92 protein-coding genes and 6 tRNA genes (1 of these 98 running past the window's edge) are annotated in these 115343 nt (G+C 69.7%); 33 read left to right on the top strand and 65 right to left on the bottom strand.

The window, feature by feature from the left end; genetic code table 11:
- The 6 genes from ACT3T5_RS09440 to dut all read right to left on the bottom strand — a co-directional run.
- On the bottom strand, positions 1 to 424 hold the beginning of the coding sequence (locus tag ACT3T5_RS09440) for a 1-deoxy-D-xylulose-5-phosphate synthase (RefSeq protein WP_444576559.1). Its footprint begins 1472 nt before the window's first position; 424 of the gene's 1896 nt are visible here — the first part of the coding sequence; its start codon is at positions 422 to 424; its stop codon lies off the left edge, out of view.
- 349 nt (positions 425 to 773) lie between these two features.
- The gene (gene acnA / locus ACT3T5_RS09435; protein ID WP_444576558.1) at positions 774 to 3551 is read right to left on the bottom strand and encodes an aconitate hydratase AcnA; all 2778 of its coding nucleotides are present in this window, start codon (positions 3549 to 3551) and stop codon (positions 774 to 776) included.
- Between the two features lie 275 nt (positions 3552 to 3826).
- Positions 3827 to 5143, bottom strand: coding sequence for a class I SAM-dependent RNA methyltransferase (locus ACT3T5_RS09430; RefSeq protein WP_444576557.1), 1317 nt, complete (start codon positions 5141 to 5143; stop codon positions 3827 to 3829).
- Positions 5144 to 5304: 161 nt separating this feature from the next.
- Positions 5305 to 6252 (bottom strand): DUF3159 domain-containing protein, encoded by a 948-nt coding sequence (locus tag ACT3T5_RS09425; protein WP_444594251.1) that lies wholly within the window; start codon positions 6250 to 6252, stop codon positions 5305 to 5307.
- Positions 6249 to 7154 carry a DUF3710 domain-containing protein gene (locus ACT3T5_RS09420; protein WP_444594250.1) on the bottom strand — a complete coding sequence of 302 codons (906 nt, stop codon included), beginning with the start codon at positions 7152 to 7154 and terminating at the stop codon, positions 6249 to 6251. Before ACT3T5_RS09420 ends, ACT3T5_RS09425 begins: the two co-directional genes overlap by 4 nt.
- A 3-nt stretch (positions 7155 to 7157) precedes the next feature.
- Positions 7158 to 7691, bottom strand: coding sequence for a dUTP diphosphatase (dut, locus tag ACT3T5_RS09415; protein ID WP_444594249.1), 534 nt, complete (start codon positions 7689 to 7691; stop codon positions 7158 to 7160).
- Between the two features lie 60 nt (positions 7692 to 7751).
- On the opposite strand from dut, the gene ACT3T5_RS09410 reads away from it, so the two are divergent.
- Positions 7752 to 8306, top strand: a complete 555-nt coding sequence (locus ACT3T5_RS09410; protein WP_444578996.1) for a DUF3093 domain-containing protein — start codon at positions 7752 to 7754, stop codon at positions 8304 to 8306.
- Between the two features lie 185 nt (positions 8307 to 8491).
- On the opposite strand, the gene ACT3T5_RS09405 is transcribed toward ACT3T5_RS09410, so the two are convergent.
- The gene (locus ACT3T5_RS09405; protein ID WP_444578998.1) at positions 8492 to 8794 is read right to left on the bottom strand and encodes a DUF4193 domain-containing protein; all 303 of its coding nucleotides are present in this window, start codon (positions 8792 to 8794) and stop codon (positions 8492 to 8494) included.
- Between the two features lie 285 nt (positions 8795 to 9079).
- Here ACT3T5_RS09405 and sepH point away from each other — a divergent pair, with 285 nt between their 5' ends.
- Positions 9080 to 10495, top strand: a complete 1416-nt coding sequence (gene sepH / locus ACT3T5_RS09400) for a septation protein SepH (protein ID WP_444579000.1) — start codon at positions 9080 to 9082, stop codon at positions 10493 to 10495.
- Between the two features lie 106 nt (positions 10496 to 10601).
- Here sepH and ACT3T5_RS09395 read toward each other — a convergent pair whose 3' ends face one another.
- Genes ACT3T5_RS09395 through ACT3T5_RS09385 form a run of 3 tightly spaced genes read right to left on the bottom strand, consistent with a single transcriptional unit; the run spans position 10602 to position 15131 of the window.
- Complete coding sequence (locus ACT3T5_RS09395) at positions 10602 to 11801, bottom strand: alkaline phosphatase family protein (RefSeq protein WP_444579001.1); 1200 nt, start codon at positions 11799 to 11801, stop codon at positions 10602 to 10604.
- The gene (locus ACT3T5_RS09390) at positions 11794 to 12369 is read right to left on the bottom strand and encodes a DUF5998 family protein (protein ID WP_443335441.1); all 576 of its coding nucleotides are present in this window, start codon (positions 12367 to 12369) and stop codon (positions 11794 to 11796) included. Before ACT3T5_RS09390 ends, ACT3T5_RS09395 begins: the two co-directional genes overlap by 8 nt.
- A 26-nt stretch (positions 12370 to 12395) precedes the next feature.
- Entirely contained in the window at positions 12396 to 15131 is a 2736-nt protein-coding gene (locus tag ACT3T5_RS09385; protein WP_444579003.1) for a bifunctional acetate--CoA ligase family protein/GNAT family N-acetyltransferase, read from the bottom strand.
- A gap of 102 nt (positions 15132 to 15233) precedes the next feature.
- On the opposite strand from ACT3T5_RS09385, the gene ACT3T5_RS09380 reads away from it, so the two are divergent.
- From ACT3T5_RS09380 to ACT3T5_RS09365, 4 genes are all read left to right on the top strand, one after another.
- Entirely contained in the window at positions 15234 to 17690 is a 2457-nt protein-coding gene (locus ACT3T5_RS09380; protein WP_444579004.1) for a DNA gyrase/topoisomerase IV subunit A, read from the top strand.
- A gap of 53 nt (positions 17691 to 17743) precedes the next feature.
- Entirely contained in the window at positions 17744 to 18814 is a 1071-nt protein-coding gene (locus ACT3T5_RS09375) for a DUF998 domain-containing protein (RefSeq protein WP_444579005.1), read from the top strand.
- A 44-nt stretch (positions 18815 to 18858) separates the two neighbouring features.
- Positions 18859 to 19728, top strand: coding sequence for a D-hexose-6-phosphate mutarotase (locus ACT3T5_RS09370; protein WP_444579007.1), 870 nt, complete (start codon positions 18859 to 18861; stop codon positions 19726 to 19728).
- A 566-nt stretch (positions 19729 to 20294) separates the two neighbouring features.
- Positions 20295 to 20594, top strand: a complete 300-nt coding sequence (locus tag ACT3T5_RS09365; protein ID WP_444579008.1) for a hypothetical protein — start codon at positions 20295 to 20297, stop codon at positions 20592 to 20594.
- 137 nt (positions 20595 to 20731) lie between these two features.
- Here ACT3T5_RS09365 and hisF read toward each other — a convergent pair whose 3' ends face one another.
- Positions 20732 to 21517: an imidazole glycerol phosphate synthase subunit HisF gene (gene hisF / locus ACT3T5_RS09360; protein ID WP_444579009.1), complete on the bottom strand. Its 786-nt coding sequence runs from the start codon at positions 21515 to 21517 to the stop codon at positions 20732 to 20734.
- Positions 21514 to 23631 carry a DNA gyrase/topoisomerase IV subunit B gene (locus ACT3T5_RS09355; RefSeq protein ID WP_444579010.1) on the bottom strand — a complete coding sequence of 706 codons (2118 nt, stop codon included), beginning with the start codon at positions 23629 to 23631 and terminating at the stop codon, positions 21514 to 21516. The genes hisF and ACT3T5_RS09355 overlap by 4 nt, the downstream gene beginning before the upstream one ends.
- Before the next feature lie 129 nt (positions 23632 to 23760).
- Between ACT3T5_RS09355 and ACT3T5_RS09350 the strand changes: the two genes are divergently transcribed.
- On the top strand, positions 23761 to 23979 hold the full coding sequence (locus tag ACT3T5_RS09350) for a DUF7455 domain-containing protein (RefSeq protein ID WP_444579012.1): 219 nt from the start codon (positions 23761 to 23763) through the stop codon (positions 23977 to 23979).
- A 230-nt stretch (positions 23980 to 24209) separates the two neighbouring features.
- Here the strand turns inward: ACT3T5_RS09350 and ACT3T5_RS09345 are convergent, their stop codons facing one another.
- The 4 genes from ACT3T5_RS09345 to ACT3T5_RS09330 all read right to left on the bottom strand — a co-directional run bounded on the left by ACT3T5_RS09345 (position 24210) and on the right by ACT3T5_RS09330 (position 28784).
- A complete protein-coding gene (locus ACT3T5_RS09345; RefSeq protein ID WP_444579014.1) occupies positions 24210 to 25622 on the bottom strand; it encodes an RNA polymerase sigma factor in 1413 nt (470 codons plus the stop codon).
- Positions 25623 to 25837: 215 nt separating this feature from the next.
- Positions 25838 to 26263: a universal stress protein gene (locus ACT3T5_RS09340; RefSeq protein ID WP_444594248.1), complete on the bottom strand. Its 426-nt coding sequence runs from the start codon at positions 26261 to 26263 to the stop codon at positions 25838 to 25840.
- A gap of 69 nt (positions 26264 to 26332) precedes the next feature.
- The gene (gene metX, locus ACT3T5_RS09335) at positions 26333 to 27571 is read right to left on the bottom strand and encodes a homoserine O-acetyltransferase MetX (RefSeq protein ID WP_444594247.1); all 1239 of its coding nucleotides are present in this window, start codon (positions 27569 to 27571) and stop codon (positions 26333 to 26335) included.
- 52 nt (positions 27572 to 27623) lie between these two features.
- Positions 27624 to 28784: a hypothetical protein gene (locus ACT3T5_RS09330; protein WP_444594246.1), complete on the bottom strand. Its 1161-nt coding sequence runs from the start codon at positions 28782 to 28784 to the stop codon at positions 27624 to 27626.
- Between the two features lie 151 nt (positions 28785 to 28935).
- Between ACT3T5_RS09330 and ACT3T5_RS09325 the strand changes: the two genes are divergently transcribed.
- A complete protein-coding gene (locus tag ACT3T5_RS09325; RefSeq protein WP_444594245.1) occupies positions 28936 to 30069 on the top strand; it encodes a polyprenyl synthetase family protein in 1134 nt (377 codons plus the stop codon).
- 118 nt (positions 30070 to 30187) lie between these two features.
- Here the strand turns inward: ACT3T5_RS09325 and ACT3T5_RS09320 are convergent, their stop codons facing one another.
- Positions 30188 to 30541, bottom strand: a complete 354-nt coding sequence (locus ACT3T5_RS09320) for an Rv2175c family DNA-binding protein (protein WP_444594244.1) — start codon at positions 30539 to 30541, stop codon at positions 30188 to 30190.
- A 147-nt stretch (positions 30542 to 30688) separates the two neighbouring features.
- On the opposite strand from ACT3T5_RS09320, the gene ACT3T5_RS09315 reads away from it, so the two are divergent.
- Positions 30689 to 32893 (top strand): PASTA domain-containing protein, encoded by a 2205-nt coding sequence (locus tag ACT3T5_RS09315; RefSeq protein ID WP_444594243.1) that lies wholly within the window; start codon positions 30689 to 30691, stop codon positions 32891 to 32893.
- 471 nt (positions 32894 to 33364) lie between these two features.
- Here the strand turns inward: ACT3T5_RS09315 and ACT3T5_RS09310 are convergent, their stop codons facing one another.
- Both ACT3T5_RS09310 and ACT3T5_RS09305 read right to left on the bottom strand, forming a co-directional pair.
- A complete protein-coding gene (locus tag ACT3T5_RS09310) occupies positions 33365 to 34759 on the bottom strand; it encodes a class II 3-deoxy-7-phosphoheptulonate synthase (protein WP_444579023.1) in 1395 nt (464 codons plus the stop codon).
- A 90-nt stretch (positions 34760 to 34849) separates the two neighbouring features.
- Complete coding sequence (locus ACT3T5_RS09305; protein WP_444594242.1) at positions 34850 to 35572, bottom strand: lysophospholipid acyltransferase family protein; 723 nt, start codon at positions 35570 to 35572, stop codon at positions 34850 to 34852.
- 98 nt (positions 35573 to 35670) lie between these two features.
- Between ACT3T5_RS09305 and ACT3T5_RS09300 the strand changes: the two genes are divergently transcribed.
- Positions 35671 to 36447, top strand: a complete 777-nt coding sequence (locus ACT3T5_RS09300) for an alpha/beta hydrolase (protein WP_444579026.1) — start codon at positions 35671 to 35673, stop codon at positions 36445 to 36447.
- Positions 36444 to 36992: a hypothetical protein gene (locus tag ACT3T5_RS09295; RefSeq protein WP_444579027.1), complete on the top strand. Its 549-nt coding sequence runs from the start codon at positions 36444 to 36446 to the stop codon at positions 36990 to 36992. Before ACT3T5_RS09300 ends, ACT3T5_RS09295 begins: the two co-directional genes overlap by 4 nt.
- 157 nt (positions 36993 to 37149) lie before the next feature.
- On the opposite strand, the gene ACT3T5_RS09290 is transcribed toward ACT3T5_RS09295, so the two are convergent.
- Positions 37150 to 38085: an ROK family glucokinase gene (locus ACT3T5_RS09290; protein ID WP_444579028.1), complete on the bottom strand. Its 936-nt coding sequence runs from the start codon at positions 38083 to 38085 to the stop codon at positions 37150 to 37152.
- A gap of 170 nt (positions 38086 to 38255) precedes the next feature.
- Here ACT3T5_RS09290 and ACT3T5_RS09285 point away from each other — a divergent pair, with 170 nt between their 5' ends.
- The 3 genes from ACT3T5_RS09285 (at position 38256) to ACT3T5_RS09275 (ending at position 42330) form a co-directional block, all read left to right on the top strand.
- Entirely contained in the window at positions 38256 to 40064 is a 1809-nt protein-coding gene (locus tag ACT3T5_RS09285; RefSeq protein ID WP_444579029.1) for an AMP-dependent synthetase/ligase, read from the top strand.
- 272 nt (positions 40065 to 40336) lie between these two features.
- Complete coding sequence (locus tag ACT3T5_RS09280; protein WP_444594241.1) at positions 40337 to 41998, top strand: DEDD exonuclease domain-containing protein; 1662 nt, start codon at positions 40337 to 40339, stop codon at positions 41996 to 41998.
- A 50-nt stretch (positions 41999 to 42048) separates the two neighbouring features.
- The gene (locus tag ACT3T5_RS09275; RefSeq protein ID WP_444579033.1) at positions 42049 to 42330 is read left to right on the top strand and encodes an Lrp/AsnC family transcriptional regulator; all 282 of its coding nucleotides are present in this window, start codon (positions 42049 to 42051) and stop codon (positions 42328 to 42330) included.
- An 81-nt stretch (positions 42331 to 42411) separates the two neighbouring features.
- Here ACT3T5_RS09275 and trpD read toward each other — a convergent pair whose 3' ends face one another.
- A complete protein-coding gene (gene trpD, locus ACT3T5_RS09270) occupies positions 42412 to 43494 on the bottom strand; it encodes an anthranilate phosphoribosyltransferase (RefSeq protein WP_444579034.1) in 1083 nt (360 codons plus the stop codon).
- Between the two features lie 235 nt (positions 43495 to 43729).
- On the opposite strand from trpD, the gene ctaE reads away from it, so the two are divergent.
- The 4 genes from ctaE to qcrB all read left to right on the top strand — a co-directional run bounded on the left by ctaE (position 43730) and on the right by qcrB (position 48116).
- On the top strand, positions 43730 to 44461 hold the full coding sequence (gene ctaE, locus ACT3T5_RS09265; RefSeq protein WP_444579035.1) for an aa3-type cytochrome oxidase subunit III: 732 nt from the start codon (positions 43730 to 43732) through the stop codon (positions 44459 to 44461).
- Between the two features lie 91 nt (positions 44462 to 44552).
- Positions 44553 to 45353 carry a cytochrome bc1 complex diheme cytochrome c subunit gene (gene qcrC, locus ACT3T5_RS09260; RefSeq protein ID WP_444579037.1) on the top strand — a complete coding sequence of 267 codons (801 nt, stop codon included), beginning with the start codon at positions 44553 to 44555 and terminating at the stop codon, positions 45351 to 45353.
- An 8-nt stretch (positions 45354 to 45361) separates the two neighbouring features.
- Positions 45362 to 46426 carry a cytochrome bc1 complex Rieske iron-sulfur subunit gene (qcrA, locus tag ACT3T5_RS09255; protein ID WP_444579039.1) on the top strand — a complete coding sequence of 355 codons (1065 nt, stop codon included), beginning with the start codon at positions 45362 to 45364 and terminating at the stop codon, positions 46424 to 46426.
- A gap of 4 nt (positions 46427 to 46430) precedes the next feature.
- The gene (gene qcrB / locus ACT3T5_RS09250) at positions 46431 to 48116 is read left to right on the top strand and encodes a cytochrome bc1 complex cytochrome b subunit (protein ID WP_444579041.1); all 1686 of its coding nucleotides are present in this window, start codon (positions 46431 to 46433) and stop codon (positions 48114 to 48116) included.
- 473 nt (positions 48117 to 48589) lie between these two features.
- Here the strand turns inward: qcrB and ACT3T5_RS09245 are convergent, their stop codons facing one another.
- The 7 genes from ACT3T5_RS09245 to ACT3T5_RS09215 all read right to left on the bottom strand — a co-directional run bounded on the left by ACT3T5_RS09245 (position 48590) and on the right by ACT3T5_RS09215 (position 55350).
- Positions 48590 to 48943 (bottom strand): hypothetical protein, encoded by a 354-nt coding sequence (locus ACT3T5_RS09245; RefSeq protein WP_444579042.1) that lies wholly within the window; start codon positions 48941 to 48943, stop codon positions 48590 to 48592.
- An 805-nt stretch (positions 48944 to 49748) separates the two neighbouring features.
- A complete protein-coding gene (locus ACT3T5_RS09240; protein ID WP_444579043.1) occupies positions 49749 to 50165 on the bottom strand; it encodes a cytochrome c oxidase subunit 4 in 417 nt (138 codons plus the stop codon).
- 1 nt (position 50166) lies between these two features.
- Complete coding sequence (gene ctaD / locus ACT3T5_RS09235) at positions 50167 to 51882, bottom strand: aa3-type cytochrome oxidase subunit I (RefSeq protein WP_444579045.1); 1716 nt, start codon at positions 51880 to 51882, stop codon at positions 50167 to 50169.
- Positions 51879 to 52802, bottom strand: a complete 924-nt coding sequence (ctaC, locus tag ACT3T5_RS09230) for an aa3-type cytochrome oxidase subunit II (RefSeq protein WP_444579047.1) — start codon at positions 52800 to 52802, stop codon at positions 51879 to 51881. Before ctaC ends, ctaD begins: the two co-directional genes overlap by 4 nt.
- Positions 52803 to 53166: 364 nt before the next feature.
- Positions 53167 to 53526, bottom strand: a complete 360-nt coding sequence (locus tag ACT3T5_RS09225; RefSeq protein WP_444579048.1) for a HesB/IscA family protein — start codon at positions 53524 to 53526, stop codon at positions 53167 to 53169.
- Between the two features lie 124 nt (positions 53527 to 53650).
- The gene (locus ACT3T5_RS09220) at positions 53651 to 53920 is read right to left on the bottom strand and encodes a hypothetical protein (protein ID WP_444579049.1); all 270 of its coding nucleotides are present in this window, start codon (positions 53918 to 53920) and stop codon (positions 53651 to 53653) included.
- Positions 53917 to 55350 (bottom strand): dipeptidase, encoded by a 1434-nt coding sequence (locus ACT3T5_RS09215; RefSeq protein WP_444579051.1) that lies wholly within the window; start codon positions 55348 to 55350, stop codon positions 53917 to 53919. The genes ACT3T5_RS09220 and ACT3T5_RS09215 overlap by 4 nt, the downstream gene beginning before the upstream one ends.
- A gap of 103 nt (positions 55351 to 55453) precedes the next feature.
- Between ACT3T5_RS09215 and ACT3T5_RS09210 the strand changes: the two genes are divergently transcribed.
- Positions 55454 to 56044, top strand: a complete 591-nt coding sequence (locus ACT3T5_RS09210; protein WP_444579053.1) for a DUF3043 domain-containing protein — start codon at positions 55454 to 55456, stop codon at positions 56042 to 56044.
- Positions 56045 to 56241: 197 nt separating this feature from the next.
- Here the strand turns inward: ACT3T5_RS09210 and aspS are convergent, their stop codons facing one another.
- Complete coding sequence (gene aspS / locus ACT3T5_RS09205) at positions 56242 to 58065, bottom strand: aspartate--tRNA ligase (RefSeq protein ID WP_444579055.1); 1824 nt, start codon at positions 58063 to 58065, stop codon at positions 56242 to 56244.
- A gap of 316 nt (positions 58066 to 58381) precedes the next feature.
- Here aspS and ACT3T5_RS09200 point away from each other — a divergent pair, with 316 nt between their 5' ends.
- Positions 58382 to 60334 carry a DEAD/DEAH box helicase gene (locus tag ACT3T5_RS09200; protein ID WP_444579056.1) on the top strand — a complete coding sequence of 651 codons (1953 nt, stop codon included), beginning with the start codon at positions 58382 to 58384 and terminating at the stop codon, positions 60332 to 60334.
- Between the two features lie 160 nt (positions 60335 to 60494).
- On the opposite strand, the gene trxA is transcribed toward ACT3T5_RS09200, so the two are convergent.
- Together trxA and hisS are read right to left on the bottom strand one after the other, a co-directional pair.
- A complete protein-coding gene (gene trxA, locus ACT3T5_RS09195) occupies positions 60495 to 60866 on the bottom strand; it encodes a thioredoxin (protein ID WP_444579057.1) in 372 nt (123 codons plus the stop codon).
- Between the two features lie 103 nt (positions 60867 to 60969).
- Positions 60970 to 62340 carry a histidine--tRNA ligase gene (gene hisS, locus ACT3T5_RS09190; RefSeq protein WP_444579059.1) on the bottom strand — a complete coding sequence of 457 codons (1371 nt, stop codon included), beginning with the start codon at positions 62338 to 62340 and terminating at the stop codon, positions 60970 to 60972.
- A gap of 229 nt (positions 62341 to 62569) precedes the next feature.
- Between hisS and ACT3T5_RS09185 the strand changes: the two genes are divergently transcribed.
- Together ACT3T5_RS09185 and ACT3T5_RS09180 are read left to right on the top strand one after the other, a co-directional pair.
- Complete coding sequence (locus tag ACT3T5_RS09185; protein ID WP_444579061.1) at positions 62570 to 64429, top strand: DUF349 domain-containing protein; 1860 nt, start codon at positions 62570 to 62572, stop codon at positions 64427 to 64429.
- 414 nt (positions 64430 to 64843) lie between these two features.
- A complete protein-coding gene (locus tag ACT3T5_RS09180; protein WP_444579062.1) occupies positions 64844 to 65341 on the top strand; it encodes a hypothetical protein in 498 nt (165 codons plus the stop codon).
- A 22-nt stretch (positions 65342 to 65363) separates the two neighbouring features.
- On the opposite strand, the gene ACT3T5_RS09175 is transcribed toward ACT3T5_RS09180, so the two are convergent.
- From ACT3T5_RS09175 to ACT3T5_RS09100, 16 genes are all read right to left on the bottom strand, one after another.
- The gene (locus tag ACT3T5_RS09175) at positions 65364 to 67676 is read right to left on the bottom strand and encodes a RelA/SpoT family protein (protein WP_444579063.1); all 2313 of its coding nucleotides are present in this window, start codon (positions 67674 to 67676) and stop codon (positions 65364 to 65366) included.
- 199 nt (positions 67677 to 67875) lie between these two features.
- Positions 67876 to 68427: an adenine phosphoribosyltransferase gene (locus ACT3T5_RS09170; protein ID WP_444579065.1), complete on the bottom strand. Its 552-nt coding sequence runs from the start codon at positions 68425 to 68427 to the stop codon at positions 67876 to 67878.
- Entirely contained in the window at positions 68424 to 69662 is a 1239-nt protein-coding gene (gene secF / locus ACT3T5_RS09165) for a protein translocase subunit SecF (RefSeq protein ID WP_444579066.1), read from the bottom strand. Before secF ends, ACT3T5_RS09170 begins: the two co-directional genes overlap by 4 nt.
- A complete protein-coding gene (secD, locus tag ACT3T5_RS09160) occupies positions 69659 to 71527 on the bottom strand; it encodes a protein translocase subunit SecD (RefSeq protein ID WP_444594240.1) in 1869 nt (622 codons plus the stop codon). The genes secF and secD overlap by 4 nt, the downstream gene beginning before the upstream one ends.
- A 153-nt stretch (positions 71528 to 71680) precedes the next feature.
- Positions 71681 to 72067 carry a preprotein translocase subunit YajC gene (gene yajC, locus ACT3T5_RS09155; RefSeq protein WP_444579068.1) on the bottom strand — a complete coding sequence of 129 codons (387 nt, stop codon included), beginning with the start codon at positions 72065 to 72067 and terminating at the stop codon, positions 71681 to 71683.
- Between the two features lie 147 nt (positions 72068 to 72214).
- Positions 72215 to 73234: a Holliday junction branch migration DNA helicase RuvB gene (gene ruvB, locus ACT3T5_RS09150; protein ID WP_444579070.1), complete on the bottom strand. Its 1020-nt coding sequence runs from the start codon at positions 73232 to 73234 to the stop codon at positions 72215 to 72217.
- Positions 73235 to 73299: 65 nt separating this feature from the next.
- A complete protein-coding gene (ruvA, locus tag ACT3T5_RS09145) occupies positions 73300 to 73920 on the bottom strand; it encodes a Holliday junction branch migration protein RuvA (protein WP_444579072.1) in 621 nt (206 codons plus the stop codon).
- 26 nt (positions 73921 to 73946) lie between these two features.
- On the bottom strand, positions 73947 to 74537 hold the full coding sequence (gene ruvC / locus ACT3T5_RS09140) for a crossover junction endodeoxyribonuclease RuvC (RefSeq protein ID WP_444579074.1): 591 nt from the start codon (positions 74535 to 74537) through the stop codon (positions 73947 to 73949).
- A gap of 158 nt (positions 74538 to 74695) precedes the next feature.
- Positions 74696 to 75460 (bottom strand): YebC/PmpR family DNA-binding transcriptional regulator, encoded by a 765-nt coding sequence (locus ACT3T5_RS09135; protein ID WP_444579075.1) that lies wholly within the window; start codon positions 75458 to 75460, stop codon positions 74696 to 74698.
- A 102-nt stretch (positions 75461 to 75562) separates the two neighbouring features.
- Complete coding sequence (locus ACT3T5_RS09130) at positions 75563 to 76849, bottom strand: PrsW family intramembrane metalloprotease (RefSeq protein ID WP_444579077.1); 1287 nt, start codon at positions 76847 to 76849, stop codon at positions 75563 to 75565.
- A 104-nt stretch (positions 76850 to 76953) separates the two neighbouring features.
- Positions 76954 to 77529: an HIT family protein gene (locus ACT3T5_RS09125; protein ID WP_444579093.1), complete on the bottom strand. Its 576-nt coding sequence runs from the start codon at positions 77527 to 77529 to the stop codon at positions 76954 to 76956.
- Positions 77530 to 77558: 29 nt separating this feature from the next.
- Complete coding sequence (gene thrS, locus ACT3T5_RS09120; RefSeq protein ID WP_444579078.1) at positions 77559 to 79559, bottom strand: threonine--tRNA ligase; 2001 nt, start codon at positions 79557 to 79559, stop codon at positions 77559 to 77561.
- Between the two features lie 186 nt (positions 79560 to 79745).
- Positions 79746 to 79820, bottom strand: a tRNA-Val gene (locus ACT3T5_RS09115).
- A gap of 26 nt (positions 79821 to 79846) precedes the next feature.
- Positions 79847 to 79917 (bottom strand) — tRNA-Cys (locus ACT3T5_RS09110).
- Positions 79918 to 79982: 65 nt separating this feature from the next.
- Positions 79983 to 80055, bottom strand: a tRNA-Gly gene (locus ACT3T5_RS09105).
- Between the two features lie 25 nt (positions 80056 to 80080).
- Positions 80081 to 80152: transfer RNA gene (locus ACT3T5_RS09100), tRNA-Val, on the bottom strand.
- 477 nt (positions 80153 to 80629) lie between these two features.
- Between ACT3T5_RS09100 and ACT3T5_RS09095 the strand changes: the two genes are divergently transcribed.
- The 6 genes from ACT3T5_RS09095 (at position 80630) to ACT3T5_RS09070 (ending at position 88685) form a co-directional block, all read left to right on the top strand.
- Positions 80630 to 80705: transfer RNA gene (locus tag ACT3T5_RS09095), tRNA-Gly, on the top strand.
- Between the two features lie 27 nt (positions 80706 to 80732).
- Positions 80733 to 80807: transfer RNA gene (locus ACT3T5_RS09090), tRNA-Val, on the top strand.
- 159 nt (positions 80808 to 80966) lie between these two features.
- A complete protein-coding gene (gene glgX, locus ACT3T5_RS09085; RefSeq protein ID WP_444579079.1) occupies positions 80967 to 83129 on the top strand; it encodes a glycogen debranching protein GlgX in 2163 nt (720 codons plus the stop codon).
- Between the two features lie 48 nt (positions 83130 to 83177).
- On the top strand, positions 83178 to 85787 hold the full coding sequence (gene treY, locus ACT3T5_RS09080; RefSeq protein WP_444594239.1) for a malto-oligosyltrehalose synthase: 2610 nt from the start codon (positions 83178 to 83180) through the stop codon (positions 85785 to 85787).
- Positions 85784 to 87637, top strand: coding sequence for a malto-oligosyltrehalose trehalohydrolase (gene treZ / locus ACT3T5_RS09075; RefSeq protein WP_444579082.1), 1854 nt, complete (start codon positions 85784 to 85786; stop codon positions 87635 to 87637). The genes treY and treZ overlap by 4 nt, the downstream gene beginning before the upstream one ends.
- A 73-nt stretch (positions 87638 to 87710) precedes the next feature.
- Positions 87711 to 88685 (top strand): C-terminal binding protein, encoded by a 975-nt coding sequence (locus ACT3T5_RS09070; protein WP_444579084.1) that lies wholly within the window; start codon positions 87711 to 87713, stop codon positions 88683 to 88685.
- Positions 88686 to 88820: 135 nt separating this feature from the next.
- On the opposite strand, the gene ACT3T5_RS09065 is transcribed toward ACT3T5_RS09070, so the two are convergent.
- From ACT3T5_RS09065 to ACT3T5_RS09055, 3 genes are all read right to left on the bottom strand, one after another.
- Positions 88821 to 89453 (bottom strand): 2-dehydro-3-deoxy-6-phosphogalactonate aldolase, encoded by a 633-nt coding sequence (locus tag ACT3T5_RS09065; protein WP_444594238.1) that lies wholly within the window; start codon positions 89451 to 89453, stop codon positions 88821 to 88823.
- Positions 89454 to 89520: 67 nt separating this feature from the next.
- Positions 89521 to 90261 (bottom strand): SDR family oxidoreductase, encoded by a 741-nt coding sequence (locus ACT3T5_RS09060; RefSeq protein ID WP_444594237.1) that lies wholly within the window; start codon positions 90259 to 90261, stop codon positions 89521 to 89523.
- A 51-nt stretch (positions 90262 to 90312) separates the two neighbouring features.
- The gene (locus tag ACT3T5_RS09055) at positions 90313 to 91101 is read right to left on the bottom strand and encodes an SDR family NAD(P)-dependent oxidoreductase (RefSeq protein ID WP_444579090.1); all 789 of its coding nucleotides are present in this window, start codon (positions 91099 to 91101) and stop codon (positions 90313 to 90315) included.
- Between the two features lie 109 nt (positions 91102 to 91210).
- Between ACT3T5_RS09055 and ACT3T5_RS09050 the strand changes: the two genes are divergently transcribed.
- Positions 91211 to 92080: an NAD(P)-dependent oxidoreductase gene (locus ACT3T5_RS09050; protein ID WP_444579092.1), complete on the top strand. Its 870-nt coding sequence runs from the start codon at positions 91211 to 91213 to the stop codon at positions 92078 to 92080.
- Positions 92081 to 92198: 118 nt separating this feature from the next.
- Here ACT3T5_RS09050 and ACT3T5_RS09045 read toward each other — a convergent pair whose 3' ends face one another.
- Both ACT3T5_RS09045 and zapE read right to left on the bottom strand, forming a co-directional pair.
- The gene (locus ACT3T5_RS09045; RefSeq protein ID WP_444594236.1) at positions 92199 to 92873 is read right to left on the bottom strand and encodes a GntR family transcriptional regulator; all 675 of its coding nucleotides are present in this window, start codon (positions 92871 to 92873) and stop codon (positions 92199 to 92201) included.
- A complete protein-coding gene (gene zapE / locus ACT3T5_RS09040) occupies positions 92870 to 93979 on the bottom strand; it encodes a cell division protein ZapE (RefSeq protein WP_444594235.1) in 1110 nt (369 codons plus the stop codon). Before zapE ends, ACT3T5_RS09045 begins: the two co-directional genes overlap by 4 nt.
- 98 nt (positions 93980 to 94077) lie before the next feature.
- On the opposite strand from zapE, the gene ACT3T5_RS09035 reads away from it, so the two are divergent.
- Positions 94078 to 94836 (top strand): dihydrofolate reductase family protein, encoded by a 759-nt coding sequence (locus tag ACT3T5_RS09035; RefSeq protein ID WP_444579866.1) that lies wholly within the window; start codon positions 94078 to 94080, stop codon positions 94834 to 94836.
- A gap of 49 nt (positions 94837 to 94885) precedes the next feature.
- Here the strand turns inward: ACT3T5_RS09035 and ACT3T5_RS09030 are convergent, their stop codons facing one another.
- Positions 94886 to 96283, bottom strand: coding sequence for an alpha/beta hydrolase family protein (locus ACT3T5_RS09030; protein WP_444579868.1), 1398 nt, complete (start codon positions 96281 to 96283; stop codon positions 94886 to 94888).
- A gap of 128 nt (positions 96284 to 96411) precedes the next feature.
- On the opposite strand from ACT3T5_RS09030, the gene msrB reads away from it, so the two are divergent.
- The 3 genes from msrB (at position 96412) to ACT3T5_RS09015 (ending at position 98814) form a co-directional block, all read left to right on the top strand.
- Positions 96412 to 96840, top strand: coding sequence for a peptide-methionine (R)-S-oxide reductase MsrB (gene msrB, locus ACT3T5_RS09025; protein ID WP_444579870.1), 429 nt, complete (start codon positions 96412 to 96414; stop codon positions 96838 to 96840).
- A gap of 130 nt (positions 96841 to 96970) precedes the next feature.
- Positions 96971 to 97621, top strand: coding sequence for a DUF3000 domain-containing protein (locus ACT3T5_RS09020; RefSeq protein WP_444579872.1), 651 nt, complete (start codon positions 96971 to 96973; stop codon positions 97619 to 97621).
- A complete protein-coding gene (locus ACT3T5_RS09015) occupies positions 97618 to 98814 on the top strand; it encodes an HRDC domain-containing protein (protein WP_444579873.1) in 1197 nt (398 codons plus the stop codon). Before ACT3T5_RS09020 ends, ACT3T5_RS09015 begins: the two co-directional genes overlap by 4 nt.
- A gap of 68 nt (positions 98815 to 98882) precedes the next feature.
- Here the strand turns inward: ACT3T5_RS09015 and ACT3T5_RS09010 are convergent, their stop codons facing one another.
- The 12 genes from ACT3T5_RS09010 to ACT3T5_RS08955 form a co-directional block, all read right to left on the bottom strand.
- Positions 98883 to 99530, bottom strand: coding sequence for an NUDIX domain-containing protein (locus tag ACT3T5_RS09010; protein ID WP_444579874.1), 648 nt, complete (start codon positions 99528 to 99530; stop codon positions 98883 to 98885).
- A gap of 4 nt (positions 99531 to 99534) precedes the next feature.
- Entirely contained in the window at positions 99535 to 101295 is a 1761-nt protein-coding gene (locus ACT3T5_RS09005) for a CTP synthase (protein ID WP_444579893.1), read from the bottom strand.
- Between the two features lie 68 nt (positions 101296 to 101363).
- Positions 101364 to 102470 (bottom strand): glycosyltransferase, encoded by a 1107-nt coding sequence (locus ACT3T5_RS09000; protein ID WP_444579875.1) that lies wholly within the window; start codon positions 102468 to 102470, stop codon positions 101364 to 101366.
- Positions 102467 to 104509, bottom strand: coding sequence for a murein biosynthesis integral membrane protein MurJ (murJ, locus tag ACT3T5_RS08995; protein ID WP_444594234.1), 2043 nt, complete (start codon positions 104507 to 104509; stop codon positions 102467 to 102469). The genes ACT3T5_RS09000 and murJ overlap by 4 nt, the downstream gene beginning before the upstream one ends.
- A complete protein-coding gene (locus ACT3T5_RS08990; RefSeq protein WP_444579879.1) occupies positions 104506 to 105309 on the bottom strand; it encodes a hypothetical protein in 804 nt (267 codons plus the stop codon). Before ACT3T5_RS08990 ends, murJ begins: the two co-directional genes overlap by 4 nt.
- Positions 105310 to 105371: 62 nt before the next feature.
- Positions 105372 to 106433 (bottom strand): copper transporter, encoded by a 1062-nt coding sequence (locus tag ACT3T5_RS08985; RefSeq protein ID WP_444594233.1) that lies wholly within the window; start codon positions 106431 to 106433, stop codon positions 105372 to 105374.
- Between the two features lie 15 nt (positions 106434 to 106448).
- Complete coding sequence (gene steA / locus ACT3T5_RS08980) at positions 106449 to 107627, bottom strand: putative cytokinetic ring protein SteA (RefSeq protein WP_444579883.1); 1179 nt, start codon at positions 107625 to 107627, stop codon at positions 106449 to 106451.
- Complete coding sequence (gene recN / locus ACT3T5_RS08975) at positions 107624 to 109444, bottom strand: DNA repair protein RecN (RefSeq protein WP_444594232.1); 1821 nt, start codon at positions 109442 to 109444, stop codon at positions 107624 to 107626. The genes steA and recN overlap by 4 nt, the downstream gene beginning before the upstream one ends.
- 18 nt (positions 109445 to 109462) lie before the next feature.
- Positions 109463 to 110407: an NAD kinase gene (locus ACT3T5_RS08970; protein ID WP_444579886.1), complete on the bottom strand. Its 945-nt coding sequence runs from the start codon at positions 110405 to 110407 to the stop codon at positions 109463 to 109465.
- Between the two features lie 4 nt (positions 110408 to 110411).
- On the bottom strand, positions 110412 to 111257 hold the full coding sequence (locus ACT3T5_RS08965; RefSeq protein ID WP_444579887.1) for a TlyA family RNA methyltransferase: 846 nt from the start codon (positions 111255 to 111257) through the stop codon (positions 110412 to 110414).
- Positions 111254 to 112270, bottom strand: coding sequence for an HAD-IIA family hydrolase (locus tag ACT3T5_RS08960; RefSeq protein ID WP_444594231.1), 1017 nt, complete (start codon positions 112268 to 112270; stop codon positions 111254 to 111256). The genes ACT3T5_RS08965 and ACT3T5_RS08960 overlap by 4 nt, the downstream gene beginning before the upstream one ends.
- On the bottom strand, positions 112267 to 114597 hold the full coding sequence (locus ACT3T5_RS08955; protein WP_444594230.1) for a hypothetical protein: 2331 nt from the start codon (positions 114595 to 114597) through the stop codon (positions 112267 to 112269). The genes ACT3T5_RS08960 and ACT3T5_RS08955 overlap by 4 nt, the downstream gene beginning before the upstream one ends.
- Positions 114598 to 115343 lie beyond the last annotated feature (746 nt).

Genomic DNA, 115343 nt, shown 5'->3' with positions numbered 1-115343 from the left:
CGATGGAGCCCGAGGCGTGGGAGTTCTCGACCACGTCGTGCGCGGATTCTCCGCGGTCGGGATAGCCGGACACTCCCCCGGCGGTGCGCAGCCCGGGCAGGTCTGCGCGCCCGGTGAGCATCTTGTGGACGTAGGCCTGGTGGCCGGTGTCGAAGACGATCGCCTCGTGCGGGGAGCGGATCTCGCGGTGCAGGGCGATGGTCAGCTCGACGACGCCGAGGTTCGGCCCCAGATGGCCTCCGGTGCGCGAGGTGATCTCGACCAGTCGTCGCCTCAGGGTGCGGGCGAGGCCGGGCAGGTCCGTGGCGGGCAGTGCCCGCAGCTCCTCGAGCGTCGCCGGGATCGTCACGGCGCGAGGGCCGGCCATCTCCGCAGTGGGGAGGGCAACGGCTTCCTGCATGGGATGCTCTCGGGTCGTCGACACGGGCGATCCTCCATCGGCCTGGGGACGGGACTCGACCAGCGTACGTCGTCCTGACCTGTACTGACGGGCAGCATGGTCACATCTGTGCACATCTTCACCGGGGTTTCACGGGCAGGAGCGGCGGTGTGCATCACGGTGCAGAGCGGGCGCGCAATGGTGCATGCGAGAAGCTCTCGGTCGCGTCTCGTCGCCTGCTGGACCGGGAACCATCCGGACTCGACCCCTCAGGACGACAGCGCGCCCCGACCCACGAGGGGTCGGGGCGCGGAGGCCGAGCAGTCACTGCCCGAGCGGCCGAAGACCGTGTCGAGGTCGGAAGCGGCTCCGTGCCGCTCCCGACCTGGACGGGTCAGGCGGCGACGAGCTGACGCAGCACGTACTGCAAGATGCCGCCGTTGCGGAAGTACTCCGCCTCACCGGGGGTGTCGATGCGCAGGACCGCGTCGAACTCCACCGTGGTGCCGTCCTCCTTCGAGGCGACGACCGAGACCGTCTTCGGGGTGGTGCCCTCGTTCAGGGCGGTCACGCCCGTCACCGAGAAGGTCTCGGTGCCGTCCAGTCCCAGCGACGCGGCGGACTCGCCGGCGGGGTACTGCAGGGGCAGCACGCCCATGCCGATGAGGTTCGAGCGGTGGATGCGCTCGTAGCTCTCGGCGATGACGACCTGGACGCCGAGGAGCTTGGTGCCCTTGGCCGCCCAGTCGCGCGAGGAGCCGGTGCCGTACTCCTTACCGGCCAGGACGACCAGCGGGATGTCCTTCTCGGCGTAGGCCTGGGCCGCGTCGTAGATGAACTCCTGCTCACCGGTCAGCAGGTTCTTCGTGTATCCGCCCTCGACGCCGTCGAGCAGCTCGTTCTTGATGCGGATGTTCGCGAAGGTGCCACGGATCATGATCTCGTGGTTGCCGCGCCGCGAGCCGTAGGAGTTGAAGTCCTTGCGGGCCACTCCGTGCTCCTGCAGGTAGCGACCGGCCGGGGAGTCCAGCTTGATCGCGCCGGCGGGCGAGATGTGGTCGGTCGTGGTCGAGTCGCCGACCTTGACCAGCACGCGCGCACCCTCGATGTCGCTGACGGGCTCCGGGGTCAGGCCCATGCCCTCGAAGTACGGGGGCTTGCGCACGTAGGTGGACTCGCCGTCCCAGGCGAAGGTGGCGCCCTCGGGGGTGTCGAGCCCCCTCCAGCGCTCGTCGCCGGTGAAGACGTCCCGGTAGTCCTCGGTGAACATCTCCTGGGAGATGGACTCGGCGATGACCTTCTCGACCTCGGTGGGGCTGGGCCACAGGTCGCGGAGGTAGACCTCGTTGCCGTCCTTGTCGGTGCCCAGGGAATCGTTCTCGAAGTCGAAGTCCATGGTGCCGGCGAGGGCGTAGGCGATGACCAGCGGCGGGGAGGCCAGGTAGTTCATCTTCACGTCGGGGTTGATGCGACCCTCGAAGTTGCGGTTGCCCGAGAGCACCGCGGTGACGGCCAGGTCCTTCTCGGCGATCGCGTCGGAGATCTCCTGGTCCAGGGGGCCGGAGTTGCCGATGCAGGTGGTGCAGCCGTAGCCGACCAGGTGGAAGCCGAGCTCCTCCAGGGCGGGCCACAGACCGGCCTTGGTGTAGTAGTTCGTGACGACCTGGGACCCGGGGGCCATCGAGGTCTTGACCCACGGCTTCGAGGTGAGTCCCCGATCGGCGGCGTTGCGGGCCAGCAGGCCGGCCGCCATCATCACCGACGGGTTCGAGGTGTTGGTGCAGGACGTGATCGAGGCGATCGAGACGATGCCGTGGTCGATCGAGTAGTCCGTGCCGGCGACCTGGACCGGGTCCGAGGCCCGACCGGCGACATGCTGGTGCGTCGGCGCCTGACCGCCGGACTCGTTGTCCGAGTCGGGGGTGGCAGGGTCCGATGCGGGGAACGAGCCGTCGCCGTTGCCGGGCGTCGGGTGACCGGTGGCGTAGGACGGCAGGACCTCCCGGAAGGACTCCTTGGCCTCGGTGAGCACGATGCGGTCCTGGGGACGCTTCGGGCCGGCGATCGAGGGAACCACGGTGGACAGGTCCAGCTCGAGGTACTCCGAGTACACGGCCTCCTTGGAGGGGTCGTGCCACAGGCCCTGGCGCTTGGCGTAGTCCTCGACCAGCGCGAGCTGCTCCTCGGAGCGGCCGGTCAGCCGCATGTAGTCGACGGTGACGTCGTCGATCGGGAAGATCGCGCAGGTGGAGCCGAATTCGGGGCTCATGTTGCCGATCGTGGCGCGGTTGGCCAGCGGGACCTGGGTGACGCCCTCGCCGTAGAACTCCACGAACTTGCCGACGGCTCCGTGCTTGCGGAGCATCTCGGTGATCGTGAGCACCACATCGGTGGCGGTCGCGGCCGGCGGGATCTCGCCGGTCAGCTTGAAGCCGACCACGCGCGGGATGAGCATGGAGACGGGCTGGCCCAGCATCGCGGCCTCGGCCTCGATGCCGCCGACGCCCCAGCCGAGCACACCCAGGCCGTTGACCATCGTGGTGTGCGAGTCGGTGCCGACGCAGGAGTCGGGGTAGGCGCGCAGAACGCCGTCCACCTCGCGCGTCATGACGGTGCGGGCCAGGTACTCGATGTTGACCTGGTGGACGATGCCGGTGCCCGGGGGGACGACCTTGAAGTCGTCGAAGGCGGTCTGGCCCCAGCGCAGGAACTGGTAGCGCTCACGGTTGCGCTCGTACTCGAGCTCCATGTTCTTCTCGAGCGCGTCCAGTCGCCCGGCGACGTCGATCATGACGGAGTGGTCGATGACCATCTCGGCCGGGGCGAGAGGGTTGATCTTCTCGGGATCGCCGCCCAGGTCCCGCATGGCCTCGCGCATGGTGGCGAGGTCGACCACGCAGGGGACACCGGTGAAGTCCTGCATGATCACGCGGCCCGGGGTGAACTGGATCTCGATCGACGGATCCGCGGCGGGGTCCCAGCTCGCCAGTGCCCGCACGTGGTCGGCGGTGATGTTGGCACCGTCCTCGGTGCGCAGCAGGTTCTCGAGGAGGATCTTGAGGCTGTACGGAAGCTTGTCGGCGCCTTCGACGGCGTCGAGCGCGAAGATCTCGTAGTCGGTCCCACCGACGGTGAGATCCTGCTTCGCAGAGAATGAGTTGGCGGTGCTCATGGGGTGAACTCCTTGGGTTGGGGCGACCCCACCATCGTAGGCTCGTCCGCCGCTGCGGACAGCCCGGCGCGGCGACCGTCGCGAGGACGGGCGGGGTGCGGGGTGATCAGGGGTCTCCGGGGGACGTCTCCCCGGGGTCGCCCGGGAAATATCTTGAAGTCAAGATAAGTCTACCACGGCGCGACGGCACTCCCGGACGGCCTTCCCGGACGGCCTTCCCGGACGATTCGACGACGGTTCCCGTCCGGCGCCCCGTCGCTCCGGAGCTCCGGCACTCAGGCGCGCTCGAGCACCGTCACGGACTCGACGTGGTGCGTATGCGGGAAAAGATCAAAGGCTCGCAGGTCCACGATCTTCCAGCCGGCCTTCTCCGCGAGGGCCAGGTCGCGGGCGAGCGTCGAGGGCTCGCAGGACACATAGACGATGCGCTGGCGCACGCTCTTGGTGAGCAGGCCGATGAGCTCCGCCCCGGCGCCGCTGCGCGGCGGATCCAGCACGACGACGTCGACGCCGCCGCGCCGGGCACGCACCCAGTCGACGACGTCGGCCGTGGCGGTGGAGACCTGCGGCAGATCCTCGAGATTCTCGGCGGCGAGCTGCGAGGCCCGTCGGTTGCCCTCGACCGTGATCACGGTGCCCTCGGGCCCGACCTGCTGGGCCGCGGTGGCCGCGAAGAGGCCGACCCCGCCGTAGAGGTCCCAGGCGCTGCCGCCGTGCGGTGCCTTCAACGTGCGCTCGACGACCTCGCTGAGCAGCTCGGCGGCGCGACGGTGCCCCTGCCAGAATCCGGTGGCGCTGACGGCGAACAGACGCTCGCCGACGCGCTCGTGCACCAGGCCGTCACCGCGCAGCGGGACCAGCCCGCGGCCGGTGCGCACGGCGACGTCCGCGTCGCCCCAGGCCTCGGGGATGACGACGGAGGCCGGGTCCAGGTCGCGGCCGATCAGCACCACGGAGGCGGGGCCGGCGGACGGTGCGACGGCGTCGATGGCCTCGGTCCCCTCGGGGGCGGTCCACTCCCCCAGCCGCAGGGCCCGGATCTCAGGGGATGCCAAGGGGTTCTCCCCGGCGTCGCGCACGTCGTGCGAGCGCCATCCGCGCATCCCGACCCGACCCTCGTCGTCCACGGCGAAGCGCACCCGTGTGCGCGAGCCGAGGCCGTCGAGGTCGTGGGGCGCGGGCTCGACCTGCACCTGCTCGATCGGATAGCTGGTCACTCCGGCGCGGCGCAGCAGCTCCTGCATCACCTCGCTGGCGATGCGCCGCTGGGCGGGCAGCGCGATGTGCGCCCACTCGGCACCGCCGACGCCGTCCACCGAGGATTCCTCCCAGATGGTCGGGACGCGGTCCACGCCGGCCTCGAGCACGTCGACGGCCTCGGCGCGCCAGAACCGGGCGTCGGCCTGCTTCTCGGGGTCGTCCAGGAGGCGGGCCGTGACGGTCTCCCCCGGGGCGGTCCCGCGCACGAACACCACTCGACCCTCGTGGCGGGCCACGAAGGTGCCGCCCGCGGCGGGAGGCCCGATGGTCAGGGTGAGGAGCCGTCCGCCTGCAGTGGGGGTGCTCGACATCGGCTCGGCCTCCATGCTCATCGTCCGCTCCCTCTCCGTCCACGGGCGCGCGCGCCCTCGCGGACCACCGCTGCCCGGTCTCGTGATGTTCTCCGACCGCGGCCTGTGCCGGGCGGAGTCTCGTCGGGTCCAGTGTCTCACCAGGCGGACCGATCCGAGAACACCACGCTCCGGGAACGCTGTCAGAGCTGCTCGCGGCGACCCAGCAGAGCGCGATGCATGAGCCATACCAGGTAGGCGATGACCGCGAAGGCCGGGAGCCCCATCGCGAGCTTCGCCACACCGAGCGCGGCGACGTGCCCGGTCAGCAGCAGCGGGACCTGCACGGCCAGCTTCGCCGCATACAGCCCGACGAACAGCAGCGTGGCCCGGGTGTAGACGCGGCGGGCATCGGGATCCGCCGCCCAGTCCTCGACCCGGGGATCGAGGACACCGACCAGCAGACCGATGAGCGGCCTGCGAGCGAGCACGGAGACGAGGAGCACGAGCAGGGAGACCGCGTTGATCGCGATGCCGGGAGCATAGAAGTCGGTGCCGTCGCCGGAGCGGATCGCCATCACCGCGCCGAGGGCGACCCCGATGAGCCCGCCGAGCACGGTCGCCGGGCTCTGACGCTGCGCGAGGCGGACGATCAGGAGAGCCGCGACCACGACCACCGCGGTCACGGACGCCGCGATCACCGACCGGCTCGCGACGAACACGACGATGAACAGCAGCGTGGGCAGCACCGACTCGGCGACGCCGCGAGGGCCGCCGACCGCACCGGCGACCGAGAAGTCCTCTTGCTGCAGGACCCCGCCGAGCCCGCTGCGCGGGGAGGCCGGGTCTGATGGCGCGGAAGCGGACGGGTCTGCCGACGCGGGCGAGGACGCGTCTGCCGACGCGTCATCGGACGGGGCGGTCGGGGTGGGTCCGGCCGCTGCTGTGGGCCCGACTGCTGCGGTGGGCGCGATCGGTCGCTCCGTCTCCGCGCTGCCGCTGTCCCGGTGTCGAGCCGTCTCCCCGGCGCGAGCCTGGTGGGAACCGGCAGCCTCGGGGACGTCGGCATCTTCTGGAACGTCGACGGCTTCCGGAGCGTCGGGGGCCTCTGGACCGTCAGGGACGTCGGGGACCTCGGGAACCCCGATCATCCGATCTGGGTGATCTCGGGTCCGCGGGCCAGCGGGTCCAGCGAGCTGGCCCCGATCTGGTTGAGACCGGGACGCTGACCGGGAAGGTTGAGCGGGATCAGCTCCTGCGGGGCCATCGCCTCACCGCCGCGCACCACCACCAGGCGGGAGATGACGGTCTCGATGGCCCGGGCCTGCTCCGCGTCGCTCAGGGCCTTGCCGGTGAGGATGGCCCGCAGGAACCAGCGTCGGCCGTCGATCCCGATGAACCGGGCGGGTCGGTACCCCGTGCGCCCGTCGGCACGCTTCACGGGCAGGCGCGTGATCAGCTCCGTCCCGAACGCTCCGGGACGGGTCTCGGCCGTCCCGCCCTGCTTCACGACGGAGTCCCGCAGCGAGGTCCGGACGTCGTCCCACAGGCCGCGGGACTTCGGAGCGGCGAAAGCCTGCACCTGGACCGAGGATCCGCCGATCACCAGGTTCGCGCCGGTGACGGCGCTCGTGCGCTGATCGACCTCCATCCGCAGCTCCATGCCGTCGATCGTCGGCACCTGCAGGCCGCCGAGGTCGATGCGATCCTCCTCGGGCGCGTCGCTCTCGTCGAACGGTCCCTCGGCGAGGTGATCACCGCGCCCGGTGGTCTCCTCGGCGCCTGCGTCGCCGGTCTCACCGGAGGCCTCATCTGCGGTCCCGTCCGACGGGGCCCCGACCTCCTGCTCGTCCGCCTCCTGCTCGGGGGAGGCCTGCACGACGTCGGCCGCGGAGCCCTCGTCACCCACAGCGGTGGATGCGCCGTCGTCCGCGGTCCCGTCGGCTGCAGTCCCGTCAGCTGCGGCGCCGTCTGCTGCTGCGTTCTTCTCGATGTCCTCGTGGGCGTCGACGGCGTCGACGTCCTGACGCTTCTTGCGGGAGAACAGTCCCATTGTTCAACCCTCCTGGTTCTCGTCGGTGGCGGTCGCTGCCGTTGCGTGCCCGAAACCGCCGCTGGAGCCGAAGCCCGAGGTGGACCGGTCGGTGGCATCGAGGTCGTCGACCTGCTGCAGCACGGGGGTCATCACGGGGACCACGACCAGCTGGGCGATCCGGTCACCGGCTCGGAGCGTGAAGCTCTCCACAGGATCGGTGTTGTGCAGGGAGACCTTGATCGGGCCGCGGTATCCGGCGTCCACGACACCGGGGCCGTTCAGCACGGTGATCCCATGCTTAGCGGCCAGACCGGAACGGGGGCAGACCAGGCCCACCGTTCCTCCCGGCAGGGCGACGGACGTCCCCGTGTCGACGAGGGCGCGCCCGCCGGGGGGGATCTCGAGATCGACGGCGCTGGTCAGGTCCAGGCCAGCATCATCGGCGTGGGCTCGACGCGGCATCTCGGTCCCCGCAGCGAGCGCGATCCGCAGCGGAGGCGCGTCAGGGGCGGCGGCGCGGGCGGCCGCGTTCGTGGTGTCAGACTCTTCAGGCATGGGCACAGGGTATGCCGTCCAGCCCGAGAGCTCCCAGCACGCGCGTGAGACCATCGGAGCATGACCGCAGCACCCGATCCCGTCCCCGGGACGACGGCGGACGACGCCGCCTCGTCGCCCCCGCGCCCTGCGTCCCCCACGGCCCCCACGGCCCCCACGGCCCCCACGGCACCGCCGTACCGCGAGCGGCTGCTGCCCAGCCCCGGCGCCTGGATCGTGGTGATCGCGCTCGGTTCGATCGTCGGCCTGGTCATCGTGCCGCTGAACAGCATGCTCGCGCTCATCGTGGCGATCGTGAGCATCGCGATCGCGATCGTGCTCGCCGTGCTCTACTCCCCCGTGGTGACGGTCTCCGACGGGAAGCTCTCCCTGGGCAGCGCCCAGATCGACGTCGACCAGCTCGGAGACCCCGTGGTGCTCGAGGGCGAGGAGTGGCGCCTGCTGGTCGGTCAGGACTTCGAACCTCTCGCGTACCACTGCGTGCGCGGCTGGATCCATGGCGGGATCCGTGTCGAGGTCCACGACGAGGAGGATCCGACGAGCGCCTGGGTCGCCTCCTCGCGCCACCCGCAGGATCTCGCCCTCGCGCTGCGCACCGCCCAGCAGCACGCCTGACCACCCACCCACGCCGATCCGGACGCCTCCGGGGCGGAGCACGGGAGCCCACGAGAGCCCACGAGAGCCCACGAGAGCCCACGAGAGACACCGCACCACGCGTCACCGCAGTGCACGCACCCGGCATGACGAACGGCGCCGCACCCCGAGGGTGCGGCGCCGTGATGCACGGAGGCTCCGGTCGCTCAGGCGGCCGCGCACTCCTTGCAGATGATGAGGGTTCCCTCGACGTGGTCGATCTGGCTGCGGTGCTTCACCAGGAAGCAGCTGGCGCAGGTGAACTCATCGGCCTGACGGGGCAGGACCCGCACCGAGAGCTCCTCGCCGGAGAGGTCTGCGCCGGGGAGCTCGTACGAGTCCGCCGCCTCTGCCTCGTCCTCGTCGACCGTGGGGGCCGCCGACTCGTTGCGGCGACCCTTCAGCTCCTCGATCGAATCATCGTTCGACTCATCGTCGTTCTTGCGCGGGGCATCGTAATCTGTGGCCATCTACGGTCCGTTCTCGTGGTTCGCGGCGGTCGTCCGACCTGGGGAGGCTTGCTGTCATCCAGCACATCGCGATCGCCCTCGCCCCCTCTGGGCCGGTCCGGATCGAAACGCTGAATGCGGCGGCATTATTGCAGAGAGGTCTGTGCTCGGCAACCGACGTCACATTCGGGGGCGCAACACGCCCTGCTTCCCGGCGCGGACGCCGCCGGGGAGCACTGCTACGGGATATGGTCGCTGCCTAGACTTCTGCACGCCACCGACCAGGCTGCGACGGAGAGGACGACGATGCGAGAGATCGAACTCGACGGGATCCATGACGATGGAGAGCATGTGATCCTGGTCGACTCCGATGGCGAGCGGTACACGCTGCGGATCGACAAGGCGCTGCGCGCCGCGGTGCGCACGGACCGACCGGCGCTCGGCATGATCCAGGCTGCCGATGCTGCGCCGCTGCGCCCTCGCGAGATCCAGGCGATGCTCCGTTCCGGACGCAGCGCCGAGGACATCTCCGAGGCCGCCGACATCCCGGTGGACCATGTCCGCCGCTACGAGGGCCCCGTCCTCGCCGAGCGGGAATGGACCGCTCAGCGAGCACGCACCTTCCCCGTCGGCCGTGGTGGCCCGAGCCTCGATGATGTCGTCGCCGAGCGTCTTGCCGCCCGGGAGGCGACCGAGGAGACCGCCTGGGACGCATGGCGCCGAGCCGACGGCACGTGGACCCTGGAGCTGACCTTCTCCGCGGCGGGCCGCACCCGCCAGGCGCATTGGGTCGCCGAGATCGACAACCGCTCGGTCGCACCGGTCGATGACGAAGCGCGCTGGATCAGCGACGAGGACGCCCCGCCCGAGCCGACGCGCGGCCGTGCGCGCCTGCAGGCCGTGAAGAGCTCGGTCTACGACCTCGAGGCCGACGGCTCCTTCGACGAGAGGACGGCCGCTCCTCGGCGCGGCCGCGCCCCCTGGCCGACCCAGCACCCGACGACCGACGGCCCGGCCGCGCCCCTCGACGACAGCGAGCTCGATGCGCTCAATGCCCGTCGTGGCCTGCGTTCGGTCCCCCCGCCGGTGGACGACTCCGGCTCGGTATGGACCAGCCTCGATGAGGATCTCCTGGACGACGCCCGGACCGACGATGCCTCGGCGGCATCCGGTGAGCCGGCGGGCTCCGCCGAGGAGGCGGCACGCACCGACGGGACCGACGGCGCTGACGAGTTCGCCCGGACGGACGCGCCGGGCGCGTCGGGCGCTGCAGGAGGGACTGCGGAGTCGGCGGGCGTCGCGTTCGAGGAGGTCGCGGACTCCGACCGGGATGCCTTCCTCGAGCACACCACGAGCGACGCGGATCTCCTCGACGAGGCGACCGATGACGACGCGACGGACGACGCCACGGATGCCGCGGCCGACGGTCCCGAGGACCAGGACGACGTTGATGCCGCCGACGTCACGGGCGAGCATGCCTCGAGCGCGTCGACCAGCTCGTCTCCCGGTGGGAAGGTCCTCGACGAGCGGCACTTCCAGGACACCGTCGATCTGACGCCGCTGCCGGGCTTCAGCGCGACGTCCGCGCCATCACCGTCGGATCCTGTCGATCCGGCCGAGCAGCCCAAGCCGGCCAAGTCCCCGAAGGGCTCCAAGGCCAAGAGCAAGCGGGCCTCGATGCCCAGCTGGGACGAGATCGTCTTCGGCTCGAAGCACGACTGATCCTGATTCACCACTGATCCTGATGCACCACTGATCCGGACTCACGACCGAACCGGATCACCGCTTCTCTGATCGGTGCCGCTGCCCGCACCGATCAGAGAGGCGCTCAGACCATGACGCGCAGGAGCGGGACGACGCTCTCGGCCTTCGTGAGCGATCCGTGCACGCCGATCATCGCGCGGGCGGACGCCGGACGCCGTGAGAAGTCGTCCACGCTCCACCGGTCCCGAGCGAGCACCAGCACGTCGGGCAGGCGCCCGGCGACCCGCCCGGACACCTCGGTGCCCACCGAGGCGAGCAGCCCCGAGGAGAGCACCTGGGCCCGGTCCAGGACCAGGGCACGCCCTCCCAGCAGATCGCGGAGTCCGCTCGTGAGCTCCTCGGCGGCACCGTCCCCCTCGACAGCTCGCAGTGCGAGCGCACGGGACTCCCCCGCGACCGACGCGGCCAGTCGTTGCAGCCGCGGATGGTCGGCGAGATCGATCGTGGTGCTCGGCGAGGTGTCGACCATGCCGTGATCCGCTGTGACGTGGAGCCGCGTGCCACGTGGCAGTCGGCGCAGCAGCGATCCGAGGAGCGCATCGACCTCGGCGAGAGCCGTGCGCCACTGGTCGCTGTCCACCCCGTGATGGTGCCCGGCGTGATCGACGTCGTCGACGTGGAGATGGACCAGGCCGTCGGGGCCGGCGCGGTGGAGCGCGGTGCGCACCGCTTCGACCCTGTCCCCCCGGCCGTGGCCCAGGAACTCCCAGCCGCGGTACGCCACACCGCTGAGGTGAGACCCGGCGTGCTTGGACGGGGCCACCTGGACCGCCCGGCGGGTGCCCTGCTCGACCAGAGTCGGTGCGGGCATCCACCGTCGCGGATCCACCGATCGGTCACCGGAGATCTGGTTCAGGGGCTGGCCGGAATCCGGGTCGTAGGTGAGATATCCCAGCACCCCGTGCACGAGCGGGGGCAGGCCGGTGTGCAGCGAGACCATCGCCGTGGCGGTGGTGGCCGGGGACACGGTGCGGATACGCGTGATCTGCCCGTCCAGCCGGCGCAGGGTCGGGGTGAGGGCGCGGTGCGTGGAGAGCAGCCTGGAGCCCACTCCGTCGAGCAGGATCACCACGTCGCGTCCCGGTTCCGGCGCAGAGACCAGCGGTGCCAGGACGTCCAGGAGGGCTGGTCGTGCGCCGTCTGCGAACGGGGCGGGCAGCAGGTCGTCGGGCCAGTCGATGGGCTGCGCCGGGACAGCCGGGCCGTCGGCCCGGGCGCTGGGGGCGCCGTGCTCCGGATCGGCCATGGTGGTCCTCTCAGGCATCCAGGGCGTCGACCGCGTCGACCAGCTCGTCGTGGAAGCGCAGAGCGGCCTCGACGGCATCGTCGCCATCGGCAAGGGCGCTGACACGCAGGGCGAGGTCCGCCGGGGCCATCGTGCCGGTGTATCCGTGGTCGGCCTGGCAGCTGGGGTCCTCGCAGACGGCGCGCTCGAGATCCACGCGGTGGCTGCCGCTCCACGTGATGCCGAGCGTGATCTCGGCCTCCCGGCCCGGGGTCTGCTGCCCATCGGTGTCGAAGACCTGGGAGAGACCGGTGGAGGCGATCCTCTGCAGCCGGACCCGCTCCGTGGTCGAGACGACCTGGCTCGGGTTCAGGGCGTCGGCCGGGTCGTCATCGAGGTGCGTGACCAGCAGGTGGGTGGCCGTCAGGACGAGGACCGTGAGGTGCCGGCGCACTTCAGGGCCGTCGAAGGTGGTCTCCGGCCGTACGAGGTGGGCCAGCGGCCGCGCACCATGCAGGGAACGCTTCAGGCTCTGAGCGGCCGTCTGCGGGAAGTATCCGGCGGTCTCGAGCTCTGTGAGGAGATCAGCGGGAAGAGCTGTGGTCATCGGACCAGTGTCCCACGCTCCCGGGCTCAGGAGCCCGCCGGTCCCGACAGGGCGCGACGGGAGCCGTCGGTCCGGTTGGGGGCCGGGCTCAGCCGGACGGCGGCACCGACCACGCTGACGCCCTCCTGCCCCACCAGCACCGGGTACAGCTCGAGCATCGCGAGCTCCGGGAGGTCCTCGGCGAGCAGACCGATGCGCACCAGGAGGTCGGCGAGCGCCTCACGATCCGCGGGCGGGAGCCCCCGGCTCCCCTGGAGCTTCACCGCGCTCGCCGGGGTGTCGATGAGGGCGCGCGCGGCGTCCTCGCTGAACGGCGGGATGGCGTAGGCGATGTCATCGAGCAGGTCGGTGGCGTCCCCCGCGACGGAGAGGGACACGACAGGGCCGAGCGAGGGGTCCTCGACGCTGCGCACCACCATCGGCACGCCCGGCGGGGCCATCGCCTGCACCTCGAGCGGGGCGCTCGAGTAGGACAGGTCGCGCCGCATCGCCGCGACCGCATGGCGCAGCTGGATCTCATCGGGGATCGCCAGGCGCACTCCCCCGAGATCCGCCCGGTGACGCAGCACCTCATCGGTGCTCTTCAGGGCGACGGGATAGCCGAGGCCGCGTGCCCGCTCCACGGCATCGTCGGCGTCGAGGACCGCGTGGGATTCCAGCACCTCGATCCCATAGGCCGACAGGAGATCTCTGACCTCGCCGGCGGTGAGGTCGCGTGCAGGGGTCGACGTGCCGCTGGCGGCGAGGGCCCGGTCCACGAGATCGCGGGCGCCGGCGCGGTCGACGTCCTCGCGGTGCGCGGGTTCGTCGTCGTCGACCGCCGGACGCAGTGCGGCCGCGAGCATCCCGGCCCCGGCGCGGACCACCCCGTAGGGCGTGGCATGGAGGGGAGGAAGGTCCTGGTCCCGTCGGATCGACGCCTGCACCTGGGCGAACCGGTCGGCGTCGGTGATCAGGCAGACCAGCAGCACCACCTCGGAGTGGCGGGCCACGGTCGCCATCGCCCGGATCACCTCGAGGGCGTTCCCGCTGAGGGGGTCGAGGAAGCCGGCGATGACCAGGTCCACCTGTCCGAGGGCGGCCATCGAGGTGAACGCGCGCTCGATCAGACGAGGGTCCGACGCCAGGGGGACGCTGTGGTTCTCGGCCACCACCTCGAGACCCGCCTGGTCGGTCGCTCCGCGCAGGGAGGCGCCGAGCGCGGCGGTGTTCGAGAGCAGCCCGACGCGCTGCCCCGGGGGCAGTCCCTGGCGTCCGATGGCGTCGGCGATGTCCAGGAGATGGTCGACCCCGGAGGCCTGCACGGCACCGGAGGAGCCGAGCACCTGGTCCAGGGCGCGGCGCGGCAGCACCGAGCGGCGCACATCGTGACCGGGGGGCGTCGTGGAATCGATCCCCGGCGGCCGCAGCACGATCAGCGGAACCTTCCGGGTGAGGCGACGGGCGAGCCGTGTGAACTTCCGCGGGTTGCCCATCGATTCCAGGGCGAGCGCGATCACCCGGACGCTGTCGTCGTCCTCCCAGTGCTGCAGGGTGTCGTTGAGGGAGACGTCCGCCCGGTTGCCGACGCCGACGAACTCGTGGATGCCGATCCCGCGGGTGTCGGTCCCTGCCAGCAGCAGCGCGGACAGCGCGCTGGACTGCCCGGCGAGCGCCACGGGACCCGGGTGCGGCATCTTCGGGGCGAGGGAGAGGCTGATCGCCTCCTCGCCCGTGCGCAGGAAACCGAGCGACCCCGGGCCCAGCAGGCGCATGCCGTGCAGGCGGGCACGGGCCACGAGCCGCCTCTGCAGCCGGCGGCCCTGCTCGCTGTCCGTGAACCCCTCGGTGGGGATCACGACGCTGCGCACCCCGATCTCCGCGCACTGCTCGATGGCGTCGAGGCAGGCTTCGGGGCGCAGGGCGATCACCGCGAGATCGACGGTGCCCGGGATGTCCTCGATCCGAGCACGGGTACGGTGACCGCGCACCTCGAACGCGTCCCGGGAGATGACGTGGACGGCGCCGGAGTATCCGGAGTTCTCGAGCGCCGTGAGGAACCGGCCCCCGGCGGAGTCGGCGCGGGAGGACACCCCGATCAGCACGACGGACTCCGGGGTCAGGAGGCGCTCCATGGCGCGGGCCTCCGCACGGTGCTCGCGCTCCGCCATCACCGCGAGGGAGCGTTTCGTGGGGTCGATGCGGAAGGAGACCAGGACCACGCCGTCGTCCATGGTGCGCTCCACGTCGAAACCGGCCTCGGTGAACACGTTGATCATCTTCGCGTTCTGCGGCAGCACCTCGGCGGTGAAGAAGCTGATGCCCCGTTCGCGGGCCGCGGCCGCCAGGTGCTCGAGCAGCACCGAGGCGAGACCGGAGCCCTGGCGCGCGTCGGAGACGTTGAACGCGACCTCTGCCGCTCGTGGATCGATCCGGTCGTACCGGGCCACAGCGATGATCTCGTCCCCCACCAGCACGATGAAGGCCACCCGGTCGTGGTGGTCGACGTGCGTGAACCGTGCGAGGTCCCGGGGGGAGAGCTGCGGCATCGCCGCGAAGAACCGGAGATAGCGCGAATGCTCGGACTGCCGTGTGTGGAAGTCCTGGAGGGCGTCCGCGTCCGCGGGGCGGATGGGCCGCAGATGTGCCGCGGAACCGTCACGCAGGGCGATGTCGGCCTCCCAGTGCGCCGGGTACTCCTCAGCGGGGTCACCGGCGGCGTCGGCGGCACGACGCCGCAGGGAGCGCAGCGGTTCGAGCCGGGGCACACGACTGTCGGGCATGATCGGATCCTATCGTCGACGATCGTGGAATAGACGGGATTCACGTCCCGTCCGGGCCCTGGCTCCCGGAATCATGGCCGGTCATGCGCCATGATGTCCCTCATGGCCCGATCACGAAGCACCCAGCCGCCCGCCGGGGATGACGAGGTCGACGAGACGATCGTCGACATCGACGTCACCAGCGAGATGGAGACGTCGTTCCTCGAATACGCGTACTCCGTGATCTATTCCCGGGCGCTTCCGGACGCCCGAGACGGGCTCAAGCCGGTCCAGCGCCGCATCCTCTACATGATGGCCGAGATGGGGCTGCGCCCCGAGCGCGGGCACGTCAAGAGCCAGCGCGTCGTCGGCGAGGTGATGGGAAAGCTCCACCCCCACGGCGACACCGCGATCTACGACGCCCTGGTGCGCATGGCCCAGAGCTTCAACATGCGCATGCCCCTCGTGGACGGGCACGGCAACTTCGGCTCCCTCGACAACGGCCCGGCGGCGGCCCGGTACACCGAGGCCCGCCTCGCCAAGGCGGCTCTGCTGATGACGGACTCGCTGGACGAGGACGTCGCGGACATGATCCCGAACTACGACAACCAGCTCACCCAGCCCGAGGTGCTGCCTGCGCAGTACCCGAACCTCCTCGTCAACGGGGCGTCCGGCATCGCGGTCGGGATGGCCACGAACATGGCGCCGCACAACCTGGTCGAGACGATCGCTGCGGCCCGCCACCTGATCGACCACCCCGACGCCGATCTCGAAGCCCTCATGCGCTTCGTCCCCGGGCCCGATCTGCCCACCGGAGGGCGGATCGTCGGGCTCGACGGTGTTCGTGATGCGTACCGCACGGGTCGCGGCTCGTTCAAGATGCGGGCCACGACGCGCATCGAGAACATCACCTCGCGGCGCAAGGGCATCGTCGTCACCGAGCTCCCCTACCAGGTGGGGCCGGAGAAGGTCGCCGAGAAGCTGCGTGACGCGGTCCAGGCCAAGCGCGTGCAGGGCATCACCGACTATCAGGACCTGACCGACCGCCACCACGGCCTGCGCCTCGTGCTGACCGTGAAGTCGGGTTACGACCCCGAAGCGGTGCTCTCGCAGCTGTACAGGTACACGCCGCTGGAGGAGTCCTTCGGCATCAACAACGTGGCCCTGGTCGACGGTCAGCCGCGCACCTTGGGCCTGAAGCAGATGCTCGAGGTCTTCGTCGACCATCGGCTGCAGGTGGTGCGCCGACGCACCGAGCACCGGCTCGGCAGGCGCAAGGCGCGCCTGCACCTGGTCGAGGGCATGCTGCTGGCGATCGTCGACATCGACGAGGTCATCCAGATCATCCGCAGCAGCGACGACGCGGAGTCCGCACGCACCCGCCTGATGGGCGTCTTCGATCTCTCGCAGCTGCAGGCCGAGTACATCCTCGAGCTGCGGCTGCGCCGGCTGACGAAGTTCTCGCAGATCGACCTCGAGGCCGAGCGTGATGACCTGCGTCGGGAGATCGAGGAGCTCGAGGAGATCCTCGGCTCCGACACGGTCCTGCGCACGCTGGTCTCCACGGAGCTCGCCGCCGTCGCCGCCGAGCACGGGGACTCCCGGCGCACGGTCCTGCTGGAAGCGGCCGATCAGCCCGCCGTCACCGCCTCCGGATCCCTCGAGGTGGCCGACGAGCCCTGCCGGGTGCTGCTCACCGGTACGTCGCTGGTGGCGCGAGTCGCCGGGGAGGACGACGTGCTGCGCGAGGGCCGGCGCAGCTCCCACGACGTCATCGTCTCGGATGTGCTGACCTCGACGCGGTCCACGATCGGGGTCGTCACGGATCGCGGCCGGGTGCTGCATCTGTCGGTCGTGGAGCTGCCTTCGCTCGCCCCCACCGCAGGCGCCCCGTCGCTGGCCGGCGGAACCCGGCTGAGCGATCTCCTGGACCTCGACCGCGAGGAACGACCGCTGGGCCTGATCCGACTCTCCGAAGCGGACGTGGCCCGCGGCGGAGCGATCGCGCTCGGCACCCGCCAGGGTGTGGTCAAGCGCGTGCAGCTCGACTTCCCCCGGACCGACGGCTTCGAGATCATCGCGCTCAAGGACGGGGACACCGTGGTGGGTGTGGTCGACCTGGAGGAGGACAGCGACCTGGACCTGGTCTTCGTCAGCTCGGACGCCCAGCTGCTGCACTTCCCCGCCTCCGGGGTCCGGCCGCAGGGCCGTGGTGCCGGTGGGGTCGCCGGGATCAAGCTCGCCGCCGATGCCCACGTGATCGCCTTCGGGACGGTCGACGTCACTGCTGCAGCGGACGTCGTCACGGTCTCCGGCAGCTCCGGCACCCTGCCCCTGCTGCAGACCGGCTCGCTGAAGGTCTCCTCCCTCACCGAGTTCCCGGCCAAGGGGCGTGCCACCGCCGGGATGCGCTGCCACCGCTTCCTCCGCGGCGAGGACACCCTCATCGGCGCCTGGGTGGTGCCGCACCCCGCCCGGGCCTGCTCCGAGGCGGGCCAGCCGATCGATCTGCCCGAGCCCACGGGCCGACGAGACGGCTCCGGCACCCCGGTCGCCGTGCCGATCGCTGCGGTCGGCTGACCCCTCCTCGGCGAGATATCCCGATGACGCGTCCCGGCACCAGCACCTCCGTGATGTCACGCACCCGCGCCCGGCTGCGATCGACGGAACCGATCCGGGCGGAGGGCATCAGCCTCACGCTCGGCCTCGCCGGGGCGGTCACGGGCCTGGTGGTCGGCCTCCTCGTCCTGCGCGGCACAGCTCCCCTGTCCGGCCCGGGGTCCATCGGGGAGCTCGCCGCCGTGTGCGCGCTCGCCGTCTCCGGTCTGGTCGCCACGGGTGCCCTCCTCGTGCTCGCCCCGCGGGTCCACCCGTGGATGCAGGACATGCCGTGGTGGCGACGAGTTCTGGCCGTCGCCGGGCCGTCCCTGGTGTACGCGGTGCTCGCGTTCCTGCTGACCGGTGCGATGTTCGCGGTGCTGCAGCTGGCGTTCCAGGGCGTGGCGCTGGATCGCTTCGCGAGCACGTTCTGGGTGAGTGCCAGCACCGGGGCCTGGGCCTACATCGTCGGGGCGGGCTCAGCGGCCCTCGATGGCCGCTCGCTCGCCACGCTGCTCATGGCCTTCCTCACCGTCGGGGTGCTGTCCGCCGCGATGCTGGCCCCGGATCCTTACTGGTGGGAGCAGTTCTTCTCCCAGCTCGGCGCAGGATCGGATCGGGCCGGGCTCGCCTTCAACCTCACCCTGCTGCTGACAGGCTTGGCCTTCGTCGCGGTCGGGGACTTCCTCGGGCACGACCTCGGGCTGTGGGCTCGTGCGGCCGGCGAACCACGGTGGAAGGTCCAGGTGGTGCATGGGACCCTGGCGGTGCTGGGAGCGCTGCTCGCCCTGGTCGCCCTGATCTCCCTGAACGTCAGCGAGTACTGGCACAACGTCGTCGCCGAGTCCCTCGTGGTGGTCTTCGGACTCGCACTCGTCGTCTTCCCGGTGCTGCTGCGCCGGCTGCCCGGCGGTCTGCTCCTGTTCACCGGCATAGCGTTCGCGATCCTGGTGATGCTGATCGTCCTGTTCGAGGTGGTGGGCTATCTGAACATGACGGCCTTCGAGATCGGCACGGCGGTGACGGTGTACGTCTGGCTCCTGCTGTTGATCCGGGCGGTCTCCGCAGCCGGGGACGGCGTCCGCGAGACGACGGCAACTCCCTGACACCCGCCGTTCGAGAGCCCATCCCCCGTGGGACGATGAGTGCCATGAACACTTCGAGCACTGCCGCATCCGTCTCCCTGCCTGACGGGGTCCTCCTCGAGCAGCTCCACGGCGCCGACGCGATCGTCGTCGACGTCCCGGCTGCCCGCGCAGTCGTCCATCTCGACGGCGCGCATCTGACCAGCTGGGTTCCCGCCGGGGAGTCCGATCTGCTGTGGCTCAGCCCCGACTCGGCCTTCGGACCCGGCGAGGCCATCCGCGGCGGCATCCCGCTGGTCGGCCCCTGGTTCGGCCCCGGGCGCGACGGGACCATGGCGGTCAAGCACGGCTGGCTGCGCACGGTCCGCTGGGATCTCGTCTCCGCGGCCCTCGACGGCGATGATGTCGTCCTGGAGCTGGAGACCCCGCAGGACGCCGCAGAGCTCACGGGGAGGGTCGTCTTCCGCATCGGTGCCGAGCTCTCCGTGGATCTCACGCTCACGGCCGGGCAGGAGGCCCTCGAGATCGAGGCCGCGCTGCACACCTATCTCGCCGTCGCGGACGTGCGGCAGATCGCGATCGACGGGCTCCGAGAGGCCGCGTACCTCGACAACACGCGAGGACTGGCCGCCGACGTGCAGGGTGATCAGGCGCTGCGCCTGACCGGCTCCACCGACAAGATCTTCGACGCGCACGGGGAGGTCACGATCCTCGACGAGGCGGGGTCCCGCCGCATCGTGTCCAGCCCGCGCGGCACGACGAAGACCGTGGTGTGGAACCCCTGGCCCGAGCTCGCCGCCGGGATGGGCGACCTGCCCGACGATGCCTGGCCCGAGTTCGTGTGCGTCGAACCGGCCGTGGCCAAGGATCGCTTCGTGACCCTCGACCCGGGCGCCGCACATACGCTCGGCGTCACCTACCGCATCGAGCACTGATCCGTCCGGGGCTCTGAGCGCACCGCTGCCCGCTCACCGCTCACCGCCCACCGTTCGCCGTTCGACGTTCGCCGTTCGCCGTTCGACGTTCACCGTTCACCTTGAGGACCCGGTCCTGCCCTTCGCCGGGCGGGACCGGGTCCTCTGCCGTCCTGCTCGGCCCTTCTCGGCGTGGTTCTCCGTCGAGGTGAGCACTATTTATTCGCTTGTGGTCCGCACTCTGCGATGGTCGACTGTCCTCATGGAGATGCACACCACCCCGTTCCCGGCTCGTACGGCCGCGGTCCTGGTCGGCTGCGCTGCGTCCCCCCTCGGGCGTCACGGATCGACCGTGCGCAGGGCAGCGACCGGTGGGGTACCCCGCACCACCGGCAAGGCCGCATAGGCCCTCCCGACGCCGGAGATCGCTCCGCGTCGCACACCCATCGGCCCGTCGCGCCGATCCTCGTCACGACACCTCTCTCGACGCTCGTCGAGCGCTTCGTGACGCCCTCCTCTCTCTGCGGACACATCGTGTCCGCTGGCGCGAGAAGACTCGAACGCACCCCATCGGCCAGGAGGCCGCCATGTCCGTCCAGACACCCCTCGACCGTCCACCCACCACCACCACCGCCCTCACACCGCTGTCGACGCTGCGAGCTCCGCTCCCGGAGCACCGCCGGGCGCTGCAGGCTTCGCCGGAGCGCGCTCCGTCCGAACCGGGCATCGCTGCGAGCGTCGTTCCGAGTGTTGACGTGCGCGCCGCACGAGTCCGCCGTCGTGCCATCGAGCGCGCACGCCGGCGCGAAGCCGCCGAGCAGGCCCTCCAGGAGCGGGATCAGCTGTTCCTGAACGCTCTGGCGACCACCGCCATGCCTCGGCGATGACTCCGACGGCTCCGGGCTCCGGGCTCCGGGCTCCGGGCTCCGGGCTCCGGGCTCCGGGCTCCGGGCTCCGGGCTCCGGGCTCATAAGACAGGACCCCGTCCGTTCCCGGACGGGGTCCTGTCGCCAGCGCGGCGCGATCAGCGCACGGTGATGCCGTCGGCGGCCATCGCCTTCTTCGCGTCGGCGATGGTCATCTGCTGGAAGTGGAACACGCTCGCCGCGAGCACGGCGTCAGCGCCGACGTGCACGGCCGGCGCGAAGTCCTCGGGCTTCCCGGCACCGCCTGACGCGATCAGCGGAAGGTTGGTGGCCCCTCGCGCGAGCCGGATCAGCTCGAGGTCGAAGCCCTGCTCGGTGCCATCGGCGTCCATGGAGTTCAGCAGGATCTCCCCGGCGCCTCGCTGCGTCACCTCGCGGATCCATGCGATCGCATCGATGCCGGTGCCGCGACGGCCGCCGTGGGTGGTGACCTCGAAGCCGGACCCGGTGCGGGCCGTGCCCTCCGGGGTGTCCTTGGTGACGCGCCGGGCGTCGATCGAGAGCACCAGAACCTGGTTGCCGAAACGGTGGGAGATCTCGCTGATCAGCTCGGGACGTCCGATCGCAGCGGTGTTGACCCCGCATTTGTCGGCGCCCGCCCGGAGGAGCTGATCCACGTCGTCCACCGAGCGCACCCCGCCGCCGACGGTCAACGGGATGAAGATCTGCTCCGCGGTGCGGCGCACCACATCGATCATGGTCGCCCGGCCCCCGGAGGAGGCGGTGACATCGAGGAAGGTGAGCTCATCGGCCCCCTCCGCCCCGTACCGGGCGGCGAGCTCGACCGGGTCCCCGGCATCGCGCATGCCCTGGAAGTTGACGCCCTTGACGACACGGCCGGCGTCGACATCCAGGCACGGGATCACACGGACGGCGACACTCATGCGTCGATCCTCTCCAGGTCGAGCTCTTCGGCTCCTTCGATGATGAACTGCTTGCGGGGCGCGACCTCGGAGCCCATCAGGAGCTCGAAGACCGCACTGGCGGCCTCCGCATCCTCGATACGCACCCGACGCAGGGTGCGGTGACCGGGATCCATGGTGGTGTCCGCCAGCTGATCAGCGTCCATCTCACCCAGACCCTTGTAGCGCTGGATCGGCTCCTTGTACTTCTTCCCCCGCCGCTCGAGGTTCTTCAGGAGCTTGTTCAGCTCTGCCTCGGAGTAGGTGTAGACGAGCTCGTTCTTCTTCTTGCCGCCGTGGATGATCTCCACGCGGTGCAGCGGCGGGACCGCGGCGTAGACACGCCCGGCCTCGACCAGCGGCCGCATGTAGCGATGGAACAGGGTCAGCAGCAGGGTGCGGATGTGGGCACCGTCGACGTCGGCATCCGTCATCATGATGATCTTGCCGTAGCGAGCGGCGTCGAGGTCGAAGGTGCGCCCGGAACCGGCCCCGATGACCTGGATGATCGCCGCGCACTCGGTGTTCTTGAGCATGTCCGTGATGGACGCCTTCTGCACGTTGAGGATCTTGCCGCGGATGGGCAGGAGCGCCTGGTACTCCGAGGAGCGCGCGTTCTTGGCGGTGCCCAGGGCGCTGTCACCCTCGACGATGAACAGCTCGGAGCGCTCGACGTCATGGGTGCGGCAGTCGGCGAGCTTGGTCGGCATCGTGGACGACTCCAGGGCGTTCTTCCGCCGCGAGACCTCCTTGTGCATCCGTGCCGCGATGCGTGCACGCATCTCGGAGACCACCTTGTCGACGACCAGCGCGGCCTGTTCCTTCTCGCCCTTCGTGGTCGAGGTGAGGAAGGTGGTCAGCCGCTGCTCGACGATCTTCCCGACGATCGCGCGGATCGCCGGGGTGCCGAGGATCTCCTTGGTCTGGCCCTCGAACTGCGGCTCGTCGATGCGCACACTCACGACAGCGGTCAGGCCTGCCAGCGCATCGTCCTTCTCGATCTTCTCGTTCTTGGCGTTGAACTTCACCCGTCGAGCCTGGTTCTCGACCTGCTTGCGCATCGTCTTGACCAGGGCCTGCTCGAAGCCGGACATATGGGTGCCGCCCTTGGGCGTGGCGACGATGTTGACGAACGAGCGCAGCGTGGAGTCGTAGTCGGCACCCCAGCGCAGCGCGATATCGACCTCACAGGAACGCTCCACGTCGGTGGAGACCATGTGCCCGTTCTTGTCGAGCACGGGCACGGTCTCGGTGTAGTCGCCCGATCCCTGCAGGCGGATCACGTCGGTGATCTTCTCGTCCTGCGCCAGGTACTCGACGAACTCGCTGATCCCGCCGTCGTACTTGTAGCTGCGTGTGGCCGGTTGGTCCGGGGAGGCCTCGGGACGCTGATCGGTAACGGAGATCTGCAGGCCGGGCACGAGGAACGCCGTCTGTCGGGCCCGCCGGTGCAGCTCGTCGAGCGCGAAGTGGGATCCCTTGATGAAAATCTGCGGATCCGCCCAGTACCGCACCCGGGTCCCGCTGACTCCGCGCTTCGCCGTGCCGATCACGCGCAGCTCCCCCGGTCCCTGAGCAGGGGTGAAGGGCGCGTCGGGGTCCGGCTGGTCGCCGTCCTCGAAGGTCCCCGGCTGACCTCGCCGGAAGCTCATCGCGTAGGTCTTGCCGGCACGGTCCACCTCGACGTCGAGCCGGCCGGAGAGCGCGTTGACGACGCTCGCGCCGACACCGTGCAGGCCGCCGGAGGCCGCATAGGAGCCGCCGCCGAACTTCCCCCCGGCATGGAGCTTCGTATAGACGACCTCGACACCGGTCAGGCCCGTGCGCGGCTCGACATCGACCGGGACACCACGACCGGTGTCGCGGACCTCGACGGAGGCGTCGGGATGCAGGATCACCGAGATGGAATCGCCGTGACCGCCCAGGGCCTCGTCGACCGAGTTGTCGAGGATCTCCCACAGGCAGTGCATGAGCCCGCGGGAGTCCGTCGAGCCGATGTACATGCCGGGACGCTTCCGCACCGCCTCCAGCCCTTCGAGGACCTGGAGGTTGCGTGCGTCGTATGCGGATTTCTTCGTGCTGCTGGAGGTGGCCACGCCTGGGATCCTACGTGCCCGGCGCCGTGGAACCGCGCATTGCGGCACCGCTCACAGATTCGTTGCGCCCCGAGCGAACCACGGGCCCGAGCACTCCCCAGGGGGCGCATCCGATGCTAGAAAAGGACTATGAACCTGACTCTTGAAGCCCCCCGGCTGACCGCACACGACCGCTGCGACCGCTGCGGCGCCCAGGCGTACGTCAAGGTGCTCCTGGAGGCCGGCGGCGAGCTGATGTTCTGTGCACATCACGCCCGCGCCCACCAGGACGCCCTCAAGGACGTCGCCTCCGAGGTCATCGACGAGACGGAGAGGCTCCACGCCAAGCCGGAACCGGTCGAGGACTGATCACCGTCTGAACCACGGCCCGGGTGACGTCACCCCGGACCTCAGACGAGAGGGCACCCACCGCTGGTGGGTGCCCTCTCGTGGTCTCGGACGCCGACGGCCCGTACGTCCAGACGGCGACTCTGCGCAGACGCTGGCTGCCTTCAGACACCGACTGCCTTCGGACGACGGCGGCGCCGGGACCTGTTCACAGGTCCCGGCGCGGCCGTCGAGGTCGTGCGGGGTCGCCCTCAGTCGAGGTAGTCGCGCAGCACCTGCGAGCGCGAGGGGTGACGCAGCTTCGACATCGTCTTGGACTCGATCTGACGGATCCGCTCGCGCGTGACGCCGTAGACCTTTCCGATCTCATCAAGGGTCTTGGGCTGCCCGTCCTCGAGACCGAAGCGCATGGAGACCACTCCGGCCTCGCGCTCGGAGAGGGTGTCCAGCACCGAGTGCAGCTGCTCCTGCAGCAGGGTGAAGCTCACGGCATCCGCCGGGACCACAGCCTCGGAGTCCTCGATGAGGTCACCGAACTCGCTGTCGCCGTCCTCACCCAGAGGGGTGTGCAGGGAGATCGGCTCGCGGCCGTACTTCTGGACCTCGACGACCTTCTCCGGGGTCATGTCGAGTTCCTTGGCGAGCTCCTCGGGGGTGGGCTCCCGGCCGAGGTCCTGCAGCATCTGCCGCTGGACACGAGCGAGCTTGTTGATGACCTCGACCATGTGCACCGGGATGCGGATCGTGCGGGCCTGGTCCGCCATGGCGCGGGTGATCGCCTGACGGATCCACCAGGTCGCGTAGGTCGAGAACTTGTAGCCCTTGGAGTAGTCGAACTTCTCCACGGCGCGGATCAGACCGAGGTTGCCCTCCTGGATCAGGTCCAGGAACAGCATGCCGCGGCCGGTGTAGCGCTTGGCGAGGGAGACCACCAGTCGGAGGTTGGCCTCGAGCAGGTGGTCCTTGGCGGCCCGCCCGTCCTCGGCGATCATCCCGAGCTCACGGCCGGCCTTCGTCTTGGCGATCGACTCGTCGCGCTTGAGCTTCTGCTCCGCGAAGAGACCGGCCTCGATACGCTCGGCGAGCTCGACCTCCTGCGCGGCGTTCAGCAACGCCACCTTGCCGATCTGCTTGAGGTAGTCCTTGACCGGATCGGCGGTCGCACCAGCGGTGACGACCTGCTGGGCAGGTGCGTCATCCTCCGAGGCATTGAAGATGAAGCCACCTGAGGCCTCGACCTTGGCGTCAGCCGCCGACGCCTCCTTCTTGGGCTCCGACTCCTCCACCTCTTCGTCGGCCTCGTCCTCCGCGTCCTTCGACGCGGCGGCCTTGGACGCCTTCGTGGCGGCGGGCTTCTTCTTCGCAGCGGGCTTGCGCGCGGCAGGCTTCTTGGCCGCAGGCTTCTCGGCGGCGGGAGCCTCGGCATCATCCGCCGGCTCCGCGGCGGTCTTCGTACTGGACGTGCGCTTGCTCGGGGTTCCGGCGGTCTTCGCGGTCGTGCTCTTCGCGGTCGACGCGGAACGCTTCGAGGTCGCGTCCGCCTCGGGGACGGCCGCCTCAGCGGTCGTCTCGGTGGCGGTCTCAGCGGTCTTGGAGGAGGTCACAGAGTTCCTTCTTCCGGCGGTGACCCTGGGGTGCACCGCCACACTCGGGCGATCAGTCATCTCGGCGCGGCTCGGGTCCTGGGGCAACCGTCGAACCGGTGTCTACCGGGTTCACGGCGCACGAAGGCACGGTGCCGTCAAGCCTCACAAGTATAACGTCCTGCGCGAGCACTTATTCCCGGCCGCGCCCAGAAGCCTCGGCAGCGTCTCTCCGCACCCCGGCAGCGCCTCCTGCTGCGCCTGCTGCCGCACCCCCGAAGGGCGCGGCACGAACTTCAGGCGACCGAGTGCTTGCTGGTGCCCGCGTGCCGGTCATCGTCCTTCACGGCGAGCACGGGACACGGCGCTCCGAGCACGACACGTCGTGCGGCGGCGCCGAGATTGAGCTTCCCGATGGGCGACTTCCGCCTCAGCCCGATCACCAGCAGAGTCGCCGAGAACTCATCGACCACGGTCAGCAGGAACTCACCGATGTCCGGCAGCGATCGACGACGCAGCACGACGTCGACCCCCTCCGCATCCGCCTCGGCCAGAGCGTCCTGCACGTCCGCCTCCGACGGGGCGGCGAGCCCGTCCGGAGCTTCGCAGAACTGGTAATAGGCGACGACCAGGTCCGTTCTGTCCCGCTTGGCGCTCCGGACTGCAGAGCGCAGGGCAGCCATGCCCTGGCTCGATGGTGTGTAGCCCACGACAACGGTCATTCGCCAGCTCCCAACTCGGGACGGTTCTCGAGACGCCTCGCTCGAGGGCCGTCGACTGATCCCACCAGCTTAGCCATCGAGCAGGTCCGCGATCCACCCGTCGAGCTCCGGATGGGCGAGCAGGAACGCATCGTGCCCGACCTCCGAGTGCGCGACATGCCAGCTGGAGCGTGGGATGTGCTCGGCCATCTCCTCCACCAGCGACGGAGGGAAGAGACGATCGGAATCGATCGCCACGACGAGCGCACGAGCGCTGACCCGGGACAGCGCCGCGTCGACCCCGCCGCGGCCCCGGCCGACGTCGTGCGTGCTCATCGAATGGGCGAGCACGAGATAGGAGTTCGCGTCGAAGCGACGCGCGAGCTTGCCGGCATGGTGGTCCAGATAGCTGGTGATCTGGTGACGCCCGACCCCGTCGAAGGGGTCCTCGGACTCCTGGGGGCGATTCCCGAATCGGGTCTCGAGCTCCGTCGCGGTGCGATACGTGGTGTGGGCGATGCGGCGCGCGATGCCGAGTCCCAGCTGCGGACCCTGGCCACCGCCGACGTCGTAGTAGTCGCCGCCCCGGAACTCGGGATCGACGCGGATCGCAGCGCTCTGGGCGCTGTTCCAGGCGATCTGATCAGCGGTCGCCCGCGCCGAGCTGGCGATGACAGCGAGCCGCTCCACCTCGTCCGGATGGCTCACCGCCCATTCGACCGCTCGCATCCCGCCCATCGATCCACCGATCACGAGACCCCAGCGCTCGATCTCGAGCTGGTCGCGCAGGCGACGTTCAGCGGCGACCTGGTCCCGCACGGTCAGCACCGGGAACCGGGAACCCCAGGCACGTCCATCGGGAGCCAGGGAACTGGGCCCGGTGCTCCCCTGACAACCACCGAGGATGTTCGGCGCGATCACGAACCAGCGGTCGGTGTCGATCGGGAGACCGGGACCGACCACGTCCTCCCACCATCCAGGACTCGGATGCGCGGCGCTCACGCCTCCACGCACGTGCGAGTCCCCGGTGAGCGCGTGCAGCACGAGAATGGCGTTGCCGCCATCCGCGTCGAGGGCACCCCAGGTCTCGTATGCCATGGTGACGTCCTGGAGCACCGTGCCGCTCTCGAGCTCGAGAGAGCCGATGGACATGAACTTCCGGTCCCCTGCCCCGTGCGCGGTGGTCCAGGCGCCCGTTGAAGCGGCCGGCGGGACATCCGGGGCGGGCTCTCCGGTCACCTGCCGGTCCGGGAACGAGGTCGCGGCCCGTCCGCTCGGGGTCGACGAGGTGGTCGCCGTCGTCCGGTGCAGAGCTCCGAGTGCGGTCATCGGCGGCTCCTCCTCCCTGCGCTCCGGCCGGCTCGCACCAGTCGTCCCGGAGTCAGGGACTGGGCCACCAGGCCGGAAAGATCGGCGTGTCGGTCATACGTGCCAACAAGGGTGCCAGAGTCGATGCCGGTTCCCGATCCCAGAGCTCATCCACGAGACCGCCCGCCGTCGCGAACCGGTGGTTCCACCAGGCCAGCAGGACGAGTATCGCGGTCAGCCCTCGCCACGCCTCCCGGGCGATCCCGTGGTTCGGGAGTGCCGGATCCGCACATCCTGCCGCCACGACATCGCGCAGCTGCTGAATCGCCATATACCATTCGCCACCTGCACAGACGTCGACATCCGGGGTCCAGGACCCGTCCCGGACGAGAATCTGCAGCAGCTGCTCCCGATCGATCGGGGCGGCGTTCCCCCGATCGACGCAGCGCGCGAGCAGCTCCCAGTGCAGGCGCTCGACGGCGACGGCGGACACCAGTTCCGAGATGTGTTCACAGTCCGTCACGAAGCGCGGATCCGCAGGACCCTCGACCCCGGCGCGCAGCCTGCGCAGCGCGTCCCGTGCTCTGGCGAAGAGCTCCCCCGGATCGACGGCAGCGTCGAGGGCCGTCCGGGTGAGATGCAGGTGGCGGCCCACCAGCTCGAGCCGCGGCTCGTCCCGGGGCGGCTGCGGGATGGAGCGTCCGACGAGGACCTCGTCGGCAGCGGCGCGAGTCTCCTGGAAGGGACGCAGCGGCTGCGGCGGCGAGACCAGGAGGCGTTCCTCGTCGCCGTCGGGCTCGCCCCGGATCACCTGCCGGCACTGCGCGTTCGCGACGAGCCAGAGGGACTCCAGCGGAAAGGGGTCCGGAAGCAGGTGAGCGGCCGTCGCGAGGAACCTCGCCGACAACCGCACCGTGAGCTCCTCCACGACGGGTTCGGGCAGCTCACCGTCACCGTCGCCGACGACGATCATGGCAGAGGCCCGGCGACAGCCCCGGCTCAGCAGGAGCTCCAGATGCTGCTCGAGCCGGTCCGCCCAGCCCGGGGCGAGGAGGTCGGACAGCTCGGACGTGGTCACCACCGGAGGCTGCCCGCTCTCCCCGCACCCCATCACGATGAGGCAGTCGGTCGGGATCTGACGCAGGCAGATCCTGGTCTCGGCGAGGAACTCGGAGGGGTCGTAGGGGTGCAGGACACGCCGAGCGGAGCCGGCTGGTGGGGTGTTGGTCGTCATGGACCGACCTTCGTGCACCGTTCCCGTCCGCGCAGTCCTCCCGCCCGAGTTGGGGACGGACACCCCGTGTGGAGGAAAGGACCCTGTGCCCGTGCGGCACGCGGTCAGGACGCCGTGGGAAGATCATCGGGACCGTCGAAAGGGAGTACCGATGTCCTCTGCTGGAGCGCCGCTGACCGGTGCCGACCTCCGTGAGCTCGATCGACGTCTGGTCGAGCGGGTCGAGTCGATCACCGCCGACGAGCTCGCACGGCGACGCGGTCATCTCGCGGAGATCTCTCCGGAGTCCGCACAGCTGGTCGACACCCTCGCCCGCTATCTCGACGGAGGGAAGCTGCTGCGCCCACGCTTCTGCTTCTGGGGAGGGGCCTCCGCTCTGCACCGAGAGCCCACCGAGGACGAACTGGACGCGCTCGCCCGCTACGGCGCCGCGATCGAGCTGGTCCAGGCCGCGGCCCTCATGCACGATGACGTCATCGACCACTCCCCCGTGCGCCGGGGACGCCCGGCCCTCCATGTCGAGGCCGCGACGGACCACGAGCTCGCGAGCCTCGTCGGCTCGTCCGAGGATTACGGGATCGCGCTCGCGATCGTGCTCGGCGATCTCGCTCTCAGCTGGGCCGAGCAGCTCGCTGCCGCTGTCGATGTCGAGCCGACGAGGGCCGCCCGGGCCCGCCGGGAGTTCGATGACCTGCGCACTGAGGTCATGTCCGGTCAGTTCCTGGACATCCTCCACCAAGCAGGGGGCTTCTCCTCCGCCCCCGACGCGGAGAGCGCGGCCCTGTCCGTGATCCGCTGGAAGACCGTTCCGTACACGGTGCTGCGTCCGGTCCGGATCGGCGCGGCGCTGATGGGCGGGGACGACACCGCCCTCGACCAGCTGTCCGCCTGGGCGATCGAGGTCGGCACGGCGTTCCAGCTGCGAGATGACCTGCTCAGCGTGATCGGTGACCAGGACGAGACCGGCAAACCGATCGGCGGCGACATCGTCGAGGGCAAGCGCACCGTGCTGCTGGCGCGGACCGAGTCCGCCACCGATGCGGCCGGGCGAGAGCTGTTGGAGAGCGTCATCGGCCGCTCCGACGCGACGCCGGCGCAGATCCAGCAGGTGCATCACCTCATGGTCGCCTCAGGCGCCGTCCGCTCGGTCGCCGACGAAGTCCGTGCTCGGGCAGCACATGCGCGCGAGCTGCTGGCCGGCGCCACCGGCATCGGAGATCCCGGGCGGGCCGGACTCGCAGCCCTCGCCGAGCAGGCGACGGACGTCGACTCGCTGCCGGGCTGAGCGACCCCGGGGATCACGCGTACGTGGACGGGACGTGAGGCGCGAGGCGCTCCCGTGGACCTGGAAGATTACGCGAGGCGCTCAGGAGAAGTCCGTACGGGTCGAGCCGGACGGCTGGTCAGAGGGCGAGCGCCTGGGCCCGACGTCGCACCTCGCCGCGCTGACCGATGCGCAGCTGATCGATCGGACGACCGGGAAGCGACTCATCCTCGGTGAAGAGCCAGGTCAGCAGCTCCACATCGTCGAATCCACCGTCGCGAAGGATCGTGATCGTGCCGCGGAGGTGCGGGGCGATGCCCTCGTCCGTGAGCAGCAGCGCCGGGACCATCCGGACGACGGGGTCACCACGACGCACGGCGATGAGCTCCCCCTCGTCGACGAGTCGACGGACGCGGGAGACTTCCACGTCCAGGTGCAGGGCCACATCGGGGAGGGCGAGCCAGTCAGGGATGAGTTCATCGAGGGCATTCACGGGACCAGGGTGCCACGCCCGAGGACCGGCGCGCACCCCGAGCGCGCCATCGGCCATGGACATCACGCCGACCGACGTCACACTCCCGAGCCCGATCGCCGTGTGTCGGTGCGAACTCCTCGCAGCAGTGCGTCGTAGATTGACCACGTGAGCGCGGCGACGTCGACTTCCCCCGGCATCAGCCTGCTCCTCGACGACCGTTATCGGGTCGAGGAGCCGATCGCGCGCGGCGGAATGGCGACGGTGCACCGCGGCCACGACGAGCGGCTGGACCGCGTCGTCGCCCTGAAGATCATGCATCCCCACCTCGCGATGGACGAGGACTTCCGTCGACGTTTCGGTCGGGAGGCCCGCGCCGCCGCGAGGCTCGCGCATCGCAACGTCGTCGGGGTCTTCGACCAGGGGGCCGACGAGGACCGCATCTACCTCGCCATGGAGCTCGTCGAGGGCGAGACCCTCCGCGCGCGGATCCTCGACCGTGGCCGTCTCACCATCGGCGAGACCCTCGATGTCACCGCGCAGGTGCTCGAGGCCCTGGTGGCCGCCCACGCCGCCGGGATCGTCCACCGCGACATCAAGCCCGAGAACATCCTCCTGGCCCCCGACGGGCTCGTGAAGGTCGCCGATTTCGGCCTGGCCCGTGCTATCGGGTCGAGCAACTCCTCCGCCAGCGCGACGCTTCTGGGCACCGTCGCCTACATCAGCCCCGAGGTGGTCACCCGAGGTCACAGCGACGAGCGCAGCGACCTGTACTCCCTGGGGATAGTGCTGTACGAGATGCTCACCGGGGTCCAGCCGTTCCGCGGCGAGCAGCCCGTCCACATCGCCTTCCAGCACGTGCACGAGGACATCCCCGCACCGTCCACCGTCGCCTCCGGCATCCCTCGTGAACTCGACTCCCTGGTGACCTGGGCCGCTGCCCGACCGGTCGAGCAGCGCCCCGCCACCGCCGCTGATCTCCTGCGCGCGGTCCGAGAGCTCCAGGACACCCTCCCAGCCACGGTCCTGAGCACCCGCCCCACCCCGCGCGAGCTCGACGACACCTCGGACGTGAAGCTGCCGACCGCCCATCTCGATGACGTCGTCGCCGAACTGCGGCGCGGCCCCCGGGCGTTCCCGGCCGGACTGCTCGAGGACGATCACCGCGACAACGGCGACGAGAAGTCTCCCGTTTCCGACCACCTCGTCGACGAGGCGTCGGCCGTCGAAAAGGTCGAGGGGGGCGAGGAGGGCGAAGGGGGCGAGACAAGTTCGGAGCTCACGCCCGATCTCGACGGCGCAGAGGCAGCAGAGGGCTCCTACGGCGCAGGCAGCCCCGAGAGCTCTGAGGGCTCCGAAACCTCTGGGGGCCCTGAGGGCTCTGAGGACACAGCCGACGAGGACTCCAGCTCGCGCACCGTCGTGCTGCGTACCCCGAAGGGACGTCGTGGCCGCCATCTGCCCCTCGGGACACGGCACCGTTCCCGCCCGCTCGCGGTCGTGGCGGCGCTGTGCCTCGCGGCCGCACTGGTGCTCGGGGCATGGTCCGGCGGGGATTGGTACTTCAACACGGGCCCTGGGGCGGATCGCACCGTTCCCATCCTCACCGGCACGCAGCTGACCGACGCCGAGGCCGTACTCGACTCCGCCGACCTCGCCGTGCACACCGAGGAGCGGTTCGACGACACCGTTCCCGCCGGCCACGTCATCTCCTCGAGCCCCTCGACCGGGACCACGGTCAAGAAGGGCTCGGGCGTGGATCTCGTGGTCTCCAAGGGCGTGCAGACCTTCCCGGTCCCGGATGTCCAGGGCAAGACCCTCGAGGCGGCTCGCAGCGAGGTGGAGGACGCCGGTCTCGAGTTGGTGGAGGACGACCCGAAGTACTCGGAGACCATTGCGAAGGGCGAGGTCATCTCTCAATCCCAGGAGGAGGACGCACTGCCCGCCGGTGGCGAGGTGCACGTCGTCGTCTCCCAGGGTCGACAGCCGATCACCATCCCCGACCAGACCGGCAAGAGCGGTGAGAGCGCTCGCAGCGCGTTGGAGAGCGCCGGATTCACGGTGACGAGCTCATCGGCCCACTCGAGCAGCGTGCCTGCCGGATCGGTCATCTCCCAGTCGCCGGCGTCGGGCACCGGATACCGCGGCGACACGGTCAACGTCGTGACCTCGCTCGGGCCGGAGATGGTGAAGGTGCCCGACGTGTTCCAGAAGCCCGAGGCCGAGGCGAAGGCCACGCTCGAGGCCGCAGGATTCGCCGTCACCGTGGAGCACGATCGCGGCAAGCCGGTGTTCGGCCTCGTCTACGAGCAGTCCGCAGCAGCAGGGTCCGAGGTCGAGAAGGGCTCGGCGATCACCATCACCGTGTTCTGACCTCGAGGACTTTCTCACCAGTGCGCAGGATGAGGCGGGGCATCCACGTGACGGTGGATGCCCCGCCCCTTCGTTGACGGAGAGGGGCCACGACCTGCACGACATAGCCCGCCTCGTGCAGAACTCACCTCGCGCAGAGCCCGGTCGAGTCCGAAACCGATGGTGCGGGCCGAGCGTGCCCCCCAACGGGAAGCGGCCGGGCGGGAAACACCCCAACGGGAAGCGGCCGGGCGGGAAACACCCCAACGGGAAGCGGCCGGGCGGGAAACACCCCAACGGGAAGCGCTCGAACGGGAAGCCCCCGAAGGCGAAGCGACCGACGGCGGGTTACCCATAGGTATCCAGCAGCACGTGTCGTCGAGCGGCGCCTCACCGACACACCATGCGGGGTGGGCAGGTCGACTCATCCCGGGAGCCAGCGTCCGCACCCCGCGGGCTGGCGTTCCGACCTCGCGCGCGGCGAGCGTCCGCTCAGCGCCGGGAGAGCATCTCGGCGACGAGGAAGGCGAGCTCGAGGGACTGCTGATGGTTCAGCCGTGGATCCACCAGCGTCTCGTACCGACGGGTCAGGCCCTCTTCATCGATCTCTCCGGCGCCGCCGAGGACCTCGGTGACGTCATCACCCGTGAGCTCCATGTGCAGCCCGGCCGGGATCGTGCCCAGAGCCTGATGCACCTCGAAGAAGCCGACGACCTCGTCGAGGATGTCCTCGAACCGACGGGTCTTGTATCCGTTGGACGACGTGATCGTGTTGCCGTGCATCGGATCGGTGACCCAGGCGACCTGCGCCCCGGAATCGTGCACGCCCTCCACGAGCGCAGGGAGCCGCTCACGGATCTTCCCTGCTCCCATGCGGGTGATGAACGTCAGCCGGCCGGGCTCGCGCTCCGGGTCGAGCTTGTCGATCAGGCGCAGTGCATCGTCCACCGATGCATCCGGCCCGAGCTTGACGCCGATCGGGTTGCGCAGGCGCGCCATGAAGTCCACATGGGCGCCCTCGAGCTGGCGGGTCCGCTCCCCGATCCACAGGAAGTGACCGGAGCAGCCGTAGATCTCCCCGGTGCGGGAATCGATCCGGGACAGCGCCTCTTCGTAGTCCAGCAGCAGCGCTTCGTGCGAGGCGTAGAACTCGACGACCTTGAGGGCGTCGAAGTCCGCACCGATCGCATCCATGAAGCGAATGGCCTTGTCGACCTGACCTGCGAGCTCCTCGTACCGGTCGTAGCCGGCGCCCGAGGTGAAACCGCGGTTCCAGGAGTGCACCTCACGCAGGTCCGCGAAGCCGCCACCGGTGAAGGCGCGCAGCAGGTTCAGGGTCGCCGAGCTCGTGGTGTACGTCTTCCACAGCCGCTTCGGATCGGGGATGCGGGACTCGGGCGTGAAGGCGTACGCATTGACGGCGTCGCCGCGGTAGGTCGGGAGCGTCTGTCCCTCGTAGGTCTCCTCGTCGGAGGAGCGCGGCTTGGCGAACTGGCCCGCCATGCGGCCCATCTTCACCACGGGGACGGAGGCCCCGTAGGTCAGGACCGCCGACATCTGGAGGATCGTACGGATCTTGTTGCGGATGCGATCCGCGGTGGAGTCGGCGAAGGTCTCCGCGCAGTCTCCCCCGGCGAGCAGGAAGGCCTCACCGCGGGCTGCCGCTGCGACCCGGTCGCGCAGCACATCGACCTCACCGGCGAAGACCAGCGGCGGAGCCGAGCGCAGATCCTCGAAGACCTGTGCGCGCTCGTCCTCGTCGGGCCATACCGGCTGCTGGACCCTCGGATAGTCGCGCCAGGCACCGAGCGCTGCCAGGCCGTCATCGGCCGAGGACAGGGTGAAGGCGTGGGCGCGGGCGGGGGCATCAGAGCTGAACTGGGTCACCCCCTCAGGGTACGCAGTGCGCGGCCGCTCAGCGGACGTGTTCCAGTGGGCAGGACCACACTGCGCGCGTGGTTCCACCTCGTCGGCCCGTCAGCCGCTCCGAGGCCGGTCCGAGCGCCCGGCGGCGGCGCGCAGCCGCCGCTTGACGTCTGCCGAGTACTCCTCGCTGCGCTCCTGCCCGGACATCTCCTGGATGCGATCCATGACTGCTTCCGTGATCGCGCGGACCAGTGCCGATTCGTCGGTGCCGTCCCAGGAGCTCGCGATCTCCTGGGCCAGCAGCGGCTCGCCGATCACCACGCGGATCTGCGGCCGTCTGCGCGGGAAGTACTTCCGCCCGCGATGGGCCTCGTGCACTCCGAGCATCGCGACCGGCACGATCGGCACCCCCGTCGCGAGGGCGATGCGGGCCACTCCCGTCTTGCCGCGGTAGAGGCGCCCGTCGGGACTGCGGGTGCCCTCGGGGTAGATGCCGAGGATCCCTCCTGCCTCGAGCACGGCCGCCCCGGCATCGATCGCCGGCCTCGCCGCGCGGCCTCCGCTGCGGTCCACGGGCATCACATGGAGTCCATGCATGATGCGCGCTCCGATCCGTTGCGGGAGCGAGCTGCCGGAGAACATGTCCGACTTGCCGAGGAAGTGCACGGTCCGGCGCAGCTGCCCGGGCAGGAACACGGTGTCGCAGTACGCCAGATGGTTCGAGGCGAGGATGACCGGCCCACTCTCGGGGACATTCTCCGCTCCGGTGATCGCGGGGTTCCACAGCAGGCGGGAGATGGCCATGACCACCGGTTTGGCGAGCTCGTACAGCACAGCGGACTCCTCGTGGATGCGCGGGAGAGCGACGTCCGATCGGGCGGCTAGGGGGGAACGGGGATGAAGCATGCGCGCGCGGGTGCGACGATGTACCCATGGCGTTCAGCGAACTGTCCCGCCCCTGGAGCGCGCGGGGTCACTCTAACCCGCGCGGTGGGTTGCTCCTGTGCCATGGATTCACCGGATCTCCGCAGTCCCTGCGGCCGTGGGCCGAGGATCATGCGGCCCGGGGATGGGCGGTGGAGCTGCCCCTGCTCCCTGGGCATGCGACCACGTGGCAGGACCTCACGAGGTACCGCTGGCAGGACTGGTACGAGCAGGTGCGCGACGCCGCGATCGACCTCTCCGACGAATTCGGCCCGATCGCCGTGGGCGGGCTCTCCATGGGAGGGGCTCTCACCCTCGCACTCGGAGAGGATCCCGAGCTCCGCGGCCGCATCGCAGCGCTCGTGGCCGTCAACCCGGGCATGACCCTGACGCCGGTGGCCGGCATCGCCGAGCTGCTGGCCCCGGTGGTCCCCACGGTGGCAGGCATCGGGTCCGATGTCGCCCGGGAGGGTGCCGTTGAGGAGGCCTATGACCGGACCCCGCTGCGCGCCGTCGCCCAGCTGCGCCGGCTCTTCCGTCGTACACGACGAGGACTGGACGGCGTGACGGCTCCGCTGCTGCTGGCCACCTCGCGCGAAGACCACACGGTCCCTCCGTCGGACAGCGATATCGTCGCGGCCGGCGTGAGCGGCAGCGTCGAGCGGCTCGCCCTCCCCCGCAGCTATCACCTCGCACCGCTGGACCATGACGCCCAGCGTCTCTTCGAGGCCTCCGCCCAGTTCCTCGAGCGGCATGTCCCCCACCGTCCGGGAGAAGAGCGATGAGCCCGGAGCGGGGCAGCGCCCACGATCCACGTGACGTCGACGCCGAGTTCGCCCGCATGCTCGAGAGCGAGGGCATGGTGCTCCGTCCCGGCGAGGCACCGCATGAGCCCGCGGCGCGTACGCCGGATCCCACGGACGACGCCGCCGGTGACGACCTGTGGTCCTACAGCGCAGAGTCCCCGCCGGAGCCACCGAGCGCCGAGTCCCGCGCCCGGGCCCGCGCCGCACATCCCTCGGCCCGCCCGCCCGAGCCCGTCGCCGGTCCGCGCGACGCGCCGCGGCCTCGCGAGCTGGACGACGACGAGGTCCTCTACGGGGACTTCGAGCCCCCGGACCCCGATTTCCCGCAGCCGACCTCGGCGTCGCTGTGGTCCTGGACAGCCCTCATCGGCGGCTTCCTGCTGCTGGTCATCGTCCCCATGTTCTCGGTCCTGCCCGGCATCCTGGGCTGGCTGGGCGGGCTGGCTGCGCTGGGAGGGGTCATCTCCTTGCTGCTGCGGGTCCCGCGCTCGCGACACGGGGACGACGACGGCGCCGAGCTCTAGGAGCACTGTTCCAGCAGGTCCGTGCTAACTGCACTGTTCCCACAGATCGGCGCCAACATTTCTGCGCCTGCCTGCTCGCTCCTCCGCGAGCGGGGCCCGGCCGGCGCCGCCCCCGCCAGCAGCAGTGGCGGGGACAGAGGACGAGGCGGAGGCCGTGTCAGCGTGCGAGATCCGCCGCGCCGACGATGCCGGCCCGATTCCCCATGCTCGCCAGGACGAACGGAGCCAGCGTGCGATGGGTGCGCGCCGTCAGGTTGGCGGCGTACGCCTCCCTCGCCGGGGCCAGCAGCATCTCCCCGGCGGCTGCGACACCGCCGCCGACGACGATGACCTCGGGGTCCAGCAGCGAGGAGATCGACGCCATGCCGAGCCCGAGCCACGTGCCGAGCTCGGCGATCAGCTCCTGCGCGCCGGGGTCCCCCTGCTGCGCGACCCGCGTGATCAACGGCCCGTCGATCTCCTTCTTCGCACCGCCGGCCGCCTGCACGAGAGGGCCCATCACGGGGTCCCCCGCCGCTGCGCGGCGCTTGGCGGTGCGCACCAGCGCTGTCCCTGAGGTGTACTGCTCGAGGCAGCCCTTGCGACCGCATCCGCACCACTGGCCGTCCGGGACCGCGGTCATGTGCGCGACCTCTCCGGCGAACCCGTCGCCACCGCGGATCAGCTGCCCGTCCAGGACGATCGCGCCGCCCAGGCCGGTACCGAGGGTGACCATCAGCATGTGCTTGGCCTCGGTCGCGGCCCCGAAGCGATATTCGGCCCACCCGGCCGCGTTCGCGTCGTTCTCGACGACCACGGGGAGCCCGGTCAGCCGTTCGAGCTCGTCGGCCAGGGGGCGCTGGCGCCACGCGAGGTTCGCGGCGAACCGGACCGTGCGGCGGTCGGCGCTGACGAAGCCCGCCGCACCGACGCCCACCCCGACGACCTCATGCTCCGCGCGCAGCTCTGCCACGGCGTCAGCCACTCCGGCCTCGATCAGCTCAGCATCCGTGGCCGGGGTGCTCCGCGTCGTCGCGGCGATGATCCCACCGTCCTCGTCGACCACGCCAGCCGCGATCTTGGTGCCCCCGATGTCCACTCCGATGGAGAGCATGTTGCTCCTTCCCGATCACTGCTGATCGCGTCGTCCGGATTCCCCGGTGCCCAGCTTGTCGTGTCCTATCGTAGGTCGCTCTGCCGTAGGATCGGACCGACCCCACCAGCGCTTCCGCTCAGGCGTCCGGCATGCCGGAGTCAGCCTGTGTCCGGATCGAAGGAGATTCGATGAAGCAGTTCACCTCTGCCCCACAGCACGAGAGCCGGCCCGACGAGAACACGACGGATCTGCTCCTGGACCGGTTCCGCAACGACCCCTCCGTCCCCATCTTCGAACTGACACAGGACGACGGGAGCTATCTCCCCTTGTCGATCTCCGACTTCATCGACGAGGTCAAGGAGGTCGCCAAGGGTCTGATCGCGATCGGTCTCGAGTCCGGCGACGTGGTCGCGATCCTCTCCCGCACCCGCTATGAATGGGCTCTGGCCGACTGGGCGGTGTGGTGGAGCGGAGGCGTCAGCGTCCCGATCTACGAGACCTCCTCCCCGAGCCAGATCCAATGGATCGCCTCGGACACCGGGGCACGTTTCGCCCTGGTCGAAGCCTCCCGCCATCAGGAGGACATGGATTCCGTGCGCGGGGAGCTGCCCGCCCTCGAACACATCGGCGTGCTCGAGAACGGCATCATCGACGAGCTCAAGTCCCGCGGAGCCGAGGTGAGCGACGAGGACCTCGAGGCCCGCCGCACCTCCCGACGCCTCGACGACGTCGCCACGATCATCTACACGTCGGGAACCACCGGCCGGCCCAAGGGCGCACTGCTGACCCACGGGAACTTCGTGGACACGACGCGCAGCGCCCTCAACCTCCTCGGCAAGCAGGTGCTGCCTCCCGGCTCACGCCTGCTGATGTTCCTGCCGATGGCGCATGTCTTCGCCCGGCTGATCACGGTCCTCGCCGCGTCCTGGCCGGTGACGACTGCGTTCACTCCGGACACCAAGAATCTGCTGCCGGACCTCGCGGCCTTCAAGCCCACCTTCCTGCTGGCTGTCCCCCGTGTGTTCGAGAAGGTCTACAACGGCGCCGAGGCGAAGGCGATCACCGGCGGCAAGGGCAAGATCTTCGGTGCCGCCGCGGAGACCGCGATCGCCTATTCGACGGCGCAGGCCGCCGGCAAGGTGCCGATGGCGCTCAAGATCAAGCACGCCGTGTTCGACAAGCTCGTCTACGGCACACTGCGCAGCGCGATGGGCGGAGACGTGAAGTGGGCGGTCTCCGGCGGCGCGCCGCTGGGAGCGCGCCTCGCACACTTCTTCCGCGGCATCGGGGTCACGATCCTGGAGGGCTACGGCCTCACCGAGACCACCGCACCGATCTGCGTGAACCTTCCCTGGGCGGTCACGCCGGGCACCGTCGGTCCCCCGCTGCCGGGCTCCACGGTCGCGATCGACGAGACGGGCGAGATCCTGGTCAAGGGCGTGATGGTATTCGCCGGCTATCACAACAACCCCGAGGCCACGGCGGAGTCGCTGCAGGACGGCTGGTTCCACACCGGCGATCTCGGCACTCTCGACGAGGTCGGCGACCTGACGATCACGGGCCGCATCAAGGAGGTCATCGTCACTGCTGGCGGAAAGAACATCTCCCCGGCCCAGCTCGAGGACCAGCTGCGCTCACATCCGCTGGTCAGCCAGTGCGTGGTCATCGGCGACCAGAAGCCGTTCGTCGCCGCGATCCTCACCCTCGACGCCGAGATGCTCCCCACCTGGTTGAAGAACAACTCCCTGCCGGAGATGACGATCGCCGAGGCCGCCGAGGACCCGAAGGTCCATGCCGAGCTGCAGACGATCGTCGACAAGGCCAACCAGACCGTCTCGCGCGCCGAGTCGATCCGCTCCTTCGAGGTCATCGACACCGACTTCACGGAGGAGAACGGGTATCTCACCCCCTCGTTGAAGCTCAAGCGCAACGTCGTCGTCAAGGACATGGCGCAGGTCATCGACAAGATCTACTCCCAGTCCAAGCCGGCTGGCTGACGGATCGGCCTGTTGGCGGATCTGCCTGCTGGCCAGCTGGCCGACGGTTCGGCCCGCTGGCTGGTCAGCCGACGGGTCAGTCTCTTGGTCGACCGGCCGACGGGTCAGTCTGTTGGTCGACTGGCTGGCTCCATCGGCGAGATCCTCGGGGAGAACGCCGACCCGCTCCTCGACCGCGGCCCCGACGCCGGGGTGATCGTGCGCCTGTCGCGCAGAGATCCCGACCGTCGGGGCCGTGTCTGACTGTCGGAGCCGCGTCGTAGTCTGCGGGTATGTCCGCCCGCCGCCAGCTGAGCTTCGACGACCTCGGTACCCCACTCGTGGATGCTCTGCTCGTCGTCGTCGACCTCGAGACCACCGGGACCGATCCCTCCGCCGATGCGATCACCGAGATCGGCGCGGTCAAGGTGCGCGGAGGCGAGGTGGTCGGCGAGTTCCGCACCTTCGTGGATCCGCGGCGACCGATCCCCGCGTACATCGCCTCGCTCACCGGGATCACGGACGCGTCGGTGGCTGGTGCCCCGACCATCGACGTCGTGCTCCCGATGTTCCTGGACTTCGTCGGGGATGCCGCCCTGGTGGCCCACAATGCACGCTTCGACATCTCCTTCCTCTCCGCGCAGGCGGCGCAGTGCGACATCACGTGGGCCAAGCCCCCGGTGCTCGACACTCTCGCGCTCGCCCGGACCGTCTTCCGGCGCGACGAAGTGCGCAACCACAAGCTCTCGACGCTGGCGGCGCACGTCGGCGCGAGCATCACGCCGGACCACCGGGCCCTCTCGGACGCCCGGGCGACAGTCGACGTGCTCCACGCGATCATCGAGCGCCTCGGGGCCCGGGGCGCCTCGACCCTCGAGGACCTCGCCTCGGCCCATCGCCGGGCCACCCCGGTGCAGCTGCGCAAGAAGCACCTCGTCGAGTCCGTCCCCTCGGTTCCGGGGGTCTACCAGTTCCTCGATGCCCAGGGCGCTGTGCTCTACGTGGGAACCTCCCGCAACCTCCGGTCCCGGGTGCGCACCTATTTCACCGCCGCGGAGACGCGGCGGAAAGTCCTGGACATGCTTCCGCGAGCGGAGTCGATCCGGGTCATCGAGTGCACCACGGCGACCGAGGCGGCAGTGCGCGAGCTGCGGATCATCGGTGCCGAGAAACCACCATCCAACCGCCACGGCCTGAATCCGGAGAAGGCGAACTGGCTCCGACTGGGGAGCGGTTCCGACGGGCTGCGCGCGGCGCGCATCGCCCGCTCGGAGGCCGACGGATCCGCCCAGATCGGACCGCTGTCCTCTCGCCACGACGTGGAGCCGCTGCGCGGACTGCTCACCGATGCCGTGCTGGGCCGCGCGGCCTCGTTCGAGCTCGGATCACGAACAGCCGCTTCGCAGGATGCCGGGCACCACGACAGGATCCGGGCTGCGATGCTCACGGACCCCCGCGAGGTGCTCGACCACGTCGCCGGGCGCATGCGCGGTCATGTCGAGGGCGGCCGCTACGAGGAGGCGGAGAAGGTGCGTCAACTCGCTCTGACCTTCCTGGCGGCCGGCCGGCGCGCGGCCCGGCTGCGGGCCATCGGCAACGTGCCCCTGCTGGTCGCCGCCCGTCCCAGCACGGATCCGGTGGTCGGAGGGCGCGGATGGGAATTGTTGGCGGTCCGCCATGGACGCTTCTCCGGAACCGCCCTCGTCAACGTCCATGCCGATCCTGTCGCTGTGGCGAGATCTCTTGCCGCGACGGGGGTCGGCGAGGCGGAGCTCGCCACCCCGATGTGCCAGGGCTACCACCAGGAGGCCGAGATCCTGCTCACCTGGCTCGAGGGCGACGGCGTCCGCACCGTCCTCGTCGACGGCGAGTGGCACCAGCCCTCCCGGGCCCGCTTCGACGCCCAGCATCTCGCAGAGCGCTTCGCCCGGACGGCGACCATTCCCGGGGCATAGGCTCGGTGCACACGTCCCGGCGCGACCAGCGCCCTGTCCAAGGAGAACTCATGATCACCGCCATCGTCTCGATCGTCGTGGAGTCCGCCCGTATCCCCGAGGTCGCCGCCTCGATCGTCGACCTCGACGGTGTCGAGCAGGTCTACTCGGTCACCGGCGACGTCGATCTCATCGCCGTGGTCCGTGTGCGTGCCCACGAAGACCTCGCCGGGGTCATCGCCGACCAGTTGAGCAAGGTCCAGGGTGTGGTGAACACCTCGACGAACATCGCCTTCAAGACGTACTCGAAGCGAGATCTCGATGCCGCCTTCGACCTGGGCATCAACGGCTGAGAGACCACCGCTCCGGGCGGCCCGGACGGCCCCGGCGGTGCCGGGCACTTCCAGGCGGCACCGGCTGATCCCGGGACGTACTCAGCTGTCAGCGCCGAACGCCTCCTGCGAGGCAACGGCCCAGCGCCTGATCAGGTCGGCGGGCCGCCCGGAGTCCAGCGCATCCCGTGCCTGGGCGAACGCAGCGGCGAACCTGTCCTCGAAACCGTCCTCCGCGCTCTGACCGATCCCGTCGAAGGCCGTCACCCCGGCTGCAGCGTTCAGGAGGACGGCGTCCCGGATCGGGCCCATGCGCCCGTCGTCGACGCCGTCGAAGAGGTCCCGCACGACCTGGGCGTTCTCCTCGACAGTCCCCCCGCGCAGGGCATCGTGCGCCGATCTCTCGATGCAGAGAAGAGCCCGAGGATCCAGCACGTGCCGACGCACCTCGCCTCCGCGCACCTCCCACACGTCGGAGGGCGCGGTCACCGTCAGCTCATCCAGGCCGTCCTGCCCCCTGAACACCAGCGCGCTCGTGCCCCGTGACGCGAAGACGCCCGCGACCGTCGGGGCGACGAGCTCATCTGCGACGCCGACCGCACTCGCGCGCGGCCGCGCCGGATTGGTGATCGGACCCAGGATGTTCATCACGGTCGGGATGCCCAGTCCACGTCGCGCTTCGGCCGCGAAGCGCATCGAGGGATGGAACACCTGCGCGAAGAGGAAGGTCATACCGATCTTGCCGACCAGCTCCTCGACGACGGGCACCGGAAGGTCCAGACGGACGCCGAGCGCTTCGAGCACGTCCGCGCTGCCCGACTTGGAGCTCGACGCCCGATTGCCGTGCTTGACGACCGGGCGTCCCGTCGACGCGATGACCATCGAGGCCATCGTGGAGATGTTCACCGTCTGCGCCAGGTCGCCGCCGGTGCCGACGATATCGATGGACCGCTGCGGAGCATTCACCGGCCGGGCGTGGGCCACCATCGAGTCCGCAAGTGCGGCGAGCTCGTCACTGCTGACCCCCTTGGACTGCAGGGAGACCAGGAACCCGGCGAGCTGCACCGCCGTCGCATTGCCGGACATGACCTCATCCATCGCCCATGTGGCCTCGGACCGTGACAGCTCCTGCCCGCGCACGAGGCGCGACGTGATCCTGGGCCAGGTCGGAGTGTTCTCGCTCATGCATCGATGATCGCACCTCGGAGCTCCCTGAGGTCGTTCCGGTCACGGATCGGATCACAGATGCATCACAGCCCCCGTAGAGCACGGTCACCTGCGGCGATCCGATGCGTGTCCCGGTTCGTGACACGGCGTCAGGAGGGATATGCTGGCCTGGTCCTCCCGGGGCTGAGCCCTGCGGTGTGCCCGGGCGTCGTGAACCGGCACACCGAACCTGACGACACGACATAATGGTGACGTGACTACTGCGACCCTGCCTGAGCGCTCCGCCTCCGCTGTACCAGCGGTAGGCCGACCCAATCCGACGCAGATCGGCACGATCGTCTGGCTCTCGAGCGAGCTGATGTTCTTCGGCGGTCTGTTCGCCATGTTCTTCACGCTTCGTTCCATGGCTCCGGACACCTTCGCCGCCGGCGAGGCCCACTTCGCCCACGGCTTCGCCATGGTGAACACGACGATCCTGGTGCTGAGCTCCGTGACGTGCCAGATCGGTGTGTTCCTCGCCGAGGGCCAATTCCCCGGCGGCAAGCCCTTCGCGCCGCGCAAGCGCCGCACCGGGTCGATCTTCAACATCGCCGGCTGGGGAATGATCGAGTGGTACACGCTCACCTTCCTCATGGGCGCGGTCTTCGTCTCCGGCCAGGCCTACGAGTACACCGAGCTGATCCACAACGGCGTCACGCTGTCGTCCTCGCCGTTCGGCTCGATCTTCTTCCTCGCCACGGGCTTCCACGGCATCCACGTCGTCGGCGGTCTCATCGCCTTCCTGATGGTGCTGATGCGTTCCATGGTCGCTGACGAGTTCACCCAGCACGAACAGGTCTCCGCGATCTGCATCTCGTACTACTGGCACTTCGTCGACATCGTGTGGATCGTCCTGTTCTTCATCGTGTACATGCTCGACCCGCTGTCGAACGCGTTCAACGCCGGGCACTTCATCCCGGTGAACTTCGACTGGACCATCTTCTGATCGCCACGCCCGCACAGGCTCCGCCGCCTGGTGCGATCACCAGCTCTATCCCCTCCCCCGCTCGCTCGCTCCACGAATCGAGGTCCGAACCGTGAAGGCACTCGCCGCACGTCGCCATCACCCGATGGCGCTACTCGTGATTCTTCTGCTCGCCCTGGTGGCGACCGGCGGGCTGTACGTCGCATTCCAGCCGCAGACAGCTCAGGCCGAGGCCTACACCCAGGACGACGTCGACGCCGGCGAGGCACTGTTCCTCGCCAACTGCGCCACCTGCCACGGACGGAACGCGGAGGGTCTGCAGGACGCCGACGGCTCCGCGATCGGACCCTCGCTGATCGGTGTGGGCGCTGCCGCCGTCGACTTCCAGGTCGGCACCGGCCGTATGCCGATGGAGAACTCCGGCGCACAGGCTTGGCGCAAGCCGCCGCAGATGAACGAGGAGCAGACTCGTCAGCTCTCGGCCTACGTCGCCTCGCTCGGCCCCGGCCCCGCTGTGCCCGATGAGGAGTACCTCGACACCTCCAAGGGTGACGCCACCAAGGGCGGGGAGATCTTCCGCATCAACTGCGCCATGTGCCACAACGCTGCCGGCGCCGGCGGCGCCCTGACCCGCGGCAAGTTCGCGCCGCCTGTGATCGGGGTCGACCCCCAGCACGTCTACGAGGCCATGGACACCGGGCCGCAGAACATGCCGGTCTTCAACGAGAACAACCTGTCCCCCGAGGACAAGCGTGATGTCATCGCGTACCTCGAGGCCCTGGAGGAGAACGGCTCCCCCGGCGGCATCTCCCTGGGCTCCGTCGGTCCCGTGACCGAGGGACTGTATGCCTGGACGATCATCCTGACCCTGCTTCTCGGCTGTGCCGTGTGGCTGGGGGCGAAGGCCAAGTGAATGCGAGCATGAACACCAATCTCGACGGCACCACTCCCGCGCGCGGAGTCAGTGCGATCGCCCCCAAGGAGGGTGGAGGCTTCCCGAACCCGGGCCTCCCCCCGCACGTCCATCGCCAGGCCGATGTCTCCAAGGCCGCGGAGAAGCGCGCGGAGCGGCTCGTCGCCGCCATGTTCCTCCTCTCGGTGATCGGAACGGCGATCTTCATCGCCGCCTACTTCCTGGTCACGCCGACCGGCACGAACATCTTCGCCGAGAAGGGATCGCCCGACGCCCTGTGGTGGTCCAACCTCATCACTGGCCTCGGGCTGGCGATCGCCGTCTTCTTCATCGGTGCGGCAGCGGTCCACTGGGCCAAGACGCTCATGCCCGATGAGGAGATGGTCGAGGAGCGCCACGACATCCGCAGCTCCGACGAGACGCGGGACATCGCCGTCGGGATCATCACCGACGGCCTGGAGGAATCCGGGATCGCGCGTCGGCCCGTGATCGTCACCGCGATGGTCGCCGCGTTCGCCGCGCTGCCGATCGCCGTGCTCGCACCGCTGTCGACGCTCGGCCCGCTGCCGGGCAACAAGCTCCACCACACCTTCTGGGGCCACAACCCCGGTCAGCGGCTCGCGCGCGACCACGACGGCACTCCCATCAAGCTGTCGGACGTCGCCATGAACTCGATCTTCCACGTCATGCCCGAGGGCTTGACCGAGGAGACCCCGCACTTCCTCGAGGAGCGCGCCAAGGCCGCCACGGTGATCGTGCGCATCGACCCGAAGCTGAGCAAGAACCCGGAGAGCATGGCGAACGGTGTCGACGGCATCCTCGCATTCTCCAAGATCTGCACGCATGTCGGGTGCCCGGTGGCCCTCTACGAGCAGCAGACCCACCACATGCTCTGCCCGTGCCACCAGTCCACCTTCGACGTCACTGATGGCGCCAAGGTGATCTTCGGCCCGGCGCACCGGCCGCTCCCCCAGCTCCCGATCGAGGTCGACGACGAGGGCTACCTGGTGGCCACCGGTGACTTCCCCGAACCGATCGGTCCCAGCTTCTGGGACACCCACAAGGACAAGTGATCCCGTGACGACCACGACTCCCGATACCCGGAAGCAGACTTCCGACGATGCGAGCAGCTCGCGCGCATACAAGCTCGGTGCAGTGGGCGGCGACTGGCTCGACCAGCGCCTCTCCGGCGGCGGCTTCGTCAAGTTCATCGCCCGCAAGATCTTCCCCGACCACTGGTCGTTCATGTTCGGTGAGGTGGCGCTGTACAGCTTCGTCATCCTGCTGATCTCGGGAACCTTCCTGACGATGTTCTTCGACCCCTCCATGGAGGAGGTCATCTACAACGGCCCGTACAGGGCGCTGCAGGGCGAGACCGTCTCGCGTGCCTTCGAGTCGACCCTCCAGCTCTCCTTCGAGGTCAAGGGCGGCCTGCTCTTCCGCCAGATGCACCACTGGTCAGCACTGGTGTTCATGGTCGCGATCTTCGTGCACATGTTCCGCGTGTTCTTCACCGGTGCGTTCCGGAAGCCCCGCGAGCTCAACTGGATCGTCGGCTTCACCCTGATGGTCCTGGGCATGGTCGCCGGGTTCTCCGGCTACTCGCTGCCCGATGATGTGCTCTCCGGCAACGGCCTGCGCGTGATCGATGGTCTGATGAAGGCCATCCCGATCATCGGCACCTACCTGTCGATGCTCCTGTTCGGTGGCGAGTTCCCCGGGACCGACATCATCCCGCGCCTGTTCACCGTCCACATCCTGCTGGTTCCCGCCATGATCCTCGGACTCATCGCGATCCACCTGGTCCTGCTCGTGCTGCACAAGCACACGCAGTACCCCGGGCCTGGTCGCACCGAGCGCAACGTGGTCGGCTTCCCGGTGTTCCCGGTGTACGCGGCCAAGGCCGGCGGGTTCTTCTTCCTGGTCTTCGGCATCATCACCCTGATCTCGGCGACCACGTCGATCAACGGCGTCTGGGTCTACGGCCCCTACGACCCGTCCCCCGTCTCCGCGGGTTCGCAGCCGGACTGGTACATGCTCTGGACCGATGGCGGGCTGCGGCTCATCCCGGGCTGGGAGTTCACGATCTTCGGGTACGTGATCTCGCTGAACATGCTGATCCCGATGGGTATCTATGGTGCCCTGCTGGGTTCCCTGGCCCTGTACCCGTTCATCGAGTCCTGGGTGACAGGTGACGACCGCGAGCACCACCTTCTGGATCTGCCGTACAACGCCCCGGTCCGTACGGGTCTCGGCGTCTCGTGGATCAGCATCTATCTGATCCTTGCCCTCGCAGCGACGAATGACATCATCGCCATCGGGTTGCATCTGTCGATAAACGATCTGACGTGGGCGTTCCGCATCGGCATCTTCGTCGTCCCGGTTCTGGTCTTCTTCATCACGAAACGAATCTGTCTGTCGCTCCAGCGTCAGGCGCGTCAGAAGGCCCTCCACGGCTCCGAGACCTCGCGAGTGGTCCGGACGGAGTCCGGCAAGATGCTGGAGATCCATGAGCCGCTCAACGAGTTCGATCGGTGGGTGCTCGTCCAGCACGACGACTACCGCCCGCTGCAGGCCGGCAAGGGCGTCTCCTCGCTCCGCGCCAAGGCCACGAGCTTCTTCTTCAAGGACCGCATCGAGCCCGTCTCCCCGGCCGAGCTGCGTGAAGCCTTCGAGCACTTCGCTCACGAGAAGCACGAGATCGACTCGGCAACCGGTGGCGATTACCGCACCCCGGCGGAGATGGCACACCACTCCGGTTGATTCTCTGCCGCGCTGACGCGGACAATGTTGAAGGATGGGCCCCGGGATTCGTTTCCCGGGGCCCATCCTTCTTTTCCGTCCGGCGGACAACACGGACGTCATCCCCCGCATCCCGGTGGGATATTGACGCGCAGGCCCGGGCGCCCTCGTGAACGAGCTGGCAAACCCGAGAACCCTCGTGAGCGAACTGACAGACGCGGGATCCCTCGTGAGCGAGCTGGCACACTCGAGTCTCGGCCACCAGCCCACGGCCCACGGCCCGCGGGCACCCTCGCTCCCCGCAGCACGTCGAGGTCTGCCGACGTCCTGCGATCTACCCAGCTCGATCGCACCGAGCTCGATCGCCCAGCCACTCCCCTCCACAGCCCTATCGGCCTTCTGCTCGAGAGCTGGACATCGCGGCAGAATTCGAGAGCAGGACATCGCGGCAGAGATCGTCCCGGCACGGGGATGGTCTCAGCGCAGAGACCGTCTCACCGCAGCAGCGGATTCCGCGCGCGGAGCCCTCTCCCCTGATCGGACCGACCGGAAACGGCGTTCACCAGATAGCGCGCGGAGACCAAGCTCAACCTGCGGTCTGCGCGGCGAAGTGCTCGAGCGGACTGCAGCGGCCGCTTCGACGGATCCCGGCGTGCGGCCTCCAGCGTGCGACGAGCCCATGCGACGGCGCCGTCGATGCCGCCGTCCTGTGCATACACCGCGGCGAGCTGGCGTTCAGCGCGTGCTGATGGATTCACGTCGTCGCTGATCATCGTCAAAGCCTCCTGCATGCCGCTGATGCTGCCGGTTGGGAATCCACATTCACCGGCCCCCGTGTACTCGCTCACGCTAGCACCGTCGCTCATGAGCGCCCGGTCCGGACTTCAGTGGAGCGACCAGGCGTAGACAACGTGTGCCAGGAACGCCTCGAAGCCTCCACGTCTCAGCTCCTTCGAAGCTTCCGACCACCATGACGCTGCTTACAATGCGTAGACAGTGGTACGCCATTTATCATCTGTTACCTGGGAGGCCCGGCGTACGGAGGTGCGAAGGTGCGAAGGTGCGTAGTCACAACGGTTTGGTATCCGGACGCTGCCAACGGCGGGAAGAAGGCCCCTCTGTCGACGGCTGACTAGCGATCCCTCTGCCCGGGGGTCGAGTTCGTCTGCTTCGTCGTCGTGGTGCTGGTCATGGTGACCTCCAGGAGCTCGCGGCGGGCTCGAATGCGGGAGGAGTCGCCGGAGAGGGTGAAGACCTGGTCGTGGTGAACGAGGAGGTCGTCAACGGCGTCAGAGCGACCCGCACGGCAGCTGGCCACCATGTCGCGAGGCCCACGCAGCCGGTCCGCGGCTCCCAGGCGCCTCGGCGCAGACCCGGCTGAAGGCCCTTGCTTGCTGGTGATCAGACCCGCCCCCACCCCCAGTGCTCTCCGCCGTGCGTGGCGGAGGAGTCACGGCACCTGGTCCGTGCCCGCTGGACCGACCAGACACCGGCCGCGGAGCACTGCCGCCGGTCACCGGAACCCAGAGCTCGCGTCACTGCTCACAGACAGCACCGGCGCACCCAGCAAAAACGTCGGCCCCGCATCGAGAAGATCGATGCGGGGCCGACGTCATTCGCGTCCCGACGGACGCCAGGTTCAGCGGCAGGCTCTCAGTGCTGGTGCTGGCCGACCGAGAACTCCAGGACCCAGCTCAGCAGTCCGTAGACGGCGAAGATGACGCCGAAGGCAAGAATCCACCAGCCGGCGGCGACACCGAGGAAGCACAGGGCCGCCCCGATCGCGGTCCACAGCGGAGCCCAGCTGTACGGGGAGAAGCTGCCCTGCACGCCTCCGTGCTCGGAGACCTCGGCATTCAGATCATCCGACGGGCCCACATCGTTCTTGCGAGCCGTCAGGCTCAGCACCATGGCGATCATGAAGGCGAGGCCAGCCAAAGCGAGCATCGCCGGGAATCCGACGGGCTCCACGCCCATGGGCTGGAAGGTCCCCGTCAGGAAGCCGTAGGCCACGGCGACGATCAGGAAGAAGACTCCCAGGATCCAGAAGATCTTTGCAGATGCTCTCATGTCAGTTCGTCCTCGGGTTCACAGCGGGTTCCTGCTCGAGCATGTGGTCCTGGAGCGCCACCTCCGGGTAATGGAGATCGAAGGCGGGACGCTCGGACCGAACGCGGGGCAGGGAATGGAAGTTATGGCGCGGCGGCGGGCAGGAGGTCGCCCACTCGAGCGACGCACCGTAGCCCCAGGGATCGTCGACCTCGACCTTCTTCCCCTTCGTGTGCGTGAGCACCACGTTGAGGAGGAAGGGCAGCGTGGACGCGCCCATGATGACCGCACCGATCGTCGACACCTGGTTCAGCCAGCCGAAATCGTCTTCCACGAGGTAGTTCACGTAACGACGCGGTGCACCCTCGACGCCCAGCCAGTGCTGGACCAGGAAGGTCATGTGGAAGCCGATGGTGAGCAGCCAGAAGTGCAGCTTGCCGATGCCCTCGTGGAGCTTGTAGCCGAACATCTTCGGCCACCAGAAGTAGAAGCCGGCGAACATCTCGAAGACCACGGTACCGGCCATCACGTAGTGGAAGTGCGCCACGACGAAGTAGGTGTCGGAGATGTGGAAGTCCAGGACCGGCGAGGACAGGATGACTCCGGTCAGACCACCGAAGATGAAGGTGGTCAGGAAGCCGAGGGTGAACAGCATCGGTGTCTCGAAGGTCAGCGACCCTCGCCACATGGTGCCCAGCCAGTTGAAGAACTTCACGCCGGTCGGGACCGCGATCAGCATTGTCATGAAGGCGAAGAAGTCCAGCATGACCGCGCCGGTGGTGTACATGTGGTGCGCCCACACCGTGACGGACAGTGCCGCGATCGAGATCGTGGCGCCGACCAGGGTCTTGTACCCGAAGATCGGCTTGCGGGAGAAGACCGGGATGATCTCCGAGGCGATGCCGAAGAAGGGCAGCGCGAGCACGTAGACCTCGGGGTGGCCGAAGAACCAGAAGAGGTGCTGCCAGAGGACGGCGCCGCCGTTCTCCGGGTTGAAGATCTGCGCGTCGAATCGACGATCCGCACCGAGTGCCAGCAGCGCCGAGGCGAGCGGCGGGAACGCCATCAGCACCAGCACGGCGGTGATGAGGATGTTCCAGGTGAAGATCGGCATGCGGAACATGGTCATGCCGGGCATCCGCATGCACAGGATCGTGGTGATGAAGTTGACCGAGCCCAGGATCGTGCCGAAGCCCTGCAAGGCCAATCCGAAGACCCAGAGATCACCACCCAGGCCAGGGGTGAACGTCGTGTCCGACAGCGGCGCATAGGCGAACCAGCCGAAGGACGCGGCACCCTGCGGGGTGAGGAAGCCGGCCACGACGATCAGCGAACCGAACAGCGTGATCCAGAAGGCGAACATGTTCAGACGCGGGAACGCCATGTCCACGGCGCCGATCTGCAGCGGCACCAGGTAGTTGGCGAAGCCGTTGAACAGCGGGGTGCCGAACATCAGCAGCATGATCGTGCCGTGCATGGTGAACAGCTGGTTGTACTGGTCCTTGGAGACCACGACCTGGAGGCCGGGCTCCCACAGCTCGGTACGGATACCGAGGGCGAGCAGGCCGCCGAACGCGAAGAACGCGAAGGCCATGCCCATGTACATCATGCCGATCAGCTTGTGATCGGTGGTGGTGAGCAGGTTGAAGAAGTGCCTGCCGAGGCTGGTGCTCTCGGACTTCTCGAACCGCTGCTGCGGCGCCGAAGTGACCGGCGCGGCCGTCGTCTCGGCGCTCACTTGCTCTCTCCCTCGGTGGCAGGAGTGGTGTACCGGTTCCCGGCATCGTCATGCTTCTCGCGCATGCTCCACTCCTCTTGGTTGCGATTCAGGTCCACACCGAGCTGGCCCTCGAGCCCCTGGTCCCGGAGGTCCTGCATGTGGGCGTCGAACTCCTCCTGGGAGACGACCTTCACGTTGAACAGCATGTCCGAGTGGTACTCGCCGCACAGCTCGGCGCACTTGCCCTCGTAGGTGCCCTCACGAGTCGGGGTCACCTGGAAGCTGTTGGTGTGGCCCGGCATCATGTCCTTCTTGTACAGGAAGTCCACGACCCAGAAGGAGTGCACGACATCGCGGGAGTCGAGACGGAACTCGACCTTCTGACCCACGGGCAGGTAGAGCACGGGCAGCGACTCGGCCGCGCCCTCCTGTCCGGTGGCGAAGGACTGCACGCCGGCAGGCTCGTGGACGTCGGCGTCGACGTAGTTGAAGTCCCAGCTCCACTGCTTGCCGACGATGTTGACCGTGACATCCGGCTCGTCCACGTGCATCTCGACCTCGCGGGCGTCGCGCTGCGTGAAGTAGAAGAGGGTGAGCACCATGACCACGGGCACGAGCGTGAACATCAGCTCCAGTGGCACGTGGTAGCGCAGCTGCACCGGGAAGCCGGTGTCGTTCTTACGGCGACGGTAGGCCACGGCGCACCAGATGGTCAGGCCCCAGACGATGAGGCCGACGATGACCAGCACCGACCAGGAGCCGACCCAGAGGTTCATGATCCGACCGGTCTGGTCGGTGACCTGACCGTCGGAGTATCCGGGCAGGAAGCCGCGACGCTGCTCGTCGGTGCAACCCGACAGGAGGAGGGTGGCCAGGGCTAGGCCTGCTGTCGCCACGCGGCGTCCGCGCCGCGAGCGCTGGGGGACCTGGGGGATCACAGGGGATGACCTTCCGCTCGTCGTCTCCGGCTCCCGGTGCCTGCCCGCACTCTGTGCTGCGCGAACGGCCCCGGACTGCGGAGTGTGTACCTGTATGGGCGAAGACATGCCCACAGTGCCGCGCTCGTCCCGGAGAACGGGCCATGCCAGGCACGAGGCCCAGCAGTTGACGGCACGCTGTCATCATACGGCTTCTGCGGAGCGCGTATTGCATCGGCACGCACCGAGATCCTCTCGAGACCGCTCCGTGATCCGTCTCCCACGGCCGCTGCACAGAAAACGGGCCCGACCAGGTGACGAGATCGTCACCGGGCCGGGCCCGAACCATCCTTCACGGTGCCATGCGGCGCCCGTCGCAGACGGATCAGCCGAAGGAGTCCCCGCAGGCGCAGGAGCTCCCCGCGTTGGGATTGTCGATCGTGAAGCCCTGCTTCTCGATCGTGTCGGCGAAGTCGATGACTGCGCCGGTGAGGTACGGGCTGCTCATCTTGTCGACGACGACCTCGACACCGTCGAAGTCGGCGACGAGATCGCTGTCCATCGTGCGCTCGTCGAAGTAGAGCTGGTAGATCAGGCCGGAGCAGCCGCCTGGCTGCACCGCGATCCGCAGACGAAGGTCGTCGCGCCCCTCCTGCTGCAGCAGGGACGTGACCTTCTCGGCCGCGCCGGAAGTGAGGGTGACGGCATGCGCCTGGGTGGGGCGCTCGGTCGTGGGCGTGGTCATGAGGTCCTCCTCGAAGCTCGTGTTCCTGCCAGAGTACGCCCCCGCACCGAGGAACGGGGAAGGCCTCGCGGGGCACGACGAGGGGCGGCGTCGTCGTGCGCCGCGCCGTGCGGTCCGCCTCCGGTCAGAGGATCCCGCGGAACAGTGCCAGCAGGATCACGATGAGGTAGCCGGCCACGACGCCCAGGATCGCCGCGGTCGCCGCGTCGCGGCTCTTCCCGGCCAGCACCCGGGTGAAGGCGATCACGCACACCGCGAGGACAGCGAGCAGCCCCCACCACAGGAGGAAGTACGCAGCGAGGAATCCGATCACCAGTCCGAGGAACAGCAGCGGGATCGTCGCCGGGGAGACCCGGGGGCTCTCGTGCCCAGGCTGCCGACGCGGGGTGCTCATGCCAACGTCTCGTCCCGCTCGTCATCCCGCTCGGCCAAGGACCCGGCGCCGCGCAGCAGCAGCGCCTCCGCGAGGCACACCCGGGCGAACTCGTCGAGATGAAGGGACTCGTCGACGCCGTGGGCTCGGGACTCCGGGTCCTCGACGCCGGTGACCAGGACGTCTGCCCGGGGGAAGACCTCGAGCAGGTCGGCGATGAAGGGGATCGATCCGCCCAGGCCGGTGTCGACGGCCGCAGTCCCCCACGCGTCCCCGAGAGCGGTGCGGGCGAGGTCCATCGCCGCAGAGTGCTGTCGGGCGCTGTAGGGCTTGCCCTTCTCCCCCGGGTGCACGGTGACCTGAGCTGTCCTCGGCGCATGCTGCTCCAGGTGAGCCACCAGAGCGTCCATGGCCGCTTCAGGGTCTTCGCCCGGCGGGATCCGCAGGGAGACCTTCGCCCGGGAGACGGGCACGAGGGTGTTGGAAGCCTCGCGGACCGCCGGCGCGTCGATGCCGATGACCGACAGGGCCGGCCGGGTCCACAGCCGCGCCGTGAGCGAGCCCGTCCCCGACAGCTCGAGGCCGTCCGTCACGCCGGCGTCCCGGCGGAAGTCCGCCTCGTCCATCTCCACGGTCGGATCCGGTGCGTGCGTGAGCCCATCGACCGCGACCTCTCCGTTCTCGTCGTGGAGCGTGGCCAGCAGGCGGGAGAGCTGGGTGAGCGAATCCAGCACCGGACCACCGAAGAGACCGGAGTGCACCGCGTGGTCGAGGGCACGCACCTCGACGACGACGTCGACGAGACCGCGCAGGCTGGTGGTCAGTGCCGGGGTCCCGACGGCCCAGTTGGCGGAGTCCGCGACGATGATGAGGTCCGCTTCCAGCGCATCGCGGTGCGCCTCGATGAAGGGGCGGAACGTCGGCGACCCGGCTTCCTCCTCCCCCTCGACGAAGACGGTGACGCCGAGGCCTTCCTCGGCCAGCTCCTGGCCGACGAGTCGCAGCGCGGTCACATGGGCCATCACCCCGGCCTTGTCGTCCGCGGCGCCGCGGCCGTAGAGCCGGCGCCCGCGCTGGACCGGTTCGAAGGGCGGACTCGTCCACTCAGCAGGATCGCCGGTGGGCTGCACGTCGTGGTGGGCATAGAGCAGCACGGTGGGTCGGCCGGCGGCGGCCGGGGTGCGACCGATGACGGCAGGAGCGCCCTCGCCGACGGATTCGATGGTCACCTCGGCCATCCCGGCGTCGCGCAGAAGGGCGGCGACAGCCTCGGCGCTGCGACGCACGGGCTCCTGGTCGTGCCCCTCGAAGGCGATGGAGGGGATACGCACGAGATCCTTCAGATCATCGATGGCGTCCGGCAGGAGGGCGTGAAGCCGCGTGCGAAGGATCTCCCTCGCCTCGTCGTCGGGGGCAGCGGCGGAAGTCGACGGTCCGTTCGTGGTGCTCATGTCCCTCACGGTACCGCCGGGGGCGGCTGCCGTCTGGGCGCGGAGAAGCATGTCACGGCGGACATACCGGTGAATCTCAGCCGGCAGTGCCTAGACTGCCCCGGTGATCTTCCGCAAGTCTGAGACTCCCGAGACCCCCGAACCCGAGCAGTCAGTGCGCCCCGGTTCCAAGGGTCGGCCCACCCGTACCCGCAAGGAGGCCGAAGCGGCCCGTCGTCGGCCTCTTGTGGTCGACGATCGCAAGGAGGCGCGTCGGCGTGATCGCGAGCGCGCCTCGAAGGAGCGGGCCGAGGCTCAGCAGGCGCTGATGACCGGTGACGAGAAGAAGATGCCCATGCAGCATCGCGGCCCCGAGCGTCGCCTGGTGCGTGACCTCGTCGACTCGCGCCGCAACGTGGCGGAGTACTTCTTCCCCATCGCGCTGATCTTCATGCTGGTCGCACTGATCATGCCGCTGATCCGTCCGGAGATGTACCTCATGATGAGCACCGGCATGATCGTCGTCCTCTGGGGCGGGATCCTGGTGTGCGTGATCGATTCGTTCCTGCTGCGTCGTCATCTGCGCAAGAACCTCACCGAGCGCTTCGGCTCCGTGGGCAGCGGCTTGGTCGGTTACGGCATCATGCGGGCGATCCAGATCCGCCGCTTCCGCCTCCCCCGTGCCCAGATCAAGCACGGCGAGGACCCCCGCTGATCCTCCGCAGCTGACCGACCGGCCCACTCGGCACGTCCGTCGGCTCCTCCGGCCCCTCCGATGCCGGGGCACGACGCACGACGCACGACGCACGACGCACGACGCACGACGCACGACGCAGGATGCACGACGCAGGATGCACGACGACGACGGCCCACGCGAGCACTCGCGTGGGCCGTCGTCGTCTGCGGGATCGATCAGGCGCTGGGAGCGACGCCCTCCGACTGGGCACCCGACGTGCCGGCCGCCCCGGCGTCCGCGCCCTTCGCGGCGGGCTTCGTGTCGACGCCGGCCTCCTTGCGCTGCTGCGCAGTGATCGGGGCCGGCGCTGCCGTCAGCGGGTCATAGCCGTTACCGGTCTTGGGGAAGGCGATGACCTCGCGGATGGAGTCCTCCCCCACGAGCAGCGCGACGATGCGGTCCCAGCCGAAGGCGATGCCGCCGTGCGGCGGGGCACCGAACTGGAAGGCGTCGAGCAGGAAGCCGAACTTCTCCCGCGCCTCCCCTTCGCCGATGCCCATCACCTTGAACACGCGCTCCTGCACGGACTGGTCGTGGATTCGGATCGAGCCGCCGCCGATCTCGTTCCCGTTGCACACGATGTCGTACGCATAGGCCAGGGCCGAACCCGGATCAGTGTCGAAGGAGTCCATGAACTCCGGCTTCGGAGAGGTGAAGGCGTGGTGCACCGCAGTCCACGAGCCCTCGCCCACGGCGACGTCCCCGGCGGCACGGGCATCGGCCGCAGGCTCGAACATCGGCGCGTCGACGACCCACACGAAGGCGAAGGCGTCGCGATCGATCAGTCCCAGTCGCTCCGCGATCTCGTTGCGGGCCGCACCGAGCAGTGCTCGCGATGCCTTCGCCTCACCGGCGGCGAAGAAGATGCAGTCGCCGGGGCTGGCGCCGGTGGCCTCGAGCAGGCCGGCCTTCTCTGCATCGGAGATGTTCTTGGAGACCGGCCCGGTGAAGGTCCCGTCCTCCTGGACGAGCACGTAGGCGAGGCCCTTGGCTCCGCGCTGCTTGGCCCATTCCTGCCAGGCATCGAGCTGACGACGTGGCTGCGAGGCACCGCCGGCCATGACGATCGCGCCGACGTACGGGGACTGGAAGACCCGGAACGGCGTCTCCTGGAAGTACTCCGTCATCTCGATCAGCTCGAGGTCGAAACGGAGGTCGGGCTTGTCGGAGCCATAGCGGCGCATCGACTCGGCGTAGGTCATCCGCGGGAACGGCGTGCTGATCTCGCGGCCGCTCTTGGCCCACACGTTGGTGAGGATCTCCTCGGCCAGGGCGATGATGTCCTCCTGGTCCACGAAGCTCATCTCGACATCGAGCTGGGTGAACTCGGGCTGACGATCCGCGCGGAAGTCCTCGTCGCGGTAGCAGCGGGCCAGCTGGAAATACTTCTCGACCCCGCCCACCATGAGGAGCTGCTTGAACAGCTGCGGGGACTGGGGCAGCGCGTACCAGGAGCCCGGCGCGAGCCGCGCGGGCACCAGGAAGTCACGTGCGCCCTCGGGCGTGGAGCGGGTCAGCGTGGGGGTCTCGACCTCGATGAAGTCCTGGTCCAGGAGGGTGTCGCGCGCTGCTCGGTTGACCTCGGACCGCAGGCGCAGGGCCTTCGCGGGCCCCTGGCGGCGCAGATCGAGGTAGCGGTAGCGCAGCCGCGCCTCCTCGCCGACCTCCGAGTGCTCATCGAGCTGGAACGGCAGCGGAGCGGAGGCGCTCAGCACCTCGACGGTCTGGGCCGTGACCTCGATCTCGCCCGTGGGGAGCAGCGGGTTCTCATTGCCCTCGGGGCGCTTGCCGACGGTGCCGACGACCTGCAGCACGTACTCGTTGCGGAGGTGGAGGGCATCGTCCTCCCGGACCACCACCTGGGCGACGCCGCTCGCGTCGCGCAGATCAAGGAACGTCACGCCGCCGTGGTCACGGCGACGGCCGATCCAGCCGGTGAGGGTGACGGTCTGTCCGATGTGCTCCGAGCGGAGCGCGCCGGCGGAATGGGTGCGCAGCACGAGGTGTCCTTCACAGTGGGGCGTTGGGGCGGGGTCGAGGCATCGCGATGGCGAGCCCCTGACCTCCGTGTCCAGGGTGGGCAGACTCCAGGGTACCGCGCAGGGTGAGCGATATCGCCCACGCACCCCTGTCCCTGAGGACATCCCGCCCGTAGACTGGGACCTTGTCCGACCTGCGGAATTGCAGGTCATTCGAGCCCGTTGTCGCTCGTGCTGCGCTGTTCACTCCGTGTGCGTCTCACATCGCGACCTGCCAGGGCATCAGCCCTGCCATTCGTGAGGGCTGTCGATTTCACTCCACCCCTCAAAGGACGTTATGTCTGACGCTTCACCTGTCTCTGATCCTGCCCTGAGCACGGATTCCGCCGCAGCTCCTGCCGCTGAGGCACCCGCCTCTGCCGCGGCCGAGGCTCCCGCCACCGAGGCTCCTGCCTCCGTCGCCGACGCCCCCGAGGCGCCCGCCTCCGAGGCCCCCACCTCCGAGGCAGCCGCCCCCGAGGTCCCGGCAGGCCCCACCTTCGACGACATCGACCTGCCCGCACCCCTGCGCCGCGCAGTCGACGAGCTCGGCTTCACGGTCCCGTCCGCGATCCAGGCCCGTGCGATCCCGCCGCTGCTCGAGGGCAAGGACGTCATCGGCGTCGCCCAGACCGGTACCGGCAAGACCGCAGCTTTCGGCCTCCCGCTGCTCGCCGCGATCGACCCGAACCTGCGCCAGGTGCAGGCCCTCGTGCTCGCCCCGACCCGTGAGCTCGCCATGCAGGTCGCGGACGCGATCTCCTCCTTCGCCACCTCGATCGGCGGCCTCGACGTGCTCGCCGTCTACGGCGGCTCCCCCTACGGCCCGCAGGAGCGTGCCCTCGCGCGCGGCGCCCAGGTCGTCGTCGGCACCCCCGGTCGCGTGATGGACCACATGCGCCGCACGAACCTGCGCCTGGACACCATCCGCTTCGCCGTCCTCGACGAGGCCGACGAGATGCTGCGCATGGGCTTCGCGGAGGACGTCGAGGAGATCCTCTCCCACTCCCCCGCGAGCCGACAGGTCGCCCTGTTCTCCGCCACGATGCCCTCGGCGATCCAGCGCGTCGCACAGACGCACATGAAGGACCCGGTGCGCGTCAGCGTGTCCCCGCAGACCTCGACGGTCAAGAGCGTCCACCAGACCTACGCAGTGGTGCCCTTCAAGCACCGCACCGGCGCTCTCGCCCGCGTGCTCGCCACCTCCTCGGCCGAGGCCGCGATCGTGTTCGTGCGCACCCGCGCCGCCGCCGAAGAGGTCGGCACGGCACTCGTCGGGCGCGGACTCGTGGCCGCGTCGATCAGCGGCGACGTTCCCCAGAAGGAGCGCGAGAAGATCGTGGAGCGCCTGCGCGAGGGATCGCTGCAGGTCCTCGTCGCGACCGACGTCGCCGCCCGCGGCCTGGACGTCGAGAAGATCGGACTCGTCGTGAACTTCGACGTGCCCAAGGAGCCGGAGTCCTACGTGCACCGCATCGGCCGCACGGGACGCGCCGGCCGCTCGGGCGAGGCCCTGACCTTCATCGGCCCCCACGAGCGACGCACGCTGAAGAACATCGAGCGCGCCACCAAGCAGACCCTCGAGGAGGCGGTCATCCCGTCGCCCCGCGACGTCTCCAAGCACCGTCTGGCCGCGCTGCTGACCAAGGTTCCCGAGCGCGTCGAGCGCGGTCGCCTCGAGCTGTACCGCGAGCTGGTCGGTCAGTACGTGGCCGAGAACGATATCGATCCGCTCGAGCTCGCTGCGGCACTGGGCGCCATGTCCGTCGGCGACGACGGCCCCGGTGCCCCGTCCGAGGACGAGGAGTTCACCGCCTCGAAGTTCTCCGGCGACGACCGTGGGCGCGATGACCGCGGTCGCGGCGACCGCGGCCCGCGCGCCGAGTCCATGCAGCCGGAGAAGGGCTACACCTCCTACAAGATCGGAGTGGGCCACACCCACGGCGCACGTCCGCCGAGCATCGTCGGCGCGATCACCGGCGAGGGCGGCCTGAACGGCAAGGACGTGGGCAAGATCCAGATCTTCCCGACCTTCGCACTGGTGCAGATCCGTGGCTCCCTCGACTCGGCGCAGATCGAGCGCATCGGCAAGGCCCGCGTCGGCGGTCGTTCGCTGCGCATCGGTCCGGACAACGGTCCCCGCGGGGGCGGTGCTCGGGGCGGCCGCCCCGAGAGCAGCGGCGGCCGGCATGACAGCGGCAGCCGTTACGAGGGCAAGCGCAAGCCCTTCCGGCGGTCCTCCGACAGCTGATCGGTCCGCCCGGGCCCTCCGGCCCGGGCAGGATCGCCCATGCAGGACGGCCCCCGCAGGACCGTCCACGCACGACGAAGGCCCCTCCTCCGATTACTCGGAGGAGGGGCCTTCTCGTCGTGGTGGGAGCCGCTTCGGCTCCGCGTCGATCGGGGCCTGATCAGGCCTTCTCGTTCTCCTGCGCTTCGGCGTAGGCCTTCTTGACCTCGTCCATGTCCAGGCCCTTGACCTGACCGATGAGGTCCTCGAGGGCGGACTGCGGAAGAGCGCCGGCCTGGGAGAACACCGGGATGCCCTCGCGGTAGGCGACCAGGGTGGGGATGGAGGTGACGCCGTAGCGCATGGCCAGCTGCTGCTGGTCCTCGGTATCCACCTTGGCGAAGGTGACGTCCTCGTGAGTCTCGGAGGACTCCTCGAAGATGGGGGCGAAGCGCTGGCACGGCACGCACCAGCCCGCCCAGAAGTCGATCAGGACGATGCCGTCCTCGACGGTCGTATCGTGGTTCTCTGCGGTCAGCGTGACGGTAGCCATGACCGGTGGAACGCCGCGGCGCCGCGGATCATTCCCGCAGCGCCGCGATGTGACTCAGCTCATCGGATACCAGTCCTGCGCGGAGGCCCGTCCTGCTCGGACGTCAGTCCTGAGCCAGCGGTGCCGAGACGACACGCACCGTGCGGTCCGCGGCCGGGGGCTCCCAGCTCGTCGGATCCGCCACGGACTGCTCACCACTGCGGATGTCCTTGACCTCCCCCTGCTCGCCGGCGTCGCCGGGGAACCAGATGAAAGGGATGCCACGACGATCGGCGTACCGGATCTGCTTGCCGAACTTGGCCGCCGTCGGCGCGACCTCGCAGGAGACGCCGCGAGCGCGCAGGCTCCGCGCGACGTCGTCGCTGAGATGGCGGGCCTCCTCATCGGCGACGGACACCAGCACGCAGGTCGGTACGGCGCGAGTGGCGCGGGCGAGATCTGCGGACAGCATCCGCGAGACGAGACGGGACAGCCCGATGGACAGCCCGACCCCGGGATAGGTGTGCCGATTGTCCGCGGCCAGCGAGTCGTAGCGCCCTCCGGAGCAGACCGAGCCGAGGTTCTCGTGGCCGCTGACGAAGGTCTCGAAGACCGTCCCGGTGTAGTAGTCCAGCCCACGGGCGATCGACAGATCCGCGAGGATCACGCCGGGGACGACGGCCTCGACCCGTTCGAGGACCGCCGTGAGCTCGGCGATGCCCTCTTCGACCATCTCACCCGTGCCGCCGAGCTCGCGCACCCTGTCGGCGAAGGAGGCGTCCCGGGTGCGGATCGCGGCGAAGTCCAGGCACGCCTGGGCCTGCTCCGGGGTCGCCCCGGTCTCGGCCAGCAGCAGATCGCGCACCTTGTCGGCGCCGATCTTGGGCAGCTTGTCGAGGCTGCGCAGCACGGCCGTGTGGTCCTCCAGACCCAGGGAGCGGAAGAACCCCTCGGAGAGCCGACGGGTGTTGGCGTGGATCGTGAACGGGGGAAGCGGCAGACGGTCGAGGATCTCGGCCATCACCACCGCGACCTCGGCCTCGATGTGCCCGGGCAAGGTGTCCTGGCCGATGACATCGAGATCGGCCTGGTAGAACTCGCGGAACCGTCCGTCCTGCGGCCGCTCACCGCGCCAGACCTTCTGGATCTGGAAGCGGCGCAGCGGGAAGACCAGTTCGTTCTGGTGCTCAAGGACGTACCGGGCCAGCGGCACCGTCAGGTCGAAGTGCAGGCCGAGGGTACGGGCGGGGTCGGCACCGGCATCCTCCGAGCCCTCCTCGGCGTGGAGACGACGCAGCACGTACACCTCTTTGTCGACCTCGCCCTTGCGCAGCAGCTGGTCGAGGGGCTCGACCGCGCGCGTCTCGATGCCGGAGAACCCATGGAGCTCGGCGACCTCGCGGAACACGTCGATCACGTGCTGCTCCACGAGTCGCTCGGCAGGGAGCCACTCGGGGAATCCGGACAGTCCTGAGTTCTTCGAGGTCTTCGCCATTGCGTGCACATCCTTCGTCGGTCGTCGGCCTGGGCGGCCGGTTCCTAGTATCCCCGACGCCGACCGTGGGGGCCGACCCCGGACAGGGCGATCCCGACGCGCCGGTCACGGTAGAGTTCCGGGACGTGGTGCGCTCCGTCATGCGGGGCACGTCCGCGTACCAGCCCGGCCGCCGATCATGGTGGCAGTGTCCCGCCCTGCAGCGGATCCCCTCCGAAGGAGCTCAATCGTGAGCGAGTCCGAGACTCCCCTCCCCGCATCGACCCCCGCCGATCAGACCACTGATCCGGCTGTCGAGCAGCCCACCGCCCCCGAGGCCGTCACCTCGTCCGAGCCAGCAGCGGCCCCGGAGTCCGCACCGGCCCCGGAAGCAGAGCTGGCGCCGGCCGCCACGACGGATATCGAGTCTGCCGCTGCACCGGAGACGGAGCCCGCCTCCGCCGCGGATCCCGTCACCGCCGCCGAGCCCGAGCAGGCCGCTGCTCCGGAACCCGAGCAGGCCGCCACGACGGAAGCCGAGCCGGCCGCCGCTCCGGAACCCGAGCAGGTCGCCACTTCGGAGTCCGAGCCGGCCGCGACCTCGGAGTCCGAGGAGGCCGCGGGGACGGCACTTGCCGAGGAGACCACCCCTCAGACGACCCCGGAGAACGCAGAGACCGCGGAGAGCACCGAGAGCGCAGAGACTCCCGCCGCTCGCCCGACGCCCGCGGCCGCGCCGCGTCCGGCGCCGGGCCACAAGCCCGGAATCCCGTCGCCGGCCGCCCTGGCCGGCAAGAAGCCCAGTGCCGCTCTGCTGCCGGTGATGCCCCCCGTCACCGAGTACGACCCCGAGCAGCTCGCCGCCGCGAAGGCTTTCGGCGCGGTCACCGAGGACGGGTCGGTGACGGTGCAGGACGGCACGCAGGTCCGGACCGTCGGCACCACGACCGAGTCGAACCATGACCAGGCGCTGGATCCGTTCGCCCGTGCCTACCTCGATCTCGTGGCCTTCCTGGATCTCACGCAGACCACGTTGAACGCTCCCGAGCACACCCAGAACGAGCTCAACCGGCTGCTCGAGAACCTGCGCAAGAACATGAAGGAGCCGCAGGTCGTCGGCGACATCCCGGCTCTGCGCGCACGAGCGCACGAGCTGCGCGAGAAGGCCAAGGAGAAGATCCAGGAGCTCGAGGCCAAGCGTGCCGAGGAGCGAGCTGGTTCCGTGCAGCGACGCACCGAGTTCGTCGAGTCGATCGAGGCGCTCGTCGCCACGGATCCGGAACAGCTCTCCTGGAAGAACGCCGGCGAGACCATGCGTCAGATGGTCCCCACGTGGAAGTCGATGCAGGCCGAGGACGTGTCCCTGGACCGTCCCACCGAGGAAGGCCTGTGGAAGAGGCTCTCGGCGGCGCGCGCGACCTTCGATCGCATGCGCAAGCAGTTCTTCTCCGAGCTCGACGAGAAGCACACGGCGGCGGCAGGCGCCAAGGAAGCGCTGATCGCGCGCGCCGAGGAGATGCAGGACTCGACGGACTGGGGTCCGACGGTCCGCGCTTACAAGGATCTGATGAGCCAGTGGCGCGAGGCACCGCGCGGCAGCCGCAAGAAGGATGACGCGCAGTGGAAGCGGTTCAAGGCCGCCCAGGACCGCTTCTTCACGGCTCGCAACGCCGACCTCCACGAGACCGAGGAGGAGCAGCGCAAGAACCTCGAGACGAAGGAAGCGCTGCTCGCCGAGGCCGAGGCGATCGACCCGGCGAAGGACCTCGACGCGGCGAAGACTGCGCTGCGGTCCGTCCAGGACCGCTGGGAGGAAGCAGGCAAGGTTCCGCGGGCGGACATGCGACGCGTCGACGACCGCCTACGCAGCGTCGAACGGGCCGTGAAGAACGCCGAGCAGGACGAATGGCGCCGCACCGACCCGCGGACCAAGGCACGGGTGGAAGGTGCCTCCTCGCAGCTGCATTCCGCGATCGCCTCCTACGAGGACGCTCTGGACAAGGCTCGTGCCGGCGGCGACCCTCGCAAGATCGCCGAGGCGGAGACCGCCCTCGAAGCGCGCAAGGAGTGGCTGGCCGTCATCGAGCGGTCCGCACGCGATCTCGACTGATCGTGTGCTGCCCTGGAGCTGAACCGAGCTGAGCCGCGCTGAGCTGAGCTGAGCCGACTTCCGGGCAGGACCGTTCCTCCCCCGCCCCGTCTGTCCACAGTGGCAGGCGGGGCGTTTGCCGTCCGTGCGCAGAGGAGCAAGAGTCGGTCCATGACACAGAGCGGACGCGAAGAGCAGCAACGGGGCGCTGGTTCCCGTCGCGCGGTTGATCCCGCCGCTCCCGCCGTTCCCGGTCGGTCAGGTCTTCTCGGCGGAACCGGAATTCCCGGCAGACCTGGCACTCCCGACCGACCTGGCAGGCATGCCCTTCCCCTGACCGGCGCCTGTGCCGCCTGGTCCCATCATGCGGCGGAGCTCGCCGTCCCGCTCGCCGCGCACCTCGAGCGGTGGGAGGAGAACCCGTCGACGGCGGGGATGGTCGAGCAGCAGCTGCTCGCCCGGATCCTTCCCGGCGTGTTCCTTCCTCCGGACATCCTGGGTACCTCGATCCAGCGCGCCCTCGCGCTGGGATGTGCACTGGGGTCGCGCCTGCAGTCCTACTACGTCATCGCCGGCCCCTCGGCGGCCTGGGTCGCGCTCGGAGGGGACCCACCGGCGCCGGCCGAGCTCCTCTCCCCCGCCCATCGGGGATCACTCGTCGGCGCCACCGTGCGTACGGCACGCCTGCATCCCCGCGAGGTGGAGACCATCGGCGGGGCTCCGGTGACAGGTCCGCTGCGCACGGCCGTGGATCTGCTGCGGTTCGCACCTGACCACGTCGCGGCGCCATGGCTGTCCGGATTGATCCACGACGGCCACGTCACCGAGGCCGCGATCCGCCGGCGGCTCCAGCGGATGGAGCGCTATCCCGGTGCCGGAGCAGCCCGCGAGCGCGTCGGAACACTGCTGGAGCCGCCGTCGATGGCTGCATGAGCCGACGTCGCGGCCCCTGCGGTCAGGAGACGGAGAGCGGCTCGGCCGTGCCGACGGGCTTGCCGTCGGCCGTCACCCGGTAGACGTCGTAGACACCTTCGACGCGGCGCACGGTGGCCAGCACCGACTGCAGATGCGAGGGGTCCGCGAGCTCGAAGGAGAAGAACGTCGTGGCCAGACGGTCGGTGTTGGACTGCGCGGCCGCAGAGTGGAGATTGACCTGCTGTTCGGAGATCACGAGGGCGAGATCGGTGAGCAGGCGCGGCCGATCGAGCGCTTCCACCTTGATGTGCACGAGATAGGCGGCGCTGTGACGGCCGGACCACTTCACGTCCACGATGCGATCGGGCTGCTGCTCCTGCAGCTGGATCGCGTTGGTGCAGCTGGTGTGGTGCACGGAGATCCCCGACCCCCGGGTCACGAAGCCGACGATCGGATCCCCCGGCACCGGGGCGCAGCATTTGGCCAGCTTGACCCAGAGGTCCGTCTGCCCGTCGACGACGACGCCCTGATCGGACTCCGTGGTGTGGCGGTCCCCGCGATGGGGACGGGACCGTGCGCGGGACGGCAGCGTCATCTCCGCGACGTCCTCCTCCGCGCCGTCCGATCCGCCGAAGACCGCACGCAGCTTCTCCACCACGTGCTGCGCCCCGGTATGACCCTCACCGATGGACGTGTACAGGGAGTCCACCGACGGGAGGTTCAGGTCGGACGCGACCGTGGCCAGGGTCTCGTGCGTGAGCAGCCGGCGCATCGGGAGGTCCTGGCGACGCAGGGCCTTGGCGAGATCCTCCTTGCCCCGCTCGAGGGCCTCCTCGCGACGCTCCTTGGAGAACCAATGACGGATCTTGCTGCGTGCGCGAGGGGACTTCACGAAGCCCAGCCAGTCCCGGCTGGGGCCCGCCTCCAGCGCCTTCGAGGTGAAGACTTCGACGACGTCCCCGGTGGACAGCACGGACTCCAGCGACACCAGTCGGCCGTTGACGCGTGCACCGATCGTCCGATGCCCGACCTCCGTGTGCACGGTGTAGGCGAAGTCGACCGGGGTGGATCCCTGCGGAAGCGCCAGCACGTCTCCCTTCGGGGTGAAGACGTACACCTCCTGGGTGTTGATCTCGAAGCGCAGCGAGTCCAGGAACTCGCCGGAGTCCGTGGTCTCCTTCTGCCAGTCCATCAGCTGCCGGAGCCAGGCGGCCTCGTTGCTCACCGGCTTCGAGTCGCCGCTGTCGGTGCCCACGGCCATCGCTTTGTACTTCCAGTGCGCCGCGACGCCGTACTCCGCGCGTCGGTGCATCTCCCGGGTGCGGATCTGCACCTCGACCGGTTTGCCGGTGGGCCCGATGACGGTGGTGTGCAGCGACTGGTAGAGGTTGAACTTCGGCAGGGCGATGTAGTCCTTGAACCGGCCCTGGACCGGGGACCACCGGGCATGCAGAGTGCCCAGCACCCCGTAGCAGTCGCGGACGGAGTCGACGAGCACCCGGATCCCGACCAGATCGTAGATGTCGGCGAAGTCGCGGCCCCGCACGATCATCTTCTGATAGATCGAGTAGTAGTGCTTCGGACGGCCCGTGACCTCCGCCTTGATCTTGGCCTTCTTCAGGTCTTCCTGGATCTTGGAGGACACCAGCTTCAGATACTGCTCCCGGGCGGGGGCGTGCTGGGCGACGAGCGCGACGATCTCCTCGTAGACCTTGGGGTAGAGGACCTGGAAGGAACGGTCCTCGAGCTCCCATTTCATGGTGTTCAGGCCGAGCCGGTGCGCGAGGGGCGCGTAGATCTCGAGGGTCTCCTTGGCCTTGCGCTCGGCAGAGACGGCCGGGACGTACTTCCAGGTGCGTGCGTTGTGGAGCCGATCAGCGAGCTTGATCAGCAGCACCCGGACGTCGCGGCTCATCGCCACGATCATCTTGCGCACGGTCTCCGCCTGCGCGGCTTCGCCGTAGGTGACCTTGTCCAGCTTGGTCACGCCGTCGACCATGACGGCGATGACCTCCCCGAACTCCGCGCGGAGCCGCTCGAGGGAATAGTCGGTGTCCTCGACCGTGTCGTGCAGGAGTGCCGCCGCCACCACGTCGGCCGGCGAACCGAGCTCGGCGAGGATGGTCGCGACCGAGACAGGGTGGGTGATGTACGGATCCCCGCTCTTGCGGGTCTGCCCGCGATGAGCCCGCTCCGCGACCGTGTAGGCCCGCTGGACGAGCACGAGGCTCTCCTTGGGATTCACAGCGGACATGGTCTCCAGGAGCGGAGACAGCAGCGGATCGGTCGGGGTGCCGGAGCGCGAGGAGAAGAAGGCCAGCCGGGAACGCGACTTCCGGGGTCCCTGCGTCATCGGTCGGGTGTTCGGCGAGGCCGGCGACGGGGCGCGCGGCGTCTCCACGCCGTCTCCCGTGGTCTCGGATGCGGGCCGCTCCTGCACTGCACACCTCCTGCTCTAGGAGCGCCAGTCTACGCGCGGGTCACCGAGCCCAGGACCGCCGTCCGCGGTCCGCGGTCCGCGGACACCCTGCAGAACGGTGCAGGAGGACGGCTCAGTTCGGCAGCGACCAGACGCTCGTCAGAGGCACATCGGGCAGCTTCTCGCGGCCGTGCAACCCCTCGAGCTCGAGGAGGAACGAGACGCCGACGACCTCGACGTCGAAACGCCGGGTCAGCTCGAGCGTGGCCGCCGCGGTGCCGCCGGTGGCCAGGAGGTCATCGACGATCAGGGTGCGGGCACCTCTCGGGAGCGACCCCTCAGGGATCTGCACGACCGCACTGCCGTACTCGAGGTCATAGCTGAGGCTGGCGGGGTCCCCCGGCAGCTTCCCGGCCTTGCGCACCGGGACGAATCCCGCGCCCAGCTCGTACGCGAGGGGCGCTCCGACCACGAAACCGCGGGCCTCGGTCCCGACGACGTACTCGATGTCGTCGGGAAGCAGCGAGAGCCAGTACCGGATCACCGTGCGGAAGGCCTCGGCGTCCCGCAGCAGTGGAGTGATGTCGCGGAACAGAATCCCGGGCTGGGGGAAGTCCGGGTACTCGGAGATATGCGTCGCGCGCAGCGCCTCGATCTCCTCGGGCGTTGCCACCTGTTCGTTCATCGGGAACCCTCTCCTGAGGCAGGGCGCCGTCTCCGGGAGCTCCGTCGCGGCTGCCGGCTCGCGTCACGCACGGGCGCTGCGACCGGTGGCTGCTGGTCCGAGGCGGGCGCGGAGGCCTCCTCGACCCGGTCATCGGTGACGTCCTCGGCGTTGCCTGCAGGCAGGTCGTCGGCATCATCGGCATCGGCATCGTCGGCGTCGTCAGCGTCGTCGGCGCGGTCGATCAGTCGATCGCCGGCGGTGCCGACGCCCGTGCCGCCGCTGCGACGGGCCGTGTGCACCTTCTCCGTGTGCGCGGCGATCTCCGGCTCCTTGCGGCGCAGGTCCACGAGGAAGCCCGGTGCGAGGAAGATCGAGGAGTAGGTGCCCGCGATGATGCCGATGAACAGTGCCAGGGAGATGTCCTTCAGCGTGCCGGCGCCGAGCAGGAAGGCACCGATCACGAGGATCGAGCCGACCGGGAGCAGGGCCACCACTGAGGTGTTGATCGACCGCACGAGGGTCTGGTTCGCGGCGAGCTCGACCTGATCGGCGAAGCTCGCACGCGTCTGATCCGTCAGCCCCGAGACGTTCTCGCGGACCTTGTCGAAGACCACGATGGTGTCGTACAGCGAGTAGCCCATCACGGTGAGGAACCCGATCACCGTGCCCGGGGTGATCTCGAAACCGACCACGCCGTAGACCGCGGCGGTGATCAGCATGTCGTGGAACAGGGCGCCCATGGCCGCCAACGAGGACTTCAGATTGCGGAAGTACAGCGCCATGGTCACCGCGACGAGCACGAGGAAGACCACGACGGCACGCAGCATCTTCTGCGTGATATCGCCGCTCCAGACCGGGCCGACGTAGGAGGTCGAGACCGCATCGACGGGGACGTCGTAAGCCGTGGCGAGGTCCTCCGCCAGTGCGGCGGTCTCCGCGGAGTCCAGCTGCTCGGTCTGGACGCGCATCGTGTCCCGCCCCAGGACCGTGATCTTGGGTTCGTTGTCGGGAAGGTGATCGCGCACCGTGTCCCGAGCCGCGACCTGGTCGGTATCGGCCACGCCCGCGATCTGGAACTCGGACCCGCCGGTGAACTCGATGCCGAGGTTCGGGCCACGCAGCCCGGCGATACCGGCGAGGAGCACGATCGCGATGAGGCTGAAGAGATACCAGGTGCGGCGGCGACGCACGATCGGGACGGTGCGGCGACCTGCGTGGAGGTCGTTCCCGAACCGGGAGAATGTCGCGGTCATCGGCTCGTCTCCTCGGTGTCGTCATCCATCGGGTCGATCCCGCCGCCGTCGGCGGACGCCGCCGTGGGCGCCTCGTCCTGAGGGGCTGCTTCTCGGCGGAGGCGAGCCTTGCGCTCCGCGAGCGTCTCCCGCGGTCCCTCCTCCTCGATCTCGCCGCGCTCCTCGAGCGTCCGCACCCGGCCACGGCCCGCATAGGCGGGGACCTGCCGGCCCAGCATCGCCGGATCCAGACCGCTCCAGGGGTGTCCCTTGCCGAAGAACCGCGTGCGCACGAGCACCTGGAGGATGGGATGGGTGAACAGGAAGACGACCAGAAGGTCGAGCAGCGTGGTCACCCCGAGCACGAAGGCGAAGCCGCGCACGCCACCGGTCGAGAGCAGGTAGAGGACCACCGAGGCGATCAGGTTCACCGAGTCCGAGGCGAGGATCGTGCGTTTGGCACGGTCCCAGCCATGGTCGACGGCGCCCACGATCCCTCGTCCGTCACGGATCTCGTCCCGCACACGTTCGAAGTAGACGATGAAGGAGTCCGCGGTGAACGCGACAGCGACGATCATGCCGACGACCCCGGCGAGGGACAGGCGATACCCGATGTCGGGGATGTTCGAGAGCACCGTGAGCGTGGCATAGGTGAGCATGCCCATGACCATCAGGCTCGTCGTGGTCACGAGCGCGAGCGTGCGGTACTGGACGAAGGCGTAGGCGACCACGAGAGCCAGTCCGATGAGACCGGCGATGAGTCCCATCCGGAGCTGATCGGTGCCCAGCGTCGCGGAGATCTGCTGCTCGGAGGCGACGTCGAACTCGAGCGGAAGCGCGCCGAAGCGCAGCTGATCGGAGAGCTGGCTCGCCTGGTCCTGCGAGAAGTCACCGGAGATGGACGCCTCGCCGCCCGGGGACGGCTCCTGCACCTGGGGCGCCGAGATGACCATGCCGTCCTGCACGATGCCGAAGGCAGGACTGGCACCTTCACCGTTGTACAGCGCCTTGGTCATGTCGGAGAACGACTGTGCGGCGTCCTCCTTGAAGCTCATGTTCACGACGTAGAAGCCCGTGGACTGACCGGTCGGGTTCACATCGGCCGCGACGCTCGAGCTGGAGATCGAGGAGCCCGCGACGACCTCGGGGCCGAGCAGGAACTTCTGCGTGCCGTCGGGGTCGCAGGCCACGACGGGCTCATCGGCAGGGGTCGCGGAGACCGTCTCCTGCTGGGAGCTGGGGTCCGTGCAGTCCGCCTCCATCAGCTCGGTCTGGATCTCGGGAGTCATCCACTCCATCGACCAGGCCGGGTACTTCAGCTCGCCTTCGGCCGGTGCCTCGGGCGGTGCCTGCTCGGTGTCATCGCTGACCAGACCGTCGAACTGCATCTCGGACGGATCCGCGGGGGCCGACGAGGTCTCCTTGCCGTCCGCTCCCCCGGCATCGGACGCCGACCCGCCGTCGGAGGCGCCGCCGCCGTCGGAGGGCTGGCCCTCTGTCGTGCTCTCGGGGGCGACGACCCCCAGAACCGGACGGAAGGACATCGAGGCCGTCTGCCGGATGGCCTTCGAGGTCTCCTGGTCGAGGGTGCCGGGGACATCGATGACGATGTTCGTCCCGCCCTGCACGCTGATCTCGGTCTCGGAGACACCCATCGCGTTCACGCGCTGGCTGATGATCTGGCGTGCCTGCTCCATGGCAGTGCTGTCGACCTCGGCGCCGTCGCGGGACTGCGTCTGCAGGATGATCTGGGTGCCGCCCTCGAGGTCGAGGGCGAGTTTGGGAGCGGCTTGCCAGCCCCCCTTCCAGACCCCGGCACCGATCCCGCCGCCCAGCAGCAGGATCAGCACCGCAAGGGCCATGAGGGCGATGCGACGTGCGGGCATGGGGCAGGATTCCTCAGGACGACGGACAAGTCGGACCGAGCAGACGCTCGGAGTCGTGGGGCCGGGTACCGCAGCATGCGGGAACACCACCTGGCCACCTACGTGTGGAGATGCGCGCCATCACGTCCTGTGACGGGCGCACCTCCGGAGGGATCAGCGGTCGCGCTGGTCCTCAGGGCGGGCGAAGTCGTCGGCCACGGTGACGCCGGGGTTCGTGCCGCGGTCGAGCTCGGACTCGACGGTCTCGTCCTCGGTGGTCGCGTCGGCCGCATCGGCGTCGACGGGGTCCACGCCCATGGCGATCGCCTGGCGGGCCCACTTGGTCTGGGCGCCGTTCTCGGATTCGAGGATGACGACATCGTCGAACGAGTCCACGATCAGACCGTAGAACCCGGAGTGCGTGCGCACCTCGTCCCCGATGCCGAGCTGCGAGACCGCATCACGCTGCTTCGCCTGCGCCTTCTTCTGGCGATTCGACATGAACAGCAGGGGCAGCATCATGACTGCGAAGATGAGCAGGAGCGGGAGGAGAGATTCCACGGATTTCCTTTCGGCGGACAGCGACGTGCCCAGGAGCGCATGCTCCCTGCCCGTCCTGCCGCGGACGACTGACCGCCCCACTGTACCTGCCGCCCCCGGGCATGCTTCCCAGCCGGGATCCGGACGGGAAGCGGCGGCAGGACTCGGTCAGAAACGCCCGAGCATCGGGGCCGCCCCCGCGGCTCCGGCCGGAGCCTCGAGCCCCAGATGGGTCCAGGCTGCCGGGGCGGCGGACCGTCCCCGTGGGGTGCGCAGCAAGAATCCTTCCCGCACGAGATAGGGCTCGACCATGGTCTCGACGGTCTCGATCTCCTCCCCCACGGCCACAGCCAGGGTCGACAGACCCACCGGCCCCCCGGCGAATCGCCCGCACAGAGCACTGAGCACAGCGCGATCCAGACGATCCAGGCCGCGGTCGTCGACCTCGTAGACGCGCAGCGCCTCCTTCGCAGCGGCCAGGTCCAGGCGCCCGCTGCCGCGCACCTGTGCCCAGTCCCGCACCCGGCGCAGGAGCCGGTTCGCGATGCGCGGGGTCCCGCGGGACCTCGACGCGATCTCCTGCGACGCCTCGTCGGCGAGGTCCACCTCGAGCCGTGTCGCGGAGCGCCGCACCACCTCGCGCAGCTCCTCGGGCGCATAGAAGTCCAGGTGCCCGATGAATCCGAAGCGATCGCGCAGCGGAGCGGGGAGCAGGCCGGCCCGGGTCGTCGCCCCGACGACGGTGAACGGCGGCAGATCCAGCGGGATCGAGGTGGCACCGACCCCCTTGCCCACCACGACGTCGACCCGGAAGTCCTCCATCGCGATGTAGAGCATCTCCTCGGCCGGACGCGCCAGCCGGTGGATCTCGTCGATGAACAGCACCTCGCCCTCGTCGAGGGAGGAGAGGATCGCCGCGAGGTCACCGGCGTGCTGGATCGCCGGACCGGACGTGATGCGCAAGGGCGCCTCGAGCTCAGCGGCGATGATCATCGCCAGCGTGGTCTTGCCCAGCCCTGGCGGTCCGGACATGAGCACATGCTCCGGTGTCCTGCCGCGCGCGGAGGCGGCATCGAGCACGAGCGAGAGCTGGTCGCGCACCACCTGCTGGCCGACGAACTCGTCGAGGTGGCGGGGCCGCAGCGCTGATTCCGCGGTGCGCTCCGGCGGCGCCGATTCCGGGCTCATCACGGAGTCCTCGCGCGCGTGCGGTCCTGCGTCCCGCGGATCGTTGTCGGGGGCGCCCTCGGGGCTCATCGGCTGCCGCCCAGCTGGCGCAGTGCGCGGCGCAGGAGCTCCGCGGCGTCCAAGGGATCGTCGGTCCCGGCACGGACGCCCTCGACGGCGGAGAGAGCACCCTTCTCCGCCCAGCCGAGCCCCACCAGGGCGACCACGACGTCAGCGTCGACGCCGGAGGGCAGGGAGCTCGTCTCCGCCGCCCCCGCCGTTCCCTCCGACGCAGCAGGACCTGCCGGTGCCGGAAGCTTCCCCCCGAGCTCGAGGAGCATGCGGCTGGCGACCTTGGGGCCGATGCCGGGCGTGCGGGTGATGGTCTTCGCATCCTGGTCGGCGACGGCCCGGCGCAGCTCCTCGGGCTCGAGCACCGCGAGCACCGCGAGCGCGGTCCGCGGCCCGATGCCGGAGACGGACTGCACGATGCGGAAGGTCTCCGCCTCCTCCGGGTGCGGGAACCCGAAGAGGGTCATCGAGTCCTCGCGGACCACCAGCTCGGTGTGCAGGGTCAGCTCCGCGCCGTGACGGGTGGAGCTCAGGGCCTGGGGTGTGGTGCGGACGAGGTAGCCGACGCCACCCACCTCGAGCACGAGGGCGTCGAGGTCGATGCGGGCCACGCGGCCGGTCAGGGATGCGATCACGGCCCCACTCTAGAACGAGTGTTCGATCAGTGGCGGGAGGTCGAGCGCTCCCGGGCGCGTCGTGCCTCGCGCTCCGCACGTGCCCAGACGCCCTGTGCGCTGGTGCGGGAACCACCGGTGGCATCCAGCGCCACCGGGCCGGGCCCCCTCCACAGCTGGGTCAGCGCGATCGCGACCGCATCGGCCGCATCGGCGGGCTGCGGGGGCGCCTCGAGACCCAGCAGCTTGACCAGCATCGTCTGGATCTGCTTCTTGTCGGCGCGGCCGCTGCCGGTGACCGCGGCCTTCACCTCGGAGGGTGTGTGCAGAGCCGTGGGTATTCCCCGCTCAGCAGCTTCCAGGAGTGCGATCCCCGAGACCTGAGCGGTCCCCATGACCGTCGAGATGTTGTTCTGGCTGAACACCCGCTCCACCGCCACGACATCCGGGGAGTACTCCTCGATCACCGCACGCAGACCCCTCGCGATCGCGAGCAGACGCTGATCCAGCGGATCCTCGGTGCCGGACCGTATGACCCCGGCGTGGACGAAGGTCGCGCGGCGTCCGCCGGCGGCGTCGATCACCCCGACGCCGCATCGCGTGAGGCCCGGGTCGACGCCGAGAACCCTCAAGGTCATCCGGTCCTCCCCCCCCCCTGCCTGCGGCGCTCTCGCTGCCGTCCGTGCTGTCCGTGCCGTCGGTGCTGTCGGTGCTGTCGGTGCTGTCGTGCGCCGGGCGATCGGACACCCCACGGCGCCCCGTCGTGCGGCGACGGCCGGCACTACGGGGATGCTCATCACTCGGGTTCGGCGTCCGCGAGCTGCTCGGCGACGTCGTCCGGGATGTCGAGGTTCGAGAAGACGTTCTGCACGTCATCGCTGTCCTCGAGGGCGTCGATCAGGCGCAGCGCCTTCTGGGCGCCGTCCAGGTCGACGGGGGTGCGCATGGTGGGGACGAACTGCGCCTCGGCGCTGTCGTAGTCGATGCCCGCCTCCTGCAGCGCGGTGCGCACGGCGACCACGTCGGTGGCCTCGGAGAGGATCTCGAAGGACTCGCCCTCGTCGGTGATCTCGTCGGCGCCGGAGTCGAGCACGACCTCGAGCAGCGCGTCCTCGGTGAGGTCGCCCTTGGGGACCGTCACCACGCCCTTGCGCTCGAACAGGTAGGAGACGGAGCCGGACTCCGCCATGTTCCCCCCGTTGCGGTTGAAGGCGAGGCGCACCTCGGAGACCGCGCGGTTCTTGTTGTCGGTGAGGCACTCGACCAGCACGGCGATGCCGCCCGGGGCATACCCCTCGTACATCAGGGTCTCGTAGTCGACCCCTCCGCCGTCGAGCCCGCCGCCGCGCTTGACGGCACGGTCGATGTTGTCATTGGGGACCGAGGTCTTCTTGGCCTTCTGGATCGCGTCGAAGAGGGTCGGGTTGCCGGAGGGATCGGGCCCGCCCATGCGTGCCGCGACCTCGATGTTCTTGACCAGCTTGGCGAATGCCTTGCTGCGCTTGGCATCGATGACGGCCTTCTTGTGCTTCGTGGTCGCCCACTTGGAATGCCCTGACATCTCTCTCCTCCCGACGAATACGCCGGATACCGGCGCAGTGCGGATCCATTCTAGGGCCACGGCGGCATCGTCCCTGTCAGGACGGTCACGGACAGACGCGGGTCAGCGACGGACGACGGGCTCGGTGAGCGATCCGATCAGGCGACGATCGGCCGTGATCCGCTCGAGCAGCTCCCGCTCCTGCCGGCGGGTCTTCGCCGTGGCGCGTCCGTGCAGCACGCTGTGTCGCTGCATGCCCAGCTCGATCGAGGCGCGGATCAGGTCGCGCATCCCCATGCGGGCGACGGCGCCATGGCGGCCGGCCCACTTCTCGGCCTTGCGGCGACGGCCCATCGCGACCAGGAGGTCGATCTCCGACGGGGCGAACCATCCGGCCCGCCCGTAGTCCGAGAGCTGCCGGCGCAGGATGCGGCGCTCCCGCAGCCGCAGGAAGAGCACGATCCCTGCCAGGAGGAGGAAGATCGGCACCTGCACCGTGGCGTAGTAGCGCAGGAATCCGGCGAGGGGGCTCGCCGGATCGACCGGCAGGAAGAACGAGGACCCGTTCCACAGCGCGTGCAGGACCATGCCGAGCGAGAGCCCGCCGACGCCGAGCCCGAAGTACAGCATCAGCGAGCGCCGCTCCGCCGCGATGCCCAGTCCCAGTCCGCACAGTGCGGTGAAGGAGACGTGGGCGAAGGGTGAGAGCACGCCGCGCAGGAAGAAGGTCTGCCAGAAGACGTCGACCTCGCCGGCGGCCTGCGCCTGATGGAACGAGTTCCCGAAGTAGAGGATGTTCTCGGTGAACGCGAACCCACCGGCGATCAGCGCCGCATAGACCACCCCGTCGATCGGTCCGGCGATGTAGCGACGCCCCCAGATCAGCAGCCCGATCAGGCCGGCGGACTTCATGCTCTCCTCGATGATCGGCGCCTGGATCACCGCGCCGAGGAACGAGGCGGTCACCTCGCTGGGTTCGCTCGGCGATATCCAGCTGGTGAAGGGGCCGCCGATCACGAAGGTCAGCGCGACCGAGCCCACGGCACCCCAGATGAAGGCGTAGACCAAGGAGATCCGCGGCTGCGGGGTGTACCGGTCGATCCACCACACCGCGATGAACACGATGGCCACGGGCACCAGGGCCGCGGTGAAGGCGACCAGGGAGGTGCCGAAGCCGAGCGGGAGGATGACGAAGAGATAGAGGAGCACCGCGCCGCCGGCGAGGAGCAGGAAGGACAGCGCGAAGGCCGCCCAGCGCACCCAGGGAGGTCGCCGTCGGGAGCGCTGCGACCCGCCTTCACCGAGCCGAGCAGGTCCGCGGGGATCCGGGCGCTCGACGTCGTACCCGTAGCCGGAGTCCAGGACAGCGGTCCCGTGCGCGGGGCGCACTGGGAATCCGGTCGTGTTCATCGAGGTCGTTCCTCCCCTGCCCTGGATGCGCCGGTGGTCCCCGCACGCCGCTCGCCGGTTGCCGTCGGCCCGTTCCCGGGGCCGGCGACCTCGGTCATGCTAGCTCAGGGCCACGCGTCGGCGTACAGCCGGCGGGTGTCCGCGAGCAGGATCGGGATCGCCTTCGTGCGGCCGATGATCGGCAGGAAGTTCGCATCGCCCATCCAGCGCGGCACCACATGCTGGTGCAGATGGGCGGCGATCCCCGCCCCGGCTACCGGCCCCTGGTTCATGCCCAGGTTGAAGCCGGCCGGATCGGACACCTGCCGGATCACGCGCATCGCGGTCCGCGTCAGCTCGGCGACCTCGCGCACCTCGTCGTCATCCAGCTCCGTGTAGTCCGCGACGTGCCGGTACGGGCACACCAGGAGGTGTCCGGCGTTGTAGGGGTACAGGTTCAGGATCACGTAGGCGACCTCGCCGCGGTGGACGATCAGCGCGTCCTCGTCCGAGCGCTGCGGCCCCGCGCAGAAAGGGCACTGCTCGTCGTCGTGCGGGTCCGTGGGCTTGTTCTCGCCGCCGATGTACGCCATGCGGTGCGGGGTCCACAGCCTCTGGGAGTCGTCCGGGACGCCCGCGAAACGGCGGGCGTCCTCGACGACCGGCTGCGGGGAGCCCGGGTGCGAGGAGCCCTCCGGGATGGAGGGCTCCTCGCGGTCGCGCTGCTCGCTCACACCTGCGCCTTCGTCGCAACGGCCTCGACGATGCGCTGGACGGCGGTGTCGACGTCGATGCCGTTGTCCTGGCTGCCGTCGCGCAGGCGGAAGGAGACGGCGCCGTTGGCCTGGTCCTCGCCACCGGCGATCAGCAGGTAGGGCACCTTCTCCTTGGTGTGCGTGCGGATCTTCTTCTGCATGCGGTCATCCGAGGAGTCCACCTCGACACGGATGCCGTGGGCGCGGAGCTTCGCGGCGACCTCCTCGAGGTAGGGCGCGTACTCGGCGGCGACCGGGATGCCGACCACCTGGACCGGGGCGAGCCACACCGGGAAGGCCCCGGCATAGTGCTCCAGCAGCACCCCGAAGAAGCGCTCGATGGAGCCGAACAGGGCACGGTGGATCATCACCGGACGCTGACGGGAGCCGTCCGAAGCGGCGTACTCGAGCTCGAAGAGCTCCGGCTCGAAGAAGTCGAGCTGGATCGTGGACAGCTGCCAGGTGCGCCCGATCGCGTCCTTCGCCTGGACGGAGATCTTCGGGCCGTAGAAGGCGGCGCCGCCCGGGTCCGGGACCAGGTCGAGGCCCGACGCGGTGGCGACCTCCTCGAGGGTGGCCGTCGCCTCCTCCCAGGTGCTGTCGTCGCCGACGGACTTCTCGGGATCGCGGGTGGACAGCTCGAGGTAGAAGTCGTCCAGCCCGTAGTCCTTCAGGAGCCCCAGCACGAAGTCGAGCGTGGAGGCGATCTCCTCGCGCATCTGCTCCCGGGTGGTGTAGATGTGCGCGTCGTCCTGGGTGAACCCGCGGGCGCGGGTCAGGCCGTGCACCACGCCGGACTTCTCGTAGCGGTAGACGCTGCCGAACTCGAACAGACGCAGCGGCAGCTCGCGGTACGAGCGGCCGCGGGAGCTGTAGATGAGGTTGTGCATCGGGCAGTTCATGGGCTTGAGGTAGTAGTCCTGGCCCTGCTTGGTGACGTTGCCGTCCGCGTCGACCTCCTCGTCCACGTGCATCGGGGGGTACATGCCCTCGGCGTACCACTCGAGGTGCTTGGAGGTCTCGAAGAGGTTCTTCTTCGTGATGTGAGGGGTGGAGACGAAGGAATAGCCGGCCTCGACGTGGCGGCGGCGGGAGTAGTCCTCCATCTCCATCTTGATCGTGGCGCCCTTGGGGTGGAACACCGGCAGCCCGGACCCGATCTCGTCGGGGAAGGAGAACAGATCCAGCTCGTTGCCGAGGCGGCGGTGATCGCGACGCTCGGCCTCGGCGATGCGCTCCTGGTGGGCGCGAAGCTCGTCCTTCGACGGCCAGGCGGTGCCGTAGACGCGCTGCAGCATCGGGTTCTTCTCGCTGCCGCGCCAATAGGCGGCCGCGGAGCGGGTCAGCGCGAAACCGTTGCCGATCAGCTTGGTGGTGGGCAGGTGCGGGCCGCGACACAGATCGGTCCAGACCGTCTGCCCCTTCTTGTCCACGTTGTCGTACATGGTCAGCCCGCCCTCGCCGACCTCGACGCTCGCCCCTTCGGCGGCGTCACCGGCGGTCGACTTCAGACCGATGAGCTCGAGCTTGTAGGGCTCCTCTGCCTCTTCGAGGCGAGCGGCGTCGTCGGTGATCTCGCGACGCACGAAGCGCTGGCCGGACTTGATGATCCGGTTCATCTCCTTCTCGAGCGCCTTGAGCGACTCGGGAGTGAAGGGCTCGGCGACATCGAAGTCGTAATAGAAGCCATCGGTGATGGGCGGTCCGATGCCGAGCTTGGCCTCGGGGTTCGTCACCTGCACGGCCTGGGCGAGGACGTGGGCGGCGCTGTGACGGAGGATCGAGAGCCCGTCCTCGCTGGAGATCTCGACGCCCTCGACGGCCTGTCCGTCGGCGAGCGGCGTGGAGAGATCACGCAGCTCTGCGTCGATGCGCAGGGCGATGATCTCGGTCCGGTCCGCGAACAGCTCGGTGCCCGTGGTCCCCTCCTCGAGCTGCTGGGGGGATCCGTCGAGGGTGATGGCGATCTGGGCCACGGGGGTGCTCCTTATGTTCGGGTCGAGCCGGCCGACGATGCCGGCTCCACGGACGATGGTATCGGGCCAGGACCCCGTCGACGAGCCGACGGGCTGCGCGCCACCTGGACCCTCGTCGACGTCTTCGCAGAGGTGTTCGCGGGAGAGCAGAAGGGCCCCGGTCCGAAGACCGGGGCCCTTCTGTGCTGGTGGGCGATACTGGGATCGAACCAGTGACCTCTTCCGTGTCAGGGAAGCGCGCTACCGCTGCGCCAATCGCCCGGGGCGGCACCCGAAGGCACCGACGGAGGTGGGTACGGGATTCGAACCCGTGTACACGGCTTTGCAGGCCGTTGCCTCGCCTCTCGGCCAACCCACCGGAGATGCTTCCGCATCTATATGAAACGGCGCTCCCGACAGGACGTCGAGCGCGCCGCTCCCCGGAGCGGACGACCGGATTCGAACCGGCGACCCTCACCTTGGCAAGGTGATGCTCTACCAACTGAGCTACGTCCGCGCAACGAGATCCGAGGAACTCGTCGTGGGCGATACTGGGATCGAACCAGTGACCTCTTCCGTGTGAAGGAAGCGCGCTACCCCTGCGCCAATCGCCCGATGGTGTCTCCACCGCCGTCGCCCACCCTTCCGAGTGGACTCGAAGAAGCTTACATGAGGTCCAACGGCCTCGAAGACCACATCCGACGTGACGTACATCGCGCCCCGGACCGCCCGACCGACGGTCGCGCCCGGAACACCCCCGAGCAGCCCGCGACCACCGGAGCCGGAGCCTCACGGCCCGAAGCCCTGGGCCCGGAATCCGGAGCCCTGAGCCCGAGGCGCGGAACCCGACCCTCTATTCCACTCACACGGGCTATTCCACTCACACGGGGTGCCGCACCCACCCCTGAATCCTCTCTGCCTTTCCGGCACCACTGCGCCGACATCCGCCCGCGCCGACCTGAGGGTCCGTGGCACCGGCCCGAGACATCTACCTGCGACGTCAGCCCGTGACGTCCGACACTGCAGGCCACCTGCATTTGCGCGGACGCCAGGACCGCCCTAAAGTTATCGATCGTCGGCCCAGCCGATGTGCGGACGTAGCTCAGTTGGTAGAGCATCACCTTGCCAAGGTGAGGGTCGCCGGTTCGAATCCGGTCGTCCGCTCCATCCTCCACCCGCATCCTCGGATGCATTGGGCGATTGGCGCAGCGGTAGCGCGCTTCCCTGACACGGAAGAGGTCACTGGTTCGATCCCAGTATCGCCCACCACGGAAGGCCCCCTCGGAGCACCGAGGGGGCCTTCGTCGTCCCTCCTCTGTCCGGCCGCCGACGGCTCCGCTACCCACCGGTCAGCGGATCCGCGTGCCGGGGAGACGGGTACCCCACGTCGCGGTCCCGGTTCAGGGGCTCTGCGTCTACTCTGGCCACATGCAGATCTGGACCGGACAGTCTTACCCCCTGGGGGCCACCTTCGACGGCTCCGGCACCAACTTCGCGTTGTTCTCGGAAGCGGCCGATCGCGTCGAGCTGTGCCTCCTCGGCGAGGACGGCACCGAGCGTCGCGTCGAGGTCACCGAGGTCGACGCCTTCGTGTGGCACGTCTACCTGCCGTCGGTGCAGCCCGGGCAGCGGTACGGCTACCGGGTCCACGGAACCTACGACCCGGCTGGAGGGCATCGCTGCGATCCCTCGAAGCTCCTGCTGGACCCGTACGCCAAGGCGATCGCGGGTATGGCGAGCAACCATCCCTCGCTGTACAGCTACAGCTTCGAGAACCACGCGGAGCGCAATACCGACGACTCGGCGCAGCACACGATGCACTCCGTCGTGGTCTCCCCGTTCTTCAACTGGGGCAATGATCATCCGCCGGCGCACGAGTACCACGACACGGTGATCTACGAGGGCCACGTCAAGGGCCTCACGATGCTCCATCCCGGCATCGACGACGACATCCGTGGCACCTACGTCGCGATGGGTGAGCCCGCGATCATCGAGCACCTCACCGAGCTCGGCGTGACCGCGATCGAGCTGATGCCCGTCCACCAGTTCGTGCAGGACGGGCACCTGGTCGAGAAGGGCATGCGCAACTACTGGGGCTACAACACCATCGGCTTCTTCGCCCCGCACAACGAGTACGCCCACGCCGGCGATACCGGGCAGCAGGTCCAGGAGTTCAAGCAGATGGTGAAGAACCTCCATGAGGCGGACATCGAGGTGATCCTCGACGTGGTGTACAACCACACCGCCGAGGGCAACCAGATGGGCCCCACCCTGTGCTTCCGCGGCATCGACAATGCGGCCTACTACCGACTCGTCGAGGACGACAAGGCGCACTACTACGACACCACCGGCACCGGGAACTCGCTGCTCATGCGCACCCCGCATGTGCTGCAGCTGATCATGGACTCGCTGCGCTACTGGGTCACCGAGATGCACGTCGACGGCTTCCGCTTCGACCTCGCCTCGACGCTCGCCCGGGAGCTGCACGAGGTGGATCGGCTCTCCGCCTTCTTCGACATCATCCAGCAGGACCCGATCATCTCCCAGGTCAAGCTGATCGCCGAGCCCTGGGACCTCGGCGAGGGCGGCTATCAGGTGGGCGGGTTCCCGCCCCTGTGGTCGGAGTGGAACGGTCACTACCGCGATACCGTCCGTGACTTCCATCGGTCCGAACCCGGCGTGATCGGGGACTTCACCTCCCGTCTGGCCGGCAGCTCCGACCTGTACCAGCACACGGGCCGCACGCCGATCGCCTCGATCAACTTCGTCACCGCGCACGACGGCTTCACCATGCGGGATCTGGTCTCCTACAACGACCGGCACAACGAGGCCAACGGCGAGGGCGGCAACGACGGGGAGAGCCACAACCGTTCCTGGAACTCCGGGGTCGAGGGGCCCAGCGAGGACCCTGACGTGCGTGCACTGCGCCTGCGCCGCGCCAAGAACCTCATGGCCACGCTCCTGGTCAGCCAGGGCGTCCCGATGATCCTGCACGGCGACGAGATGGGCCGCACCCAGAGCGGCAACAACAACACCTACTGCCAGGACAACGAACTGTCCTGGATGAGCTGGGAGCTCGACACCGACCAGATGGACATGCTCTGGTTCACTCAGCAGATGATCGCCCTGCGCCGTGACCACCCGATCTTCCGTCGGCGCCGCTTCCTGCAGGGCGTCGTGCGGGACGACGCGGACTCCGCCCTCCCGGACGTGGAGTGGCTGGGCACCGACGGCATGGAGATGACCGCCGAGGACTGGGAATCCCCGCAGAACAAGTGCTTGGCGATGTTCCTCAACGGCTCCTCGATCCCCGAGCCGACGCTCCGCGGCGAGCGCATCATCGATGATTCCGCCCTGCTCCTGTTCAACGCCTCGGGCAATGACGTCGACTTCGTCCTCCCGCCGGCTGATCATGGCGCGGAGTGGACCGTCGCGCTCGGCACCGGGGAGACGGATGACGTCGGGGCCACCGTGAGCGCCGCGCAGTCGATCACCCGGCCCGCCCAGTCCCTGCTGATCCTCATGCGTGCCCCGATGGAGGACATCGAGGAGCCCGCCGACGGGAACCACGAGCAGACCACCCGCGCCTGAGACGACGAGTCCGCCCGGGAGCGCTCCCGGCACGAAGGAGAGCACCCCATGGCCACCCCCGACCTGAGCACCGTGTCCCCGGATCCCGACCAGGCCGGCACCGGCAGCGGCACCACCCGCCCCGGGCTCTCCCCGCGGACCGTCCCGACGTCGACCTACCGCCTGCAGCTGCATGCCGGCTTCACGACGGACGACGCAGCCGCCCTGGTGCCGTATCTCGCGCAGCTCGGGGTGGGCCACGTGTTCTGCTCCCCCGTCCTGCAGGCCGCGCCCGGCTCGACCCACGGGTACGACGTCGTGGACCACACCCGGATCAGCACGGAGATCGGCGGCGAGGACGGTCTGCGCCGTCTCGCCGCGGCGGCGCACGACCACGGCCTGGGACTGATCGTGGATGTGGTGCCCAACCACATGGCGATCCCCACCCCGATCTGGCACAACCGTGCCCTGTGGTCGACCCTGCGCGACGGCCCGGAGTCGCCCTACGCGGACTGGTTCGACATCGATCCGTCCTCCGAGCGCTCGATCCTGGTGCCGGTCCTGGGGCGACCCATCGGGTCGGTGCTGGCCGACGGCGAGATCGAGCTGGGGGTCGAGGAGATCCCGCAGCCCGACGGCACCACCGCCGAGGAGACCGTGGTGCGGTACTTCGACCACGTGCTCCCGGTCGCCGCCGGCACCCAGCATCTGGGACTCACGGATCTGCTGGACCGCCAGTGGTACCGCCTGGCCTACTGGAAGGTCGCGGACGACGAGCTGAACTATCGACGGTTCTTCGACGTGGACACGCTCGCCGCGATCCGCGTGGAGCTGCCGCGGGTGTTCGAGGCGACCCACGAGACGCTGCTGCGGCTGCAGGGCGAGGGCGTGATCGACGGCTACCGCATCGATCATCCCGATGGTCTGACCGATCCGCGCGGCTATCTCCGGGATCTCGAGCGGGCGACCGGCGGGGCCTGGACCGTCGTGGAGAAGATCCTGGAGGCCGACGAGCAGCTGCCCGGGGACTTCCCGTGCGCGGGCACGACCGGCTACGACGCCCTGTGGCGGGTCGGCGGCCTGTTCCACGATCCGCACGGAGCGCTCGGGCTCACGCACCTGTGGCAGCGCCGCACGGAGGATCTGCGCCCCTTCTCCGAGATCGCCGCCGAGTCCACCGAGCAGATCGTCTCGACGAGCCTGTGGGCGGAGCTCGAACGCCTGACCACGCTGATCCACCACATCTGCCAGGAGGACATCCGTCTGCGGGACACCACCCGTCGGAACATCCAGAAGGTCGTGCGGGCCCTGCTCGGCGCGATGGACCGCTATCGGGCCTACATCGTGCCCGGGGAACCGGCACCCGGCTCCGAACGTGCCGTCATCGACCAGGCGGCGGCCCGGGCCCTGCAGGTGCTCGGCGACGACGAGGACGTCGTCATGACTCTGGAGACCGTGGTGGCCCTGGTGTGCGGTGACGAGGTGGGCAGCGCGGGCCGGACGGCGAGCGCCGCGCGGTCGGAGGTCATCGTGCGCTTCGCCCAGACCTGCGGACCGGTGCACGCGAAGGGGCTCGAGGACACGGCCTTCTACCGCTACACGCGATTCCTCGCGGTCAACGAGGTGGGGTCGGATCCTGAACGGATCGGGGTGGAGCCGGACGATCTCCACGACCACGCGCTGGAGAAGCGGCACACCCATCCCGATGCCATGACCACGCTGTCCACCCATGACACCAAGCGCAGCGAGGACGTCCGTGCACGGCTCGCGGTCCTCACCGAGCAGCCCCTGGAATGGGCGATGCTGGTGCAGGACCTGGACCGGGCCACGAGCACCTCTCGCGGGGACCGCGTCGACGGCGCCATGGAACTGCTCCTGTGGCAGGTCCTGGTCTCGTGCTGGGACCTCCCCGGGGCCGATGCCCCGCGGATCACGGCGGAGCGTCTGGACGGCTACCTCCTCAAGGCGATGCGCGAGGCGAAGACCCTCACGACGTGGACCGACCAGGACACCGAGTACGAGCAGCAGGTGCTCGACCTCGGACGAGCCGCCCTCGCCTCGGAGGAGGTGGACCGGCTCCTGACCGACTGGACACGGCGCACGCACGCCGCCCAGCGCACGGCGATCCTCGGCCAGAAGCTGATCCAGCTGACCATGCCCGGAGTGCCGGACGTCTACCAGGGCAACGAGACCATCGACCTCTCCCTCGTGGATCCCGACAACCGCCGCGCCGTCGATCACGCCGCGCATGCCGAGCGGCTGACCCGGATGCTCGAGGGCGCCGGCCCCGACGGGATCGGTGACGAGAAGCTCTGGCTGACCCGGAGCGCCCTCGTGCTGCGCCGGGAGCGGCCCGAGCTGTTCCAGGGCCGTGACGCCGGCTACCGGCCGCTGCCCACCACCACGGGTCACGCGGTCGCCTTCGGTCGTGCGGTGGGAGAGGGCGAGATCGAGGCGGCGACCGTGGTCACGCGCCTCGCCCACGGTCTCGCCCAGCGGGGTGGCTGGGGCGACGCACAGCTCGCCCTCCCCGAGGGGCGCTGGCGCGACCTCCTCAGCGGTGTCGAGGTCGCCGGCGGGATGGTGCCGCTCCAGTCGCTGCTCACCGACTGGCCGGTGGCGCTGCTGGTGCGGGACGAGGTCTCAGCAGCCGACGGCACGACGGGGGAGGACCGATGAGCACGCCGCACACCGACGGGCCGGCCCCTCGCGCGTACGACCGCTACGAGGTCTGGGCTCCCCGGGCGAGCGCGGTGACGATCCGGATCGACGGGGTCGAGCATCCGATGGAGTCCGCGCCGGAGGGATGGTTCACGCTGCCCGGCGTCGACGCCGTCCCCGGGGCCCGATATGCCTTCCGGCTCGATGACGCCGAGCTCTGGCTGCCCGATCCGCGCTCGGCGTCCCAGCCGGACGGCGTGCACGGGGAGAGCGAGGTCGTCGACCCCCGTGCGCTGCGCGGACCCTCCTCCTGGGCCGGCCGCAGCCTGCGCGGAGCCGTCCTGTACGAGCTGCACGTGGGCACGTTCACCTCAGGGCCGACCGGCCGCGGCGGCACCTTCGACTCGGCGATCGAGCGGCTCGACGACCTCGTGGACCTCGGGATCGAGGCGGTCGAGCTGATGCCGATCGCCACCTTCCCCGGCCATCGCGGCTGGGGGTACGACGGGGTGGGCCTGTACGCCACCCACGCGGACTACGGCGGGCCGGAGGGTCTGGGACGGTTCGTCGACGCCGCGCACTCGCGCGGTCTCGCGGTGGTGCTCGACGTCGTCCACAACCATCTGGGCCCCACCGGCAACTACCTGGGGATGTTCGGCCCGTACTTCACCGACCAGCACGAGACCCCGTGGGGTGAGGCGGTGAACCTCGATCAGCCCGGGTCCCGCCAGGTGCGGGACTTCCTCGTGGGCAGCGCCCGGCAGTGGCTGGTCGATGTCGGGATCGACGCGCTGCGCCTGGACGCGGTCCATGAGCTGCACGACGACTCCCCCCAGCATGTCCTGGCCGAGCTCGCCGACGCCGTCGACTCCTGGGAGGAGGAGACCGGGCGCCCGCTGACGCTGATCGCCGAATCCGACCGGAACGATCCCCTGACCGTCACCCCCGTGGCCGCCGGCGGCCTGGGCATGGACATGCAGTGGGCAGACGACGTCCACCACGGGGTCCACGCATGGATCACCGGCGAGCGTGCCGGCTACTACGCGGACTTCGGATCGGCCGCGGCCCTGGCCACCGTCCTGACCCGGATGTTCCTCCATGCGGGCACGCACTCGACGTTCCGCGGGAAGGTCTGGGGCTCCCCCGTCGACCCCGACAGCCGTCACTACGACGCGCAGTCCTTCGTGACCTTCCTCCAGGACCACGACCAGGTGGGCAATCGGGCCACCGGCGATCGGATCCATCACTCGCTGACCCCGGGGCAGCATGCCGCGGCGATCTCGCTGATCCTGCTGGGTCCGGGGACGCCCATGCTGTTCCAGGGCGAGGAGTGGGCGGCCTCGACGCCGTTCGCCTTCTTCACCGATCATGACGACGAGATCGGCCCGCTGGTCAGTGCGGGCCGGGTCGAGGAGTTCGCCGCCATGGGGTGGGAAGGGACCGTGCCCGATCCCCAGGCCGCCAGCACCTTCGAGTCCTCGATCCTGCGCCATGAGGAGCGCACGGACGGCGAGCACGCCCGGATCCTGGACTGGTACCGCACGCTCATCACCCTGCGTCGCACCCACCCCGCCTTCGAGGACCCTGATCTGCACCGCGCGAGCGTCGAGATCCTCGCCGAGGAATCCGTGCTGCTGCGCCGCGGCACGCTGGGCGTCCTCGCCCACCGCGGCCCCGGTCCGCTCGCCGGCAGTCCCGGTCCGCTCGCTGGCAGCTCCGATCCAGTCGCCGGCAGCTCCGGACCGCTCGCCGGCGCACCGCGCGCCCTGGAGATCCTGAGCGCTTTCGGCGAGGCGACCCTCTCCCCCGACGGGACCGTCCAGATGGCTGACGCGGGAGCAGTGATCCTGTGTCTCGCCGCAGAATGAGCTGATCAGCGCTGCAGGCAGTGCGCGGCCGACACTGCACTGCCGACCCGTCGGGACTCGAGGAGGAGCATCCATGAAGATCGTCATCACCGACCTGGACCAGGACCGCATCACGGAGGAACAGGCCGTCGCCGAAGCCGCCGGAGTCGACCTGGTCCTCACCCAGGCCGGCACCGAGGACGAGGTGATCGAGGCCGCCCAGGGGGCGGATGCGCTCCTGGTGCAGTACGCGCCGATCACCCGTCGCGTGCTCGAGTCCCTGCCGCAGGTGCGGGCGATCGGACGCTACGGCGTCGGGGTGGACACCCTCGATCTCGTCGCCGCCACGGAGCTCGGCGTCGCGGTCAGCAACGTTCCCGACTACGGGACCGAGGACGTCTCCGACCATGCGGTGGCGCTCGCCGTCTCCCTGTCCCGCGGCATCGTCGAACTGGATCGCAACCTCCGCGCAGGGACGACCTCCCTCGCGCCTGTGAAGCCCCTGCACCGGCTGTCCACCCGGACCGTCGGCGTGATCGGTCTGGGTCGCATCGGCGCCGCCACCGCGCGCAAGGCCCGGGCACTCGGATTCTCCGTGCACGGCTACGACCCGATGAGGGAGCCCGGCACCACCACGGAGGACGGGATCGCGGTGCGCACGCAGGAAGAGGTCCTGGCAGGGTCCGACGTGATCAGCATCCACGTGCCGCTGACCGAGCAGACCCATCACCTGATCTCCACCGAGGCCCTGGCCCGGATGCGGCCGGGGTCGATGCTCGTGAACACCAGCCGCGGCGGGGTCGTGGACACGGCCGCCGTGGTCGAGGCCCTGCAGTCCGGGCACCTCCGCGGCGCGGGCCTGGACGTGTTCGAGACCGAGCCCCTTCCCCAGGACAGCGCCCTGCGGGACTGCCCGACGGCGGTGCTCACCCCGCATGCCTCCTGGTACAGCGAGGAATCCGAGACCGAGCTCAAGCGTCGGGTGATCGAGAACGTCGTGGAGGTCCTCGCCGGACGCCGGCCGCGCAATATCCTCAATCCCGAGGTGCTGGAGCGCCCGGCGCGCTGACCCCGGCAGGGGCGACTTCGGTCAAGGGCAACTCCGTGCCGAGGCGACCCCGCGCAGGGGCGACCCCGCGCAGGGGGACTCCGTGCCGGGGGACTCCGTGCCCGGGCGTGCCGGCGTCACGTGAGGATCACGTGGCTACAGCGCCGTGCCCTCTCGCTGCTGTGCGCCCTGGGCCGCACGCACGAGGTCCGCGCCGATCGTGCCCACCTCGTCGGCAGACCGCCCCGGTGCGTAGAGGAACGAGCCGATCCCGGCGCCAGCCGCCCCGGCCCGGATCCATCCCGGGATGGTCTCGGTGGTGATGCCGCCGACGGGCAGGAACGCGGTGCCCTCGGGGACGACGGCGCTCCACGCCCTCAGAAGGCTCTCGCCGAGCGCGTCGGCCGGGAAGATCTTCAGGTGCCGGGCCCCGGCGCGGAGCGCGGCGAACACATCGGTCGCGGTCGCGACGCCCGGATACGGGGTCATCCCGAGCTCGAGGGAGCGGGCGATGATCTCGGGGTCCGTGTTCGGCGCCACCACCAGTTCCCCGCCGGCGGCGGCGACGCGCTGCACGTCCGCGAGGTCGACGACGGTACCGGCGCCGATCCGCGCCTCGGTGCCGAGTCGCTCAGCGAGGATCCGGATCGACTCGAAGGGCTGCGGGGAGTTCAGCGGCACCTCGAGATGGGTGATCCCGGCACCGACCAGGGCATCCCCGACAGCAGGGGCCTCCTGGGGGGTGAGTCCTCTCAGGATGGCGATCAGCAGCGGCGGGTGAGCAGTCATGAGGTGATCCTTCCACGACGAGCAGATGGTTGTCGGACCGTCACAGCATGTGGCCTGCGCGGCAGGCTCAGCGGGCCAGGTAGCCGCCGTCGACGGGGAGCACGGCCCCGTGCACGTAGGCGGCGCCCTCGCTGGCCAGGAACAGCGCGGTACCGGCGATGTCGTCGGCCCGTCCCCATCGCCCGGCCGGGATGCGGCTGACGATCTCGTCGTTGCGCACGGCGTCCTCCCGCAGGACCACGTTGAGCTCGGTGGCGATGTATCCCGGGGCGATCGCGTTGACCGCGACGCCCCGCCCGGCCCATTCATTGGCCACGGACTTCGTGAACTGGGCGACCGCGCCCTTGGACGCCGCATAGGCGGAGGCCTGGACTCCCCCGAAGAACGAGAGCATCGAGGCGATGTTGACGATCCGTCCGCTGCCACGCTCGAGCATCGGGCCGCCGAAGGCCTGCGTCAGCTGCACCACCGCATCCAGGTTCACTTTCATGACCTGGGAGAACTCGTCCAACGGGAAGTCCTCGACGCTGTGGCGGAGGTTGATGCCGGCGTTGTTGACCAGGATGTCGACCTCATGCTCGGCGAGCACCTCGGCGACGGCCTGCGCGCGAGCAGCCGGGTCGGAGAGATCCACCCCGACGCAGGAATGGCCGGGCCCCAGGGAGCCGGCGCCGCGCTGCAGACCGATCACGTTCGCCCCGGAGTCCAGCAGGCGCTGCGTGATGGCGCGGCCGATCCCGCGGGTCGACCCGGTGACCACCGCGGTCGCGCCGGAGAGGTCCACGTCGAAGGTTCCGGGGAAGGGCATCATCGCTCCTGGTGTGAGAGGTCGTCGGAGATCGGGGTCGGTGGATCGAGATCAGTGGATGTGGGATCCGCCGTTGACGTCCAGTGTGACGCCTGTGAGGTAGCCGCCGTCGCGCCCGAGCAGGAAGTGGACGGCGCCGGCGACGTCGTCGACCGTCCCGACCCGGCCCACGGGGAGCTCCTGGAGCAGGACCTCCTTGCGCTCGTCGGTGAGCCGGCCGCCCATGATGTCCGTGTCGATCGAGCCGGGGGCGACCGAGTTCGCCGTGATGCCGTACTCGCCGAGCTCCCGCGCCCAGGTCTTCGCGAGCCCCAGCAGCGCGGCCTTCGACCCGGAATAGGCGGCGCGCCCGTAGACCCCGCCACCGCGCTCGGCGGAGGCGCTGGAGATGTTGACGATGCGGCCCAGGCTGTGACGGCGGAACACCTTCACGGCCTCTCGGGTCACGAAGAACGTGCCATGGACGTTGACGTCGAAGACCCGCTTCCATTCCTCGGTGCTGACCTCGGTGAACGGTGTCGGCGAGGAGATGCCGGCGTTGTTGACCACGCCGACCAGCTGCGGGAGCTCCGCATCGATCCGGGCGACGGCCTCGACCACCTGCGCCTCGTCGGAGATGTCGACCCCGAGGCCGAGGGACGGGACGCCGTAGCGCTGTGTGATCTCCGCGGCGAGCGTCTCGGAGGCGGGGCCGTCGAGATCCATCACGGCGACGGCCCAGCCCTCGCGGGCGAGGCGGTGCGCGGTGGCACGGCCGATGCCCCGTTCGGAGGCGCCCCCTGTGACCAGGGCGGCCGGCTGCTCCGGGAAGTCGGCGGCGGGGTACGGGGTCACGGCCATGGGATGCTCCTGTGCACGAGCGAGAGGGCGGTCGACCGCCCCTCGCGACGGAATATAAAATATGATTCGAAGTGTACGGTCCGTTCCCCCTGCTTGTGAAGGAGATCCCATGGTCCCCACCCGGACATCCGTGATCGGCCTGGGCCCGATGGGGCATCCCCTCGCCGCGACCCTCCTGGCCGCCGGCGCCCCACCGATCGTGTGGAACCGCACCGCGCAGCGGGCCGACGATCTCGTCGCGGCCGGCGCGATCCGTGCGCACACCCCGGCGCAGGCCGCGGCCCCGGTGATCCTCTCCGTGCTCCCCGACGTGGCCCAGCTCCGCGAGCTCCTGGATGACGAGACGCTCGCAGCCTGGGGCGCCGCCGGAGCGCGCGTGGTCATCATGTCGACCAGCGGGCCCGATCAGGTGCGCGCGCTCGCCGAGGACCTCGCCCCAGCGGGCATCGCCGTCGTCGATGCCCCGATGTCCGGCGGCGTCGCCGGCGCGGAGGCCGGCACCCTGTCGATCATGGTGGGCGGTGCGGACGAGGACGTCGCCCTGGTGCGCCCCGTCCTCGAGCTGGTCGGCGGGACGGTCCTGCACCTGGGCGAGCTGGGCACCGGCTCGATCGCCAAGCTCTGCAACCAGATCGTGGTCGGCGGGACGCTCGCGGCGCTCGCCGAGGCCTTCGGTCTGGCTCGGCGCTCCGGCCTCGACGCCCAGCAGCTGGTGACCCTGCTGGAGGGAGGCCTCGCCCGCAGCGAAGTGCTGACGCAGAAGAAGCACAAGCTCCTGGACCGGGAGTACTCGCTCGGCGGGTCCGCCGACAACCAGGTCAAGGACCTCCGCTACGCGACCGCCGCCGGCGAGCGCGTCGGTCTGCCCGCCCAGCTCCTGCCCGCGCTTCTCACCCTGTACACCGAGACGGTCGAGAAGGGGCACGGCCAGGAGGACCACACCGTCGTCCAGGAGCTGTACCTGGATCCCGAGGACTGATCGCGCACCCCGGACCGATCACTCTCCACGGACCGATCCCGCACCACGGACGGCTCAGCACTCCACGAACTGCTCGGCGCGGGCTTCCGCGGCGGTGCAGGGCCGGATGGGCTCGAGGTCAGGGCAGCTCCAGCGCCCGCTCCGTCACGGCGCGCACGTGGTCGGCCATGGCCGCTCGGGCGGCGGCCGGGTCGGCCTCGGCGATGGCCGTCAGCACGCTGCGATGCTCCCGTACGGAGACCTCTGCGTCATCGACGCCGGCGTCACCGAATCGACGGAACCGCAGCGTGTGCACCGGGATCGCCTCGAGCGCGGAGGCCAGGTACGGATTCCGGGCTGCTCGTGTGATCTCGGCATGAAAGCTGCTGGAGTGGGCGAGGTAGCCCTCGTACTCGCGGAAGCGGGCGCCGACGCCTGCCGTGGCGGTGCTCTCGAGGGTCGCGGCGAGCGCCTCCCGCTCCTGGGACGTCGCACGAGCCGCGGCGAGAGCCGCCAGCTCGGGTTCGAGCAGCAGCCGCGCCTCCCCCATGGTCCGCACCTGGTCGCCATCGGGCGGACGCGTCACGACGAAGCCTCGCATCGGCAGGTACTCGACGAGCTTCTCGCCGGTGAGCAGGTTCAGCGCCTCCCGCACCGGCGTCGCGCTCATCGAGAGCTCCGTCGACAGCGCACCGATCCTCAGGGGCGTGCCCGGAACCAGGGCACCGTCCATGATGCGCTCGGCCAGCATGCGCCGCGCCCGCTCCGACCGGGAGCTGCGCACGGGATCGGCCCGGTCCGGGTCAGGTGTCACGCGCCGGCGCGCCCGTCGGCCCCGTCGGCCCCGTCGGCCCCGTCGGCTCGGTCGGCTCCGTCGGCCCCCAGGAGCCCGGCTCCGTCGTGGGCGAGGGACGCCAGGCGGGAGAGGGCACGGAAGTACTTCTTGCGGTACCCGCTGCGCAGGAGGTCCGGGGAGAAGAGATCCGAGAAGACCTCCGCGTCCGCGCCGCCCTCCCCCGGAGCCGCAGAGACCAGCACCGGAACCTCCCGGTCGTAGAGGCGGTCCACGAGCACGACGAACCGCAGGGCATCATGATGCTGGGACAGCCCGTGCAGGCCGGTCAGATGGGCCGCGGGGACGTCGTCGATCATGCTCCCGTAGCGCGAGGGGTGGACCGTCTTCAGGTGCGCCAGCAGGTCGTCGAAGCCGTCGAGAGTGGCACCCTCCTGCGCCTGGGCGTGCTCGCGCACGGTGTCCTCGGCCAGGGAGACGATCTCGGTGACGCCGTCGCGGCGCCGGTAGTCCTCACCGTCGATGCGCAGCACCTGGAACCGTTCCGCCATGGCCTGGATCTCCCGGAGGAAGTCCTGCGCGGCGAAGCGTCCCTCGCCGAGCGCATCGGGAAGAGTGTTGGAGGTGGCCACGACCGCGACGCCGCGGTCGGAGAGCTCGCGGATCAGCCGAGTCATCAGGAGCGTGTCACCCGGGTCGTCGAGCTCGAACTCGTCGATGCACACCAGCACCGATTCGCCGAGCAGGTCGACCGCGCGCTGGAAACCGAGCGCACCGACCAGGTCCGTGTACTCGACGAAGGTGCCGTACACCCGCTCCCCCTGGACCGCATGGAACAGGGAGGTGAGCAGATGGGTCTTGCCCACGCCGAAGCCGCCGTCGAGATAGATCCCCTGGGCCGCGGTCGGGCGGCGCCGCAGCTTCGCGAAGAAGCCGCCGCCCTGGGGCCTGTCCAGCTGCGCGGCGAACTCGCTCACCCGCTGCTTGGCCTCGTCCTGCGAAGGGAAGTCGGGGTCGGGAACATAGTTGTCCAGCCGTGCGCGGGCGAACCGCGGCGGAGGCACCAGGTCCGCGAGCAGTCGCTCGAGAGTCGGTTCGGGCCGTCGGTCGCAGAGCGCTTCAGTCACGGCGGTCAGTGTATGTTCCGCGAGCGCCCGCCGACCCGACCCGACCAGGGACCGGGTGAGATGATCGTCCCACCCCGCCGCTGCCCGACCTCGAGGAGATGACCGTGCACCTGCTGATGCGCGACGGCACAGTGCTGCCTGCCCCGGAACCCGTTCCGGCCGACGCCGAGGGGGCGCGCTCCCTCGCCGCGCTCTACGCGATGCCGCAGCTCCCTCCCGGCGGCGTGCAGGTACGGGCGATGATGAATGCGACCGTCGATGGGGCGATCAGCGGGGCGGACGGCACCAGTGGTCCTCTGCGCAATCCCGACGACTCCTTCGTGTTCGGGGTGCTGCGCGCTCTCGCCGATGTCGTGATGGTGGGTGCCGCGACTGTCCGCGTCGAGGACTACGGCTCGGTGCTGGGCCGCGACGACCTGCTCGAGCCCTCGCGGCGACCCGGCGGAGCCGCACGCCCGGCCCTGGCCGTCTGGTCGAACAGCGGGGATCTCCCGGCGTCGCTGGATCGGGATCAGCCGCTCTATCTGATCTCCTCCGCCCGCAGCGCCCGCGCGGCAGGGCGCAGGGCCGGGCTGCCCGGGGACCGCGTGATCGTCGCCGACAGCGCGGCCGATGCCCTGCGCGGTCTGGCTGATCGGGGGATGCACGCCGTCCAGGCGGAGGGCGGTCCCTCGACCCTGGGCAGGCTCGCCGCCGAGGGAGTCCTGGACGAGCTGTGCTTCTCCACGACGCATCGGAGCGTCGGAGGCTCGTCCTCGCGGGTGATCACCGGTGCGGTCCACGACACGGCCTGGGAGCTGTCCTCGCTCCTCGTCGGCGGCCACGCGACGATCTCGCGGTACCGCACGCGGCCCTGAGGGACTGCTCCTGACGTCCCGCGGGCTGGGCTCCTCCCGAGAGCTGGTCTCAGAGTCGCAGACCGATCGAGTCCTCGAGCGCGGGCGATCCCAGATCGCGCACCGGCACCTCGAGCTCGGCGGCCTCGTCCTCCATGCCCAGCAGACGACCGAGGTAGTCGGCCAGCAGCCGCTCGTAGCGCACCGGGTCCCGGTTCCACTCGCGCGTGTGCGAGGCCCCGTCGAAGGGTTCGAACTCCACGAGATCCGGGCGCAGCGCGGCGAGGCGCCTGCTCGGGGCAGGCGGCACCGTCGCGTCGTCGAGGGCGTGGAACAGCAAGGTCGGATGGATGAGGTGCTCCGCGTAGTACTGCGGCGTCATCTCGTGCAGCGCGAGCGGCTCGTGCAGCCGCACCAGTCGGCGCCCCACCGTCGAGGTCATCATCCACATCGCCAGGTCCCGCATCGGCTTCGGGGCCTTCAGCGCGGTGGCGTGGTAGATCAGGATGTCCTGCCAGTCCACGGCCGGGGAGTCCAGGACCAGGCCGACGACGCGATCCCGGTGGGCGGTGCGCACCGAGGTGCGCAGGGCGATGCCGCCACCCATCGACCAGCCGAACAGGACGATCCGGCGTGCGCCCTGGGCGAGGGCGAAGTCGATCGCCGCCTCGGTGTCCTCCCACTCGTCCGCACCCAGGTGATACATGCGATCCGCGGAGGCCGGCGCACCGGTGTCGTTGCGATAGGTGATCGTGAGGCTGGTCAGCCCGAGTCGATGCAGGAGAGGGATCACGCGCAGCGCCTCGCCGCGCATCGACCCGTGACCGTGGATCAGGATCGCCCAGGTGTCAGCCGGATCGTCAGAGGATCCCTGACCCTGCCCCTGTGCCTCTCCCTCGGCGTGTGCACTCCCCCGTGCCGGGCCGGGACGCACCAGCCATGCGGGCATCGGGCCCACCGGCGAGCTGACCTCGACCTCCTCGGTCTCCAGCCCGTGGGCCGTGCGCGGGGTGCCCGCCCAGTAGAAGCCGTTGACCGCGGCCTTGTCGACCTGGAGCGGCTCGGCCGTATCCGCCCCGAGGAGCGGTCGCGCGACGGTCGTGGGCGTGGGGTGCGCGGTCACGGGCCCCAGCCGGACGTGCACGGCGCCGCCGGACTGCCGCACCGCGAGGTAGCCCTCACGCTCGGTCTCCTTCGTCCGGTCCACGTGCACCCGGTCCTCGTGGACGGCACGCACCGGGAGATCCGGGCGGCGACGAAGGCTGTGCATCGGGACCAGGGGAAGGCGAGCCATCACGCGCGCCCCGACCGCGAGCGCTCCTGCGCTGAGGGTGAACATGGAGGCCGCCCCGACGGCGCCGACGACCGCGGCCTGCGCCCATCGTCCCTGTTCGGAGCGCGGTTGAACGGCCCTGGTCCACCGAAGGGCGCCGGCGATCGAGCTGGTCCGAGAGTGGTCGTGCGTCATACCGCGCATCTTATCCGCGCACTAGTATCGATGGTGTGAACAGGAGTTCACCACCCGGCGCCGGGCCCTGCGGCCCGCGCCTGAGGACGATCGCGGCGACCCGTCGCCGCAGAGCGGAGGATCCTTCGATGTCCACTGATCCCATCGGCACCCGTCCCTATCCCCTCGCGATCAGCGACGAGCAATGGCGAGAGCGACTCACTCCTGCCGAATACCAGGTGCTGCGCCAGGGCGCCACCGAGCGCCCCGGCGTCGGGGAGTACGAAGAGGTGCGCGCCGCCGGCACGTACGCCTGCAAGGCATGCGGCGAGGAGCTGTTCACGGCCGAGACCCAGTTCGATGCGCACTGCGGCTGGCCCGCGTTCTACGCCCCGTCGGACTCCGACGCCGTCGAGCTGCTCGAGGACACCTCCATGGGCATGCGTCGCATCGAGGTCCGCTGCGCGAAGTGCGGCTCCCACCTCGGCCATGTCTTCGAGGGCGAGGGGTTCGCGACCCCGACGGACGAGCGCTACTGCATCAACTCGATCAGCCTCGTGCACAGCGACGACGCCTGAGGACTCTGCCCGCGCCGGGACCGTCGGCCGACCGCGCCGGATCATGCGCCGAGATATCGGTCTCAGCACGGCCGGGACGGCTCCGGCGCGCCTGACCTCGGGCGCTCCAGCACGCGGTTAGTCTCCCACCGTGTCTGTCCATCGATTCCGCCCTGGCGACGACACCTTCCGTGCCGCCATCGACGCCATGACCAACGCCCCGCTCCGACAGGAGTTCGAGTGGCGCGACATCCCCGCGCCCGCGAAGATGGCGCCTTCGACCTGGGCGTGCACCGGGGAGATCCTGATCCACGACGACGAGCTCGCCTCCGGGCGCCTGGTCATCCTCCACGATCCCGCGGGCCAGGAGGCCTGGGACGGCACCTATCGGATGGTCGCCCTGGTCCAGGCCCAGCTCGAACCGGAGTTCTCCGTCGAGGCGATGCTCGGCGACGTGGCCTGGTCCTGGGTCACCGAGTCGCTCGAGATGCACGATGCGGAGGCCCGCGAGCTGGGATGCACCGCGACCCGCGTCGTCTCCCAGTCCTATGGCGCGCTCGCCTCCCGCCCCTCGACCGTCGACGTCGAGATGCGGGTCTCCTGGACTCCGGACGGCCCGCACGGGGCCGGGGCGGAGGGGAGCGCGGACGGAGCTCCCGATCTGGCACCGCACTTCGCGGCGTGGACCGCCATGCTCGCCGCCGCCGGCGGCCTGCCGCCCGCACCGCCGAGGATCGCCCCGATCGCCCCCGCCCATCATGCGAGGGCCCCGCGCCCCGAGGAAGCCGGTGACGCCCGGTGACCGAGACACCCGTCTCCGACCTGACCGCTCCCCGTGACGGCGTCGTGCCTGTCGTCGACCGGATCCAGCCGCTGCTGGCCTGGTGCGACGCCGCAGCGACAGCTCCCGACGAACCCGTGGCCGTGGACGCCGAGCGGGCTTCCAGCTATCGCTACAGCTCCCGCGCCTATCTCGTGCAGCTGCGCACCGAGGCCGCCGGGACCGTCCTGATCGATCCGCTCGCCTTCACCATGCCGTCGACGCTGCTGACCCTGCTGGGCGAGCGCGAATGGGTGCTGCACGCCGCCGGGCAGGATCTCCCGAGCCTGGCCGAGCTCGGGATGCTTCCTGCGAGCCTGTTCGACACCGAGCTCGCCGCACGCCTGCTCGGGATGGAGCGCGTGGGGCTCGGGGCCGTCGTGGAGGACACCCTGTCGCTGCACCTGGCGAAGGAGCATTCCGCCGCCGACTGGTCGAAGCGCCCCCTGCCCAGCGGGTGGCTCACCTATGCGGCGCTGGACGTGGAGGTCCTGGTCGAGGTCCGCGATGTCCTCGAGGAGCGTCTCCGCGTCGCGGGCAAGGACGAGTGGGCACGCCAGGAGTTCGAGTACGAGCGGGTCCGCGATCATGGGCCGACGCGGTCCTCGAGCTGGCGCGGCCTGCATGGTCTGGGCGGGCTGCGCACGCCCAAGCAGCTGGCCGCGGCGCGCGAGATGTGGCTGCGACGCGACGAGATCGCCGCCGCCGAGGATCTCTCCCCGCACCGGGTGATCAAGGACCGCGACATCGTGGCGGCCGCCAAGGAGGCGCCGCGGGGGCGCGAGGCCTTCGACCGGGCGCTGCCCGCCAAACTCCGCAAGAAGGACATCTGGTGGCAGGCCGCCCGGTCCGGGCTCGACCTGCCCGCCGCGCACCTCCCGGACCGCAACGAGCGCTCCTATCCCCCGCCGCACAAGCTCTGGTCCAAGAAGTACCCGGAGGTGTGGGACCGCTATCAGGTGGTGCGCGCCGCCGTGGGCGAGCGCGCCGAGGACCTCGAGATGCCGCCCGAGAACCTGCTGCAGCCGGCGCTGCTGCGCCAGTGGGTGTGGGAGAACGAGCACGTGCCGGAGGAGTCTGCCGTGGAGGCCGCCCTCCTCGAGCTCGGTGCTCGTCCTTGGCAGGCGGACCAGGCAGCACCGGTCGTCCACCGTGCGCTGACCGAGGAGGCCTGACCCCACAGGTCTGTTCGGCCAGGCACGACCAGCGCGGCCAGGTCGGCCGGCTCGTCAGACCAGCTCGGTCAGGCCAACTCGTGGCCCGGGCGCTCCAGGAACGGGGCGTCGGCCGGACGCAGCGCAGGGGCGCTCCCGCCGTCCGAGGTCGCGGCGCGATGCGCCTGCAGCGCGAGCACCCCGGCGATCGTGGTGGCATTGGTGAGGTCGCCGTGCAGGATCGCGGCGACGGCGTCTGCCAGAGGAACCCAGCGGAGCTCGATCTCGGCCTCCTCGTCGGTCCGCACGAAGTCGTCCTCGTCGCCGAGCGGCGCCGTCCCGGTCGCGAGGTAGATCCGGATCACCTCGTCGCTGCCGCCCGGACTGGGGCGCAGGTCCACCAGGGTGCTGAGCGAGGCCGCGCTGTGCCCGGTCTCCTCCGCGAGCTCCCGCAGCGCGCCGCGATGCGGGGCCTCGCCCTCCATGTCGAGGAGCCCGGCCGGAATCTCCCAGAGCTGATGGCCGACGGGATGGCGGTACTGCCGGATCAGGAGCACGCGGTCCTGCTCATCCACGGCGAGCACGGCGACTGCGCCGGGATGTCGCATGTACTCGCGGTCGAACTGCACCCCGGGGGCGAACTCGATCGTGTCGCGCACGATGTCGAACACCATCCCGTGGTGGACTCTGCCACGGGCGCTGACGGGCCGGGGTGCGGGAGTATCTGCGAGGGTCATGAGGTCACTCCTGGTCGTCGTCGGACTGTGTGCTGCCGGACTGCGTGACGGTCTGCTCCACGGAATCCACGGAATCCACCTCCAGCAGACGGGTGGACCGCTGGAGCGCGAGCGCCGCACCGATCAGCCCGGCGAAGAGCGGATGGGCGCGGGTGGGACGGGACTTCAGCTCCGGATGGGCCTGGGTCCCGATGTAGTAGGGGTGCACCTGCGGATCGAGCTCGACGAACTCCACCAGGGAATGCTCCGGGCTGAGCGGGGAGACCCCGGAGACCCGGAGCCCTGCCGCCTCGAGCCGGTCGCGATAGGCGTTGTTGACCTCGAAGCGGTGGCGGTGGCGCTCGGCGACCTCCGTGGCCCCGTAGATCCGGGCGGCGAGGGAGCCCTCGACCAGTGTGTGCTCGTAGGAGCCCAGGCGCATCGTCCCGCCGAGGTCGCCCGAACCGGAGACGATATCCGCCTGCTCGGCCATCGTGGCGATCACCGGGTTCGCGGTGCCCGGCTCGAACTCGGTGGACTGCGCGTCCGCCAGGCCGAGCTCGTGACGGGCGTATTCGATGACCATGGACTGCATGCCCAGGCACAGGCCCAGGGTCGGGATGCCATGGCTGCGGGTGTGGCGCAGGGCGCCCACCTTCCCGTCGACCCCGCGGATGCCGAACCCGCCGGGCACCACGATCGCGTCGACGCCCCGGAGCTGCTCTGCGGCACCCTCCGGGGTGGCGCACAGGTCGGATTCGACCCAGCGCAGCGTCACCTGGGAACTGTGATGGAAACCGCCGGCACGCAGGGCCTCGGTGACGGAGAGATAGGCGTCCGGCAGATCGATGTACTTCCCGACCAGGGCGACCGTCACCTGGGAGGAGGGATGGTGGACACGCTGCAGGAGCGACTCCCACTGGCTCCAGTCCACATCGTGGCTGAGCAGATCGAGCCGACGGATCGCATAGGCATCCAGGCCCTCCCCGTGCAGCACGAGCGGGATCTCGTAGATCGAGGGCGCATCCGCGCAGGTGACGACGGCGTCGAGGTCGACGTCGCACATCGAGGAGATCTTGGACTTGACCGAGAAGGGCAGCTCGCGGTCGGCGCGCAGCACGATCGCGTCGGGCTGGATGCCGATGGAGCGCAGGGCCGCCACGGAGTGCTGGGTCGGTTTGGTCTTGAGCTCATGGGACGGGCCGATGAACGGCACCAGGGAGACGTGCACGAAGAACACGCTGTCCCGGCCGATGTCCTGGCGCACCTGCCGCGCGGCCTCCAGGAACGGCTGGGACTCGATGTCGCCGACGGTGCCGCCGATCTCGGTGATGATGACGTCGACGTCGTCGGACGCCTGGGAGCGCATCGACTCCTTGATGGCGTTGGTGATGTGCGGGATGACCTGCACCGTGTCACCGAGGTACTCCCCGCGACGCTCCTTGGCGATCACACCGGAGTACACCTGACCCGTGGTCACGTTCGCGTGGGAGCCGAGGTTCTCGTCGAGGAAGCGCTCGTAATGGCCGATGTCGAGGTCGGTCTCGGCACCGTCCTCGGTGACGAAGACCTCACCGTGCTGGAAGGGGTTCATCGTGCCCGGATCCACGTTGAGATAGGGATCGAGCTTCTGCATCGTGACGCTCAGGCCACGGGCCTTGAGGAGCATGCCGAGCGAGGAGGCGGTCAGTCCCTTGCCGAGGCTGGAGACCACTCCCCCCGTCACGAAGATGTGCTTGGTGATACCGGGGTTCCGGAAGGGCTTGGCCGAGCTGGGCTGGCCGATCCTGGGAGAGGTTCCGGTGCTGGACGGGGATGCGCTGTTACGGGAGTCTGCCACGGACCGTCAAACTATCATCGCTGAGCGCCGAGTGACAGCACCTGAGTCAGTTGTCGCACCATGTCGGACGCCGTGGGCAGCTGCGCCGCTCGTCGCCGGGAGGCGGCTTCCGCAGCTCGGCGCACACCGATGCTGCGATGGTGCTCGATCGCCGACGCGAGCGCGGAGGCGTCCCCGACAGGCACCAGCTGCGCCGCGTCCCCTGTCACCCACCGGGTGCCCCCGGCATCGGTCGCGATGATCGCTCGGCCCGCTCCGAGCGCCTCCTGCAACCACACCGGCTGGCCTTCCCAGAGGGCTGCAGAGACCACAAGATCCGCGGCGTCCAGCAAGGCAGGAACGTCGTCCCGACGCCCCAGGAGCTCGACGGGGAGCTGCTCGCGGGCGATCCGGGACGCCAGCTCCTGGTGGAGTGGTCCGTCCCCGGCGACACGGATCCGTACCGGTGCGCCGGCGCGCAGGAGGGCGGCTGCGTCGAGAAGGTCGTGGAGTCCCTTCTGCGGCGCCAGTCTCGCGACGACGAGCACGTCCAGCATCACGTCCACGTCCACGTCCTCGCCCCGTGGAGCGGCGGGAGCCGTAGGAGCGGCGGGAGCCGTAGGAGCAGTGCGAGCAGTGGGAGCAGCGGGAGCCGTAGGAGCAGAGCACTCCGGGCCGGAGGTCTCTCGGCCAGGAGCTGGCACGACGGCATGTCGCACGTCGCGGGCACCGGACCGTCGGGCCTCCTCGGCGAGATCCGGAGAGACGGCCAGAATCGTGTCCGCGCGACGCACGGTGATCTGCAGCAGTGCGCGTCCGACGGTGCGCACCAGCGCCGAGCCCACGGTGCGGTTGTGCAGCGTCACCGCGAGGAGCACCGGGCCGCGCCGCGGCAGAGCCAGGGCCGACAGAGCCCCGGCGCGCAGCCCATGCGCGTGGACGGCGACCGGCCCCGGAGCGCTGCGCACGCACTGCCTCAGCGCTCGGACCGTGCGCAGGTCGCCGAGCAGATGCGGACGGTCCTGGATCTGCACGGGTGCCTCCCGCACGTCGACGCCGGCAGCGGCCAGCACCTGCAGCTCCTGGTCCACGTGCGCGGCCAGCCCTCCGCTGGCGCGCGGACGCACCAGGATCACGCTCATCGGCTGCTGTCCTCGGCCGAGCTGTGCTCCACCGTGCTGTCCTCGACGGTGCCGGTGTCGGCGCTCCGGCCGTGGCGGCGGAGCCTGCCCAGCTGACGAGCGGCGAGCTGTGGATCGGCGGCCGCCATCACCGCGCCGGCGAGCAGTGCGGCGATCACCCCGCACAGGATCCCGGTCAGCACTGCTGCGAGTTCACCGGTGGCGGTGGTGATCATCCACTTGCCGAGCAGCATGCCCGGGATCCCGCCGATCAGAAGGGCGATGGGGGTGAGGATCGCGGCACGACGCACCTTCGGCAGTTCGCCGCCGGGCTCGAGGACGTCAGCGATCCGCGCCAGACCCACCAGCGCCGAGATCGCCATACCGATGGCGATGGCGATGCCGAAGGCGGTGGACGCCTCGGCCGCCGACCGGGTGGGGCTGGGGATCACCAGCAGCAGGATCAGCACAGCGGCGATGATCCAGCCCACCGAGCCCACGAGAAGTGCATCCCGGGCGCGGAGCGCGGCCGAGAGGATCCGGGTGCATTGGATGGCCACGGCGAATCCGGCCAGACCGAGGGAGAACGCGGCTGCTGTGGAGCCGACGCCCGTGGCCCCCGCGCGGTCGATGAGGCGGAAGAACTGCTCGAGGGCCGGGCCGCCGGCGAAGAGCGTCGCGGCGCCGATCACCGCGACCACCATGATCGTGCGCACGGAGGCACCGGCCACGTGGGCGAATCCCTTGGTGTCCCCCACCAGACGCAGCTCGGACAGGTGCGGGAACACCGCAGTGACCAGCGGGACCACGAGGATCGCGTAGGGAAGCAGGTACAGCGCCTGGGCATACTGGAAGACCGGGAGCGTGCCGGTGCCGCCCGCCTTCATGGAGAGCACGAGCACGAGCCCGAGCACGAGCTGCTGCGCCCCGACGGCACCGAGCCCAGCGCCTCCGAGGGAGAGCGCACGGCGCCCGTAGCGCGGCGGCATCGTCAGGGTCGGACGGAGATGGAGACCGGCGCGTGCGGCGGCGATCAGCACCGGGATGACCATGGCGGCGACTCCGGCGGTGGTCCCCCAGCCGAGCCAGGCGATGGCCCCATCGCCGATGGTGGCGGTCGTCGCGACCGGAGGGACGATCCAGGCGTAGACCCGGTAGGCGATCATCACGACCAGCGACGAGATGAGCGGCATCATCGCCGGCCACAGGAATCGTTTGCGAGCCTGCAGGTACGCTCCGAGGACCACCGAGATGCCGTACAGCGGGAGCTGGAGGGCGAAGATGCGCAGCAGGACAGTCCCCACGTGCACGCCCCCGGGGACGGTCGAGTCCGTGGCCAGGAGCAGCTGGGCGATGGGCTGCGCGAGGAGGATCATCGCTGCCGCGAGCAGGCACGTGCCCAGCAGCGTCCATGTCAGCAGGGCGGAGACGATCTGATCGGTCCGCGCGGCGCCGTCGCGTCGATCCGCCCTCGGCGGCAGTGCCCCGCGGGACCGATCTCGGCGGCCCGGCGGATGCGAGGCCGCCGCCGGAGCTGCTGTCCCCGGAGCCGCGGACGCCTGGGGCTCGTCCTCCAGCGCTTCCGTCCCGGACCCCTCAGCTCCGTGCAGGTCGTCGGCGTCGTCGGTCCCGCTCTCCGCAGGGGCATCGCGCTCGGGGACCAGTCCCGCGATCAGAGGGACGATCACCGCGGCGAGCGCACCGCCCGCGACGATCTCGAAGAGCACGTTGGGCAGGAGGTTCGCGGTGGTGTAGGCAGTTCCCACATCACCGGCGCCCACGCTCGCGCCGAAGACGAGATAGCGCACGAAGCCGGCGATCCGGGCGATCACGGTGATCACCAGGATCAACCCGGCGCCGCGGAGCACCGTGCGCCCGATTCCGGACCCGGTGGGCGGCTGCGGCGTCACCCCCGCGCCGTCCGCGACGGCTGCCATGCTGTCGGCGCTCCCCATGGTCTCGGTGCTCCCGAGGTGCTCTGTGCTCCCGAGGTGCTCTGTGCTCCCGAGGTGCTCTGTGCTCCCCGTGTCGTCGGCGTTCCCCGTGTCGTCGGTGCTCATGGAGTCCTTCCGTCGACGTCGGGGGCGATCGGCGAGCTGCGCCGTCCCAGCTGGTCGATCGCACGAAGGGTCGGGGTGGAGTCGATGACGGCGCTGAAGGAGACCTTCTCGCTGGCGAGGGTGAGGGCGACCACCACGCCCAGCAGGGAGAGCCGTGCGGGGACCGGGAGCGCGCGTGCAGCTGCCGTGCCCACTGCTGCGCCGAGCACGTTCGCTCCCGCGTCGCCGAGCATCCCGTGCTCGCGCAGATCCGACGGCAGTGCCAGGGCGGCCGGGATCAGCGCCGCCACGGCGAGCGCTCGTCCGCTGCGCAGGCGCGGGTCCTCACCGGCGCTGAGCGCGCTCAGCACGGCGGCTGCCGGAAGCACGACCTTGAGCGCCCGGCCCGGTCGCAGATCCAGGAGATTGGCGAGGTTCGCGCACCCTGCGGCCAGAGCGCCGTCGGCGAGCACCATCGCCCCTGCCCGGGGCCCGGGCGCGACGGCGGCGCCGGCCAGCGTCAGTACGGGAATGCCGAGAGCCTTGGCCGCTCCGGTGGTCAGATGCCCCGTCCGGAGCGCGCCGAGGTGTCCGCGCAGTCCCTTGGACACCGCTCGGCCCGCGCGCCGCTGTCGCGGTTCGAGCACGTCATCGACGAGGCCGAGCGCCCCGACTCCGGCGAGCATCCCTGCATCGAGGCGTCCGGGGCCGCGCAGCCCCAGGGCGCTCACCGCGGCGACCACGAGGGCCCCCTCGGCAAGGCTCACGGAGCGTCCGGAGAAGTTCGTGCGCCGCAGTTCGGTCCGCAGACCCTGCAGCATGCGAGCTGCCCCGGAGTGCTGCGACGCTCCGGAGGATCGCGATGCTCCCGGCATCGACGAGGTCACTCTGCTCCCCCACCGTCGGATGCGGAGCCCTGCCCCTGGCTCCCGTCGCCGTTCTGCCCGGCCTCGGCCGCGGCGTCCTCGACGCCGGCGGTCTCGGGAATCGCCGGCAGGCGATCCTTCGCATCGGCCGTCGTGCCATAGGCCCCCGACCCCCCACGGGTCTGCTCGATCAGAGCGAGCACGGACAGGAGAGGACCGTCGGCCTCCTGCAATCTGTCCGTCGTCGAGAGTCCGTCGAAGCCCGCATCACCGCGCACGGTCCGCAGGATGCCGGTGGAGGCATCGTTGAGGGGTGTCGCCGCCGAGACGACAGCAGGGACCCCGGTCCCGGCCAGGGAGGTCAGCAGGGAGGTCTGCGTCGCCAGCAGGCCCTGGGCACGCTCGGCCGCGACGGCCTCGTCCTCGGAGCTGTCCACGAGCTCCTCGGGCGCGGCGCTCGCGACGAGCACGCCGTCGACCTCCGACGGCAGCTCCCCGTCGATCGTGACCAGCTGCTGCTCGGTGAGCGCCTGCCACACCTGGGTGCGCAGCTCGGAGGTGAGATCACCGCTCTGGGACGGGGTCAGGAGCGCGACGATCACCTGGGACAGCTGCTCGGAATCGGTCAGCCCGCTGTCCAGGAGGTTCGGGGCGATCGTGCGGATCGTGTCCAGCGCGTCGGTGCGCTGCTGGCTCTGCGAGGGCACCCACAGGGCGGACTGCAGCTCCACCTGCACGGTGGACTTCACACCGGCGTCCTCGAGCAGCGTCGAGATCCGTTCGGTGAACGGCGCCGTGGAGGAATCGTCGGTGAGCACGGCGACCCGCTGCCCCGCGAGGGTGTCGGCGACCAGCTCCGGGCCGATCTCCGAGGCGAAGGTGCCCAGCTGCTCGTTGCGGGAGGCGAGCTCGTCGGCCTGGGTGCGCAGCTCATCCTGCTGGGTACGGAGCTGCTCGACCTGTCCGGCGAGCTGGTCGCCCAGGTTCTCGCGCAGCGGTCCGGCCCCGAGCACGATGCCCACGGCGAGAGCCAGGAACACGGAGATCAGGGAGACGAGGTGGTAACGGAAATCGATCACGGGGTCGAGACCCTCCTACGACCCGGTGGCCCGGGGTGAGAACAGCAAGGTGAACCAGGACAGCAGTCCGTCCAGGCGGGCGCCGAAGATCTGCACGAGCGCTTGTCCTCCGGGGGTTGCCCAGAGTGCGACCGCGAGGGCGGCGAGTCCTGCCAGTGCCAGGAGCACCAGCTGGAAGGTGGAGATCCTCTGACGGTACAGGCGCGAGACGCCCTTGGCGTCCACGAGCTTGGACCCGATGCGCAATCGGGTGAGGAATGTCGAGCTCATCCCGGCCCGGCCCTTGTCGAGGAACTCCTCGAGGGTGCCATGGGTGCCGACGGCGACGATCACGGAGGCGCCCTTCTCATCGGCCAGGAGCATGGCGATGTCCTCGCTGGTCCCCGAGGCGGGGAAGAGGATCACCTCGTCGCCGAGGCCGAGCTCCTCGAGCCGTTCCAGGCCCGGAGCGCGGCCGTCGCGGTAGGCGTGCACGACCAGCTCGGCGCCGCTGCGCAGGGCGCGGTCGGAGACGGAGTCCATGTCTCCGATGATCATGTCGGGGCGGAACCCGGCCTCGATCACGGCATCGGCTCCCCCGTCCACGCCGATGAGGACGGGTCGGTTCTCCCGCAGGAAGGGCCGCAGCGTGGCGAGGTCCTCCTTGTAGTGGTACCCCCGCACGACGATCAGCACCGGGCGGCCGTCGAGGTTCGTGCGCACCTCGGGCGCGCCGATCCCGTCCAGCAGCAGGTCACGTTCGCGCAGCATGTACTCCATCGTGTTCTCTGCGAACATCTCGAGCTGCTGCGAGAGGCCCTCGCGGGCGATCTCCAGGGAGACGGTGATCGAGGCGTCGTCCTGAGCGGTGCCCTCGGCGATCACCGTGTCGTCGAGCCGCACCGTGCTTCCGGTGATCGAGACCGTCTGCCCGTCCCGGACCTCTTCGAAGACGTCGTCCCCCAGGTTGTCGACCAGCACGATCCCGGCATCGACGAGGATCCTCGGGCCGGCGTTGGGATACCGGCCGGAGGTCGAGGCGGCGACGTTCAGGACTGCTGACGGGCTCCGTTCGACCAGCGCCTCGGCGGCGACCCGGTCGATGTCCTTGTGGTCGATGATCGCGATGTCGCCCGGCTGGAGCCGCTTGGTGAGGTCCTTGGTGCGCCGGCCGAGGCGCGCGGTGCCGATCACCACGGACTGGGACGCGCTCATCCGCGTCCCTCCGACGCGAGGGAGGCCCCATCGGTCCCGGGGGCCCCGGAAGCCCCGGAAGCCCCGGAAGCCCCGGAAGTCCCGGAAGTCCCGGAAGTCCCGGAAGTGACGGTGCTCGCCTCGTCCAGGAGCTCCTCCGCATGGGCGAGGGCGACGTCCGAGGCATCGTCGCCGGCGAGCATCCGAGCGAGCTCCCGGATCCGGCCGGGCCTGTCGAGCGTCTCGACCGTCGAACTGGTGGATCCGTCGCTCGAGGACTTCACGATCTGCAGATGTGTTCCGGCGTGCGCCGCGACCTGGGGAAGGTGCGTGACGACGATGACCTGCGCATGACGTGCCAGGCGCGCGAGCCGGTGGCCGACGGCGAGGGCGGCGCGCCCGCCGATCCCGGCGTCGATCTCGTCGAAGACGAAGACGGGCGCCGCGCTGCGGTCGTTGCGCGATGCGGAGAGTGCGACCTCGAGGGCGAGCATCACCCGGGAGAGCTCGCCGCCGGATGCTGCCTGGGAGACCGGGAGGTGATCGGCCCCGGGGTGGGGCGCGAGCAGGATCGCGACGGCGTCGCAGCCGTGGGAGCGATGGGCCTGCGCCGAGACCTCGACCCGGATGTCGGCGTCGGGCATCTCGAGATGGCGCAGCTCCTCCTGGACGGCCTCGGAGAGCTCGGTCGCGGCGGTCGTGCGGGCGGTGGTCAGCGCGGCGGCCGCTTCGTCCAGCTCGCCCTGGAGGGAGTCCAGCCGGGCCGCCGCCGCGGCACGCTCCTGCTCCGCGCCGTCGAACCGATCGAGATCGATGGCGGCGCTCCGGGAGGTCTCCAGCAGGGCCGTGATGTCCTCGGCGGGACCGTCGGTATCCGGGAGCAGGGCACCGAGGTCCCGGACCAGGACCGTCAGTTCGTGCAGGCGCCCGTTGGCCTCCTCGAGACGGCCCGGGGAGGCGTCGATGTCGTCGGCGTACCGGGAGAGCTCGGCCGCCACATCGGACAGCTCGATGCGCATGGCGTCCAGACGCTCGACGAGCGGCTCCAGCGTGGTGTCGGTGCGGGCGGCGCGTCCCAGCGCCTCGCCGGCGACGTCCAGCAGCGGCCCGGCGGCGGGTCCGTCGTCATCGCCGATGAGAGCCAGCGCGGCCTGATTCGCGGCGCCGCGCAGCTCCTCGGCATTGCCGAGCCGTTCGAGCTCGACACGCAGGGCAGCGTCCTCCCCCGGTTGCGGGTCCGTGCTCTCGATCCGTTCGAGGGCCTCGCGCAGCGCGGTGCCCCGTCGGTCCCGTTCGGCGAGCAGCGTGTCGATCTCCGCCAGCCGTTCGGTCATGGCCGAGCGCTCGCGCCACAGCTCACGATGCCGCTCCAGCAGCGTTCGGATCTCGGTGCCGGCGAAGCGGTCCAGGGCGTCCCGCTGGGCATCGGGGTCGCGCAGCCGCTGCTGATCGGACTGCCCGTGCACGGTCACCGCGGTGCCGACCAGGCGCGCGAGGGTCCCGATGGGCACCGGCACGCCGCCGATCTGCGCCCGGGACCGGCCGTCCCTGGTCACCCGGCGCACCACGAGCACCTCGCCGTCGTCCTCCTCGGCTCCCAGCTCGTCGAGCGAGGCGGCCAGCTCGTCGTGCCCGGTCAGCGCGAGGGTTCCGTCGACCGTGCTCGAGCCGCGCGTGCGGCCGCGATCGAGGCGATCGCCGAGCAGCATGGACAGACCGGTGACGATCATCGTCTTGCCCGCGCCGGTCTCCCCCGTCAGAGCGGTGAAGCCGGGCCCGAACTCGAGCATCGCATCGTCGATCACGCCGATCTGGCGGATGCGCAGGGTGGACAGCATCGTGGACCTCTCAGCTCCTCAGCGGGTACGGGGGCTGCGACCCCGCCACCCGACGACGGGGAGCTGGAACTTGTCGACCAGCCGATCGGCGAACGGGGTCGCGCTCAGTCGTGCCAGGCGGACGAACTGTTCGGACAGCCGCGCCTCGACGCGCATACCGGCGGTGATCTCCGCGGTGCGGCGCCCATCGAGCGTGAGGATGCCGTCCTCACGGTTGTCGAGGGTCATCTCGATGGCGGCTTCCGAGGAGCGTCCCAGCACCAGCGGTCGGGCGAACAGCGCATGGGCGGCCAGGGGGATCAGCAGCATCGCGTCCACCTCGGGCCAGATCACGGGACCACCGGCGCTGAAGGCATAGGCGGTCGAGCCGGTCGACGTGGACAGCACCACGCCGTCGCAGCCGAAGGAGGAGACGGGGCGGCCGTCGATCTCGATGGCGACGTTGATCATCTTCAGCCGGTCGGCCTTCTCGAGGGAGGCTTCGTTCAGGGCCCAGTGCTCCTCGACCACGTGATCCTCGGCGTCCAGGACATGCACGTCGAGGGTGGAGCGCTTCTCGATCTCGTAGTCGCCGTCCAGGAGCCGGGAGACGGTGATCGAGAGGTCCTCGACCTCGCTCTCGGCGAGGAAGCCGACGTGTCCGAGGTTGACGCCGTGCACGGGGACATCCGCCTCGCGCACGGCTTCTAGGGCGCGCAGGATGGTGCCGTCGCCTCCCAGCACGATACCGAGCTCGACGAGGTCCGCCGCGGAGACGGCGTCCAGCACGTCGACCCCGCCGTTGGTGAGGAAGGTCAGCAGCTTCGGCGGTGCGACGTTCTCGGGCAGGCCCATGATCTCGTCGAACTGCTCATCGACCACGACGCCGCGCACTCCGCGCCGGGCCAGCTCCTCGAGCACGGTGAGCATGGCGGTGAGCGCAGCGCGGCGGCCGGTGTGGACATAGAGGAGGAACCGTCGCATGGGATCAATCCTCCCGGATGAAGTCGTCGGCGCCGCGCAGGCGCGGCTGGTTCTCGCGCACGGCGTCCCCGATCATGTCACAGGCCTCCGCGTCGAGCGCGCAGGTCACGCCCGCGGGGCGCAGATGCAGGAAGTACTCACGATTGCCGTCCTGTCCCGGCAGGGTGCTGGGGCCGACGGCGAGCGTCGCGAGCCCGGCCGTCGACGCCGCCTCGGCGACGCCGCGGACGGCCTCCGTCCGCGCGCGCTGGTCCGAGACCACCCCGGTGCGCGGCAGAGCGCTTCTCCCCACCTCGAACTGGGGTTTGACCATCAGGAGCATGTCGCCACCGGGGCGCACCACGTTCCCCAGCGGCTCGACGACGGTGCGCAGAGAGATGAAGGAGAGATCGGCGACGAGCAGGTCGACGTGAGCACCGATCAGCTCCGGGGTGAGGTCCCGCACGCTGGTCCCGTCGAGCACGTCCACGCGGTCGTCGTCACGGACATGGTCGGCGAGCTGATCGTGGCCGATGTCGACCGCGATCACCCGGCGGGCGTCGCGGCGCAGCAGGACATCGGTGAATCCTCCTGTCGAGGCACCGGCATCGAGGCAGAGCAGGTCCCCGGGATCCAGAGCGAGCGCGTCGAGAGCCCCGGCGAGCTTGTGGGACGCACGGGAGGCGTATTCGATGCCGTCGGGAACGTCCACGACGGTCAGCAGGGCGCCCTCCGGCACCGGCGTGGAGGACTTGGCCGCGGGCCGGCCATCGATGCGGGCGCGACCCTCCTCGATGATCCGTCGGGCGTGGGTCCGTGAGCGAGCCAGACCCGCCGCGAGCAGGGCGACGTCCAGGCGCGGCCCGGTCACCGGTCGGTGGGTCGCTGCTCGGTGCCGTCGCGTCCCAGGAGGCGCCCTGTCCACGGAGTCTCCGTGGCATGGACGCGCAGCAGGGCGAGCACCGCTCGCAGCATGCGCGGGTCCTCGAGCTCGCCGTCCAGGACGATGTCCTCCTGCTCCCAGGACGCGCTCACGGAGCCGCAGCGGGCGTGGTCGCCCTCCACCACGGGCAGCACGAACGGCTCGGCGATCTGCTCGAGATCGGGAAGGATGTAGGTGGGCCGACGCACGGGCTCCGCCCGCAGGGCGGATTCGATGCCGTCGACACCGGTCAGCACGAGAAGGGTGTCGATCCCGGCGCGGACTCCGCCTTCGATGTCGGTGTCGAGCCGGTCACCGATCACCAGCGGGCGCTGGGCACCGCTGTCCCGCGCGGCGACGGTGAACATGCCCGGCTCGGGCTTGCCCGCGACCATCGGCTCCGCGCCCGTGGCATGGCGCAGCGCCGCGACCATCGACCCGTTGCCGGGGGCCATTCCGCGCTCCGTGGGCAGGGTGGCGTCGATGTTCGTCGCCATCCACAGCGCACCGTGCCCGATCGCGTAGGCACCTTCGGCCAGGATCGACCAGTTCAGGTCCGGGGACCAGCCCTGCACCACGGCGACGACGTCCTCGCTGTCCATGGAGACCGGCTCGAGGCCGACCTCCCGGATCTGGGCCGCGAGGCTCGGGCCGCCGACGACGAGGACCTTCGACGCGGAGTCGAGGCGCTCCGCGAGCAGCCGGGAGGCGACCTGCGGGGAGGTCACGAACTCCTCGGGCTGCGCGGTGACACCGACCTCGGCCAGATGGTCGGCCGCCTGCTGCGGGGTGCGCGAGGCGTTGTTGGTCGCGAAGACCACGGTGCGTCCTGCCGCGCGCGCCTTCTCCACGGCCGCAGCGGCATGCGGGATCGGCGTCGCGCCGTGCATGAGCGTGCCGTCGAGGTCAAGCAGCAGGGCGTCGTGCAGGTCGAGCAGCGAGGGATCGGGCTGACGGCTCACGCCTGCTCCTCCTGGTCCTCACCGGAGACGTGCTCATCAGCATCCTCACCGGAGGAGCGGTCATCCGCATCCTCACCGGAGGCGTACTCATCAGCATCCTCACCGGAGGTGTGCTTATCGGCAACGTCCTCCGGGTAGCCGTCCGGATGGCTTTCAGCGTGGACCTCAGCGTCGGAACCCTCCTCGAGGTCGTCCTCCGCTGCGAGGAACCGATCCGCTGATCCCTCGGCATCATCCTCCGCGTCGTTCTCGGTCCCGTCGGCATCCACCGCGTCATGGGTCCCGACGTGTTCTGCCGCGTCGCCATAGAACGAGGACGGATCTGCCTCGTCGACATCGTCAGGCGTGTCGGTCTCGTCAGCGGCATCGTCCTCACCGACTGCATCGCTCCCGTCAGCCGCCTCGGCCTCGTCAGCTGCAGCGGCCTCGTCAGCTGCATCGGACTCATCGACCTTGTCGGCTGACGGATCGTAGGCGTCCAGCACGGAGACGGACTCGTCGTCCTCCCAGGCCGGCTCCTCAGCCGGCACTGGTGCAGGGCGACCCAATCGCTCGGCGGCGTCGGTGAGACCTTCGCTGTCGGCGTCCGCGGCAAGGGTCAGCCAGCGCTTCGCCTCGTCAGGACGCTCGGCACGTTCCAGCAGATCCGCGTAGGCAGCCCAGAGTCGGACCTGCCAACGCCCGTCGACCTTGTGACGCAATGCCGGGATCTCGAGGGTCCTCAGGGCGGTCTGGATGTCGCCGGTATCGGCATAGGCGCCTGCCACGACGATCATCAGCTCGATGGATGCTGCGACTCCGAGGGACGAAGCCTCGTCCGACGCCGCGATGTCCAGGGCGCGCTCCGGCTTGCCCAGGCCGCGCTCCGAATCGGCGATCATCGGGAGCACGTCATTACGACCGGTGATGCGCAGCGATGTGCGCAGCTCACGAGCGGCGGTACGGAAGTCGCCGGCGCGGTAGGCGAGGATCCCGTAGGCCTCGCGGACCGCACCCACGCGACCGCCGATGCGCGCGGCGAAGCGCGCATGCGCCTGTGACGTCTCGAGATCGGTGTCCTCGAGCAGATAGGCCGCGACGATGTGCTGTCCGACGCGCTCCGCGGTCTCCTTGCTCAGGCCCCGCAGCTCTTCTCGAATCGGCTTGTCCAGCTCCCGACCGGTGATGCCGTCGGGGATCCGGGGCTCGAAGGGTCGGTCCGCGCGCGCTTCCTGACCGGGGCGCGAATTCCGACGCTCCTCGCGCGGTGCGCCGCCGCCCTGGGGACCGCGGTCCTCGCGAGGCTGGCGCGGGCTGGTGGTGCGGGCGCCCTGGTCGGCGCTGCGGGGACGGTCATTGCCCGGGCGGCTGGAACGGTCTTCACGGCCTGATCGCTCGTCTCGTGAGCTCCCATAGCGCGGCTTCTCGTCCCGACGGTTCCCGTAGCTGGACTTGTCGTCACGACGCGAGTCGTAGCGCGGCTTGTCGTCACGACGCGAGTCAACGCCAGGCTTGTCATCACGACGCGAGTCATAGCGCGGCCTCTCGTCGCGACGGCTCCCCGGCTTGTCATCACGACGTGAGTCGTAACGCGGCTTCTCATCGCGACGGTTCCCGTATCCAGGCTTGTCGTCCCGGCGCGAGTCGTACCGGGGCTTGTCATCCCGACGCGAGTCGTAGCTCGGCTTGTCGTCCCGCTGCGAGCCGTAGCTCGGCTTGCCATCACGACGTGAGTCATAACGCGGCTTGTCGTCCCGACGCGAGTCGTAACGCGGCTTCTCATCGCGACGGTTCCCGTAGCTGGGCTTGTCGTCGCGCTGCGAGCCATAGCGCGGCTTGTCATCGCGACGTGAGTCGTAACGCGGCTTGTCATCGCGCTGCGAGCCATAGCGCGGCTTGTCATCACGACGTGAGTCGTACCGGGGCTTGTCGTCCCGACGCGAGTCGTACCGGGGCTTGTCGTCCCGACGCGAATCGTACCGGGGCTTGTCGTCGCGCTGCGAGCTATAGCGCGGCTTGTCATCACGGCGCGACTCGTCACGGTGGTTATCCGGACGAGCGGCGCGCTCACGGTCACTGCGCTGGGAACCCTGGGCGGAACCGGAGGAACGGTAGGTGCGCTCGCTGCCAGTACGGCGTTGGTCACCAGCAGACCCCGATCGATCATCGCGGTAGCTGCGCGGACCTGCGGACCTAAAAGCTCCGGATGACGTGGATCGCGCCGAGGAGTCCCCGCCCCTGTACGGTGCCCGCGATCCGGCTGCAGACGAACGGTCGTCGTGTCGTGCGTAGTCGCGGGACTTGTCGCCGTGCCCGCGGTCGCTCTCGCTCTTGCTGTGCTCAGCCACGTGAATCGTCCGTCTCAATCTGCTCGCCCTATGCCGTTATCAATCGCCAAGCCTAAGCCGTCCCTGGAAAGAGACCGCGCAGTAGGCCGTCCACCGTGACTGCTTTCACCAGCCGCAACACGAACAGGTGACGGCCAGGTGCATCGCGCCACAGTCACAGAACAAGGGCTCACCAGCAGGTTCTGCAGCCGTGCCGAGCAGGCGCTCAGCTGCAACACACTTGCCAGCATCCCCACGACAGGGAAGCAGACCAACTGGCGCCGCCTGAAGACCCCGTCATCGATTCCGCGCTGATCCCACAGCCGGGTCCATGAGCACCACTGCGCCTTCATACAGACCGAGCGCTCTCCTCGTCCTGGCTTCGCTCGCATCCCGCAGCGAACACCACCCGCTGAAACAGTCGCTGATTCACACCATCTGCCCAATGGCTTCCCCGAACCGCAAGCACACCTCACTGGGGCCTCGGCCCGGCTGCTCCGCCAAGACGTTGATCCGCAAGAGCAGATGCGCAGACATCCGCCACGCGTCCCCGCCCTCGCTCCACGGCGATCGACTCACGCAACGTACAAAAATGGAGCTACCGCTGACCCCTGACTGAGTGCCGAAGGACTTGTCCTGCTGCAGCTAGTCAGCTCTGTCCGAGCGCGCAGACCGTGAACAGCGCACTTTCCACGCCTGGTTGTCGACGTCCGACACCTGCGGCGCCGGCAACCACTCGTTCCAGGCCGATGCGAACACCATCAAAT

This window comes from Brachybacterium sp. AOP3-A1-3, assembly GCF_052378285.1.
Taxonomy (GTDB): domain Bacteria; phylum Actinomycetota; class Actinomycetes; order Actinomycetales; family Dermabacteraceae; genus Brachybacterium.
The sequence above is the reverse complement of the archived record's forward strand: the minus strand, read 5'-3'. Positions and strand labels throughout refer to the sequence as shown.

Coding starts and splice junctions, on each gene's coding strand:
- ACT3T5_RS09220 (WP_444579049.1), bottom strand. CDS start 53,920: ATGAGCACCCCGCGTCGGCAGCCTGGGCACGAGAGCCCCCGGGTCTCC.
- ACT3T5_RS09350 (WP_444579012.1), top strand. CDS start 23,761: ATGAACCTGACTCTTGAAGCCCCCCGGCTGACCGCACACGACCGCTGC.
- steA (WP_444579883.1), bottom strand. CDS start 107,627: ATGAGCGCGTCCCAGTCCGTGGTGATCGGCACCGCGCGCCTCGGCCGG.
- ACT3T5_RS09070 (WP_444579084.1), top strand. CDS start 87,711: ATGAAGATCGTCATCACCGACCTGGACCAGGACCGCATCACGGAGGAA.
- secF (WP_444579066.1), bottom strand. CDS start 69,662: ATGACCGCGACATTCTCCCGGTTCGGGAACGACCTCCACGCAGGTCGC.
- metX (WP_444594247.1), bottom strand. CDS start 27,571: ATGACCGCACTCGGAGCTCTGCACCGGACGACGGCGACCACCTCGTCG.
- qcrA (WP_444579039.1), top strand. CDS start 45,362: ATGAACACCAATCTCGACGGCACCACTCCCGCGCGCGGAGTCAGTGCG.
- ACT3T5_RS09405 (WP_444578998.1), bottom strand. CDS start 8,794: ATGGCCACAGATTACGATGCCCCGCGCAAGAACGACGATGAGTCGAAC.
- ACT3T5_RS09380 (WP_444579004.1), top strand. CDS start 15,234: ATGGCCCGATCACGAAGCACCCAGCCGCCCGCCGGGGATGACGAGGTC.
- treY (WP_444594239.1), top strand. CDS start 83,178: ATGGCCACCCCCGACCTGAGCACCGTGTCCCCGGATCCCGACCAGGCC.
- ACT3T5_RS09370 (WP_444579007.1), top strand. CDS start 18,859: ATGAACACTTCGAGCACTGCCGCATCCGTCTCCCTGCCTGACGGGGTC.
- dut (WP_444594249.1), bottom strand. CDS start 7,691: ATGCCTGAAGAGTCTGACACCACGAACGCGGCCGCCCGCGCCGCCGCC.
- ACT3T5_RS09425 (WP_444594251.1), bottom strand. CDS start 6,252: ATGATCGGGGTTCCCGAGGTCCCCGACGTCCCTGACGGTCCAGAGGCC.
- hisF (WP_444579009.1), bottom strand. CDS start 21,517: ATGAGTGTCGCCGTCCGTGTGATCCCGTGCCTGGATGTCGACGCCGGC.
- ACT3T5_RS09340 (WP_444594248.1), bottom strand. CDS start 26,263: ATGACCGTTGTCGTGGGCTACACACCATCGAGCCAGGGCATGGCTGCC.
- ACT3T5_RS09130 (WP_444579077.1), bottom strand. CDS start 76,849: ATGAACACGACCGGATTCCCAGTGCGCCCCGCGCACGGGACCGCTGTC.
- ACT3T5_RS09065 (WP_444594238.1), bottom strand. CDS start 89,453: ATGACTGCTCACCCGCCGCTGCTGATCGCCATCCTGAGAGGACTCACC.
- ACT3T5_RS09000 (WP_444579875.1), bottom strand. CDS start 102,470: ATGAGCGTGATCCTGGTGCGTCCGCGCGCCAGCGGAGGGCTGGCCGCG.
- ACT3T5_RS08970 (WP_444579886.1), bottom strand. CDS start 110,407: ATGCGACGGTTCCTCCTCTATGTCCACACCGGCCGCCGCGCTGCGCTC.
- ACT3T5_RS09035 (WP_444579866.1), top strand. CDS start 94,078: ATGACCGTGCACCTGCTGATGCGCGACGGCACAGTGCTGCCTGCCCCG.
- ruvC (WP_444579074.1), bottom strand. CDS start 74,537: ATGACCTTGAGGGTTCTCGGCGTCGACCCGGGCCTCACGCGATGCGGC.
- ACT3T5_RS09175 (WP_444579063.1), bottom strand. CDS start 67,676: ATGACGCAGGGACCCCGGAAGTCGCGTTCCCGGCTGGCCTTCTTCTCC.
- sepH (WP_444579000.1), top strand. CDS start 9,080: ATGCGAGAGATCGAACTCGACGGGATCCATGACGATGGAGAGCATGTG.
- trpD (WP_444579034.1), bottom strand. CDS start 43,494: ATGAGCGAGAACACTCCGACCTGGCCCAGGATCACGTCGCGCCTCGTG.
- treZ (WP_444579082.1), top strand. CDS start 85,784: ATGAGCACGCCGCACACCGACGGGCCGGCCCCTCGCGCGTACGACCGC.
- ACT3T5_RS09200 (WP_444579056.1), top strand. CDS start 58,382: ATGTCTGACGCTTCACCTGTCTCTGATCCTGCCCTGAGCACGGATTCC.
- ACT3T5_RS09170 (WP_444579065.1), bottom strand. CDS start 68,427: ATGAACGAACAGGTGGCAACGCCCGAGGAGATCGAGGCGCTGCGCGCG.
- ACT3T5_RS09365 (WP_444579008.1), top strand. CDS start 20,295: ATGTCCGTCCAGACACCCCTCGACCGTCCACCCACCACCACCACCGCC.
- ACT3T5_RS09275 (WP_444579033.1), top strand. CDS start 42,049: ATGATCACCGCCATCGTCTCGATCGTCGTGGAGTCCGCCCGTATCCCC.
- ACT3T5_RS09420 (WP_444594250.1), bottom strand. CDS start 7,154: ATGGGACTGTTCTCCCGCAAGAAGCGTCAGGACGTCGACGCCGTCGAC.
- ACT3T5_RS09225 (WP_444579048.1), bottom strand. CDS start 53,526: ATGACCACGCCCACGACCGAGCGCCCCACCCAGGCGCATGCCGTCACC.
- ACT3T5_RS09280 (WP_444594241.1), top strand. CDS start 40,337: ATGTCCGCCCGCCGCCAGCTGAGCTTCGACGACCTCGGTACCCCACTC.
- ACT3T5_RS09240 (WP_444579043.1), bottom strand. CDS start 50,165: ATGAGAGCATCTGCAAAGATCTTCTGGATCCTGGGAGTCTTCTTCCTG.
- ACT3T5_RS09290 (WP_444579028.1), bottom strand. CDS start 38,085: ATGCTCTCCATCGGAGTGGACATCGGGGGCACCAAGATCGCGGCTGGC.
- ACT3T5_RS09030 (WP_444579868.1), bottom strand. CDS start 96,283: ATGACGCACGACCACTCTCGGACCAGCTCGATCGCCGGCGCCCTTCGG.
- ACT3T5_RS09345 (WP_444579014.1), bottom strand. CDS start 25,622: ATGACTGATCGCCCGAGTGTGGCGGTGCACCCCAGGGTCACCGCCGGA.
- ACT3T5_RS09055 (WP_444579090.1), bottom strand. CDS start 91,101: ATGGCCGTGACCCCGTACCCCGCCGCCGACTTCCCGGAGCAGCCGGCC.
- glgX (WP_444579079.1), top strand. CDS start 80,967: ATGCAGATCTGGACCGGACAGTCTTACCCCCTGGGGGCCACCTTCGAC.
- ACT3T5_RS09300 (WP_444579026.1), top strand. CDS start 35,671: ATGGCGTTCAGCGAACTGTCCCGCCCCTGGAGCGCGCGGGGTCACTCT.
- murJ (WP_444594234.1), bottom strand. CDS start 104,509: ATGAGCACCGACGACACGGGGAACGCCGACGACACGGGGAGCACAGAG.
- ACT3T5_RS09430 (WP_444576557.1), bottom strand. CDS start 5,143: ATGAGCATGGAGGCCGAGCCGATGTCGAGCACCCCCACTGCAGGCGGA.
- acnA (WP_444576558.1), bottom strand. CDS start 3,551: ATGAGCACCGCCAACTCATTCTCTGCGAAGCAGGATCTCACCGTCGGT.
- ACT3T5_RS09050 (WP_444579092.1), top strand. CDS start 91,211: ATGGTCCCCACCCGGACATCCGTGATCGGCCTGGGCCCGATGGGGCAT.
- ACT3T5_RS09410 (WP_444578996.1), top strand. CDS start 7,752: ATGACCGCAGCACCCGATCCCGTCCCCGGGACGACGGCGGACGACGCC.
- ACT3T5_RS09180 (WP_444579062.1), top strand. CDS start 64,844: ATGGTCGAGCAGCAGCTGCTCGCCCGGATCCTTCCCGGCGTGTTCCTT.
- ACT3T5_RS08990 (WP_444579879.1), bottom strand. CDS start 105,309: ATGCTGCAGGGTCTGCGGACCGAACTGCGGCGCACGAACTTCTCCGGA.
- msrB (WP_444579870.1), top strand. CDS start 96,412: ATGTCCACTGATCCCATCGGCACCCGTCCCTATCCCCTCGCGATCAGC.
- ACT3T5_RS09375 (WP_444579005.1), top strand. CDS start 17,744: ATGTCACGCACCCGCGCCCGGCTGCGATCGACGGAACCGATCCGGGCG.
- ACT3T5_RS09330 (WP_444594246.1), bottom strand. CDS start 28,784: ATGACGACCAACACCCCACCAGCCGGCTCCGCTCGGCGTGTCCTGCAC.
- ACT3T5_RS09215 (WP_444579051.1), bottom strand. CDS start 55,350: ATGAGCACCACGAACGGACCGTCGACTTCCGCCGCTGCCCCCGACGAC.
- hisS (WP_444579059.1), bottom strand. CDS start 62,340: ATGGCGAAGACCTCGAAGAACTCAGGACTGTCCGGATTCCCCGAGTGG.
- trxA (WP_444579057.1), bottom strand. CDS start 60,866: ATGGCTACCGTCACGCTGACCGCAGAGAACCACGATACGACCGTCGAG.
- ruvB (WP_444579070.1), bottom strand. CDS start 73,234: ATGAGCCCGGAATCGGCGCCGCCGGAGCGCACCGCGGAATCAGCGCTG.
- ACT3T5_RS09135 (WP_444579075.1), bottom strand. CDS start 75,460: ATGTCAGGGCATTCCAAGTGGGCGACCACGAAGCACAAGAAGGCCGTC.
- ACT3T5_RS09010 (WP_444579874.1), bottom strand. CDS start 99,530: ATGACCCTCGCAGATACTCCCGCACCCCGGCCCGTCAGCGCCCGTGGC.
- ACT3T5_RS09060 (WP_444594237.1), bottom strand. CDS start 90,261: ATGCCCTTCCCCGGAACCTTCGACGTGGACCTCTCCGGCGCGACCGCG.
- recN (WP_444594232.1), bottom strand. CDS start 109,444: ATGCTGTCCACCCTGCGCATCCGCCAGATCGGCGTGATCGACGATGCG.
- ACT3T5_RS09325 (WP_444594245.1), top strand. CDS start 28,936: ATGTCCTCTGCTGGAGCGCCGCTGACCGGTGCCGACCTCCGTGAGCTC.
- ACT3T5_RS09395 (WP_444579001.1), bottom strand. CDS start 11,801: ATGCCTGAGAGGACCACCATGGCCGATCCGGAGCACGGCGCCCCCAGC.
- ACT3T5_RS09390 (WP_443335441.1), bottom strand. CDS start 12,369: ATGACCACAGCTCTTCCCGCTGATCTCCTCACAGAGCTCGAGACCGCC.
- ACT3T5_RS09295 (WP_444579027.1), top strand. CDS start 36,444: ATGAGCCCGGAGCGGGGCAGCGCCCACGATCCACGTGACGTCGACGCC.
- secD (WP_444594240.1), bottom strand. CDS start 71,527: ATGCCCGCACGTCGCATCGCCCTCATGGCCCTTGCGGTGCTGATCCTG.
- ACT3T5_RS09285 (WP_444579029.1), top strand. CDS start 38,256: ATGAAGCAGTTCACCTCTGCCCCACAGCACGAGAGCCGGCCCGACGAG.
- ACT3T5_RS09385 (WP_444579003.1), bottom strand. CDS start 15,131: ATGCCCGACAGTCGTGTGCCCCGGCTCGAACCGCTGCGCTCCCTGCGG.